We start from the raw sequence: 112247 nt of genomic DNA, 5'->3' as shown, positions 1-112247 counted from the left end.
GCGGTGGTTGCCCTCGGCGGTGTGGTTGTAGACCACGTCGAGGATCACCTCGATGCCCTCGGCGTGCAGCGCGCGCACCATCGCCTTGAATTCGGTGACCGCCGACCCGGCACGGTCCATCGTCGCGTACTCGTTGTGCGGCGCGAGGTAGCCGAAGCTGTTGTAACCCCAGTAGTTTCGCAGTCCCTGGTCCAGCAGCACGCGATCGTGCAGGAATTGGTGCACCGGCATCAGTTCGATCGCGGTGACGCCCAATCCCTTCAGATGGCCGACGATCGCGGGGTGCGCGATGCCGGAGTAGGTGCCGCGCAACTCCTCCGGCACCTCGGGATGGGTCATCGTCATGCCCTTGACGTGCGCCTCGTAGATCACCGTCTCGTGGTAGGGGCGGTTGGGCGCGCGGTCGGCGCCCCAGTCGAAGTACGGGTTGATCACCACGCCGGTCATGGTGTGGCCGAGGGAGTCCAGACCGTGGGTGTAGAGCGAAGGGTGACCGTCGAAGTCACCGTCGAATGCCTTGCCGTACGGATCGAGCAGCAACTTGCTCGGGTCGCAGCGCCGGCCGCGGTCGGGGTCGTACGGGCCGTGCACCCGGAACCCGTAGCGCTGCCCGGGATCGATCCCGGGCAGATAGGCGTGCCAGACGTAGCCGTCGACCTCGTCGAGCGCGATCCGGGTCTCGGCGCCGTCCGCCTCGATCAGGCAGAGTTCGACCGCGTCGGCAACCTCCGAGAACACCGAGAAATTGGTGCCCGCGCCGTCGTAGGTGGCCCCGAGGGGATAGGCGGTGCCGGGCCAGACACCCAGTGGTGTCGCGTCGCCGGGCGCTGCGTCGGGCTGAGCCATGGCAACGACAGTAGCGGCAGCCGGGCGTCCGGCTGTGCGGGTGGTTGTGGCCGAGTTGATCAGGGGAGGTAGGAAGGGTTTTTCAGCCGGCGGCGGCGGTAGCCGAGAAGTACGGCGAGGCGCGGCAGGGCGAGGGCGAGCGGGTTGCGCGGCACTCGCGCCGCGGTGGGTCCTTCCCGCGCGGTCCAGGTTGTGCCGAGGCCGGAACATCTCCCAGTGCCGCAGCGGCGGGCGGATCTGTCGGGACATCGGCGCGCGGCGAGCGGGGAGGCGTACGCCCTCGTCGCTCGGCGTGGTTACGGGCGGGCGGCGTCCGCGGAGCCGATGCTCCCCGGACGGCTCGCGGGTCGGCGCTGGAGTGCGATCTCGGCGGAACCGGCAGGCCTCGTGATCGGCGACGATTCACCGCACGGAGGCCGGGGTGCGCGTCAGTCCGCGGGGGTGAGCGATCGCCGCCAGGTCTGGCCGACCAAGTCGTGTCCCCAGCTGTGATGCGGGCTCTGGTCGACGAGCTCGAACCCGGCCCGCTGATAGACGCGCCGTGCCGCGGTGAGGACGTCGTTGGTCCACAGCACGATCTCGCGGTAACCCGCCGCGGTGGCGAAGCGCAGGCATTCCTCGACGAGCGCCGTGCCGACGCCGAGGCCACGGGCGGTGGGCTCCACCAGCAGCAGCCGCAGCCGCGCGGTGTTGTCGTCCTCGCGGACGCAGAAGACGCTGCCCACCGGACGGCCGTCGGACTCCGCGATCCAGGCTCGCTCGCGCCGCTCGTCGCGGGAAGTCAGGTAGCCGGCCACGATGCGCACGATCAGTTCCTCGTAGGTCCCGTCCCAGCCGTATTCGTTCGCGTACAACTCCGCGTGACGCTGGATCACCCAGCCGTAGTCGCCGGAGCGCGGCGCGCGCAGCGTGCACGAGGGCCGGTCGGCGGGCTGGTCCAGGATCTGCTGGATGGTCCGCATGGCGGTGATCAGCCGGGCGCGGGCCGCCGGATGCCGCGCGTCGAGCAACGCGCCGACCTCGTCGCTGGAGCGCTGATCGAGCGTCGCGAAGACCTCCCGGCCCCTGTCGGTCAGCCGGACCTCTTGGCGTCGGCCGTCGCTGCCGGAGCGGTTGCGCCGCACCAGGCCGCCCTGTTCGAAGCGGGCCAGGATGCGGCTGAGGTAGCCGGCGTCGAGGTCGAGGGCATGCCGCAGCGCGACCACTTCGATCGTCTCGGACGTGGCCAGCTCGAACAGGATCCTGGCCTCGGTGAGGGAGTACCGGCTGTCGTGCAGTCCTTCGCGCAGGACGCCGATCACCCGGGTGTAGCGGCGGTTGAATTCGCGGACGGCGGCGATGTCGGCGGGCGCGGCAGCGGTCACGTCGGCTCCATTCTTTGACTTCGTCAAAGAATATTCCGCGATGCTGCCGCCGAGTGCGGAAACGGCAGAACTTCGCCCCGCCCTTGGGCACCCGCCCAGCTCGGATGCTAACTTGAACGGCGTTCAAGCCGCCCCGGACGGCCGGGGCCGTGACGCGAGGATTCCTGTGGCACTGACCCCCGACCAGATCACCGCACTCGACGCCGAGCATGTCTGGCATCCCTACGGCGGCTTCCCCGCCACGACCGAACCGCTGGTGGTGACCTCGGCCGCGGGAACCAGGCTGACCCTGGCCGACGGGCGCGAGCTGGTCGACGGCATGAGTTCCTGGTGGGCCGCGATCCACGGCTACCGGCATCCGGCGCTCGACGCCGCGCTGGCCGACCAGGCGCGGCGGATGAGTCACGTGATGTTCGGCGGGCTCACCCACGAGCCGGCGGCCCGGCTGGCCGAGCTGCTGGTCGAAGCGACACCGGCCGGGCTGGACAAGGTGTTCCTGTGCGACTCCGGCTCGGTCTCGGTCGAGGTCGCGGTGAAGATGTGCCTGCAGTACTGGCGTTCGCTGGGCAAACCGGAGAAGCGCCGCCTGCTCACCTGGCGCGGCGGGTATCACGGTGACACGTTCACCCCCATGAGCGTGTGCGACCCGGAGGGCGGCATGCACTCGCTATGGACGGACATCCTGGCCGACCAGGTGTTCGCGCCGGTGCCGCCGCGTGACTATCAGCCGGAGTATGCGGCGGAACTGGAGCGCCTGATCGCCGCGCGCGCAGGCGAACTCGCGGCGGTCATCGTGGAGCCGGTGGTGCAGGGCGCGGGCGGGATGCGCTGGCATCACCCCGATTACCTCACCGATCTGCGCAGGCTGTGCGACGAACACGGCGTGCTGCTGGTCTTCGACGAGATAGCGACCGGATTCGGCCGCACCGGAACACTTTTCGCCGCCGACCAGGCGGGGGTGAGCCCGGATGTGATGTGCGTCGGCAAAGCGCTGACGGGCGGCTATCTCACCCTCGCCGCCGCACTGTGCACCGCGCGGATCGCCGAGACGATCAGCGCGGCGCACGGCGGGCTCATGCACGGACCCACCTTCATGGGCAACCCGCTGGCCTGCGCGGTGGCCGTCGCGTCTATCGAGCTGCTGCGCTCGCGCGACTGGCGCGGTGAGGTGGCCCGGATCGAGGCGGAGCTGACGGCGGGCCTGGCTGCGGTGCGCGACCTGCCGGGCGTGGCCGACGCGCGGGTGCTCGGCGCGATCGGGGTGATCGAGCTGGAGCGCGCGGTCGACATGCGCGCCGCGACCGACGCCGCGGTGGCGACCGGGGTGTGGCTGCGCCCATTCCGCAACCTGGTGTACGCCATGCCGCCGTTCATCAGCACCTCCGCCGACATCGCCACGATCACTGCCGGGATGCGCGCCGCCGTGGCCGCGCAGGACGGTCGGTGACCGGTCAGGCGATCCACGGCGGGACGATTGTGCCGTCGCCGTCGGGGGTGCCCGCCCGCGCGCCCGCCGGTGCGGTGACGATGGCGGTGAAGCCGTCCGCGGTGCGCACCTGCCGCAGCGCGTTCGGCGGGAGGATCACCGTATCGCCCTCGGCCGCGGTGAGTTCCGTGCCGTCGACGGTGACGTCGATCCGTCCCGCGATGACGGTCCAGATCTGCTCCGCGTCGATGAAGTGCAGCGGTCCGGCGGTGTCGGCGGGGACCTCGACCCGCCACAGCGCGAGTTGCGAGCCCCCCTGGGTGGGGGAGGCGAGCGTGGTCATGACACCGCCGGGGGTCTCGGTGCGGCGGGTGTCGGAGTGTCGGATGACGGTCATCGGGCTACCACCTCTAAGATAGACAACATGGTTGTCCATATAGTCAACGAGGTTGTCCATCATGTCAAGTGACGCTGGTGGCTACGAGTTGCCGCTGCGCATGCTGCTCGGTTTCCGCACCGTGATCGACGAGGTGCACGCCGATCTGGCCGAGCACGGGCACGCCGCGTTGCGGCCGATGCACGGCTTCGTCTTCCAGGCGGTCGGCCGTGCGGGCGGGCCCTACGGGTGCACGGCCGCGGACCTCGGGCGGGCGCTCGGCGTCTCGAAACAGGCCGCGGGCAAACACATCGAGGCGCTGGAGCGGCTGGGCTACCTGCGTCGCGGGCACGATCCGACCGACGCGCGGCGCAAAGTCTACACGCTGACCGAACGCGCCGCGGACGTGCTGACCCGATCGGCGCGCACCTTCGACCGGATCCGCGATCGCTGGGCCGAGCGGCTCGGCGCGGACCGGCTGGCCGCGTTGGAACGCGATCTGCGCGAGTTGACGCCCGGCGAACTGTTCCGGCTCGACACGCCGAACTGGTTCACCGGTCCGTGAGCCGCCCGTGCGCGCCGGGCGGGTTCCCGGCGATCTCGGGACGATCGCTGTCCGACACCATCTCCCAGACCCGGAAGATGCAGTGGTAATCGTCCGACCAGCCGCGCACCATCAGCAGATAGGTGTCGCCGTCGCGCAGGACGATGCGGCGGCCGCGCAGTTTGGGATGCTCCGGCGTGTAGGTGGGCAGTACCCCGGCCAGCTTGGCCAGTGCCTGGGCGCGCGTGCCGACCACTTCCATGAGAATCCGGGGGGACCAGCGCTTGTGCTCGCCCGAGCCCGTTGTTTCCTCGACGACTATCGCCCACCGCGGCATCCGCCGTGTTCCTCCCCGGTGAAACTTCGTCACCGCGGGCCGGTGACCATCACCAACGACTGCCCTACGGTACCAGCGGGCGTCCTGAACGGTGTTCAAGTATGCTGCTCAGCTGTGACTACCGATCCGCTGAGCTGGCTGGACGAACGCGCCGCCGCGCGCGTGGCCGCGGGACTGCGCCGGGAACTGCGCCCGCGCGCCCCGCGGGCGACAACGATCGACCTCGCCTCCAACGACTACCTCGGCCTGGTCCACCATCCCGAAGTGCTCGAGGGCGCGATCGAGTCGGTGCGCCGCTGGGGCGCGGGGGCGACCGGGTCGCGCCTGGTCACCGGCACCACCACCGAGCACGAACTGCTGGAAACCGAGCTGGCCGAATTCGTCGGCGCCGAAGCCGGACTCGTGTTCGCCTCCGGATACGCGGCCAACCTCGGCGCGGTCACCGCACTCGCCGGGCGCGGCTCGCTCGTGGTCTCCGACGCGGGCAGTCACGCGTCGCTGGTGGACGCGTGCCGCCTCTCCCGCGCCCGGGTGGAGATCGCGCCGCACCGTGACGTCGCGGCGGTGGACCGGCTGTTGTCGGAGCGAACGGAAGACCGTGCGCTGGTGCTCACCGATTCGGTGTTCAGCGCCGACGGCGACCTCGCCCCGCTGGCCGAACTGCACCGCGTGACCAGGGCCAACGCGGCAGTGCTCGTGGTGGACGAGGCGCACGGCCTCGGCGTGCGCGGCGCGGGCGGACGCGGGTTGGTGCACGAGTCGGGCCTGGCCGGAGCGCCGGACCTGGTGATCACCGCGACCTTGTCGAAATCCCTTGCCGCACAGGGCGGTGTAGTGCTGGCCGGCGCGCGGGTGCGCGCCCACCTCGTCGACGCCGCGCGCACGTTCATCTTCGACACCGGTCTCGCGCCCGCCGCCGTCGGCGCCGCGCGGGCCGCCCTGCGCGTGCTGCGCGCCGAACCGGAACTGGCCGGGCGGGTGCTGGCTCGCGCCGCGGACATCGCGCGGATCGCCGGTGTGCCCACGCCACCCTCGGCGGTGGTGCCGGTCGTCCTGGGCCCGGCGCAGGCAGCCTTCGATGCCGCCCAGGCGTGCCGGGCGCGCGGACTGGACGTGGGCTGCTTCCGCCCGCCGACGGTTCCGGAGGGCACGTCGCGACTGCGGCTGACCGCGCGGGCGAATCTCACCGCGGCCGAACTCGACGGCATCGCGACGGTGCTCGGTGACGTACTGGCCGAGGCGCGCGAGGCGGTGCCCGCATGACCGTCCTGCTGATCACCGGAACCTCCACCGACGTCGGCAAGACCGTCGTCACCGCGGCGGTCGCCGCCGCGGCGCGGGCCAACGGTCGTTCGGTGGCGGTGTGCAAGCCGGGCCAGACCGGTGTCGCGGCAGGCGAACCCGGTGACCTCGCGGAGATCCAGCGGCTGTCCGGCGTCACCCGGACGGTCGAACTCGCCCGCTACCCGGACCCGCTGGCGCCCGACACCGCCGCCCGCCGCGCCGGGCTGCCGGAACTGACCCTCGCCGATACCGCCGCCGCCGTCGATGCCCTGTCCGACGCCGACCTCGTCCTGGTCGAGGGCGCGGGCGGATTGCTGGTGCGCCTCGGCGATTTCACCTTGCTCGACCTCGCGCAGAAACTCGGCGCGCCCGTCCTGCTGGTCACCGCCGCCGCGTTGGGCACGCTCAACCACACCGAATTGACCACCCGCGCCCTGCAATCGGCGGGCGTGCGATGCGCGGGCCTGGTGATCGGTTCCTGGCCCGCCGAACCGGACCTGGCCGCCGAGTGCAACCGCACCGACCTGCCCCGTGTCACGGGCGTCGACCTGGTGGGCTCGGTGCCGGAGGGCGCGGGCGGCTGGCAGCGCGCGCGATTCACCGCCGCCGCCCCGGGCTGGTTCGATCCCGCGTGGTCGCCGTTCCGCTGACGAGTCGCGCCCGCGGGGTGAACCTCGGACGAACTCGCCGAGTTGTGCGGCAGTTCGGGCGCGTGGTCGCGTCCGGGGTCGGGGCGGAGTTCGCCGAGTTGGGCGGAAGTCTGCCTGCGTGGTCGTGCCTGGGGTGGGGCGCAGGAGGTGGCCGAATGATTCGGCCCTAGGTCGGCCCGTCTCGGCGTAAAGCGCTGCGTGAGTCTGTCGGTGCCGCTGCCTAGAGTGAGACGCATGACCGCGACATGGATCCGGTGGCACGTGCGTGCGCCCCGCGCGACTGTCTACCGCCTGCTGTTGGACGCGGAATCGGTGCGGCATTGGGTGGGGCCCGATGGAATGTCCAGCCGTGTGCACGAATTCGATCCCACCGAAGGCGGCGTGTTCCGTATCACGTTCACCGCCGACGAGTCCACCGGTACCGGCGACACCTACCACGGTCGTTTCGCCCGGCTGATCCCGGACGAGCAGGTAGTGGGGGTCATCCAGGTCGAGACCGACGATCCAACGGCGACCGGCAAGCAAACCATCACCTACGTCCTCGGTGACGCCGGGGGAGGCACCGATGTCGTGGCGATGCATGAAGGTCTTCCGGATGCCATCACCCCCGAGGACAACGAACTCGGCTGGCGGATCTCGCTCGGCAAACTCGCGGCGATCGCCGAGGCGGCACGCTGAGCGGTAGCGGGCTCGTGGCGACCATCCGCATCCGTGCCTACAGTGGGGTGGATGTCGCCGATGGACGCCCGGCACCCGTCCACCGTCTCCGATTGGGACGACGCGCGACGCCGAGCTCGGCTGCGGGACACGAGCCTGGGGCACGGGTGGAAGACGTTGCGCCGGACCAGAATGACGCTGCTTCGGGTGGCCGCACTGCTGCTGACCGGACTGGTGGTATTCGCGCAGTACTGGAAGTACGACGTCGCGCCGGAACAGGTGCGACTGGCGCGCACCGAGCCGGCCATCCTGCCCGTCGCCCCGCCGGTGGACCCGCAGAACTGGGACACCGTCGTGGTGGACCTGGTCGGGCTCGGCGGGCTCGACGCCAGTGACACCGCCGCAGCACTGCCCGCGCTGCGCAGAATGGGCATGGTGTGGGCGATCCGCTACGACAACGAGGGCCTCGACACCAAGGTGATCGCCGACCTCGTCGTGCGCGCCGCCGAACTGTCCGGCCTGCGCAACGTCGTGCTCGTCGGCCACAGCATGGGCGGCGTGATCGCGCTGGAGGTCGCCGAGCACATCCACCGCGACAGCGATCGCAGGCTGGTCGGGGTGGTGCTGGACTGCACGCCGGTGGACCTGAACGCCGTCCGGCCGGAGAGCCGCGGGCGCGGTGAGGACATGCTGCGCTGGATGGGCTGGCTGCCCGGAGCCCGGGAGAGCCGGGCGCTGCGGTTGGCCGTGGAGACCTATGCCCGCCGCGACCGTTTCCTCGACCGTGGCGACGGGGTCCCCGGCATCCGCTTCGGCAAGCTGGGCGAGGTGCTGACGGAAGTGCTGCGGGAGAAGATCGGCTCGCGCGACGCCGCGAGCAACGGTCTGATCGAATCGCAGTTCACCGCCATCGTGGCCGGTGGCGCGGCCGACGACCTGCGCACCCTGGCCCAGCCCGTCGCGGACAAGCCGCGGCCCGCGATCGTCTTCATCCGGCCACGCAACGCGAGCGCCGACCGCGTGGTCGACGTCGAGTACTCCCACCGGGTGCTGATCGAGCAGTCCGGCGGAGTGGACGGCACGCTGCTGGTGGTGCTGGCGCGAAACACCGGGCACGCCAATCCGATGCAGCGCCCGCGGGAGTACAACACGGTGATCGAGCAGCAGATCCTGCCGTTCGTGCAGCGCTATCAACAGCAGGTCCGGTCGACGACGGTGGCCGCGCCGCCGCGCTGAGGGGTTCGAACCAGGCTGAGACAAACGGTTTTCGCGCCGGTTTCGTCTTGTTTCAATTCGCCTATGTTCCGACCAAGTACGTTCCGGTCCGGCCTCCGTGGCCGCGCGACCGCCGCATTGCTCGCCGTGGCGACCGTCGCGACGCTCGGACTCACCGGCTGCGCGAAGGACGACAAGCCGGTCGGTCCCACCGCCGACGGACCGCTGCCCACCGAGGTTCCCGCCGGAACCACCCTGGTGGTCGCCGACCAGTCCGAGCGCCTGCAGTCCGTGCTGCGCCTGTCCGGCGAGCTCGACAAGCTGCCGTTCAAGGTGGAGTTCGCCAACTTCGTCGGCGGTCCGGCCATCCTGGAGGCATTCCGCGCGGGCGCCGCCGATGTGGCGCAGGTCGGTGACGTCCCGCCGATTCATGCCTTGGTGGCCGGGCAGGACGTGCCGATCATCGCGTCCTATCAGACCAGCACCACCGCCTTGAAACTCGCGGTGGCGCCGGGCAAGCCGGTGGCGAAACTGGCGGATCTGAAGGGCAAGAAGATCGCCTACGCCGAAGGCACCGCGCAGCAGGCCGCCGTGCTGCGCGCCATCGACAAGGCCGGTCTCACCACCTCCGACGTGCAGTTGATCCGGCTGCAACTGGCCGAGTTCCCCGATGCGGTGCGCACCGGCCAGGTCGACGTCGCGCCGCTGATCGAACCGAACGTCACCCGGTTCCTGCGCACGCCCGGCGCCTCGCTGATACCCGACTCCGAGACCGCGGGCATCTACGGCGGCCTCGCCTACCTCTACGCCCGCCGCGCCGTCGTGCGGGACCCGGCGAAGGCGGCCGCCGCGCGCGCGTTGGTCGGCGCGTTCGTCCGGGCCTACCAATGGGCCAACACCCACCCCGAGGACTGGGCGCGCCGGTACTACGTGGAGAACCAGAAGGTGAGCGCCGACGACGCCAAGCGCATCGTGGAATCGCTGGGTGTCTACGTCTTCCCGCATCTGGACCAGCAGCTCGTCGACCGGCAGCAGGCCACCATCGACGCCATCGCCAAGGCGGGCGAACTGCCCAAGAAGGTGCAGGCGTCCACCGGTTTCGACCTGCGCTTCGACGCCGCGATCACGCAGGCGGTCACCGAGAGCGGCGCCTCGTTCGAACCGAAGGCACGCTGATGGCGACCCTCGACGCCGGTGTGCTGCGCCGCATCGGGCGCGGCCGCTCCGAAGCCCGGCCCGCACTGGCGAAACGCAAACCGGCCCGACCGCGCCTGGGACCCGGCCGCCCGATTCCGTTCGGCATCGCGCTGGGACCCGCCTTGCTGATCGCGGCGTGGGTGCTCGGTTCCACCACGGGCACATTGGATCAGGAAACCCTGCCCGCCCCGTGGACGGTCGCCGAGACCGCCGGTGACCTGCTCGCCGACGGCCGCCTGCAGAGCAATCTGCTGACCTCCGTGCAGCGTGCCGCGATCGGGCTCGCGCTCGGTGTCGCGATCGGCCTGGTGCTGGCGTTGGTGGCCGGGCTCAGCCGGATCGGGGAAGCGTTGGTGGACGGCCCGATCCAGATCAAGCGCGCCATTCCCACGCTCGCGCTGATCCCGCTGTTCATCGTGTGGTTCGGCATCGGCGAGGAGATGAAGCTGGTGGTCATCACCACCAGCGTGGCGATCCCGATCTACCTGAACACCCACGCGCACCTGCGCAGCGTCGACGCCAGGTACGTGGAACTCGCCCAGACGGTGGGGTTGTCGCGGTGGGGGTTCATCCGCCGGATCGCACTGCCGGGATCGCTGCCCGGATTCTTCACCGGCCTGCGGCTGGCCGTCACCATCTCGTGGCTGGCGCTGGTCGTGGTGGAACAGGTCAACGCCACCAGCGGCATCGGCTATCTCATGACTCAGGCCCGCACCTACGGCCAGATCGACATCATCGTGGTCGGCCTGGTGATCTACGGCCTACTCGGGCTGTTCGGCGACATCCTGGTGCGCGCCGCGGAAAGGAAGGCGCTGTCATGGCGGCAGACACTCGGGGACTGAACGTCGTGCGCGCCCGGCGGCTGCGCCGTGGCTTCGGCGACCGGGTCGTGCTGCGCGACCTCGACATCGACATCGCCGGTGGCGAGTTCGTCGCCCTGCTCGGCCGCAGCGGTTCCGGCAAGAGCACGCTGCTGCGGGCGCTGGCCGAATTGGACTACGACGTGCCGGGATCCGGCGAGCTGAGCGTGCCCGCCGAGCGCTCCGTGGTGTTCCAGGACTCGCGGTTGCTGCCTTGGGCGCGGGTGCTCGACAACGTCACCCTCGGCCTCGGCGGCTCGGACGCGGCCGGTCGCGGTCGCGCGGCGCTGGCCGAGGTCGGGCTCGCCGGACGGGAGAAAGCCTGGCCCAAGGAACTTTCCGGCGGCGAACAACAGCGCGTCGCGCTGGCGCGCTCGCTGGTCCGCGAACCCGAACTGCTGCTGGCGGACGAGCCGTTCGGCGCGCTGGACGCGCTGACCCGGATCAAGATGCACGCGCTGCTGCAGGATCTGTGCACCAAGCATCGGCCCGCCGTCCTGCTGGTCACCCACGATGTGGACGAGGCGGTGCTGCTCGCCGATCGCGTCCTGGTGCTCGACGACGGTCGCATCGCGGTGGACCAGCGCATCGACCTGGAACGCCCCCGCCGCCACGGCGACCCCGCGTTCCTGCGGCACCGCTCCCTGCTGCTGGCCAGCCTGGGTGTCGACGTCGCGGACACGCCCACCGACGAGAAGAAAGCCTCATGACCACACCGCGCCAACTCAGCCTCAACGCCTTCATCTACCCCTCCGGCCACCACGAAGCCGCCTGGCGGCATCCGTGGAGCAGCCCCGAGCGGATCTACGACGTCGCCTACTACCAGGAGATCGGCCGCACCGCCGAAGCGGCGAAGCTGGACGCGGTGTTCTTCGCCGACGGTCCCGCCCTGCGCACCGAGGTCAAGCACAACGCGGCCTCCGGCCTGGAGCCGATCACCCTGCTCACCGCGATCGCCACGGCGACGACGCACCTCGGCCTCATCGCCACCGCGTCGACCACGTACTACGAGCCCTACAACCTGGCCAGGTTGTTCTCCACGCTGGACCACATCTCCGGCGGCCGCGCGGGCTGGAACATCGTCACCACCGGCACCGACCTCGCGGCGGCGAACTTCGGCCTGGCCGAGCATCCCGGGCACGCCGAGCGATACGCGCGAGCGAGGGAGTTCGTCGACGCGGTGCTCGCGCTGTGGGACAGCTGGGAAGACGACGCCATCGTCTTGGACCGGGCCTCCGGCGTGTACGCCGACCCGGAGAAGATCCACCGGATCGACTTCGAGGGCGAACACCTGCGCGTGCGCGGGCCGTTCAACGCGCCGCGCACGCCGCAGGGCCACCCGGTGCTGGTGCAAGCGGGCTCGTCGAACGACGGCCGGGCGTTCGCGGGCAAGTACGCCGAGGCGATCTTCACCGCGCATCAGCGGCTCAGCGACGCGCAGGCGTTCTACGCCGACATCAAAGCGCGGGCACGCGACTTCGGGCGCGACCCCGAGCACGTCAAGATCCTGCCCGGGATCAGCCCGTTCATCGCCGATACCGAGGCGGCGGCCAAGAAACTGGAGCGGGAGTTCAACGAACTCACCGTGCCGGAGTACGGCTTGACCCAGCTCGAGGGCATCGCCGGGACGAGCCTGCGGCACCTGTCGCTGGACGAGCCCATTCCGGTCGAATTGTTCGCCGACGCGGGCGATGTCACCGACAACGGGCAGAGCCGGTTGCAGGTCGTGGCGGGCATCGTGCAGCGCGAACGGCCGACCGTGCGCGGTCTGCTGCACCGCCTCGCCGGTGCGCGCGGTCACCGGGTGTTCGCCGGAACCCCCGAGCAGGTCGCCGACACCATCGAGGAATGGTTCCGCAACGGCGCCGCCGACGGATTCAACGTCATGCCGCCGTACTACCCGGGCGGCCTGGAGGTCTTCGCGGAGACCGTCGTGCCGATCCTGCAGGAGCGCGGCCTGTTCCGCACCGAGTACACCGGCACCACCCTGCGCGACCACTTCGGCCTGCCCCGACCCGACAGCCGCTTCGCCCTGCAGCCCGCGCTGACCCGGTGAGCGGCGCCGACGGCAGCGACTGTCCCGCTGCTCTGCGGCTGCTCGATGCCGACGGTGTGCGAACCGGCACCGACCAGCGAATCGCACTCCGGTGGGGCCTGTGGCCGACAGGGGTCGGCCTCGCCTCGGCCGGTGCTTGCGGACGGGACCTGACCAGCCGGAGCCGGGCGCGGCGACGCTCCCGGAACACCCGGTCGACGCGGCGATGAGCGAGCGTACTGTCGCGCTCGGCGAAGTGGCGGGGGTGCGGTTGCGGTCGCTGGTCTGGACCGTGTTCGTGCCGATGGTGGTGTACGGCATCGGGTCCGGCGCGGCGGCCCCGATGTACGCGCTGCGCGCGCTGGATCTGGGGGCTTCGGCCGGTCTGGCCGGAGTCGTCGTCGCCCTGTCCGGGTTGGGCATGGTGCTCACCGATCTGCCTGCCGGGCGGGTCGTCGCCACGATCGGAGAGCGCGGCGCGCTGGCGGTGGGCTCGGTGCTCGGGGCGATCGGCGTGCTCACGGCGATCGTCGCGCCGAATGTCGGCGTGCTCGCGCTGGGAATGCTGCTGGGCGGCGCGGCGAGCGCGGTGTGGGGCCTGGCCCGCCAGTCCTATCTCGTAACCGTGGTGCCCGCGCACGACCTCGGGCGCGCGATGTCCACGCTGGCCGGTTCGATGCGGCTGGGGTTCTTCTGTGGACCGTTTCTCGGTGCGGTCGTGGTGCATTCGCTCGGTCCCCACGGTGCGCTGTGGTTACAACTGGTGGCCACGGTGGTATCGGGCGCGGCCATGGCGGCGATCCGATCGCCCGAGGCATCGGGTGGGTCGGGCGCCGGGCCCGCCCTGACCGCGATCGTGGTCGAGCACCGCAGGACCCTCGGCACGCTCGGACTGGCCGCGTTGCTGGTCGGCGCCGCGCGGGCGGCGCGGCTTGCGTTGCTGCCGTTGTGGGCCGCGCACATCGGGATGAGCGCGTCGACCACCAGCCTGGTGTTCGGCGTCGCGGGCGCGATGGACGTGCTGATGTCCTATCCGGCCGGGGTGTGGCTGGATCGTTACGGCAGACGCGCCACCGGCGTGCCGTCGATGATCCTGTTCGCCGCCGGATTCGGCGTGCTGCCGTGGACTTCCTCGGTGCTCGGGCTCGGTTGCGCCGCCCTACTGCTCGGTCTCGCCAACGGCATGAGCAACGGGCTGATCATGACGGTAGGCGCCGATGTCGCGCCCGACGGGCAGCGCGCGGAATTCCTCGGCGCCTGGCGGCTCACCCACGACCTCGGCATGTTCGCCGGGCCGGTGGCGGTCGGCGCGATCAGCGCCGTGACCGTGCTCGGCGCAGCGGCCATCGCGCTCGCGCTCGCCGCCGCCGCGGGCGCCTACACGATGCACCGATGGTTCCCTGGCGCGGTCGGACCACCGGCGCGGCAGGCCTCCGCCGAGACCGGGTAGACGCTCGGCCTCGGCCACCCTTCCGCGGGATATGAGATTTCCACTCTCGGCAGGTGTCGCTGCGGCGTTGTCACCGGCGTGCGTCGGTAGGGTGCTGCGGCATGCCCATATCCTTCCGTCGTCGATTCGGTCTCGTCACCGCAGCGGTGAGCATGTGTGTCACGGTCACCTTCGGGGCGGCGCCGGCGACCGCGGAAATCCCGGCGACCGGGCAGCTGAGCGGGATCGAGCTGCTCGATCCCGCGTGGACCTTTTCCGAGGCCGCGGCGTCGTTCGGGATCGTCTACACCACGATCGATCAGCACGGCGCGCCCGCGCAGGCGTCCGGTGCGCTGTATCTACCCGCGGGATTACCGCCGCGGGGCGGCTGGCCGCTGGTGGTGTGGGCACATGGAACCGCGGGCATCGGCGATGCCTGCGCACCGTCGCGCCGCCCGCAGTCCGAGCGGAACAAAACCTATTTCGATCAGATACTGAACCACGGATACGCGGTGCTGGCTCCCGACTATCAGGGGCTCGGCACGCGCGGGCAGTTCAGCTACTACAACGCGAACGTCGAGGGGATGTCGATAGTGGACGCGGTCGCGGCGATGCGCGCGACTCCGATTCCGCTGTCGCACAAGTGGGTTGTCGTCGGCCAGTCGGAAGGTGCGCACGCCGCGATGAGCGCGGCCGGCTTGTACGCCGAGAAAGGCGGATCCGCCACGGGATTGAGCGGAGTGGTAGCCACCGGTCTGCGCACCGACCCCAGCAAGAGCCTGCCGGAGATGTTCCGGCGAACCTCCGCCGGCTCCGAGAATCAGATCGCCTACGCGGCGTATTTCCTGGCCTCGATGGAGGAACTGAACCCAGGCAGCGTCACCCCGTACCTCTCCGATTTCGGCAAGGGATTCGTGGAAAAAGCCGCGCACGAATGTCTTTCGCATCTGGTCGAGCACGCGGGCGGCCGCCGGCCGTGGACGCTTGTCGCCGATCCCGACCGGCCGACGCCCACCTTCGCCGCGGACATCGCCGCCTTGACGGGATACCCGGAAGACCGTTTCACCAGTGATCTCATGATCGGCTACGGCACCGCGGACATCGATGTGCCGCCCACCGACACCGAGAACTACGGGACGACACTGCGAGAGGCGAACACCGGAATCCGGGTGACAGTTCAGCAGTACCCGGGCAAGGACCACAGCGGCGCCTTTCTGGCATCGCTTCCGGACACGTTGGCATTTCTGGAGACCCACCTGCGCTGACTCGGCGCGGGGCCGTCCGGCCCGCCGCGACGCCGAGTCCGGAACTGCCGTCCTCACCCACTGGGCGTCAGCGGACGCGGGTGCCGAGCAGGTGCCGCACACCCGCGACGAACAGTTGCAGGCCGAAGTCGAAACGGGCGGTGGCGTCGGTGGTTTCCTCCAGCGGCGACGCGCCCTCGGGCAGGGCGCCCACCGAGTCCATCTGCATCCGCGACTGCTCGTCCACGGTCTCGCCGAGGACGTAGTAGAGCAGCGTGAACGCCGTGAGTTCGGCCTCTTCGCGCGGCATGCCCGCCCGGATCGCGGCGCTCACCAGACGTTCCCGTCCCTTGCTCGTGGTGAGCCGGGAAGCATAGGTCGCCGAGACCAATTCGGCGCCGTCGCGGTAGGCCAGCAGGCAGTTGCGCAGCCGGTGGGCCAGTTCGGTGAGCTGCCCCGACCATTCCTCGGCCTCGATCGGGTCCTCCATCGGCGCGAGGATCTTGTCCGCCACCGCGCCCAGCAACGCCTGCTTGTTGGGGAAGTGCCAGTACAACGCGCCCGGCTGGACCTGGAGGGAACCGGCCAATCTGCGCATGGTGAGGTCGGCCAGGCCGTATCGGTCCAGAATCGCGATGGCGCCGTCGACCACGTCCGCCCGGTGCAATTGCACTCGATGCCCTTCCCGTCGTGCTTTGACTCACTCCTACCGCTACCCTAGCCTGAACACCGTTCAAGTTGCACGGCCACCTCGGCCGGACGAAGGGATTCGTTGCAGTGACCCAGGCACCTGTAGACACCGGCATTCTGTCGATCGCCCGCGAGCAGGTGCTCGAGCGGGGGGAAGGACTGAACCAGGAGCAGACCCTCGAGGTGCTGCGCTCGGGCGACGACCAGCTGGAGGAACTGCTCGCCCTCGCCCACGAGGTGCGCATGAAGTGGTGCGGCCCGGAGGTCGAGGTCGAGGGCATCATCAGCCTGAAGACCGGCGGCTGCCCGGAGGACTGCCACTTCTGCTCACAGTCGGGCCTGTTCCAGTCCCCGGTGCGCGCCGCGTGGCTGGACATCCCGAGCCTGGTCGAGGCCGCCAAGCAGACCGCGAAGACCGGCGCCACCGAGTTCTGCATCGTGGCAGCGGTGCGCGGTCCCGACGAGCGCCTGATGGCCCAGGTGGCCGCGGGCGTCGAGGCGATCCGCAACGAGGTCGACATCCAAGTGGCCTGCTCGCTCGGCATGCTCACCCAGGAGCAGGTCGACCAGCTGGCCGCCATGGGCGTGCACCGCTACAACCACAACCTGGAGACCTCGCGCTCCTACTTCCCCAACGTGGTCACCACGCACACCTGGGAGGAGCGCTGGGACACCCTGCGCATGGTCCGCGAAGCGGGCATGGAGGTCTGCTGCGGCGGCATCCTCGGCATGGGCGAGACGCTGGAGCAGCGCGCGGAGTTCGCCGCGAACCTGGCCGAACTCGAGCCCGACGAGGTGCCGCTGAACTTCCTCAACCCGCGACCGGGCACCCCGTTCGGCGATCTGGAGGTGCTGCCCGCCTCCGACGCGTTGCGGGCCGTCGCCGCGTTCCGGCTCGCGCTGCCGCGCACCATGCTGCGCTTCGCGGGCGGCCGCGAGATCACCCTGGGTGATCTGGGCGCCAAGCAGGGCATTCTGGGCGGCATCAACGCCGTCATCGTCGGCAACTACCTGACCACCCTCGGTCGCCCGGCCGAACAGGACCTGGACTTGCTCGGCGAGCTGAAGATGCCGATCAAGGCGCTCAACGAAACGCTCTGACCGGCTCGGTTGCGACGATGAGGCAGACGAGCATGGGTACTGTCATCACTATGGACGAGCGCTACAACCCGTTCACCGGCAAGCGAATCGTGCCGGGCCTCGACGACGTCATCCCGGCCGCCGCCGCGCTGGGCCTGGAGCCGCCGCGCTTCTGCGAACAGTGCGGTCGCCGCATGATCGTGCAGGTGAACCCGGACGGCTGGTGGGCCAAGTGCTCCCGGCACGGCGTCATCGACTCGGCCGCATCGGAACGCCGCTAGTGGCGTCGTCGGTGCGGGCCGAGGCGCGCGCGGCGGCAGTGGTCGCCGCCGCCGTGGTGGTGGTGAGCGCGCTCGCGGGCGTCGCATGGGGCTTCTCGGCGCCGACCGAGCGGCTGCTCGTGGTGGAGCCGGGCCGCGGGGTGGCGCTGACCGGGGAGAGCACGCATCAATTCGACGCGCTGGCGATCTTCGTGCTGGCGGGAGCGGTGCTCGGGCTGCTCTGCGCGCTCGCTGTGTGGCGGTGGCGTTCGGCACGCGGGCCGCTGCAGCAGATCGGCCTGTTGATCGGCTCCGGCCTGGGCGCGGTGGTGATGGCCACCGCGGGGGAGCAGATCGCCGCCTGGTCGCATCCACGCCCGAGCGACCCGCCGGTGGGCCAGATCGTCACGTTGCCGATCGAACTGGGCAGTGCGCTCGCGCTGATCGTGCAGCCGCTGATCGCGTCGTTCGTGATGCTGTTCCTCGCCGCGCTCAGCGCGTCGGAGGATCTCGGCAGCGGCCGCGGCGCCGCCCGGGACGAGGAAGGATACGACACCCGCGCCGCGGTCCCCTACGGTGCGGCTGCGAGTGGGGGAGAGCTGCCCTATCGTGGCTACGAGCCTGCCTCGGAGCAGTATTCGGTTCCCGAATACCGGCCGCGGTACTGAGGCGTCGTCTCGTACCACCGTGGGCGTGGAGCGAAGCGTGCGCGGAAGGAACAGGACGCGACCTCGGTTCGAACGCGGTGAGCGTGGCCGACGCCGATGGCATCTTCCGCAGGAGCTTGCACGAACTCGGGGTGTCGCTGCCGCGCCGCTGGATGATGTGGGCGGCCGTGCGCGCGGCTCACCGGTTGCGTGGCGCGAGCGCGGGCGATGTCGCCCGGTTCGTCGCCGTCGCTGTTCCCTCGGTGTTCTTCATGGTCGTCCCCGTGACCGTGGTGACGGTGTTCCTCCTGTTGTTCTGGCTGGTCGAACTGGCCTTCTGGGCCGCATCGCGGGTGGCGCAACGGACCGAAGCCCCGCCACCCGACCCGCAGGTGAAAACCGCCTGACCGGTTACGCCGCCACGCCGGAACACGCAAAAGCCCCGCACCCGAAAGGCGCGGGGCTCTTACCTGGCTACGTCGATCAGATCGCGCGGACGTCCTGGGCCTGCGGGCCCTTCTGTCCTTGGCCGATCTCGAACTCCACGCGCTGTCCTTCTTCGAGGGACTTGAATCCCGAGCCGGACACGGCGGAGTAATGAACGAAGACGTCGGCGCCGCCACCGTCTTGCGCGATGAAGCCGAAGCCCTTTTCGCTGTTAAACCACTTCACACTGCCTTGAGCCATTGCTTACTTCAATCTTTTCTGTAGGTGAGCCGAGCGAATCACTTCGATAGCCCGGTCTCACGGTCCACCCTGCCATGAACCGGTTCCACTTCACACCGCGCACCCCGGTTTGTGAGCAAACCGACACGAGCGCTCGTCGTCGATCCCACTGCTCGACCCCTGGCAAAGGTCTCCCGGCCGACTCGCCCGCTCTCGTGGCGGACTGACCGAGCCGTGCGGCCGAGCCGCCGTGCACAGACGGGGATCGGTGCGGCCGGTCCGCCGTCGAGGTAGCCGCAGGGTACCGGCGACGAAAATACGTAGAGGTGCGAATGGCAGCGAGGATAGGGTGGGCGGCCGGAAGCGGCCGAGAAGTGCCGAAGGAGGTAGGCGATGAGTCGAGCACATCGAGTGGCGGCCGAAACGCCTCCTGCCGAGAAGGAGCGCGCTGATCTGGCGGCGTGGCGGCGGCGAGATGCCCTGCGCCGCAGCAATGCCGCGCGCCCGGTGCCGAGCAAGCGGCAGTATCGACGCCGGGACAAGCACGGCAAAGCGGCCACCGACTACTGAGCGAAACCTGCTCGCCATACGCCGACAGTGCGCGAGGAACTGTTCGAGTGTGGGAAGTGTTCCGGCGTAGTGAAGTGATCAGGATGCCCCGGGCGGGCGCAGGGCGGCGAATTCGTCCGTCACGCGCAGGCCGGAGTCGCTGAAACGGTAGACCGCGGCGGGGCGGCCGCCCGCTCGGCCGGGTGCGGCGGTGGCGCCGGTGGGCGTGATCACTTTGCGGCGGGACAGAACTCGCTGGAGGTTCGTCGGATCTACGTCGTATCCGAGTGCGGCGCAATATATTTCGCGCAAGGTGGACATCGTGAACCGGTCCGGGGCGAGGGCGAAGGCGATGTTGGTGTAGGACAGTTTCGCGGCCAGGCGGGTGCGGGCGTGGTCGACCACCGTGCGGTGGTCGAAGGACATGTCCGGCAGCGCCGAGACCGGGTGCCAGGAGGTGTCCGAGGGCAGGTGCGGGTCGGCGGTGAGCGGAACGAGGCCGAGGTAGGCCGAGGCGATGCGGCGCGGGCTCGGCACCCGGTCGGGGGCGCTGAACACCGAAAGCTGTTCCAGATGGCTCAACTCGCGCACGTCGACCTTCTCGGCGAGCTGACGGCGCGCGGAGGTGTCGAGGTCCTCGTCGTCGCGCAGCCGGCCGCCGGGGAGCGACCAGGTGCCCTTCTGCGGGTCCAGCGCCCGCTCCCACAGCAGCACCGCGAGTTCGGTCCGCTGATCGGGCGGACAGCGCCGCAGCATGCCCTCCGCGCGATCCACGGAGGTGTGACCTGCGGCGATGTCTCGGGGGAAGCGGCGAACCTGGAACACCGCGGTGAGCGATTCGTGGATGGTGCTACTATGGGCCACGTTTTCGATTATAAGTCGAAAACCTGGTTAGGTGCGAATCGGCGGGGTAGCCGACCGCACGAGGAAGGGAGCCATCCATGGCGACGACGGGTGCGAAACTGGCGCCTCCGCTGATGGGGCAGGTGTTCGACGGGCCCACCGGGTTCGCGGGTGTCGAGGCTGGGCCGGAGTGGGCACAGGAAGTCAAGCGACTGGCCAGGGAGCGCAACGCGACGATCCTGGCGCACAACTACCAGCTGCCGGAGATCCAGGACGTGGCCGACCATGTCGGCGACTCGCTGGCGCTGTCGCGGATCGCGGCCGAGGCGCCCGAGGACACGATCGTGTTCTGCGGCGTGCACTTCATGGCCGAGACCGCCAAGATTCTCAGCCCCGCCAAGACCGTGCTCATCCCGGATCAGCGCGCGGGATGTTCGCTCGCGGATTCGATCACGGCCGAGGAACTGCGCGCCTGGAAGGCCGAGCACCCGAACGCGGTCGTCGTGTCCTACGTGAACACCACGGCCGAGGTGAAGGCCCTCACCGACATCTGCTGCACCTCGTCCAACGCGGTGGACGTGGTCGCCTCGATCGACCCTGACCGCGAGGTGCTGTTCCTGCCCGACCAGTTCCTCGGCGCCCACGTCAAACGGGTCACCGGTCGCGCGAACATGCACATCTGGGCGGGTGAGTGCCACGTGCACGCGGGCATCAACGGCGACGAGCTGACCGAGCAGGCGCGCACCCATCCGGACGCGGAGCTGTTCGTGCACCCCGAATGCGGCTGCGCCACCTCGGCGCTGTACCTCGCGGGCGAGGGCGCGTTCCCGGCCGAGCGGGTGCACATCCTGTCCACCGGAGGCATGATCGACGCGGCCAAGGCGGCGAAGTCGAATCAGGTGCTGGTGGCCACCGAGGTCGGCATGCTGCATCAGCTGCGCAAGGCCGCCCCCGGCATCGACTTCCAGGCCGTGAACGACCGGGCCTCGTGCAAGTACATGAAGATGATCACCCCGGCGGCGCTGCTGCGCTGCTTGGTGGAGGGCCGCGACGAGGTGCACGTCGATCCGGAAACCGCTGCGCTGGGACGTAACTCGGTGCAGCGGATGATCGCGATCGGCAATCCCGGCGGCGGTGAATGAGTCCGACCGCTGCCCTGGCGGCGGGTCGCTCTCCGGCGGGGCGCGCTGAGCGCGACGCCCGCGCCGGAGGGCGTTCGCGGATCGGAAGACAGAGAGGCGCGGGCCGATGACAACCCGGGTTTCGATCGACTGGGAGGCCGAGGCCGATCTGGTCGTGATCGGCGGCGGCGTCGCGGGACTGACCGCGGCGCGCACCGCGTCACTGCGTGGCCTGCGGGTGCTCACGCTCAGTAAAGGCGGGCCGACCGACACGTCCACCCAGTACGCCCAGGGCGGTATCGCCGTCGTGGCGCCGCACGGGGATTCGGTGGAATCGCACGTGCACGACACGGTGGAGGCGGGTGCCGGACTATGCGACGTGGACGCGGTGCGCTCCATCGTCGAGGGCGGGCAGGCCGCCGTCGCCGCTCTCACCGATCTGGGCGCGGTGTTCGACCTCGGCCGCGACGGCCAGATCTCGCGGACCCGCGAAGGCGGGCACAGCACCCGCCGCATCATCCACGCCGGGGGCGACGCCACGGGGGCGGAGGTGCAGCGGGCGCTGAACGAGGCCGGGCTGCCGGTGCTGTTCGGTGCGGCGGTCGCCGACGTCGTCACCGGGCCGAACGGCGTGCGCGGCGTCGTAGCGGTGTCGGAGCGGGGGTTCGGCGTCGTGCACGCGCCCGCCGTGCTGCTGGCCACCGGCGGCCTCGGACAGCTGTACGCGCTGAGCACCAATCCGCCGGGCGCCACCGCGGACGGCGTCGCGCTCGGGCTGCGGGCCGGTGCGACCGTCGCCGATCTCGAGTTCGTGCAGTTCCATCCGACCGTGCTGTACACCCCGGGTGGCCTGGGGCGCAGGCCGCTGATCAGCGAAGCCGTGCGCGGCGAAGGGGCGAGGCTGGTCGACACCGCAGGCGACCCGGTGACCGCGGGCGTGCATCCGCGCGGCGACCTCGCTCCCCGCGATGTCGTCTCCCGTGCCATCGCCGCGCGCATGCGAGCGCTCGGCGCCGAGCACGTCTACCTGGACGCGCGCTCGATCGACGGATTCCCGCAACGGTTTCCGACGATCACCGCCTCCTGCCTGGCGGCGGGCATCGATCCGCGCACGGACCTCATCCCGGTCGCGCCCGCCGCGCACTACCAGTGCGGGGGAGTGGCCACCGACACCCACGGCCGCACCGGAGTGCCCGGTCTCTACGCGGCGGGCGAGGTCGCGCGCACCGGTCTGCACGGGGCGAACCGGCTGGCGTCCAACAGCTTGCTGGAGGGACTGGTGGTCGGCGAGCGCGCCGGAGCCGCTGCTGCCGAACGGCTCGGTGAGCGCGCCGGGGTGCACGAGTTTGCCGTGCGCTCCGCCGAATACGCCGACCGTGCCGTGGTGCAGGGCCTGATGACCACGCATGCCTCGGTGGTCCGCGACCGTGCGGGGCTCGCCGAAGCGCTCAAGCGACTCGACGACGTGGTCACCCGCCGCGACACGCGTACCGCCGCACATCCGGTCGCCGGGATCGAGGACGCCGCGCTCACGCTCACGGCCCGCGCCCTGCTGCTCGCCGCGCTCGCCCGCACCGAGAGCCGCGGCTGCCACACCCGGTCGGATCACCCGGACGCCGTGCCCGCCCTCCGGCACGGCCTCCCGATCCGGCTGAACGGCGACGGCGTCCCCGAGTACGCACCCATTCCCTGATCACAGCCGCCGAGCGGGTATCCGGTGGGGACGCCGTCCGCTCGGCGAGGAAGGAACACTTCGATGGCCCTGGATGCCGCCTTGGATCGCGACGAGGTGCTGCGCGTCGTTCGCGCCGCGCTGGAGGAGGATCTGCGCTATGGACCGGATGTCACGACGGCGGCCACCGTGCCCGCGGACGCGGCGATCAAGGCGTCGGTGGCGGCGCGGGAAGCGGGGACCGTGGCCGGGCTCGACGCCGGGCTGCTGGTGCTCGACGAGGTCATCGGTGCGGGCGGCTACGAGGTCACCGATCGGGTCGCCGACGGCACCCGGGTGTCGCCGGGACAATCCGTGCTCACCCTGATCGCCCCGACGCGCGGACTGCTCACCGCGGAGCGCACCATGCTCAATCTCGTGTGCCATCTGTCCGGCATCGCCACGGCGACCGCCGCCTGGGTGGACGCCGTCGCGGGCACTCACTGCCGGATCCGGGACAGCCGCAAGACGCTGCCCGGACTGCGGGCGTTGCAGAAGTACGCGGTGCGCGTGGGCGGCGGGGTCAACCACCGGATGGGTCTCGGTGACGCCGCGCTGATCAAGGACAACCACGTGGTCGCCGCCGGATCGGTGGTCGAAGCGCTGCGCGCGGTCCGCGCCGCCGCCCCGGACATCGCCTGCGAGGTGGAGGTCGACAGCCTCGAACAGCTCGACGCCGTCCTCGCCGAGAACGTGGAACTGGTGCTGCTGGACAACTTCCCGCTCTGGCAGACCCAGGCGGCGGTGCAGCGCCGCAACGCCGCGTCCCCGCAGACGAAACTGGAGTCCTCCGGCGGGCTGAGCCTGGACGTCGCCACCGACTACGCCCGCACCGGCGTCGACTACCTCGCCGTCGGCGCCCTCACCCACTCGGTCCGGGTGCTCGACCTCGGGCTGGACATGTAGATCCTGCCCGGAACCACTTACCGGCCCCGGTTGGTTCGCCGCCGGCGCGGGAACCGGCCACCGTCCGGGCCGACATCCGGGCGCTCGGCGGCGCAGCGTGCGTACGACGTCCGATACGTCGCCGCGTCAGCTGGCGCGCACCGTCGTGCGCTGGTGCACCCGCCCGCCGCGGCAAGCCGGGGACCGAAGGCTCCGGCCCCGACCAGCTCACTCTCGGGGCCTCCGTGACCAACGGCGATTCCGGTTTCAGATCCATGTACCGCTCCCGATTGATGGCCGCCTTTGCTCCGGTATGCGCCCCAGCGTGATTCGGTCGGCGAATCCGCACAACGGACAGGGCTCGCAGCGCGGCTCGGTCGGTCTCGGCGAAACCGTGGATCTCCATGTCGCTCAGGCGGTGAGCTCGCGTTCCAGCGGTGTCCGGAAACGGGGAATGGCGCGCACGTCGCCGAACCATTCGGCGACACGCTGGGCTTGCGTGGCGATCAGCGCTTCGGCGTCGGCTCCCACGTCCTCGAGGAGGCGGTAGACGATCTCGCCGTCCTTGCGCTGTGCCCAGCCGCCGACGATCCGCCCGTCCCACCAGACGGTGGGGCCGACGTTGCCGTTGCGGTCGAACAAACGCGGCGCGTGCGGGCCGAGGTACCACTCGCGCGCCTGCCAGCCCATCGGCGTCGGATCCAGCGCGGGCAGCAACGCCGCCCATGGTTCCGGCGCGGGAACCGGGTCCAGGTCGTCGGCAGACAGCACGCCGGTCACGCCGTCCAGATCTACCTCGACGAGATCGAGCGCGCCGAGCGCCGCGCGCACCTCGCCGAGCGTCCACCCGGTCCACCACTTGAGGTCCGATACCGGCGCGGGTCCGAAGGCGCGCAACCAGCGGCGGACGAGTTCGACGCGCGCCTCGGCGGCGGGCAGGGCGGCGACGCCGTCGGGCAGCCAGGACTCGATCGGCGCCCAGGTGTACTGACTGCTGGTCCAGCCGCCGTTCGGCCTGCCGCGCACGATGCGGCCCTCGCAGCCGAGGGTCACCAGCACCCAGGTGGTGATGTTCGTCGGCTTCGAATACGCCTTGTCCGGCGCGGTGTTCACCTGAGTGCGCAACCGCGGGACGTCCTTGCTCAGCTGGGCGCCGGTCGCCGCGCCGCGGTCGAGCAGCGCCTTGTGCGTCGCGGTCTCGACGTCGGCCCACCAGCGGCGCACGTCGCCGTCTCCGATGCCCGCCTGTTCCAGGTACTTGCCGTAGGCGCGCCGCTGTTTGTGCGCCAGCGCGTCCGCGCACGACGCCTGGAGAATCGGCACCGACTCCACCGGCACGACGAACATGGTGCGGCGCATGGCCAGCATCCGCAGCAGGGAACGGTCCTCGTAGAGCGCCTGTTCGACATCCGTGGGCGTCAGTCCCTCGGCGCGGGCCGCGACGGAGAGGAAGACGGTCGCCGGATCGGTCGCGTGCAGTGCTACCAGCGAGCGGGCGATCTCCGCGACCTGCCCGGTCCGCTCCGGAGTGGCCAGCCGGTGGCGCACCGCCAGCCGCGCGCGCCGCTGCGCGGCATCGATCGAACGCATAGGCGAATCGTAGCGTTCGGGTCGTGGTTCAGAGGCCGAAGCGCTCCGGGGCCAGGCGCAGCGCCCGGCAGGCGTCGCGCAGCGCGTCGGTCGCGGCCTGGCCGAAGGCGCCCGCGCCGCTGCCGATCAGGATGCCGGTGCGGATCACCGCGTCCGCTTCGGTCGGCTCGGCGCCCGCTTTGGCGATCTGCCGCAGTACGTGCGCGCAACCGAGGACCGGATCGTTCGCCAGCCGATTGCGATTGTCCTCGAACAGCGCGCGCAAGTCGTCGACCGGAAAATTGCGCAGAACCGGGTCCGTCGTGACCAGTTCGGCGACGAGGGCGTGGTCCCGCGCCGCGGCGGCGCCGTCGGCCACGGCCACCAGCGCGCACAAGGCGACAGCGGCGTCCCGGAAGTTCGCCCCGCGCAACGCGTTCCGTTGGGCGAGCAGCTCCGCTCGCCAGGTCGCGGCGGTCTCGGCCGTGTGGATCAGGGTCGCGTCGGGGATGCGGCGGGGTGCGAAGGTCATGGTCGACTCCATGAGGGGACGTCCGAACGCGCGGACCCGTGCCATCCGGACTCGGAATGGATACCCGGACCGTAACAGGGCCCGACCGCCGGGGCCTGCCCCAAAAAATTGGGATCAGTTCTCCGGTTCCCAGGCGCGGACCAGGTCGAGCAGGCCGGGGAAGCGCGCTTCCAGATCGTCGACGCGGACCTGGCTGCGGCGTTCCAATCCGTAGCGCCGCTGCCGGGTGACGCCCGCCTCGCGCAGCACCCGGAAGTGATGCGTCAGCGTGGATTTGGGGCGATCGATGCCGAACCAGGAGCAGGGCCGGTCGGTCTCCGGAGAGTCCAGCAGGAGACGGCGGACCATGGTCAGGCGCAACGGGTCGCTCAGCGCGGCGAGGACGTGGTCGAGCCGCAGCTCGGCGCGGTCCGGCTCGGGCAGCGTCGTGCTCGTCTCCGCGCTCTCCGTGGCCGCAGGCATCGCGTCTCCTTCCGCTCGGCCGCTTTGTACGAGTTCTATCGTACTGTGCGTTGGTTCGACTATGGTCGTACTGGTACGAGAAAAGTCGAACCAAGGAGAGATGATGGCATCGACGGTGACGGAGCCGCACGCGAAAGACGCCGGGGCAGGCGGCTCTCCGGTGTGGCGGGCGGCGTGGCCGGTGTTCGCGGTGTTCGTGTTGTCGAACGCGCCGACCCCGCTGTATGTGGTGTGGCAGAACGAGATCGGGTTCTCCTCCGGCACGCTGACCGCGGTGTTCGCTTGCTACATCGTCGGTTTGCTGGCAGCGCTGCTGGTCGCCGGCGTGGTGTCGGACCGGGTAGGGCGCAAGCCTGTGCTGCTGCCCGCGGTGGTGGCGGCGACGGCGGCCTGCGTGCTGTTCGCGGTCGCGCAGTCGGTCCTGCTCTTGGCGCTCGCGCGGCTGCTCACCGGCCTGGCGGTGGGCGCGGCGGTGTCTGCGGGAATGGCGGCGGTCACCGATGTGGGCGGCCCCGAGCGCAAACGCGTCGCCGCACTGGCCGCCTCGACCGCGATGGTCCTCGGGGCAGGTAGCGGGCCATTGCTGGCCGGCATCCTGTCCGAAACGCTGCCCGGCCCGACGGTGACGGTGTTCCTCGTCGAGGTCGCCGTGCTCAGCACGGCCTTCGCGGTCCTGGCCCGGCTGCCCTTGCCCGCGGGCTCCGGAGAACGCGGCCCGTGGATCCGGATCCCCTCGGTCGCCCCGGACGGCCGGGCCGCCGTGCAGGCCGGGATCGCGGTGTTCGGCCCGGGAATCACCGCGACGTCGTTCGTCCTGTCGCTGGGACCGTCGGTGCTGGCGCATCTGCTGGGCGCCGCCGACCGGGTGCTCGCCGGGGCGGTGGCGTTCACCATGTTCCTGGCGGCGACCGGAATCCAGTTCGCGGCACGACGGTTCGGCGTGCGCGCCATCCTGCTCGGCGGTGCGGCCGCGACCGTGACGAGCATGGCGGCGCTGGTGGGGGCGCTGGTAGCGGCCTCACTTCCGCTGTTCGTCGCGGCGGCCGTGCTCGCCGGGGCCGGCCAGGGCCTCGGCCAGTTCGGTGGCCTGACGGCGATCAGCGCGAGCGTGCCGGGCGAGCGGCTGGCCGAGGCGAACGCCGCGCAGAACGTGGGCGGGTATCTCCCTGCCGCGGTACTGCCGCTGACCGCCGGTCTTCTCGGCGACGCCTACGGATTGAGCGCGGGCGTGACCGCGTTCGGTGCGGTCGTCGGGCTCGCCGCGGCAGCGGGCGGGGCGCTCGTCGCGACGCGCCTGCGCCGGGGTGTCCCCGCACGCTGACGACGTGACATCATCCGAGGATGCGGCGGGCATATCCGGTACTCGTACTGTGCTGCGCGCTGGCCGGCGTGCTCGTGACAATTCTTGCGCCGACACGTGTTTCGGCGGAGCCGGCCTGCGCGCCGGGGGTCGTGGTGGGCCCGGTGTCGCTGCCCGTGGACGGCGAGGAGGCGACCGGGCGGGTGTACGAGCCCTACCGGTGTGCCGCGGGTGACCTGACCCCGCGAGCGCTCGTGGTCGCGGTGCACGGGCACGGCGGGTCGTCGGCGGACTTCGCCGCCTATCTCGAGTCGATCGCGCGGCGCACCGCAGCGCCGATCCTGGCGATGGACCTGCGCTCCGCGCAGAGCGCGTGGCGCACCGGAGACTGGAATCTGTGGGCAGGCTGGCGTGACGTCGTCGCCGCGACCGCGTGGTATCGGCAGGCCCACGGCTCGATCACCCGCACGGTGCTGTGGGGCTGGAGCCAGGGCGGCATCACCAGCGGCCTCGCCGCGGCGCACGGGCCGCGCGGGATGTTCGACTACTGGGTGGACAACTACGGTCCCGCCGACGATTTCACCATGTGGCTGGGCGCGGCGGTCGTGGATCCGGCACTGCCCGCCCAGATCGAGCGCGACGCGGGTGGTTGCCCGCCTGCCGCCTGTCCGCTCGCCTACGCCGAACGCTCGCCCGCCCTGCTGGCCGCCCGGATGGACGTGCGGCGCGCGTTCCTCGTGCACGGCACCGCCGACGACGTGGTGCCCTACGCCACCAGTCTCGAGATGCGCGCCGGGCTCGCCGCCGCGGGCAAGCCCACCTCCCTGTACACCGTCGTCACCGGGCGCGACCTGGAGGGGCGGGTGGCCCCGGCCGACCACAGCGTCGGGCCGGCATTCTTCGAGGGCGGCTGCGTCGTCGAACGGCTGCTGCTCGGCACGGAACCGGTCGACGGCCCCGACCGCGACTACCTCGTGGACGTCGCGCACGGCGTCGTCACCGCCCCGCCCGCTCCCGCGGGCGCGAAGTGCGCGGCGTAACGCGGGAACACGATCGGGGCTGCGCGCGGTTGTCGGAGAAAGACCGACGACGAAGCGAGGACGCGATGAGCAAGCCGGAAGACCCGGCCTACCACTGGGACGGACCGGAACTCGACCTGGACGCCTATCTGGCCCGGATCGGTTTCCACGGCGAGCGCGCCCCCGCCGTCCGGACGCTGCACGAGCTGGTGCGGGCGCACACCACCGCGATCCCGTTCGAGAACCTGGAGATCATCCTCGGCCGGTCGATCCCCCTCGACCTGGCGAGCTTGCAGGACAAGATCGTGCACCGCCGCCGCGGCGGCTACTGCTACGAGAACGTGGGACTGTTCGCGGCCGCGCTGGAACGACTCGGTTTCGGCGTCACCGGGCTCAGCGGCCGGGTGAGCATGGGCGCGGGCGCGGGATTGCGCCCCGCAACCCACGCGCTGCTGCGCGTGACGACCGCCGACGACGACCGAGTCTGGTTGTGCGACGTCGGCTTCGGCGCCGGACCGCTCGCGCCCTTCGAACTGTCCACGGAGACCGGCGAATTCGCGGCGGGCGAGTGGAAGTTCCGGCTGGAGCGCACCCGCGGGGAGCTGGATTCCGAGCTGTGGGTGCTGCACCAATACGGCCGCGACGGGTGGATCGACCGGCACAGTTTCACACTGAATCCGCAGTACCGCATCGACTATGCCGTCGGCAACCACTTCGTGTCGACCTCGCCCCGATCCCCGTTCACCACCCGGCCGTATGCGCAGCGCTTCCACCCGGACGTGCACCATGTGCTGGACGGCACCACCCTCGTCACCGAGTACCCCGACGGCACGAGCGAATCGCGGGAACTGGAACCCGCTGACCTGCCCAAGATCCTCGCCGAGGTCTTCGACATCGACCTGTCCGACGCCGACGCCGCCACCCTGGCGCAGGCCCGGTGGTCGCGCGACTGATCTCGCGGCCTGCCCGGCCCGCTAGGGTCGTCGGCGTGCGTACCAACCGGAAATCCCTCGTCCTGTTCACCGCACCGGTGCTCGTGCTCGCCGCCTGCTCGTCCGGGCCGGACCAGCCCGACACCGTGGCCGGGCAGTTCGCCGAAGCGCTCAACAGCGACGACATCGCCGCGGCGGCCGCGCTCACCGACAACCCGGCGGCGGCCTCCGACACCCTCGGCGCGCTCTACGAGGGGCTCGGCAAGGACGTCCGCTTCGAGGTCCGCTCGGTCGGCGACAATGGTTTCGCGCTGGCCGCCACCTGGAAGCTGGGCGAGGACGGCAAGTCCGAGTGGACCTACACCACCGACGGCACCGCCCACGACGACGGGAACGGGTGGCGGGTGAAGTGGGATCCCGCCACGATCGCTCCCGGGCTGGCCGGGGGACCGTTGAGCTACAGCAGGGTCTATCCGGCGCCGGCCCGCATCCTCGACGCCGCGGGCGGCGAACTGATGACCGAGCAGATCGTCACGCTGGTGAACGTCGCTCCCAGCGCCGACCTCTCCGCGGTCGCGGATCTGCTCGGCCCGCTCGCGCCCGGCCTCACCGCGCCTTCGTTGCAGACGGAACTGGCGGCGGCGCAAGGAAAGCCGGTCACCGCGATCACGCTCCGCGAGCGGGACCTCGCCCCGATCCGGGATCGCCTGAGCGCGCTGCCCGGCGTCACCCTCGCACCGCAGACCCGGTTGCTGACCACCGACAAGGCGCTGGCCGCGCCGACCCTGTCCGGACTGGCCGAGCTGTGGCAGCAGTCCGCCGACGCGCACGCCGGGTGGGCGGTGCGGGCCCAGACGCCGCAGGGCACCGAGCGCGTCGCCGGAACCGATCCCACGCCCACCGCCGACATCGCGACGACGCTCGATCTCGGTGTGCAGCGCGCGGCCGAGGCGGCGCTCGCCCCGGTCGCTCAGCCCGCCGCGATCGTCGCTCTGCGACCGTCGACCGGCGAGGTCGTCGCGATCGCGCAGAACGCCCCGGCCGACGCGCAGGGGCCGATCGCGCTGACCGGCCTCTACCCGCCGGGGTCGACCTTCAAGACGGTCACGGTCTCCGCCGCGTTGCAGGCCGGCACCGTGACACCCGATACCGTGCTGCCCTGCCCCGGCACCGCGAACATCGAGGGCCGCCGCATCCCCAACGACAACAACTTCGATCTCGGTTCGGTGCCGCTGCACACCGCGTTCGCCCGGTCCTGCAACACCACGATGGGCTCGCTCGCGGTGCAATTGCCCGCCGACGCGCTGACGAAAGCGGCCGCACAACTCGGGCTCGGCGTCGATTACGTCACACCGGGCCTCACCACGGTCACCGGAAAAGTTCCGGCGGCGGGCACCTCCGCGCAGCGTGTGGAGTCGGCGATCGGTCAAGGGCAGGTGACAGCGTCGCCGTTCGGCATGGCCCTGGTCGCCGCGTCCATCGCTCGCGGCGCGGCGCCCGCGCCCACGCTCGTCACCGGCAAGCCGGGCACCCCGGACCGGACCCAGGACGCATTGCCGCCACAGGTCGGCGACCAGCTGAAAACCATGATGCGCGAGACCGTCACCGACGGCACCGCGACGCAATTGCGCGACCTTCCGGGGCTGCTCGGCAAAACCGGTACCGCGGAATACATCGACGACAAGCACGCGCACGGCTGGTTCGTCGGCATCGACGGCGACCTGGCGTTTTCGGTGTTCATCAGTGACGCGGGCAGTTCCGCTCCCGCGGTGGAGGCCGCGGGGCGGATGCTGCGTGCCCGCGAATAGTCCGTTTCGGGCGATTTGGGGCCGCGAGATGGCCCGGCTGACGCGTGCGAGCATTCCGGCGCCCGCTACACTCATCCCCGGACCGCGTGAGTAATCAATATGCGGGATGTCACGATTTCGAGAAGGTTCGGAGTAGGCGCCATCGATACCGGTCAGTTGATCGCGGAGCATTACCGCCTGGTCGAGCGGATTGGTAGCGGCGGCACGGGCGTGGTCTGGCGTGCCGTCGACGAACGCCTCCAGCGCTCCGTGGCCGTCAAGCAGATCCACATCCAGCCGAGCCTGCCCGAGGCCGAGCGCGACGTGGTCCGCCAGCGCGCGATCCGGGAGGCCCGCAACGCCGCCCGCTTCCAGCATCCGAACGCGATCGTCGTGTTCGACATCACCGAGCACGAGGGCGATCCCTGCCTGGTGATGGAGTACCTGAAGTCCAAGAGTCTCGCCGCCGTGATCGCCGCCCAGGGCACCCTGCCGCTGACCCAGGTCGCGCGGATCGGCGAGCAGGTCGCCTCGGCGCTGATCGCCGCGCACCAGGCGGGCATCGTGCACCGCGACGTGAAACCGGGCAACATCCTGCTCGACGATCACGGCACGGTGAAGATCACCGACTTCGGCATCTCCCGCGCGACCGGCGACGTCACCCTGACCGAGACCGGACTGATCTGCGGCACCGCCGCCTACCTCGCGCCCGAGGTCGCCCGCGGCTCCGATCCCAGTCCCGCCTCCGACGTGTTCGCCTTGGGCGCCACGCTGTTCCACGCGCTCGAGGGCGAGCCGCCCTACGGCGCGGGTTCCAACCCGCTCGCGGTGCTCTACGCCGCCGCCAACGGTCAGCTGAGCGAACCGCGCAACGCCGGGCCCGCCACGGATTTCCTGCTCGACCTGCTCAGCCCCGAGCCGCGCGAGCGCCCGAGCATGCGGGCCGCGCGCGACCACCTCGCCGCGTTCGCCGACGCCGGTCCGGCCCCGGTGGCCGCCGGGTTCGTGCCCGCCAGCGAGGCGTTCGCCCGGCCGCGAGCGGGTCAGCCGGAATCGGCGACCCGCGAGCTGCGCCCCTCGGCGATGGCCTCGGCGCCCTACACGCCGACCGAGCGCCAGCCGCGTCCTCGCCCAGCGCCCGCGCCACCCGCCCACCCGGACACCGCGACGCACCCCCGCACGATGGCGCAGCCGCGTCCGGTGCAGCGGCAGGGCTCGTCGGGCAAGCGCCGTGCGGTGCTGGTCGGCGCGCTGATCGGCGCGATCGTGGTGGCCGGAGCCTTCATGGTGAGCCTGCTGAGCTCGTCGGGCTCGAATACCAATGCCGCCCAGGGCAATTCCTCGTCGGTGATCGCGTCGACGCGACCGGGCGGCAACACCACGTCGGCCGCGGCGCCCGTGGGGGAGACGAAGAGTGTCGGCAAGGCCGATCCACGGCAGTCCATCGATCAAGTGGTGGACTTCTACAACAATCTGACGTACTTGAGCTTCTCCGCCGCGTGGAAACAGCTGACCCCGGCCGCCCAGCAGGTCTACGGCAGTCAGCAGGCGTTCGAGACCTACTGGACGCAGAACCGGGTCACGGGCTTCAACACCGTCGACGCGGCCGGTGGCGGGTCCGGCACCAATGCGGACGGTTCGGTGGACGTCAACGTGGCCAGTGTGACCTACGGCGGCCAGAACAAATCGGTGACGCTCCGGTTGGTCAATCCCGGCAACGGGTCCTCGCTCATCGACAGCGACACCCGCTGACGGGTGTGCAGGTTCGGCGGTCTCATCCGAAACAGCTCGCAGTAGGTCCGGACGAGAGCGACGCCACACCTCGGCGTACAGCGGGCACATCTGCGGCGGCCGGACCTGCGCACACCGGCGCGGCGCGGCCCGGCCGCCCCGACCACGCGGATAACGGCCGGCGGTGGCCCATTAGGCTGGTAGCGGCAACTTTCCTGTTGCGGAATCAGCTGGAGACAAGGACCGACACCACATGACATCCCGCATCGAGCTCGCCCGCGTCGATCTGCGCGGTCGTACTCCCTCCGTCGCCGAGCTGCGCGCCGCGCTGCCGCGCGGGGGAGTCGACGTGGACTCGGTGCTGCATCAGGTGCGTCCGGTGGTCGAGGCGATCCGCGATCGAGGCGTGTCGGCGGCGCTGGAGTTCAGCGAGCGCTTCGACGGGGTGATCCCGGCGACGGTGCGGGTGCCCGCGGCCGAGCTGGAGGCCGCCCTGGAGCGGCTGGACCCGGCGGTCCGCGCCGCACTGGAGGAGTCCATCGCCCGGGCGCGCAAGGTGCACGGCGATCAGCGGCGCGCCGACAAGACCACCGAGGTGGTGCCCGGCGGCACCGTCACCGAGCGCTGGGTGCCCGTCGAGCGGGTCGGCCTGTACGTGCCGGGCGGTAACGCCGTCTACCCGTCCAGTGTGGTGATGAACGTGGTGCCCGCGCAGACCGCGGGCGTCGGGTCGCTGGTGGTGGCCTCGCCGCCGCAGGCGCGGTTCGGCGGGCTGCCGCACCCCACCATCCTGGCCGCCGCGCAGCTGCTCGGCGTCGACGAGGTGTGGGCGGTCGGCGGCGCCCAGGGCGTCGCGCTGCTGTCCTACGGCGGCCTGGACACCGACGGGGCGCAGCTGGAACCGGTCGACCTGATCACCGGGCCGGGCAACATCTACGTCACCGCGGCCAAGCGGCTGTGCCGCGGCCTGGTCGGCATCGACGCCGAGGCGGGTCCCACCGAGATCGCCGTTCTGGCCGACGCGACCGCGGATCCGGTGCACGTCGCCGCCGACCTGATCAGCCAGGCCGAGCACGACGTGCTGGCCGCGAGCGTGCTGGTCACCGACAGCGAGCAGCTGGCCGACGCGGTGGACGCGGCGCTGACCGCGCAGCTGACCGTGGTCAAGCACGCCCACCGGGTGAGCGAGGCGCTGCGCGGCAAGCAGTCCGGCACCGTCCTGGTCGACGACATCGAGCAGGGCCTGCGCGTGGTCAACGCCTACGCCGCAGAGCACCTGGAGATCCAGACCGCCGACGCGGCAGCGGTCGCGGCCAGGGTGCGCAGCGCGGGCGCGGTGTTCGTCGGCGCGTATGCGCCGGTCAGCCTGGGCGACTACTGCGCGGGCTCCAATCACGTGCTGCCCACCGCGGGCTGCGCGCGGCACTCCTCCGGTCTGAGCGTGCAGACCTTCCTGCGCGGCATCCACGTCGTGGAGTACACCGAAGCGGCCCTCGAGGACGTCGCGGGCCACGTGGTGGCGCTGGCGAACGCCGAGGACCTGCCCGCGCACGGCCAGGCCGTGCAGGCGCGTTTCGAGGCCCTGTCGTGACGCGCGCGGCGAGCGCGCCCGGCGCGGGCCTCACCCTGGACGATCTGCCGCTGCGGGAGAACCTGCGGGGCAAGAAGCCCTACGGCGCACCGCAATTGACGGTCCCCGTGCAGCTGAACACGAACGAGAACCCGCATCCGCCCAGCCGGGCGCTGATCGACGACGTCGCCGAGTCGATCCGCGCGGCCGCCGCGGACCTGCACCGCTACCCCGACCGCGACGCGGTCGCGCTGCGCACCGACCTGGCGCGGTATCTGACCGCGCAGACCGGCGTCGAGGTCGGCACCGGCAATGTCTGGGCGGCCAACGGCTCCAACGAGATCCTGCAGCAGCTGTTGCAGGCCTTCGGTGGGCCCGGCCGCAGCGCCTTGGGTTTCGTGCCGTCCTACTCGATGCACCCGATCATCTCCGAGGGCATCGACACCGAATGGATCGAAGCCAAGCGCGGCGCCGACTTCTCGCTGGACATCGATCACGCGTTGGCCGCCATCGCCGAGCGCTCGCCGGACGTGGTGTTCGTGACCAGTCCGAACAATCCCACCGGGCACAGCGTTCCGCCGGACGACCTGGCTCGCATCCTCGCTGCCGCGCCCGGCATCGTGGTGGTGGACGAGGCCTACGGCGAGTTCTCCGCGCAGCCCAGCGCCATCGGGCTGATCGACCGATTCCCGGCGAAGCTCGTGGTCACCAGGACGATGAGCAAGGCCTTCGCGTTCGCGGGCGGGCGGCTCGGCTATCTGGTCGCCGCACCCGCGGTGATCGACGCGATGCTGCTGGTGCGTTTGCCCTACCACCTGTCGGTGGTCACCCAAGCCGCCGCACGCGCGGCCCTGCGGCACGCCGAGGAGACCCTCGGCAGCGTCGCCGAACTGGCCGCGCAGCGTGACCGGGTGGCGGCCGCGCTGCGCGAACTCGGTTACGACGTGATCCCCAGCGACGCCAACTTCCTGCTGTTCGGCCGCTTCGCCGACGCCGCGGCCAGTTGGCAGCGCTACCTCGACCACGGCGTGCTGATCCGCGACGTCGGCCTGCCCGGCTATCTGCGCACCACCATCGGCCTCGCCGCCGAGAACGACGAACTGCTGCGGGTCAGCGCGGTGCTGGCGGGCACCGAACTGGCACCGCGATGAACCAGCGCCGAGCAGCGTTCGGCGCCGATCCGATTGGACGTGAGCATGAGTAGGACCGCCCGGGTGGAGCGGGTCACCAAGGAATCCAGCATCGTCGTCGAGCTGGATCTGGACGGCACCGGCAAGACCGAGATCGCCACCGGAGTGCCGTTCTACGACCACATGCTGACCGCGCTGGGCGCGCACGCGAGCTTCGACCTGACGGTGCGCGCGGAGGGCGACATCGAGATCGAGGCACACCACACGGTCGAGGACACCGCGATCGTGTTCGGTCAGGCGCTGGGCAAGGCGCTGGGCGACAAAGCGGGGATCCGCCGGTTCGGCGACGCCTACATCCCGATGGACGAGACGCTGGCGCACGCCGCGGTCGACGTCTCCGGCCGCCCCTACTGCGTGCACACCGGCGAGCCGGAGCACTTGGTGCACACGGTGATTCCCGGTTCCGGCCCGGGCGCGCCGTACTCCACCGTGCTCAACCGCCACGTGTTCGAGTCGATCGCGCTCAACGCGCGCATCGCCCTGCACGTGCGGGTGCTCTACGGACGCGATCAGCACCACGTCACCGAGGCCGAATTCAAAGCGGTGGCGCGGGCGCTGCGGGCCGCGGTGGAACTCGACCCCCGGGTGAGCGGGGTTCCGTCGACGAAGGGGACGCTGTGAGCGCGAAATCGGTGGCTCTGCTCGACTACGGCTCCGGCAACCTGCACTCCGCCGAACGGGCGCTGGCCCGGGCGGGCGCGCAGGTCGAGGTGACCGCCGACCCGGAGGCCGTGCTGGCCGCCGACGGCCTCGTCGTCCCCGGTGTCGGCGCGTTCGCCGCGTGCATGGCGGGACTGCGCGGCGTGCGGGGCGAGCGCCTGATCGGTCAGCGGCTCGCCGGCGGCAGGCCGGTGCTCGGCATCTGCGTCGGCATGCAGATCCTGTTCGAACGGGGCGTCGAGTTCGGCGCGGAGACCGACGGGTGCGCCGAATGGCCCGGCACGGTGGAACGGCTGTCCGCGCCGGTGCTGCCGCATATGGGGTGGAACACCGTCTCCGCCCCGTCCGACAGCGTCCTGTTCGCGCGGCTGGACGCGGACACCCGCTTCTATTTCGTGCACTCCTATGCCGCGCAGACCTGGGACCTGCCGCCCAGCGAGCACTTCGCCGCGCCCAAGCTGACCTGGTCCGAGCACGGGGTGCCGTTCCTGGCGGCGGTGGAGAACGGTGCGCTGTCGGCGACCCAGTTCCACCCGGAGAAATCCGGTGACGCGGGAGCCCACCTGCTGCGCAACTGGGTGAACTCGCTGTAGGGGCCGGTCCCGCGCATCGGGCGCGGGACCGCCCGCCCGGTCAGTGCTTGCGGACCTTGCTGACCAGCCAGCGTCCGTCGACATTGTCCACTGTCACGGTCATCGCCATGCGGCTGGTCTGCGGGAGACCGTCGGTTTCGTCGCTGGTCACCGTCCGCACCACGTCGACGTCCACCTCGGCCCGGCGGTCGTCGCCGGAGACGATGCGGCAGTCGGCCGAGTTGGCCTCGGCGCGGATGTGCGCGGCCTCCGCGCTGGACTGGATGTTGGCGCGGAAGCTCTCGAACTCCGCCCGGAACTCTCCGGTGCTGAGGTCGAGCATCCGGCGGGTGTGCTCGCCGAACCGCGCGTAGTCGTAAGTCGCGGCGGCGTAACCGAAGTCGCAGCCCGCCAAGCGTGCCTCCTCCGGCGCGGCGGCGGTGGCGGCGGGTGCGGCGACGAACGCCGCGAAGCAGGCGGCTGCCGAAAGTGACAGGGCGGCAGCCGGTGTGGATCGTGACATGCACTTCCTCGGTGCGAAGGGGAAGCGGCGACCGGGGGTGATCGCCGAGCGGAGACGATACCGCCCGCGCCGCCCGGACCGGAGCGATCCCGAGGCGAGACCTCGCCTGCTGTCGGGCTGGTTCCGCTGGTTCCGCCGGTCTCGCGCCCGTGAGCCCCGCCGCGCACTCGGCGCGATCGATGGTCTACCGATCGCCGCGGCGACGGCGGTGTGCGCGGTGCTCGCCGCCCCGGCCTGTTACCGCGCCCGGGTGCTCGCCACGCCGTGATCACGGCCGCGTGCCGGTGGACCAGATCGGGGTGGTCTCCACCCGGGACAGGCGCCAGCCTTCCTCGGTCCGGACCGCGTCGAAGCGATAGACCTCACCGAGGGTGTACCGCGGTTGCGGAATCGTCCCGTCCGTGGAGGCGGGCGCGAAGGTGGCGATCAGGTTGGCCCGGACCTCGGCGGCGTCGCCGCGCAGGTCGATCAGCACGTTGCCGATGGCGTGCTGAATGCGCTGGTCGGCGCGGTGGTTCCGGCTCGCCTGCGCGATCAGCGCCGCGCGACCCTCCGCCGTGCCGCCGGGTGTCTTCGCGGTGGCATCGGCGGCGTAGATCGTCCGCAGGTCGTCGAAGCGGCCCTCGTCCAAGGCGCGGCCGAGCCGGTCGACCAAGTCGGTGATCTGTCTGCGGTCCAGCAGCTCGCGCACTTCGGCGGTCGGGGTCGCCGGACCGGAGGCGCAGGCGGCGGTGAGCGCGGCCAGCGGCACGGTCAGCAGGGAGAGGGCGAGGCGGAGGGTGCGCATCGGAGGTGCCTTTCGCGAAATGTTGGCGTGTCCAACATTGGTGATGCCAACGTAGCAGATTGTGGGTGATGCCAACAAGTTTTGCTAGAGTGGCCGCATGGATATCCCGCACGAGGTCGCCGCCGAACGGCTCCGGGCCTTGCCGACCCGGCTGGTCAATCAGGTGGCGCTGGTGGCGAACCGGGCCACCGAGCGGGCGCTGGAGTCCACCGGGTCCCGCCGTCACCACTACGCGCTACTGGCCACGCTCGCGGAATTCGGTCCGGCCAGCCAGGCCGAGCTGGGTAGACGCACCCGCATCGACCGCAGCGACATCGTCGCCACGGTGAACGACCTGGCCGAGCGCGAGTTCGTCGAGCGCAGCCCCGATCCCGCCGATCGCCGCCGCAACATCGTCACCCTCACCGCGGCGGGCGCCCGCCACCTGGACGACCTCGACGAGCGCCTGGCAGCCGCCCAGGACGAACTGCTGCCCGGCTTCTCCGAGCGGGATCGGCACACCCTGGTCACGCTGCTGACCCGCATCCTCGACGCCCACGCCGCCGGCTCACCGCGGTGATCGAGGTCGCATCCGCGCAGGCCCAGCGCCCGGACGCGGCCGGGTAACCACTAGGCTGCTCTCGTGAGTCTTGTGCTGCTACCCGCCGTCGATGTCGCCAACGGAGAGGCCGTGCGCCTCGTGCAAGGAGAAGCCGGGAGCGAGACCAGCTACGGCTCGCCGCGCGAGGCGGCGCTGGCTTGGCAGGAAGCCGGCGCGGAATGGGTGCATCTGGTCGATCTGGACGCGGCCTTCGGGCGCGGCTCGAACCGGGAGCTGCTCGCGGGCGTCGTCGGCGAACTCGACGTGAAAGTGGAACTGTCCGGCGGCATTCGCGACGACGAGAGCCTCGAGGCAGCCCTGGCCACCGGCTGCGCCCGGGTCAACCTCGGCACCGCCGCGCTGGAAGACCCGGTCTGGTGCGCGAAGGCCATCGCCCGGCACGGCGAGCGCATCGCCGTCGGCCTGGACGTGCGCATCGTCGACGGCGAGCACCGGTTGCGCGGCCGCGGCTGGGTCAGCGATGGCGGCGACCTGTGGGAGGTGCTCGAGCGCCTGGAACGGGACGGCTGCTCGCGTTACGTGGTGACCGATGTGACCAAGGACGGCACGCTCACCGGCCCGAACCTGGACCTGCTGCGCGAGGTGTGCGCGGCCACCGACGCCCCGGTCATCGCCTCCGGCGGCGTCTCCACCATCGCGGACCTGGTCGCGATCGCCGAACTGGTGCCGGACGGCGTCGAGGGATCGATCGTCGGCAAGGCACTCTACGCGGGCCGGTTCACCCTGCCCGAGGCGCTGGCCGCGGTGAGATGACCCAGGACCTGTCGCGACTGCTCGCCGAGGCGAGCGAGGTCCTCGACTCGGTAAGCTCGCGGTTCGCCGAGGGCATCGGCGCGCCGAGCGCGGTCGAGAAGGGGCGCAACGATTTCGCCACGGAACTCGACCTCGAGCTGGAGCGCACCGTGTCCGCAGAGTTGCTGCGGCGCACCGGAATCGACGTGCACGGCGAGGAATTCGGCGGACCGCAGCTCACCTCCGGCACCACCTGGGTGCTGGACCCGATCGACGGCACGTTCAACTACTCCTCCGGCCATCCGCTGTCGGGCATGCTGCTCGCGTTGGTCCGCGACGGGGAACCGGTGCTGGGACTGACCTGGCTGCCGCTGCTCGGCCGCCGCTACGCCGCCATGGCGGGCGGTCCGGTGCTGCTGGACGGGCGGCCGCTGCCACCGCTGCCGCGCGGCAGGCTGGCCGAGGCCATGATCGGTTTCGGCGCGTTCAACGTGGACTCGGACGGCCGCATCCCCGGACAGTTCCGCTTCGACCTGCTCGGGCCGCTGAGCAGGCTGTCCTCCCGGGTGCGCATGCACGGCTCGACCGGCATCGATCTGGCGTTCACCGCCTCCGGCGTACTCGGCGGCGCGATCGTGTTCGGGCACCATCCCTGGGACAACGCGGCGGGCGTCGCCCTGGTGCGGGCGGCGGGCGGCGTGGTGACCGACCTGGTCGGCCGGCCGTGGACCATCACCTCCGGCTCCGTGCTCGCGGCCGCGCCCGGCGTGCACGAGGAACTGCTCGACATGATCTGCACGGTGGCCGACCCGGCGGCCGCGGAGAAAGGGTGAGGCAATGACGTTGGCCGTACGGGTGATCCCGTGTCTGGACGTCGACGCGGGACGCGTGGTCAAGGGCGTCAACTTCGAGAACCTGCGCGACGCGGGCGATCCCGTCGAACTGGCCGCCCTCTACGACGCGCAGGGCGCCGACGAGCTGACCTTCCTCGACGTGACCGCCTCCACCGGCGACCGCGGCACCATGATCGACGTGGTGACCCGCACCGCCGAGCAGATCTTCATCCCGCTCACCGTCGGCGGCGGGGTGCGCACGGTCGAGGACGTGGACCGCCTGCTGCGCGCGGGCGCGGACAAGGTGTCGGTGAACACCGCGGCGATCGCGCGGCCGGAGGTGCTGCGCGAGATGTCCGAGCGATTCGGCTCGCAGTGCATCGTGCTGTCGGTGGACGCGCGCACCGTGCCGGAGGGGCAGCCGGACACGCCGTCCGGCTGGGAGGTGACCACGCACGGCGGTAAACGCGGCACCGGCATCGACGCCGTGGAATGGGCGGTGCGCGGCGCCGAGCTCGGGGTGGGCGAGATCCTGCTGAATTCGATGGACGCCGACGGCACCAAGGCCGGTTTCGACCTGCCGATGATCCGCGCCGTGCGGGCGGCGGTCACGGTGCCGGTGATCGCCAGCGGGGGCGCGGGCGCGGTCGAGCACTTCGCCCCGGCCGTGCACGCGGGCGCCGACGCGGTGCTCGCGGCCAGCGTGTTCCACTTCGGCGACCTCACCATCGGCCAGGTCAAGGAGTCGATGCGGGCGGAGAAGATCGTCATCCGGTAGCGATTGGCGGAAATCCGCCGCGCCGGAAGGCGGGTGGTCCCGGTGCGGTTGCATCGGGCATGACCATCGGAATCGTTCTGTCGCCGTCCGCCATCGACGCCACCGGCAACGCCGTGGACACGGCGGTGGCGCTGGGCGCGGCGGCGGCCGCCGCCGGAGTCTCGTCGGTGTGGTTGGGCCAGCGGCTCAGCTACGACGCCATCGCGCTGGCGGGGATCGTCGGCCGTGCCGTGCCCGGACTGACGGTCGGCACCTCCGCGGTGCCGATCACCGCCCGTCATCCGCTGCTGATCGCCAGTCAGACGCAGACCGCGCAGGCGGCCACCGGAGGCCGGTTCACCCTCGGGCTCGGCCTCGGCGCGAGATTCCTCGCCGAACCGGTGTTCGGTGGATCTTTCGACCGGCCGATCACCCGGCTGCGCGAGTTCCTCACCGCGTTGCGCACCGTGCTGCACACCGGCACGGTGGATTTCCACGGCGAGACGCTCACCGCCGCGACGCCGCTGCCCGCCGCGGTAGCCGGGGCGCGTCCGCCCGCGCCGATCCTGGTGGCTGCCATGGGCCCGCAAGCCCTGCGCGTCACCGGTGAGCTGGCCGACGGCACCCTGCCCTACCTGGTCGGCCCGAAGGCGCTGGAGGAGCACATCGTCGCACCCGTCACCGCGGCGGCTGAGCGGGCCGGTCGCCCCGCGCCGCGGATCACCGTCCTGGTCCCCGGCGTGGTCACCGCCGACGTCGACGCCGCCCATGCGGCCGCCGCGGCCCAGACGGCGTTCTACGACGACATCCCGTCCTATGCGCGGGTGATCGAGTTGTCCGGCGCGGCGCGGGCGGCGGAACTGGTGGTGATCGGCGACGAGGAACTGATCGCGGCCCGCGTCGCGGAGTACTTCGCGGCGGGCGCGACGGACGTGGTGTTCGCGCAGACCGATCTGACCACCCCGGAGGACCAGCGGCGCACCTGGGAGGTGCTCGGCGAACTCCAGCGCTCCCGCCTGGGCTGATCGCGCACTCCGGTCGCGCCTGCTCGCGGACGGCCCTGTTATAACGGTGCCATGAGTCTCGATCCCGCAATCGCCGCCCGTCTCAAGCGCAACGACGCCGGGCTGGTGTCGGCCGTCGCGCAGGAACGCGCCACCGGTGACGTGCTGATGGTCGCGTGGATGGACGACGAGGCGCTGGCGCGCACGCTGGAAACCCGTAAGGCGACGTACTATTCGCGCTCTCGGCAGCAGTACTGGGTCAAGGGGGAGACCTCCGGCCACACCCAGTACGTGCACGAAGTGCGACTCGACTGCGACGGTGACACGATCCTGCTGGTGGTCGATCAAGAGGGCGCGGCCTGCCACACCGGCACGCACACCTGCTTCGACTCGGACGTGCTGCTGGCCACGCGCTCCTGACGGCGCCCGGCTAGGCGCCGTTCGAGCGGTCGTCCCGACTGGCCGGGGCGAGTCCGCCGAGCTGGTCGAGCGCGTCGGCGAGCCGCTCGGCCAGCAGCTCGCCGAGGTCGGCGACCTGGGCTTTCTGCGCGTCGTCCAAGCCGTCGAAGACCAAGTGACGCACTGCCTCGAGATATCCGGGAGCGGCTTCGACGACCTTCAGGTAGCCCTCGTCGGTGAGTACGGCGTGCACGCCGCGCCGCCCCGCCGTGGCGGAGCGCTGCGCCCACCCCATGCGCTCCAGCTTGGAGACCACGTGCGACAACCGCGATAACGATGCATTTGCCTTGTGGGCAAGCTCACTCATCTGCAGTCGGTGGCCCGGTTCCTCCGACAACAGGGTCAGTACCCAGTACTCGAAATGCGTCACGCCCGACTCGCGCTGCAGCTGGGTGTCCAGAGCTCCCGGCAGCCGGGTCATCAACGCCACGATCGCCCGCCACGCGCGTTGTTCGACCGGGTCGAGCCACTTCGTCACTGTGTGCCTTCTTTCAAGCCAAGTGACGTGGTTTTGTTCGTAGTCCTAGTGATTGTCGAAAAACTTGTGCACAGTCACCCGCGACATCGAGTTTGCCACGACTTCGCTCGACCGTCATAAAGATGCTGCGTGGCGTGAGTTCACTCACACGTTCGGTGGCGGCGTCTCCTCGGTCTTCGGAGTAGCCGGGTGTGTGCGCCGCCACCTGCGCAGCAGCAACAGCGCGACGGCGATGAGGAATAGCAGCGTCGCGATCACGGCGCCGGTGAGCGCGGCGCCGCGGAACGCGGGCGCGTCGACATCCAGGATCCGCTCGCCCGCATGGGCGGCGCTGCTGTTGCCCAGCACGATGGTCAGCGTCATCAGGTTGGGGATCGCGAACAGGATCGCGACGACCGCGGCCGCCCCTGCCAGGAACCTGCCCGCCTTTCGCCGCCACACCAGCACCGCGAACAACAGCAGGAAAAGGGTGACGACGGTGCAGAATCCGCCGAAGAACAGACCCCAGCCGATGCCCTTGGCGAAGCTTCCGTGCACCATCGACCCGACCCGCTGCGCCCACCAGCGCGGGATGAACGCGGACAGGATGACGTAGCAGACGACCAGGACCGCGAGGACGACGGCGCCGCCGATGATCCGGGTGCGCCAGACGGCTGCCGCGGGTTTGCGCTCGCCCGGCTGAACGTCGGTCGGAGTCATGAGTCCAGCCTAGGCCGCCCTGTCGGCTGGAACCGGCTGCGGCGCGCGGGCTACCGGTTACGCAGGTAGTTCAGGGCTTCGTCGGCGTGCACGGCGGCGCGCAACTCGCCGGTGATGATCGTGCGAATGGTGCGGTCGGTGTCGATGACGAAGGTTTGCCGCTTCACCGGCGCCAGTTTGCCCAGCAACCCGCGCTTCACCCCGAACTTCGCGGCGACCGCGCCGTCGGCGTCGGACAGCAACGGATAGCCCAGGCGCTGCTTCTCGGCGAACCCGGCCTGGGTGTCCACCTTGTCGGTGGAGATGCCGACGCAGGTGGCGCCGAGCGCGGCGAATTCGGCGGCGAGGTCACGGAAGTGGCAGGCCTCGGCCGTGCACACCGGCGTATTGGCCGCGGGATAGAAGAAGAGGACCAGTGGACCGTCCGCCAGCAGCGCGCCGAGCGAACGGGGGGTGCCGGACTGATCGGGAAGCTCGAAATCGGGGGCGAGCTGTCCTTGCTGCATACCCGGGAACACTACCGGGCGCTTGGTCGAATCGGGGATCTCGTTCCCGCGGGGAAACCTGTCGCTCGTGCCCGTCGATGCGCCGCCTGGGAGCCGATCGCCGCGTCGGTGGGCGGGCACGAGCCGGGGTGCGAGGGCGGCTACGCGCCGATGAGCGCCGCCACCTCAGGATTCTTGATCGCCATCACATCGAGGATGCCATGGGCGCGCAGGAACGGCCGCAGCTCTTTGATGCGGTCGCTGTGCACGGCGTACTCGTCGGGGAAACGGTTCTTGTCCAGGGACTCCAGTGCTTTGACGTAGGTGACGAAGGATGCGAGCGCATTACCTGGAGCGCCTTGCCGGCCGACCGGATGGCTCGTGCCCGCCGTCCGCGGAGCGGGGTGGTGCGGGACGCTGTGGTTCGGGACGTGCCGAGAACCCTCGGGCGCTACCGATGGCGAGGGGTACATCAGTTGTCTCCTCTCGAGATGGTTACCGCATGCGACGTGGAACGCCGCGAGTGTAGTGAGCGGCGCCACACCTCCGGCGGCCACGTGGGAACCGGACGGTCGACCTGATTTGTCGGGTTTGTCGCCTCCGGTGTCGCGACATCGGCACCGCTCACCGGCCGACCGACCCGGCCTGGGATGATGAGTGCATGCCAGGCGCGTCCACTCCCACCACCACGACCCGCGAGCAGTTCCATCAGCTGGCCGCGGAGCACCGGGTGGTCCCGGTGACCCGAAAGGTCTTGGCGGACTCCGAGACTCCGCTGTCGGCCTACCGCAAACTCGCGGCGGACCGGGCGGGCACGTTCCTGTTCGAGTCCGCGGAGAACGGCCGGTCGTGGTCGCGATGGTCGTTCATCGGCGCGGGCAGCCCGTCGGCGCTGACCGTCGTGGACGGCGAGGCGGCCTGGCTGGGCAGCGTCCCGGCCGACGCGCCTTCGGGCGGCGATCCGCTGCGCGCCCTCCGCGAAACGCTGGAGTTGCTGCGCACCGAGCGCCTGCCCGGGCTGCCACCGCTGACCGGTGGCATGGTCGGATACCTCGGCTACGACGCGGTGCGCCGGATAGAGCGGTTGCCCAGCCTGGCGGTCGACGACTTGCGACTGCCGGAGATGGTGCTGCTGCTGGCCACCGATCTGGCCGCGTTCGACCACCACGAAGGCGCGATCACGCTGATCGCCAACGCGGTGAACTGGAACGGCACCGCCGAGCGGGTCGACGAAGCCTACGACGACGCGGTGGCCCGCCTGGACCGGATGACCGCCGCGCTCGGCGCGCCCGCGGATTCCACCGTGTCGGTGTTCGACCGGCCCGAGCCGCGGTACCGGCGCCGGCGCACCACCGAGGAGTTCGGCGCGGGCGTGCGCCGCCTGGTGAAGGAGATCGAGGCGGGCGAGGCGTTCCAGGTGGTGCTGTCGCAGCGTTTCGAGATGGACTACGACGGGGCGCCGATCGACCTGTACCGGATGCTGCGCGCGTCCAATCCGAGCCCGTACATGTACCTGCTGCACATCCCGGACGGCGCGGGCGGCACCGCGTTCTCCATCGTCGGCTCCAGCCCGGAAGCGCTGGTCACCGTGAAAGACGGTGTGGCGACGACCCATCCGATCGCGGGGACCCGCTGGCGCGGCGGCACCGAGGAGGAGGACCTGCTGCTGGAGAAGGGCCTGCTCGCCGACGAGAAGGAGAACGCCGAGCACCTCATGCTCGTCGATCTCGGCCGCAACGACCTGGGCCGGGTGTGCGAGCCGGGCAGCGTGCGGGTCACCGAGTACCGCCACATCGAGCGCTACAGCCATGTCATGCACCTGGTGTCGACGGTGTCGGGCCGGTTGGCGCCCGGCCGTATCGCGCTGGACGCGGTGCGCGCCTGCTTCCCGGCGGGCACCTTGTCCGGTGCGCCCAAGGTGCGCGCGATGGAGCTGATCGAGGAGCTCGAGCCGACTCGGCGCGGCATCTACGGCGGCGTCGTCGGCTACCTGGACTTCGCCGGTGACGCCGATACCGCGATCGCCATCCGCACCGCGCTGCTGAAGGACGGCACGGCCTACGTGCAGGCGGGCGCGGGCGTCGTCGCGGATTCGGATCCGGAGTACGAGGACGTGGAATCGCGCAACAAGGCGATGGCGGTGCTGAAGGCGGTGGCGGCGGCCGAAACGGTGCGCGCCTACGGCGCGGAGCCGGATACGGCGGACGGCGGGGCGCTATGACGGCTGCCCATCCCGAAGACGAATCGGGCCGGGCGCGCGAACCGGTCCAGGAGACGAACGCGGCACAGCAGCCACCCGCGCCGGCGGAGGGCTCCGTGACGCCGACGGAGGCACCGGGCGAGGCGACCGAGTCCCGCCGCAACCACCCGGTGGCGCCGGTCGCGTTGCTCGCCGTCGCAGCCGCCGCGCTGTGGGCGTCGTCCCGGATGACCTGGGTGACGATCACCTCCTCGGACGGCCTCACCCAGCCCCGCACCGATCACCTCGACGGCGGTGTCTGGTTCGGCGCGCTCACCCCGCTGGCGCTGGTGCTGCTCGCGTCGATCGCGGCGGTGCTGGCCACCAAGGGCTGGTTGCGCCGCGTGGTCGGCGTGCTCATCGCGTTGGTCGCGGCGGTGGCCGCGGTGCCCGCGTTCGCGCTGCTGACCCATTCCGGCAAAACGGCCGAACGCGCCGCGACGCTCGCCGAGCTCCCGGCGCGCGCCCAGGTCGAGACGGCGACCACGTCGGCGTTCCCGGCCGTGCTCGCGCTGCTCGGCGCGATCGCCGCGTTCGGCGCGGGCGCGCTGCTGGCCCGCATGCCCGCCGAGTCGGCGCGGCTGTCCGGCAAGTACGACAACCCGGTCTTCCGGCGCGCCGCCGCCTCGGCGGAAGTCACGCAGCGGCGCGCGGACGACCCGTCCGCTCCGCAGCTGTCCGAGCGCGTGCTGTGGGATGCGCTGGACGCAGGCACCGACCCGACCGACGAACCCGCTGCCGGGCACGAACCGCCGGCGGACCCCGACCACGGGGAGGCGGGCCGACGTGGCCGCTGAGCTGTCCCCGCGCGGCGGGTGTGGCGGGTGCCACCTTGCGCGGAGCCCTTCCGCGTGGTTCAACCCGAGCCCCGGCGCATACGCGCCCGGTAGGTCCATTTATTCTTTGTCAGCATCGGTGAGACAGCGCCTGGGGGGATTCTCAGGTAGCAAGTCCGTCTCCCCAGAAAGGATTCGAGCCAGATGACGGTACTCGACTCGATTCTCGACGGGGTCCGCGCGGATGTGGCCGCTCGGGAAGCCCTTCTCGACTTCCAGGCGGTCAAGGCGGCCGCCGCGGCGGCCCCCGCGCCGCTGGACGCCCGCGCGGCGCTGCTCGAGGACGGCATCGGCGTGATCGCCGAGGTCAAGCGGGCAAGCCCGTCCAAGGGTGAACTCGCGGACATCCCGGACCCGGCGAGCCTGGCCAAGGCCTACGAAGACGGCGGCGCGCGGATCATCAGCGTGCTCACCGAGGGCCGCCGCTTCAACGGGTCGCTCGACGACCTGGACGCGGTCCGCGCCACGGTGAACATCCCGATCCTGCGCAAGGACTTCGTCGTCGGCCCGTATCAGATCCACGAGGCGCGCGCGCACGGCGCGGACGTCATCCTGCTGATCGTGGCGGCGCTGGAGCAGGACGTGCTGTCCTCGCTGATCGACCGCACCGAGTCGCTGGGCATGACCGCGCTGGTGGAGGTGCACACCGAGGAGGAGGCCGACCGCGCACTGGAGGCGGGCGCGTCGGTGATCGGCGTGAACGCCCGCAACCTCAAGACGCTCGAGGTCGACCGCGACGTGTTCGCGCGGATCGCGCCCGGCCTGCCCACCGAGGTCATCCGGATCGCCGAGTCCGGCATCCGCGGCACCGCCGACCTGCTGGCCTACGCGGGCGCGGGCGCGGACGCCGTGCTCGTCGGCGAGGGACTGGTGACCAGTGGCGACCCGCGCGCGGCGGTCTCCGAGCTGGTGACCGCGGGCACTCACCCGTCCTGCCCGAAGCCGGCGCGGCGGGGCCGGTGACCGGCGTGGCGGCGGTACCGCAGGCCAGCGACGGCGTCGCCCAGCGCAGCGGCCACGAGCCGGACGTGGGCGGGCACTTCGGCGTCTACGGCGGCAGGCACGTCCCCGAGGCGCTGATGGCGGTCATCGAAGAGGTCACCGCCGAGTACGAGAAGTCCCGGCTCGACGAGTCTTTCCTCAACGAACTCGACCGGTTGCAGCGTGACTACACCGGGCGCCCGTCGCCGGTGTTCGAGTGCACGCGCCTGGCCGAGCACGCGGGCGGCGCCCGCATCCTGCTCAAGCGCGAGGACTTGAACCACACCGGCTCGCACAAGATCAACAACGTGCTGGGCCAGGCGCTGCTCGCCAAGCGGATGGGCAAGACCCGGGTGATCGCGGAGACCGGCGCGGGCCAGCACGGCGTCGCCACGGCGACCGCGTGCGCGCTGCTCGGCCTGGATTGCGTCGTCTACATGGGCGCGGTCGACACCGCGCGCCAGGCGCTGAACGTGGCGCGCATGCGCCTGCTCGGCGCCGAGGTGATCTCGGTGACCTCCGGCTCCCAGACGCTCAAAGACGCCATCAACGAGGCGTTGCGCGACTGGGTGACCAACGCCGACGACACCTACTACTGCTTCGGCACCGCAGCGGGGCCGCACCCGTTCCCGATGCTGGTGCGGGATTTCCAGCGGATCATCGGCATGGAGGCCCGCGCCCAGGTCCAGGCCGCCACCGGCCGGCTGCCCGACGCCGTGGTCGCGTGCGTCGGCGGTGGATCCAACGCCATCGGCATCTTCCACGCGTTCCTCGACGACGCCGACGTCCGGCTGATCGGCTACGAAGCGGCCGGTGACGGCGTCGACACCGGCAGGCACGCCGCCACGTTCACCGGCGGGACGCCGGGCGCGTTCCAGGGCGCCTACTCGTACCTGCTGCAGGACGAGGACGGCCAGACCATCGAATCGCACTCGATCTCGGCGGGCCTGGACTATCCGGGCGTCGGTCCGGAGCACGCCTATCTCAAGGACGTCGGCCGCGCCGAGTACCGGCCGATCACCGACGCCGAGGCGATGGACGCACTGCTGCTGCTCAGCCGCAGCGAGGGCATCATCCCGGCGATCGAGTCGGCGCACGCGGTAGCGGGCGCGCTGCAATTGGGCAGGGAACTCGGGCCGGGCGCGACCATCCTGGTGAACCTCTCGGGCCGGGGTGACAAGGACATGGACACGGCAGCGCGGTGGTTCGGGCTGTTCGACGAGCCGAAGGAGCAGGGCCGGTGAGCCAGCAGTCCCGCTTGGCGAACACCTTCGCCGCCTGCCGCGCCGAGGGCCGCGCGGCGCTGATCGGCTACCTGCCCGCGGGCTACCCCGATCTGGCCGGTTCGATCGAGGTCGTGCGCGCCATGGTCGACGCCGGATGCGACATCGTCGAGGTCGGCGTCGCCTACTCCGATCCCGTGATGGACGGCCCCACCATTCAGGCAGCCGCCGAACAGGCGCTGCGCGGCGGCGTGCGGGTGCGCGACGTGTTCTCGGTCGTCGAGGCGATCACCGGCGCCGGGGGCCAGGCCGTCGTGATGAGCTACTGGAACCCCGTGCTCAAGTACGGCGTGGATTCCTTCGCACGGGACCTGGCCGCCGCGGGCGGTTCGGGCATCATCACCCCGAACCTGATCCCGGAGGAGGCCGACGACTGGTTCGTCGCCTCGTCCACGCACAATCTCGATCGCATCTTCCTGGTCGCGCCGTCGTCCACCGAGGAGCGCCTGGTGAAGACGCTGGAGGCCAGCCGCGGCTTCGTCTACGCGGCCTCGACCATGGGCGTCACCGGAGCTCGGGACATCGTGTCCTCGGCCGCGCCCGCGCTGTGCGCGCGAATCCGGGCCCACTCCGACATCCCGATCGGCGTCGGGCTGGGTGTTCGCTCCGGGGCGCAGGCCGCCGAGATCGCGTCCTACGCCGACGGCGTCATCGTCGGATCGGCGCTGGTGAGCGCGGCGGGCCAGGGGCTGGACGCGGTGCGGGCGCTGACGGCGGAACTCGCCGAAGGCGTGCGGTCGGCGACCGTCGCGTCCTAGCAACCGTTGCGGCGCGGCGCGCGCCGATCCCCGGACCGGACACGGGTGTGCTGCGAATCGGCAGCCGCCGTAATGAGCCCGCCCGGTGCCACGACGACCCGGGATCGGCCGCTCGCGCCGGATGAGCGGGCCCGCCCGCGACAAGGGCGGTGCGGTGGTGGCGAGGCGGGCGGGCGTCTCCGCTACGGTGGCCCCGTGACGTTACGAGTCCTCACAGACAGTGTCCTGGCCGACGGCGGCGTCAGCGGCGCCGTGCTGGCCTACCTTCCCAGCCCCGCGCGCGGCGTCTGGCAGCTCGGGCCGTTCCCGCTGCGGGCGTACGCGCTGTGCATCATCCTCGGCATCATCGTCGCGATCTGGTGGGGCGAACGGCGCTGGCGCGCCCGCGGCGGGCAGCCCGGCGCCATCCTGGACGTCGCGATGTTCGCGGTGCCGTTCGGCCTGGTCGGCGGCAGGCTCTATCACGTGGCCACCGACTGGCAGAAGTACTTCGGCGCGGACGGCGATCCCGTCGACGCGCTGAAGATCTATCAAGGCGGACTGGGCATCTGGGGCGCGGTTCTCCTCGGCGGCGTCGGGGCGTGGATCGGCTGCCGGGTGTACAAGATCCCGTTGCCCGCCTTGGGCGACGCCGTCGCGCCGCCGATCCTGCTGGCGCAGGCCATCGGCAGACTCGGCAACTACTTCAACCAGGAGCTGTACGGGCGCGAGACCGACGTGCCGTGGGGCCTGGAGATCTACCGGCGGGTGGGCGACGACGGCCGGCTCGACATGATGAACGGCGTCTCGACCGGCGTGGTGGAGAAGGTCGTGCACCCCACGTTCCTGTACGAGCTGGTGTGGAACCTGCTCGTCGTCGTGCTGCTGGTGTACGTGGACAAGCGTTTCCGGATCGGCCACGGGCGCCTGTTCGCGTTGTACGTCGCCGGTTACTGCTTCGGACGGTTCTTCGTCGAACTGATGCGCGCCGACGAGGCGACGAAGATCGCGGGTATCCGGATCAATTCGTTCACCTCCGCCGTCGTGTTCCTCTGCGCGATCGCCTACTTCCTGTTCGCGACGAAAGGCCGCGAGACGCCCGAGCAGTTGCGGCCCGGCGCGAGCCCGCGGCCGTGGCCGTGGCAGCTCCGCGCGCTGCGCGCCGCCGGGGCGGCCCCGGCCGAGAAGCCCTCGGAGGCCGCCGGATCCGAGAGCGGGACCGCTGCCGTCGGGTCGGAGAGTGCGCCACAGGCCGAACCCCGTCCGACGGAAGGACGACGGGAGAACGAGACCGCCGAGCCTGCCGCCGAGTCCTCCGAAACCGCCTCGGAATCGGCGGATTCGGGAAAGACGGCTTCGGACAAGAACTGATCGCCCGGGGCGTGGCCGGGTGCGCGTGCGCACTCGGCCCGCCTCGCGATGCGTCCGGTCGGCAACGAATCCACGTCGGCGGCAACGATCGAGCGATCGGCGGCGATAACTACGCGGAGGACCGAACCTTCCGGGGGCGACAAGCCGGTCGATCCCGGTGACAATGGCTCCTGATCGTCGCGAGCGCGGTTCGGCGGTCCAGAAAGGCCGGGGGCCGACACAGAGGGTGCCCGCACTAATGAGGAGGACATGAGTGACCGACCCTTATCAGCAGAATCCGAGCGCTGGAGGCCCGCAGTACGGCCCGCCCGGCACCGGACCCGACCTGACCAAGCCACTGGAGGCGCAGAGCGGGCCGCAGTACAGCCCGCCGTCGGATCCCTACGGTCAGCCGCAGTACGGCCAGCCCGTCGACGCCTACGGTCAGCAGCCGGGCGGCTACCCACCCGCGCCGTACCCGGGCCCGCAGGGCTACAACCCCAACGACCCGGAGGCGCCCTGGGGCCGTGACCCCTTCGGTGCGCCGCTGTCGGACAAGCAGAAACTGGTCGCGGGCCTGCTGCAGATCTTCCTCGGCAGTTTCGGGGTCGGCCGCTTCTACCTCGGATACACCGGTCTGGGCATCGCCCAGCTGGTGGTGAGTGTGCTCACCTGCTTCACCGTCGGCTGGATCTGGGGCATCGTCGACGGAGTCCTGATGCTCACCGGCAAAGTGCCCGACAGCAACGGCCGGCCGCTGCGCGACTGACGCGGTGTCGGCCGTACCTGGAGGCGGGCGCGGCGCGTGCCCGCCTCCAGGTCGTCGTGGGCCGGACGTCGAGCACAACCCTTCGGCGCACCATGATCGCGATACTGTCGCTCGCGTAAGTCTGGGCGTAGCATGACCGATTCGCGTGCCGTGTGTGGAGTTCCACGCACCGAAGAGAGGGATCCTGTGCGTCGTAGATTGTTCGCCGCGGCCTTGCTCGCCGTCCTCGCCACCACCGGGCTGAGCGCGTGCGGCGACAGCGACCCGAACGTGTTGAAGGTCGGCACCGAGGGCACCTACGCGCCATTCAGCTTCCAGGGCTCCGACGGCAAACTCACCGGCTACGACGTCGAGGTGATCCAGGCGGTCGGCGACAAACTCGGCAAGCGGGTCGAGTTCGTGCAGACGCCGTGGGACGCCATCTTCGCAGGGCTGGAATCCAAGCGCTTCGATCTGGTGGCCAACCAGGTGACCGTGAACGACGAGCGCACGGCGAAATACGCGCTCTCGGCGCCCTACACCACGTCGGCGGGCGTGATCGTCACCCGTGCCGACAACAACGCCGTCACCGGCCTCGCCGATCTCAACGGGAAGACTTGCGCGCAGTCGGCCACCAGCAACTGGAGCAAGGTCGCCACCGACGCGGGCGCGAAAGTCGAAGCCGTGGAGGGCTTCGTGCAGGCCATCCAGCTGTTGAAGAACGGCCGCGTGGACGCCACCGTCAACGACAACCTCGCCGTCGCGGAGTACACCAAGAAGACCGGCGACACCGGCGTGAAGATCGCCGCGCGCACCGGATCGGTGAGTAAACAGGCGTTCGCCGCGCGCAAGGGCGACGCGCTGATCACCGACGTGGACAACGCGCTGAACCAGTTACGCGCCGACGGCACCTTGGCGAAGATCTCCGAGAAATACTTCGGCACCGACGTCAGCCGGTAGCCACACCGTTGATGGACGCCGCCACCCGGGACCTCATCTGGCACAACCTGTGGCCGATGCTGCAGGCCACCGTGACCAAGACGCTCCCGCTCACCGCGATCAGCTTCGCGATCGGCCTGGCGCTCGCGCTGTTCGTCGCGCTGGCCAGGATGTCGCCGATGTGGCCGGTGTCGGCGGCCGCCCGCTTCTACATCTCGCTCATTCGCGGCACGCCGTTGCTGGTGCAGCTGTTCATCGTCTTCTACGCGCTGCCGCAATTCGGTATCGTGATCGACCCGTTCCCCGCCGCGGTGATCGCGTTCAGTCTCAATGTCGGCGGGTATGCGGCCGAAGTGGTGCGCGCGGCCATTCTCAGCGTCGCGACGGGGCAGTGGGAGGCGGCGCAGGCGCTCGGCATGTCGTACCCGATGATGCTACGGCTGGTCATCCTGCCGCAGGCCGCGCGGATCGCCGTGCCGCCGCTGTCCAACACGCTGATCTCCTTGGTGAAGGACACCTCGCTGGCCTCCACCATCCTGGTGACCGAGCTGCTGCGCGTCGCCCAGCTCGCGGCCGCTCCCACGTTCGACTTCTTCGCGCTCTATGGAGTGGCGGCGTTGTATTACTGGGTGATCTGCCTGATCCTCGGCTTCGGGCAGACCCGGCTGGAAACGAGGTTGGCCCGTCATGTCGCCCGATAACTACCCGTTTGTACCTGCGACGGAGCTGTCGTTCATTTTTTTCACCAAGGATTCACCGTGGCCACGGCGGGACCTGCACACCGGGCGGGACTAGGCTCTACTCGTGATGCGACGGACGAAGATTGTGTGCACGCTCGGGCCGGCCACTGCCACCGAGGACCGTATCCGCGAACTCGTCGAGAGCGGTATGGACGTGGCTCGGCTGAACTTCAGCCACGGCGAGCACGCCGACCATGCCGAGAACTACAAGAAGGTGCGTCAGGCCGCCGACCACCTCGGCCGGGCTGTCGGCATTCTCGCCGACCTGCAGGGTCCCAAGATCCGCCTCGGCCGCTTCCTGGAAGGCAAAACCGTCTGGGCGACGGGTGAAGAGGTCCGCATCACCGTCGACGACATCGACGGGACCCACGACCGCGTGTCCACCACCTACAAGGAGCTGGCCAAGGACGCCAAGCCGGGTGATCGGCTGCTGGTCGACGACGGCAAGGTCGGCCTGATCGTCACCCGTGTCGAAGGCAACGACGTGGTCTGCCGGGTCACCGAGGGCGGTCCGGTATCCAACAACAAAGGCGTGTCGCTGCCCGGCATGGATGTGTCGGTTCCCGCCCTGTCGGAGAAGGACATCGAGGACCTGGAGTTCGCGCTGAAGCTCGGCGTGGACTTCATCGCCCTGTCGTTCGTGCGGTCCCCGTCCGACGTCGAGCTGGTGCACGACGTGATGGACCGGGTGGGCCGCCGGGTGCCGGTGATCGGCAAGCTGGAGAAGCCGGAGGCGATCGACAACCTCGAGGCCGTGGTCCTGGCCTTCGACGCGGTGATGGTCGCGCGCGGCGACCTCGGTGTCGAGCTGCCGCTCGAGCAGGTGCCGATCGTGCAGAAACGCGCCATCCAGATGGCCAGGGAGAACGCCAAGCCGGTCATCGTCGCCACGCAGATGCTGGAATCGATGATCGACAACTCCCGTCCCACTCGCGCCGAGGCCTCGGACGTCGCGAACGCGGTGCTCGACGGCGCCGACGCGGTGATGCTGTCGGGTGAGACCTCGGTGGGCAAGTACCCCATCGAGACGGTGCGCACGATGGCGCGCATCGTGCACGCGGTGGAGACCGAGTCGACCCGGGTGCCGCCGCTGACCCACGTGCCGCGCACCAAGCGCGGCGTGATCTCCTACGCCGCCCGCGACATCGGCGAGCGGCTCAACGCCAAGGCGCTGGTCGCGTTCACCCAGTCGGGCGACACGGTGCGCCGCCTGGCCCGGCTGCACACGCCGCTGCCGCTGCTGGCATTCACCCCGTTGCCGGAAGTGCGCAGCCAGCTGGCGCTGACCTGGGGCACCGAGACCTTCATCGTGCCGACCGTGGACAGCACCGACGCGATGATCCACCAGGTGGATGTAGCACTTCTGTCGATGGACCGATACCAGAAGGGTGACCTGGTGGTCATCGTGGCCGGGTCGCCGCCCGGTACCGTCGGTTCCACCAACCTGATCCACGTGCACCGAATCGGTGAGGAGGACCATTAGTGAGTGCTTCCCTGAGCAGCCCCGTCGGCGTCGCGGAGCCGGATACGCAGCGTTCCGATCTGGATGTGCTGCTCGGCCTGCTCGATCTCGAGCAGATGGACGAGGACGTATTCGTCGGTCAGCACCCGGAGAAGGTGTGGAGTCGAACCTTCGGCGGCCAGCTCGTCTCGCAGGCCATCATCGCGGCGGGCCGCACGGTCGGTGACCGTCCCGTACACGCGGTCAACGCGCACTTCGTGCGCGGCGGCGACGTGAAGAAGCCGATCGAGTACCGGGTGGACCGGCATCGCGACGGTCGCGCGTTCGCCAACCGGACGGTGACCGCGAGCCAGGACGGCCAGGAGCTGTTCGTCATGCTCGCCGCGTTCCAGGACTGGGGCAGGGGGCTCGAGCACGCGCACGCACAGCCGGAGGTGCCGGATCCGGAGACGCTGCCGCGGGTGGAGGAGAGCTTCGAAGGCTTGGAGGACAAGCTGGAGATGTTCGTCAAGGCGCCGCATCCGATCGACATGCGCTACACCAACGATCCCGCGTGGATTCTCAAGGGCACGGGGGAACGGCTCAACCACAACCGCGTGTGGATGCGCGCGGACGGCAGGTTGCCCGACGACCCCCTGATCCACGTGGCGACGCTGGGCTACTCGTCCGACACCACGGTGCTGGACTCCATCATCACCACCCACGGGCTGTCGTGGGGTCTGGACCGCATCGTCGCGGCCACGGTCAACCACTCGATCTGGTTCCACCGCCCGTTCCGTTTCGACGAGTGGGCGCTGTACTGCACCGAGTCACCGGTGGCCGCGGGCTCCCGTGGCCTGGCGACCGGCCGCTTCTACTCCCGCAGCGGTGATCTGCTGGCCACCACGGTGCAAGAGGGGCTCATCCGCCATTTCCCCGCGCGGCGCTGAGGGTTGCCGCGCCGGGGTTCACAGCAGTTCGAGGTCGCGATCGATGTCGAGATCGACGTGGGTGCGTTGCGATGCGCGGATCGAGACCGGGATCCCGGGTCCCGGCTCGGTTCGCGCCAACCTCGAGACGGCCCGCAGCAGCCGGCGTTCGAGTTCGGCCAGGTGGTCGTCGGTGAGCTGGTCGGGTGCGCCGACCAGACTGAGCGCGATCTCGTAGGTCGCGCGGTCCGCAACAGCGCCAGGGGGATCCGTGGGGCAGCGGCTTTGCAGCGCCGCGTGGGCCGGGTCGTCGGTGTCGACCGGCAAAGTGAAGCGCCAGGCGAACACGTCCCGCTCGGCGAGGTGTTCGTCGACCACCGCACGGACGGTATCGACGACGCGTTCAAGGGTTTCCGGTGTCACATAAACATGGAGCGAAACATCCGAAATGCGTTTCGGCATGTCTGATTCCTGTCCTGTGTCGAACCAGCAACGGCGGGAATGGTGTCCGGCGGGAGTTTAGTGCGTCCGACGCGGAAAAGAACACAGCCGGTTGGTAACAGGTTGATACGCGATGGATCCGGGCGCGCTGTCGTGGGCGAGCGTCGCCTGCGGTCAGCGGGTGCGTTGGGCGGCGAGGAAGGTCGCCAGCGGTGCGGGCGCGCCGCCGGGGCGAATCACCAGTCCCCGGCGCTCGTCGTGTGGCCAGCGCGGCTGTTCGTGCGGAGCCAACGCCAGCAGCAGCGGCACCAGCGCTTCGGCGATACGGTCGCCGACTTCACAGAACGCCTGGGCCGACAGCCCGACCGGATCGGCGATGTTCTCCCGGCCGACCAGCGACAGGTCGTTGCGCGCCCGGTGCAATTCGGCGACCGTGCGCGCGCCGGTGACGTGCGCGATGCGGTGAGCCTCCAGCAGTGTGAACGTGCGCGCTCCGGCGCCGAAGGCCAAGTCGATCACTTGCTCGCGAATCTGCTCGGTCATCGTGAGCACCAAGTCGGCCTTGTCGATCATCTCCGGTTTCAGCCGCCGGGCCCGGAAGTGGCCCGCGTCGGCGCCGAGTCCGGCGATGGTCTGCGCGGCGAGCGGCTCGACCGGAAATCCCACCAGCGCACGCGTTCCGGCGCTGTCGGCGGTGAGGTAGGGGAGATCGTGTTCGACCGCGAGGGCGCGCGTGAGCCGCTCGGCGATCACCGAACGGCAAACGTTGCCGTTGCAGACGAACAGGACGTGCATACCGATAACGATAAACGGCGCAGAGGCTATCAGACGGGTACGAGTCGTTAGTCCCACATGTGGGAACAGTATATTCATCTGTTCGTAGCGCGCCGTACACGAAGTGCGGCGCTTGCGGCCGTCGGTCTGCGACGTAGGTCACTTCGGGGGGGGGGTGGTCGTTTCTTCTCTCGGCCGTACCCCGGGGCTCACGCATTCAAACGCTGCGTTGTGATTGCATCGTGATATGACCGGGCGGGCAGGCTACTCGGATTCGCCACGGTAGTAAACGGATTCGCTCACGACGGGTTCGATCCCGGCCGGTCCGCCCTGGACGCGACCGCGGGTGGAGAACCGGTGACCGCGGGAGGCGACGACCGGTGCGAACCGCGCGAGTCCGGTCGCCGGGTCCATGTCGTCGTACATGGCGTCGATGCCGCCGCGGGCGAAGTAGGCCTCGTGCCAGAACCCGGTGCCCCCGGAGTCGCGCAGGAACTTCTGCCACCAGTCCCGGTGCGGCGCGGTCCGCGTCCATGCTTCGAGGCTGTCCAGATCGCGCCAGTATTGCCGTGCGCCCCAGTGCGGCGGGAACAGCGCCCAGACGAGGTCTTCGTGCAGCAGCAACCCGTCCGGCCGATCCTTGTGCGAACGGTAGAGTTTCGGCCCGAGTCCGAGCAGTCGCAGCATCCCGCGCGGCCGCCGCACCCGCATGCCGATATAGATGACCACCAGATCCGGATACTCGGACAGATCCACGGTGGTCCTGTTCACCCTCATCGCATACCTCGCTGCCCCGGCCACCCAATGCCGCTATACGGAATAACGATCCAGCGACCGAATCGGTTCGAGGGAAACGAACCGGAACTACTCCGAGACCTGTCCCCGACAATCGGCCGCCCGTCCCCGGGGACCCGGTCCGTGCGCCGAGTAGCCGCGCTCCGGGAGAGCCGCTCCGGAAAGAAAACTATGAACAGAACGCGCCATCGACCGTAACATCCGGGTGGCTCCGAACAGGAAGGCGAAGCCCTGCGCACCGGCGCGAAAGCGGCATCGCTGAGAGATCGAAAGCGCACTCGTAAGCACCGCATGCTCGACCCGGGAGTCCTGCGCGAAGCCTGCGGTAGCTGGCCAGACCCGAACCGCACGATCCCTACCTGACGCAACCACGTATCCGGGAGGGTTCGGGGGGCGAAGCACCGCCGAGCGGGGTCTGGGGGTTGCGCCCCCAGAAGAAACAACGAGCGTCCCCCGCAAGCGCTCTCCGCGAGCAGGGGACACCCAAGAGCGAGTGCCGAGTGTGGGACTCGAACCCACACGTCCTTTCGGACAACGGTTTTTGAGACCGTCGCGTCTGCCAGTTCCGCCAACTCGGCGCACCGGGTGGCAACTATAGCGGGTCGGGTGGCGTGGACGCGAATGGGTGGGTGCGTACGGCGCGGGAGCACGGTTTGCGCAGGGTATATACGTTCTATGCCGAAGTGAAAGGTACTCTTTACATCACTCGACAGCCCGATGGACGGCCGACGGTCGCGCCGTGCGAGCGCGGCTTTCCTCTGGTTGGGTCGGGTACAGGGCATCGGAACCAGAGGGGTCTACCTATGAGCACAGCAGCTGGGGGCGCCGGCACCAAGCGGGAAGCCGGGGCGAAGCGGGTCGTCGTCGCCGAAGACGAAGCGCTCATCCGCATGGATCTGGTCGAGATGCTGACCGAAGAGGGCTATCAGGTGGTCGGTGAGGCGGGCGACGGCCAGCAGGCGGTGGATCTGGCCGTCGAGCACCGCCCGGACCTGGTCATCATGGACGTGAAGATGCCGCGCCGCGACGGGATCGACGCGGCGGCCGAGATCGCGTCCAAACGCGTTGCCCCCGTGGTCATCCTGACCGCGTTCAGCCAGCGCGACCTGGTGGAGCGGGCGCGCGACGCGGGTGCGATGGCCTATCTGGTGAAGCCGTTCACGAAATCGGATCTGGTGCCTGCCATCGAATTGGCGGCCAGCCGCTTCCACGAGATCACGGCGTTGGAGAGCGAGGTCGCGAATCTCGCCGAGCGGTTGGAGACGCGCAAGCTGGTCGAGCGGGCCAAGGGCGTGCTGATGCAGACGCAGGGCCTTTCGGAGCCGCAGGCATTCAAGTGGATTCAACGCACCGCAATGGATCGCCGCACGACGATGAAGGCGGTCGCCGAGGTCGTGCTGGAGAACCTGACGCCGAAGTGATCGCGCCTGCGCCGCGAGAAAATTTACGCAGCTGAAACGTCGTCGTGAACAAGAATTCGAAACGATGTCGCGCGCATGATCCGAATGTGATGCGGAACTAACGTACCGACGCTATGTTCTGACCGGGCTGATGTGAGTCGGCCTCCTCGGCGACCCCGGGGGAGCACAGAACTTAGATGAGGTGAAACGTGCTTAGTTCGACATGGCGCAGTCGCTCGACGCGAGCTGTTCTGGCCGTCGGCGCCGCCGCCGCGCTGGTCCTGACCGGTTGTAGCGACAAATCCACCAGCAGCAGTTCGGATTCCTCGGGCACCAACGGGGCGGGTGGCCTGTCCATCCAGCCGCTCCTGCAGGTCGACCAGCAGGGCAAGGAAGTGCCGAAGGCCGACGCGGCCACGGCTGCCGATCCCGCGGGCGACGGCAAGGCGACCTGCGCGCCGGGCACGGCGGTCGCGATGGCGGGCGCGCTGACCGGTCCCGACGCCGCGCTCGGCATCAACATCGTCAACGGCGTCAAGCTCGCCCTCGACAAGCACAACAAGGCCAACCCCGGATGCAAGATCGAGCTCAAGCAGTTCGACACCGAGGGTGATCCGCAGAAGGCCACTCAGGTGATCCCGCAGATCGTCAACGATCGTTCGATCATCGGCCTGGTGGGTCCCGCCTTCTCCGGGGAGACGAAGGCGACCGGCAAGATCCTCAGCGACGCGGGCCTGGTCTCGGTCACCTCCTCGGCGACCAACGCGACGCTGACCCAGAACGGCTGGACCACCTTCTTCCGAGGTCTGGCCAACGACGACGTGCAGGGCCCCTCGGTGGCGAAGTACCTGGTCAACAGCGCGGGCTACAAGAAGGTCTGCGTCATCCAGGACAACACCGACTACGGCACCGGCCTGGCGAAGTCCATCACGGAGGGTCTGGGCGCCGCCGCCGACCCGGCGTGCGCCGCCAGCATCAAAAAGGGCGACAAGGACTTCTCCGCCACGGTCACCAAGGTGGCGGCCGCGAATCCGGACGCCATCTTCTACTCCGGCTACTACTCCGAGGCCGCGCCGCTGGCCCAGCAGTTGAAGTCCGGTGGCGTGAAGGCGGTTTTCGTCTCCGCCGACGGCACCAACGACCCGCAGTTCGTCTCGCAGGCGGGCAGCGCGGCCAAGGGAGCGAAGCTGTCCTGCCCGTGCGGTCCCGCGCCGGAGAAGTTCGCCAAGGACTACGAGGCGCTCAACGGCCAAGCGCCCGGGGTCTACTCGGTCGAGGCCTACGACCTCACCACGATCCTGGCCAAGGGCATCGACGGCGGCAAGGTGACCCGCCCCGACCTGCTCGACTATGTGCGGACGTACGACGGTGCCGGCCTCGCGCGTCAGTACAAGTGGAACCCGAACGGCGAGCTGTCGAACGCGCTGATCTGGGTGTACGAGGTCAAGTAGTCCCGGATTCCGGGCGCACGGCACGTACGGGGGTTCATCCGAATCCCCGTACGTGCCGTTGTTCGGTGGGCGAATGGATGAGGGCGGAAATAAATGAAACAAACGGCATTGGCCGGTGGCATACAACTCGCGGCCGGTTCGATCGACTTCAACTACGAGGGGCTGATCGATAGTTTCTGGCGACTGACCGTGGACGGCGTGACCTACGGCGCCATCTATGCCTTGGTCGCCGTGGGCTACACCTTGGTGTACGGCGTATTGCGGCTGATCAATTTCGCCCATTCGGAAATTTTCATGCTCGGGTTGTTCGGGCAATTGATCGGCCTGATGATCTTCGGATTCGTCGCCAGTCCCGATGTCTACACCCAGGGCGTGGTGCTCACCGTCGTCTATCTGGGTTTGGCGATGGTCGTGGGCATGGCGGTATCCGGCGGCGCGGCCGTCGGCTTGGAGCGGGTGGCCTATCGACCGCTGCGCAAGCGGGGCGCCAAGCCGCTGGCCTTCCTGATCACCGCGATCGGCATGTCGTTCGTGCTCCAGGAGCTGGTGCACTTCGTGCTGCCGAAGATCCGCCCCGACCTCGGCGGCACCAACGCCCAGCAGGCCATCCGGCTCGTCGAGCCCACCGTGCAGTTCAGTTTCGGCGGCGCGGACGTCACCAACATCATGCTGCTCATCGTGATCGCGGCGGTGGTGCTGGCGATCGTCACCGAACTGCTGATCAACCGGACGAAGTTCGGGCGCGGCATCCGCGCCGTGGCGCAGGATCCCGACACCGCGACGCTGATGGGCGTCTCGCGGGAGCGGGTCATCATGCTGACCTTCCTCATCGGCGGTGTGCTCGCGGGCGCGGCGGCGATGCTGTACACGCTGAAGATCCCGAACGGGATCATCTACTCCGGCGGCTTCATCCTCGGTATCAAGGCGTTCAGCGCCGCGGTGCTCGGTGGCATCGGCAACCTGCGCGGCGCACTGCTGGGCGGACTGGTGCTGGGCGTGGTGGAGCAGTACGGCCAGATCCTGTTCGGCACCGAGTGGCGTGACGTGGTCGCGTTCGTGGTGCTGGTCCTGGTGCTGATGGTGCGTCCGACGGGCATCCTCGGCGAGAGTCTCGGAAGGGCGCGGGCATGACCGACACGACCAAGACGGCGTCCGCGCCGGACACCGCGCGCCGCGGCCTCGGCGACGCGATCCGCACCTGGTGGGACGGCCTGAGCCGCCCCGCGCAGTGGGGCGTCGGCGTCCCGATCCTCCTGCTGCTCGCGCTGCTTCCGCTGTTCCCGCCGCCGCTGCTGAACACTCCTTCCTACAATTTCGGCCTGGTGATGGCGCAGGTGGCGATGTACGCGCTGCTGGCCATCGGCCTCAACGTGGTGGTCGGCCAGGCGGGCCTGCTCGACCTCGGCTACGTCGGTTTCTACGCGGTCGGCGCCTACACCGTCGGCCTGCTCACCAGCCCCAACAGCCCGTGGAACCAGACCGACGGCGGCTGGCTCGACCCGAAGTGGGCCTGGCTGGCTTGCCTGCCGATCGCGGTCGCGGTGACCGCGGTGTCGGGCCTGATCCTCGGGTCGCCGACGCTGCGTCTGCGCGGCGACTACCTGGCGATCGTGACGCTCGGCTTCGGCGAGATCGTCCGGCTGCTCGCCGAGAACCTCACCGAGATCACCAACGGCAGCCTCGGCCTGTCGGGTGTCGCCTACCCGCACGTGGGCGAATCCGCGAGCAGACCGGAGGGCGTGTTCTCCGGCGGCAACAGCGGTGACCCGGACAGCGCCAACCTTCTCGACCGCGCCAGCTACGGCACCTACTGGTACTGGTTCGGCATGGCGCTGGTGGTCGTCGTGCTGCTGGTGGTCGGGAATCTGGAGCGCAGCCGGGTCGGCCGCGCCTGGGTGGCCATCCGCGAGGACGAGGACGCGGCCGAGATCATGGGCGTGCCGACGTTCAAGTTCAAGCTGTGGGCGTTCATGATCGGCGCCGCGGTGGGCGGCATGTCCGGCGCGATCTACGCCGGGCAGGTGCAGTTCATCAATCCCACCGGCTTCAACATCATCAACTCGATGCTGTTCCTGTGCGCGGTGGTCATCGGCGGGCAGGGCAACAAACTCGGCGTGATCTTCGGCGCGTTCGTCGTCGCCTATCTGCCCGCTCGGCTGCAATCGGTGAACCTGGTGAGCAACGAGTCGACCGGCTACGTCCTGCTGGTGATCGACGTGGCGGCGTTCGTCGCGCTGATCGTCGTCTGGCGGCTGTGGGCCGCCCGGCTGGGCGTGTGGCCGCGCCGCGGTGTGATCACCGGCATGGTGGTGACCGGCGTGCTGGCGCTGCTGCTGCTCGGCAGCGTGCTGTTGTTCCGCAAGGGTGGCGCGCAGTCGCTGGGCGACCTCAAATATCTGTACTTCGGTATCGCGTTGGTGGTGATGATGATTCTGCGTCCGCAGGGTCTGTTCCCGGTGCGGCAGAAGCTGCTCACCTACGGCAGGCAGGTGTATCAGGCCGTGCGCAGACCCGCCGCGGCCGAGCCGATCGGAGCGGGCCGATGACCGGGCCTGGCGCGGGTGACGCGCTGTTCGACAACGAGGACATGGCCGCGGGCTACGCGGCCGAACCGCAGGTCGAGTCCGCGGGCACGGTCGACGTCACCCAGGTGATCCCGGACCTCGCCGACGCCGAGACCGTCGCGGAAGTGGTCGCTCCGCACCGCGATATCGAGACCGCGGTGGGCGAGCCGCTGTTGCGCACCGAGGGCCTCACCGTGCGGTTCGGCGGTCTCACCGCCTTGGACCAGGTGAGTTTCGAGATCCGCCGCGGCGAGATCCTCGGCCTCATCGGACCCAACGGCGCGGGCAAGACCACCTGCTTCAACGCGATCACCGGCGTCTACCAGCCCGCCGCAGGCCTGGTGTACTTCGACGGCAAGCCGCTGACCAAGACCAAGCGCAACGCGATCACCCGCCTCGGCATCGCGCGCACGTTCCAGAACGTACGGCTCTTCGGCGAGATGACCGCGCTGGAGAACGTCGTGGTCGGCACGGACGCACGGCACAAGACCTCGGTGCCGGGCGCGGTGTTCCGGACGCCGCGGCATCGGCGCGAGGAACGCGACGCCATCGAGCGCGGCATGGCGCTGCTGGAGTTCGTCGGCATCGCCCCACGCGCGGTGGAGAAGGCGCGCAATCTGTCCTACGGCGACCAGCGTCGTCTGGAGATCGCCCGCGCGCTGGCCACCGAGCCGAAGCTGCTGTGTCTGGACGAGCCCGCGGCCGGGTTCAATCCGAGCGAGAAGTCCGCGCTCATGGACCTGATCCGCAAGATCCGCGACGACGGCTTCACCGTGCTGCTGATCGAGCACGACATGCGTCTGGTCATGGGCGTGACCGACCGCATCGTGGTGCTCGAGTTCGGCCGCAAGATCGCCGACGGGTTGCCCGCGGACATCCGGGACAACCCCGCGGTGATCGCGGCGTACCTCGGCGTGCCGGACCACGAGGTGAGCGAATCCGCGAGCAGCGCAACCGGAGACGGCGAGACCCGCGACGTCACCCCGCCGGAGCCGGAATCCGCCGCTGTGCCGCCCGGCAAGCCGGCGGTCACCCAGCCGGTGCCGGAGGCGGCGCGCGAGCCCGCAGGCGGTGGCGCGGCCCCGCTGCTCGAAGTCGAGGACATGGTCGTCAACTACGGCAGAATCCAGGCGCTGCACGGGATTTCGCTGACCGTCGCCGAGGGCGAGCTGGTCACCCTGCTGGGGGCCAACGGCGCGGGCAAGACGACCACGATGCGCGCGATGTCCGGACTGCTGCCGCTGACCCGCGGCCGGATCATGTTCGAGGGCCGTGACATCACCCGGATGAAGGCGCACGAGCGGGTGACGCACGGGCTGATCCAGGCGCCGGAGGGCCGGGGCGTGTTCCCCGGCATGACGGTGCAGGAGAACCTCGACATGGGCTGCTACGGCCGGGGTTTCCAGCAGAAGGCCGAGTACGAGCGGACGCTGGAGTGGGTCTTCGAGCTCTTCCCCCGGTTGCTGGAGCGGCGCAAGCAGGTCGGCGGCACGCTGTCCGGCGGTGAGCAGCAGATGCTCGCCATCGCCCGCGCGCTGATGGCGCGGCCGCGGCTGCTGCTGCTGGACGAGCCGTCGATGGGGTTGGCGCCCATGGTGATCCAGCAGATCTTCCGGATCATCGGCGAGATCAACCGGCAGGGCACCACGGTGCTGCTGGTGGAACAGAACGCCCAGCAAGCGCTGGCCCGCAGCGACCGCGCCTACATCATGGAAACCGGGGAGGTCACCAAAACCGGTCGCGGCGCGGAACTGCTCACCGATCCCGCGGTGAAGTCGGCGTATCTCGGCGTGGGTTAGGCGGCTTCACCCCCGCGGGCGTGTCTGCTCCGGTGCCGCGCGGCCCGGCTCGAGGCATGATCGTGACCATGGATGGTCACGACGAGCTGATGAGCCTGGCCGAGCGGTACTGGGACGCGGTGCTCGAGGCGGCGCCGAGCGAGGCGACCTTGCTCGGCGACCGCCGCTTCGACGATCGGATCGAGGATCTGTCCGTCGACGCCGAGCAGCGGTTGCTGTCGACCTGGCGCGAGCTGCTGCGCGCGGTGGACGCGCTCGACGCGCAGCGATTGAGCCCGGCCGACCGCATCACCCGCAGCTTGTTGCGCACCGAGTTGAGCGGCGCGGTGGCGCACTTGGAATGGCGGCCGGTGGAACTGGCCTCCGATCAGATGAACGGGGTGCACGCGGGAGTGCTGATGGTCGCGCCGCAGACGAACGCGCCGCAGCCGCAGCACGCGCTGGCGCTGGTGCGTCGCTACCGGCAGTTCGGCGACATGCTCGGCCAGGCCGTGGAACGCTTCCGGGCCGGACTCGCCGCGGGCCGCCCGCCGGCGCGGATCACCATCGAACGCTCGCTCAACCAATTGGACGGCTACTTGGACTCGGACATCGCCGCCGACCCCTTCGTCACCTTCCCCGGGCCGGAGGGCTGGGATGGTGAGGCCGCGTGGCGCGCCGAATTGGCCGACGTGGCGCGGGATGTCATCCGGCCCGCGTTCCAGGTCTACCGAGACGCCCTCTACGACGAACTGCTGCCCGCCGCCCGTCCCGACGACCGGCCTGGTCTGTGCTGGCTCGGCGCCGACGGCGAGGACATCTACCGGCGGCTGCTGCGCCATCACACGACGCTGCCCGAGCTCGGCGCCGACGCGATCCACGACCTGGGTCTCGCGGAACTGGCGAAGCTGCGCGAGGAATACGCGACGGTGGGCGCGCGCCTGTTCGGCACCGCCGATCTCGGCGAGATCTTCGCCCGGCTGCGCGAGGACCCCGCGCTGTGCTACGACGACGCCGAGCAGATCATGTTCGACGCCCGCCGGGCGCTGGCCCTGGCCACCGCCGAGATGGGGAACTGGTTCGGGCGCCTGCCGAAGGAGTCCTGCGACATCGTGCCGGTGCCCGAGTTCCTGGCCGCCGATTCGCCCGCGGCGTATTACTTCCCGCCCGCGGCCGACGGTTCCCGGCCGGGCACGTATTTCGTCAACCAGCACCATCCCACCGGCCGCGGCCGCTTCGAGACCGCGTCGGTGGCCTATCACGAGGCGATTCCCGGCCACCATCTGCAGCTGACCATCGCCAACGAGCTCGACCACTTGCCGCGCTTCCAGCGCCAGTCCTTCGCCAACACCGCCTTCGTCGAGGGATGGGCGCTCTACACCGAGCGGCTGGCCGACGAGATGGGTTTGTACGAGGACGATCTCGGCCGGCTCGGCATGCTGGCCGGGGACTCCTGGCGCTCCTGCCGCCTGGTGGTCGACACCGGCCTGCACGCGAAGGGATGGAGCAGGCAGCAGGCGATCGACTTCATGGTGGCCAACGCGCCGGTCGGCCTGGCCGAGATCACCGTGGAGGTGGACCGTTACATCGCGATGCCGGGCCAGGCGGTCGGCTACAAGATCGGTCAGCTGGAGATCCTGCGCCAACGGGTCGCGACCACCGAGCGGCTCGGCGCGGCCTTCGACATCAAGGCCTTCCACGACGTGGTGCTCGGTTCCGGGTCGGTGAGCCTGCCCGTGTTGCGAGAACTGGTCGCCACGCTCTGACGCCGAGGACGCGGCGGACATCCGCGCCGCACGAACCGGAGCACCGGTACCTGGCGGCGCGCGGCTGCCGGGTGTCGGCGTATCGCCGTGTCGGTGCCGGTCCCTAGACTCTGGGACGTGAGTTCACCCACGACCGCTCCCCGTCCTGCCCCCGCGTCCGGCTCCGGCGATCCCGGCTCGGGAGCCCGGCCGACGCTGCTGCTGCTGGACGGGCATTCGATCGCCTATCGCGCGTTCTTCGCGCTACCGGCGGAGAATTTCAAGACGGTCACCGGGCAGACCACGAACGCGGTCTACGGCTTCACCGCGATGCTGATCAACCTGCTGCGCGACGAGAAGCCGACGCATGTGGCCGCGGCGTTCGACGTCTCGCGCCAGACCTTCCGCGCCGAGGCGTACCCGGAGTACAAGGCCAACCGCACCACGACGCCGGACGAGTTCCGCGGCCAGGTCGAACTCACCAAGGACGTGCTGGGCGCCCTGGGCATCCCGGTGATGGCGATCGACGGCTTCGAGGCCGACGACGTCATCGCCACGCTCACCACGCAGGCGACGGCCGCGGGTTTCCGCGTGCTCATCGTCACCGGCGACCGGGACTCGATCCAGTTGGTCGACGAGAACGTCACGGTGTTGTACCCGCGCAAGGGCGTCTCCGACCTCACCCGGTTCACGCCGGAGGAAGTGATGGCCAAATACGGCCTCACCCCGAACCAGTACCCCGACTACGCGGCGCTGCGCGGCGATCCCAGCGACAACCTGCCCGGTATCCCGGGGGTGGGGGAGAAGACCGCCGCCAAGTGGATCCGCGAGTACGGCGATCTGAACACCCTGGTGGAGAAGGTCGACCAAGTGAAGGGCAAGGTCGGCGACGCGCTGCGGGCGAACCTGAGCAGCGTGGTGCTCAACCGGCAGCTCACCGAGCTGATGCGGGAGGTGCCGTTGCCCTACACCCTCGATCAGCTGGCGCAGGGGCCGTGGGATCGGGAGAAGATCCATCAGCTGTTCGACGATCTCGAGTTCCGCGTACTGCGCGACCGGCTGTTCGAGACGCTCGCTCCGCCGGAGCCGGAGGCGGAGGCCGGTTTCGAGATCAGCGGCGGCGCGCTGGAGATCGGTGCGGTCGCGGGCTGGCTGGCCGAGCACGCGAAAGCCGGTGTACGTCACGGTGTCTCGATCGTCGGCACGGGTTCTCCGGCCGGTGGCGACGTGCGCGCGCTCGCCATCGCGGCGGGCGACGGCGAGAGCGGTTACATCGACGTCACGGTGCTCACCCCGGAGGACGAGGCCGCGCTGGGGGCCTGGCTCGCCGACCCGGCGGTGCCGAAGGCGCTGCACGAGGCCAAGGCCGCGCTGCACGCCCTGCGCGGTCGCGGCTGGACCCTCGGCGGGCTGACCAGCGACACCGCGCTGGCGGCGTATCTCGTCCGTCCCGGCCAGCGCACATTCAACCTCGATGACTTGTCGCTGCGCTACCTGCACCGGGAACTGCGCGCCGAGGTCGGTGAGACCCCGCAGCTGTCGCTGCTCGACGACGAGGACGCGGTCGACGCCGAACTCGCGCGGGCGCAGATGCTGCGCGCGCGGGCGGTCGCGGACCTGGCCGACGCGCTCGACGGAGAACTGGCCGAGATCGAGTCCACCCCGCTGCTGGCGGACATGGAGCTGCCGCTGCTCGGCGTGCTGTCCACCTTGGAGGAGGCGGGCATCGCGGTGGACACCGACCAGCTGGCGACGCTGCAGCGCCAGTTCGCCGACCGGGTCGCCGAGGCGGCCGAGGCGGCCTACGACGTGATCGGCAAGCAGATCAATCTCGGCTCGCCCAAGCAGTTGCAGGTGGTGCTGTTCGACGAACTGGACATGCCGAAGACCAAGCGCACCAAGACCGGCTACACCACCGACGCGGACGCGCTCGAGTCGCTGTACGAGAAGACCCAGCACGCGTTCCTGGAGCACCTGCTCGCGCATCGGGACGCCACCCGGCTGAAGGTCACCGTCGACGGCCTGCTCAAGTGCGTCGCCGAGGACGGCCGCATCCATACCACGTTCAACCAGACGATCGCGGCCACCGGCCGGTTGTCCTCCACCGAACCGAACCTGCAGAACATCCCGATCCGCACCGACACCGGCAGGCAGATCCGCGACACCTTCGTCGTCGGCGCAGGCTACCAGTCGCTGATGACCGCGGACTACAGCCAGATCGAGATGCGGATCATGGCGCATCTGTCCGGGGACGAGGGGCTGATCGAGGCGTTCAACTCGGGCGAGGATCTGCACAGCTTCGTGGCGTCGAAAGCGTTCGACATCCCGATCTCCGAGGTCAGCCCGGAGATGCGCCGCCGGATCAAGGCGATGTCCTACGGCTTGGCCTACGGGTTGAGTTCCTACGGTCTGTCCGCGCAGTTGAAGATCAGCACCACCGAGGCGAAGGAACAGATGGAGGTCTACTTCGCCCGCTTCGGCGGTATCCGGGACTATCTGTACGAGGTGGTGGAGCAGGCGCGCAAGGTGGGTTACACCCAGACGCTGTTCGGCCGCCGCCGCTACCTGCCCGATCTGGACTCCAGTAACCGGCAGCGCCGGGAGGCGGCCGAGCGGATGGCGCTCAACGCCCCGATCCAGGGCACCGCGGCCGACATCATCAAGGTGGCGATGATCAACGTGCACCGCGCGATGCGCGAGGCCGGTCTGCGCTCCAGGATGCTGCTGCAGATCCACGACGAACTGTTGTTCGAGGTCGCCGAGGGGGAACGGGAGGCGCTCGAGGCGCTGGCGCGCGAGCAGATGTCCGCGGCGATCGCTTTGTCGGTGCCGCTGGAGGTCTCGGTCGGCGTAGGCCACAGCTGGGATTCCGCCGCGCACTGACCGGCGCGACACAGGAGGACATGCCGGGCCCGACCGCACGGGCCCGGCATCCGGCATCCCGAGAGTTATCATCGGGCCGCCGCGTGCAAGTAAACGAATCACGGTGAACCGGACGGATGACCCGTGCCACGCGGCGACCTACCGTGGGGCTGGTCATACATAGGGATTCACGCATACCGAGCTCAGGGATGGCCCATGACTGTCACCGATGAGTACTTGCAGAACAACGCGGCTTATGCGAGCACCTTCCAGGGCCCGCTGCCGCTGCCGCCCGCCAAGGGCGTGGCCGTGGTCGCGTGCATGGACGCGCGGCTCAACGTGTACGGCGCGCTCGGCCTCGCCGAGGGCGAGGCACACGTCATCCGCAACGCGGGCGGCGTGGTCACCGCCGACGAGATCCGCTCGCTGGCCATCAGCCAGCGGCTGCTCGGAACCAGGGAGATCATCCTGATCCATCACACCGATTGCGGCATGCTCACCTTCACCGACGACGACTTCAAGGCGAGCATCCAGCGGGAGACGGGGATCAAGCCCGAGTGGGCGGCGGAGGCGTTCTCGGACCTGGAAACCGATGTGCGCCAATCGATCGCGCGCGTCGTCGCCAGCCCGTTCGTGCCGCACAAGGACTCGATCCGCGGCTTCGTCTTCGACGTGGCCACCGGCAAGCTCAACGAGGTCCTTCCACAATAGGAAGGCGAGAAGCGCTGCTACGCAGCGGGATCCGGGTGTGATCGCCGGGATCCCACTGCGTCGGGGCGTGTTTCACGAAGGGCGGCGCGTGACCAGGCGCGCAGAGCGGGCGGTGAGATCCACCTCGTCGCGGGGCGGCGCGCCGTCGGAAAGATCCTCTCGGTGCATCAGCGCCGTCATCCGCTGCTCGAACTCGTGATGTTTGCCGCCCTGGAAAACCGCTGTGACCTCCTCGAAGCCCGCGGCCGCCACCGGATGGCCGGACCGGGTGCGGTTCCAGGGCAGCGCGCGGGCACCGGTGATCTTGTTCCAGGCCACTTCGGCGAAGGCGAACAGGATGAGCAGGACGGCCAGGCCCGGGATGGTCATGGCCACGAGGAGACCCATGTCACCGACGCTACCCTCCGCGCGGACGCACCGCCCTGAACTGCGCGAACAGTACTCGCCAGTAGACAAATCGGGCATCGAATGTGGTTGCTATTGCGTCGCGATGTCCCTATCCTCGATGCCGTGCCGAATCCCGCCGACCGCCGCAGCGCAGCGCTCCTTGTCGCAGACCGCGACAGCGCTCTGCTTTCGGCGTCGCTCACCGGGCCCTCCGTGGCTGCGCAGGCTACCGCCTCCGAGCCCGAGGTTCGCGCCGAGCTACTTCCGCTCACCGCGATGGCGGCGCCGCGTCCCCGCGTTCTCGTAGTACCCCGCCGTAGCGGGGTCTGATCCGGGCCGGCCCCCTCGCTGCGGGCTTTTCCACTTGTTAGTGCTGGTCCCCTCTGTCAACCGAGCCACGACATACTTCGGGAAGACCTACTTTCAATGACCATCCTGACTCTTGATACAGACATGTTCCACGCCGCCGCTCCCAAGGGCCTACGCGCCGAAGCCGCCGGGCTGACCTCGGCGGAGTTCCACAGCCGATACTGCGCGCACGGCGGTCCGATCCGCCTCGGAGAATGGTCGCCCGCGGGCGCCGGAACCGCGGCGTTCACCGCCACGCTGGAATTCGCCGGTCACCTGCGCACCGTGGTCGCCACGGGCAACCCCGTCGCGGCGATGACATCGGCCCTGTACGACGAGGGCTACCCCGTCGAGATCCTGCAATTCCATCAGCGGCGCACCGCGGACGGCACCGCCACCTTCGTGCAGTGCGAATGCAACGGCAGGCGCGGCTGGGGGGCGGCGATCGCCGATGACGGAGCCGAGTCGACGGTCCGCGCCATGATCGCGGGCGTCAACCTGCTCGGCGCGTCCTGAATCGAGCACCGAACCGCGGGGCGGCAGCACGCCGTCCCGCGGCGTCGTGTCGGCAGACCCCGGACGCACAGCGCCCGGACACGGACTGCCGCATACGCGTGTCCGTCTCCGGGTCCGAACGAAACTCGTTGCGGCGCAGTGTCTCACCGCGCCGCGCGCACTACTGTCCGGCCTGCTGCTGCTCGGCGAGTTGCTTGCGCACCTCGTCCATATCCAGCGCCTTGACCTGGGTCACCAGATCCTCGAGCGCCGCGGGCGGCAGCGCGCCGGGCTGGGCGAACACCAGCACACCTTCCCGGAACGCCATGATGGTCGGGATGGAGCGGATGTTGGCAGCCGCCGCGAGGCCCTGCTCGGATTCGGTGTCGACCTTTCCGTGCACCACGTCGGGGTGCTTGTCGGAGGAGGCCTCGAAAGTCGGTGCGAAGCTCTTGCACGGACCGCACCAATCGGCCCAGAAGTCGACGAGTACCACGTCGTTTCCGGTGACGATCTCATCGAAATTGTGCTGGGTCAGCGTCTGGGTGGCCATGACGTCCTCTCGTTTCGGTGTGCCCGCTATAACGCGGGCTGCGTCGGTTATCTTCCACGGCGGATCCGGCCGACCGGCCACTCGCGCCGCTGATCCCCGTCCCATCGACGGATACCCAGCACCGTCGCCGGAAAATCCCGGTCCCGCGCGACGGCGTGGATGGCCTCGCCGAGCTGGTGCGGTGCCAGCCGCCTGGCCAGCGTGATGTGCGGGGTCCACGCGTCCGGGTGCACGTTGGCCGGAACGCCGGGGCACGGGGAGATCGTGTGGAAGATCCGGCGGTGCAGCGTGAGCAGCGCCTCGGACGGGACCACCAGTCGTACCAGGATCGGACGGCGCGCCCCGAAGACCACCAGGCCACCCAGACGCACCGGGATCGGCGCGAAGGCCTGCTCGTCCAGCGCCTGCTCGATGCGCGGCCAGATCTGCCTGGCCACGGCGGCGGTGATGTGCGGGCGGTTGGACTCGTCGGTGCGCGCGGCGAGGCTCCGCACGCCTGCCTCCGCGAGCATCTGCCACTGCCGGCGGATCTCCGTGTCGGCGGCCTCGTCGAGAAGTAGTTCGACCGACTGCACCATGGTCCACCGAAGGTAACCGCAACCGGCGTGTCCGCGGGCCGGTTCCGGCGGCCGGGCCTCTCGCGGGAGGATGTCCCGGTGAACGACGCGAATCGACCCCGGACGACGCGGGCATTGCGGCTCGGCCTGATCGACGGCGACGGCATCGGCCCGGAGGTGGTGCGAGCCGCCAGGCAAGTGGTCGACGAGGCGCTGTCGGCCGCGGGAGCACCGCCGGTGGAGTGGGTGCCGTTGGTGATGGGGCACCGCGCCATCGCCGAGTTCGGCACCCCGCTGCCCGAGCGGACACTGGAGGAACTGTCCGGGGTGGACGCCTGGGTTCTCGGTCCACACGACAACGCGTCCTATCCGGCCGAACATCGCGTCGCGCCGGGCGGCGTGATCCGCAAGCATTTCGACCTCTACGCCAACATCCGTCCGGCGCGGGCCTTCGCGGGCGTGCACGCGGCGGCGCCGGACATCGATCTGGTGATCGTCCGGGAGAACAGCGAAGGGTTCTACGCCGACCGCAACATGTTCGCGGGCTCGGGCGAGTTCCGGCCGACGCCGGATATCGCGATGTCGGTCGGGCTGGTCACCAGGGCCGCCTGCGAACGGATCGCCCACGAGGCGTTCCGGCTTGCCGCGACCCGGCGCAAGCGGGTGACCATCGTGCACAAAGCCAATGTCCTGCCGCTGACGATGGGGCTTTTCCGGGACGTCTGCCACGAGGTCGGCCTGGGGTATCCGGGAGTCGAGGTGGAGGACGAGCACGTCGACGCGGCGGCCGCCCACCTGGTTCGCGCGGCCGCCGATTACGACGTGCTGGTCACCGAGAACCTGTTCGGCGACATCCTGTCCGACCTGGCCGGGGAGTTGAGCGGGTCGCTGGGGCTGGCCGCGTCGCTCAACTGCTCGGCCACCACGGCGATGGCCCAGGCGGTGCACGGCGCCGCGCCTGCGCTGGCCGGGCACAACCGGGCCAACCCGGCGGCGTTGCAGTTGTCGGCGGCGATGCTGCTGCGCTGGCTGGCGACTCGGGACGCCGAGGTCACCTTCGCGCGGGCGGGTGAGCGGATCGAGCGGGCCGTCGCCGCGACCTTCGCGGCCGGCATCGCCACCGCCGACCTCGGAGGACAGGCCTCCACCAGTGAATTCACCGAGCAGGTGTGCGCCAGGGTGCATCGCAGGTAGACCCGCGGTGCCGCCTCCCGCCGCTCGACCAAGTAGGGTGTCGCGCCGATGCGCCCGGCACGGGTCGCGCGAGGAGTTCGTGTTGCTGTTGCATTACTGTCCAGCGCGGAGCGGCCCGGTCGCTTAGATTGCCAAACGGGTGATGACGCCCGGGTTGCGTGAAGCCAAATGTGGAGGGCTGCTGTGTCTGATCGTTCGTTTCTCGGCAGGCGCACCCTGCGAGCCACCTTGGGTGCGCTCGCCGCGGGCGCGCTGGTCCTGACCGGGTGTACCAACACCGAGGAGACCGGCCCCTCGGCGGCCAAGGTGCAGGTGGACAAGGTCGACGAGATCGCCGCCCAGCTCCCCGACAAGATCAAGCAGTCCGGCAAGCTCGTCGTCGGCGTGAACATCCCCTACCAGCCGAACGAGTACAAGGACGCGAGCGGCCGGATCGTCGGCTTCGACGTGGATCTGATGGACGCGGTCGCCTCCGTGCTGGGCGTGAAGGCCGAGTATGTCGAGTCCGCGTTCGAGAAGATCATCCCCTCGATCCAGGCCGGTACCTACGACGTGGGCATGTCGTCGATCACCGACTCCAAGGAACGGGAGCAGCAGGTCGACTTCACCACCTACTTCAACGCGGGCGTCCAGTGGGCCCAGCAGAAGGGCAAGCCGATCGACCCGGAGAATGCCTGCGGCAAGAAGGTCGCCGTCCAGGCCACGACCGTGGAGCACACCGACGAGGTGCCCGCCAAGAGCGCCAAGTGCGTCGCCGAGGGCAAGCCCGCCATCGATATCAAGCCGTTCGACGAGCAGAGCGCCGCGACCAACGCGCTGGTGCTCGGTCAGGTCGACGCGATGTCGGCCGACTCCCCGGTGACGGCGTACGCGATCAAGCAGAGCGACGGCAAGATCGAGACCGCGGGCCCGGTGTTCGACTCCGCGCCCTACGGCTGGGCGGTGCCCAAGGGCGCGCCGCTGGCCGCCGTGCTGCAGAAGGCGGTCCAGCACCTGATCGACAACGGCCAATACCTCGAGATCACGAAGAACTGGGGCGTCCAGGAAGGCGCCATCAGCAAGTCGGTCGTCAACGGTGCCGTGAGCTGATCGATGGTGGACAACGACACTCGGCCTGCGCCCGGCGATCCCGGGCCCGGCGGAGCGGACTCGACGCGGGAGCCGGAGCCGATCAAAGCGGTTCCGCTGCGCAGGCCGGGCCGTTGGGTAGCGGCGGCGGTGATCCTGGTCCTGGTGGCGCTGTTCGTCTATGGTGCCGCCACGAACCCGGCGTATCGCTGGGACACCTATGGGAAGTACCTCTTCGACACCCGGATCCTGGCAGGCGCCGTCGTCACGCTCGAACTGACCGTGTGCGCGATGGCGATCGCGGTCGCGCTCGGGACGACGCTCGCGGTGATGCGGCTGTCGCCGAATCCGGTGCTGCGCGCCACCTCGTGGGTGTATCTCTGGGTCTTCCGCGGTACCCCGGTGTTCGTGCAGCTGGTGTTCTGGGGCCTGGTCCCGTCGCTGTACAGCAAGATCCAGCTCGGCGTTCCGTTCGGGCCGCAGTTCTTCCATCTCGACGTGCAGCAGCTACAGGCCGCGTTCGCCTTCGCCGTGCTCGGACTCGGTCTCAACGAGGCCGCCTACATGGCCGAGATCGTGCGCGCCGGAATCAACTCCGTCGGTGAGGGACAGCGGGAGGCGTCGTTCGCGCTCGGCATGTCCTGGAGCCAGACCATGCGCCGCACCGTGCTGCCGCAGGCCATGCGCGTGATCATCCCGCCGACCGGCAACGAGCTCATCGGCATGCTGAAGACCACCTCGCTGGTCACCGGCATCCCGCTGAGCACCGATCTGTTCGGCCGGGCGCGCGACATCTACGGCGTCAACTTCCAGCCCATTCCGCTGTTGCTGGTCGCCGCCACCTGGTACCTGGCGATCACGAGCGTGCTCATGATCGGGCAGTACTACTTGGAGCGCTACTACTCGCGCGGCGTCTCCCGCCGGCTGACCGCCAAGCAGCTGCAGGAACTGGCCGACGCCCAGCAGGGGGATATGGCGAAATGAGCGTGGACGTGGTGAAGAACGCCGCCGCTGCGATGATCGTCGCGGACCGCGTGTGCAAGAACTTCGGGGCACTGCAGGTGCTCAAGGGCGTGTCCCTGGAAGTCGGCCGCGGCGAGGTGCTGTGCCTGATCGGGCCGTCCGGCTCCGGCAAGTCGACATTCCTGCGCTGCATCAATCACCTGGAACAGGTGAACGCGGGCCGGCTGTACGTGGACGGCGAGATCGTGGGCTACCGGGAGAAGAACGGCAAGCTCTACGAGATGCACCCGCGCGACGCGGCCAAGCAGCGCCGCGAGATCGGCATGGTGTTCCAGCACTTCAACCTGTTCCCGCACCGGACGGCGCTGGAGAACATCATCGAGGCGCCCACCCAGGTCAAAAAGGTACGCAAGGCGGATGCGATGACCAGGGCGAGGGAACTGCTGGATCGTGTCGGCCTGGCGGACAAGGCGAACGCCTACCCGGCGCAGCTGTCCGGCGGTCAGCAGCAGCGCGTGGCGATCGCCCGCGCGCTGGCCATGGACCCGAAGCTCATGTTGTTCGACGAGCCGACTTCCGCGCTGGACCCGGAGCTGGTCGGGGAGGTGCTGACGGTCATGCGGGAACTCGCCCGATCGGGCATGACGATGGTGGTGGTGACCCACGAGATGGGGTTCGCCCGCGAGGTCGCCGACCAGCTGGTGTTCATGGACGGCGGTGTGGTGGTGGAGGCGGGAGCGCCGCGGCAGCTGCTGGCCGATCCGCGGCACGAGCGCACCAAAGCGTTCCTGTCCCGACTGCTCTGATCCCGGCCGAGAATCCTTCCGCAGACGCCCGCCGACGGTGGCGATGAACCGTCGGCTGGACCGGCTCTGTGATCCGCCGCCACCTGGGCCGAGGTGCGCGATTCGGCGCGGGCAACCGCTCGGCGCGTGGGTGATGGCAGGCAGGGACGGTGCGGTTCGGCCGCGCGAGCAGCAGTTCGGTCGCGACGCCCGGGCAGGCGGTCGCTGGGCTCAGGTATCGGTGCGCAGGGCGAGGCGCAACTGTCCGAGCAGCACCTTGGCCGCCGGGCTCGCGGGGCGGTCGGTGCGCCAGGCCAGCGCGAGTCGCCCACGTGGTTCCGGTTCGACGATGCGGATGGTCCGCACCCCGAATGCCGCGGCCTCCGCGGCGGTGAGCTCGGGTACGACGGCGACACCGAGACCGCGGGCCGCCAAGCGCAGCAGCAACGCGGGCGCCGCCGCCTCGTAGGCGACGGTGGGCTGGAATCCGGCCGCCGCGCAGGCTCGCTCGAAGACGCCGCGGATGCCGGTACCCGGCGTCAGGCAGATCAGCGGACGATCGCGCAGCGCGATGAGCGGCAACTCGGGACCGCAGCCGGGATCCGTCGCCGCGATCGCGGCCACCAGCGCGGTCTCCAGCACTACTTCGATGCCGATGGCAGGATCGAGCTCCGCGCCGGTCAGCCCGATCAGGGCTACGTCCAGCTCACCCCGTCCGAGGGCGGCGAGCATCCGCTCCGAGGTGTCCTCGGTGAGGCTGATGCCGACCTGCGGGTGGTCGTGATGGAAGTCCGCGAGCACGGCGGCGACGTCGAACTCCTCGACCGCCGCCCCCGAGATGAGGCCCATCCGGACTTGACCCCGCAGCAAGCCGGTGAACTCGTCCACCGTGTGAGTGACTCGCTCGGCGGCGGCCAGCGCGGCTCGCGCGTGCGGTAGGACGGCGGCGCCGACTTCGGTCAGGGTGACGCTGCGCCCGCCGCGGTCGAGCAGGGGATGGCCGAGTTCGCGCTCCAATTGGCGGATTTGGGCGCTGAGCCCTGGCTGAGCCAAGTGCAGCCGTGCTGCGGCGCGGGTGAAGCTTCCTTCCTGCGCGACGGTGACGAAGTAGCGCAGCTGGCGCAATTCCATAACTGATCATTATAGGTAGAAGAAGAACTATCTGTTTTACTTCTCCGTGTTGGCGGAGCAGGGTCGAAGCATGGGAAACAACGCCGCACAAACCACGGAAAAACTCGACATCTTCACCGGTCCGGTGTTCCACCCCGGTGACGAGGGCTACGACGCGGAGATCGCCGGCTTCCAAACCGCCTACACGCATCGGCCCGCGCTGGTCGTCGGGGCGGTACACGCCGAGGACGTGCGCGCCGCCGTGGAGTACGCCGGGCGCCACGAGCTGCCGATCGCCGTGCAGGCCACCGGCCACGGGCTGTCCGTCGCCACCGACGGCGGGCTGCTGATCAGCACCCGGCGGATGACGGGCATCCGGATCGACCCGGCCCGCCGGACCGCGTACGTCGGCGCGGGAGTCCGCGCCGGCGCGCTGGTCGAAGCGGCGGCCGAGCACGGCTTGGCGCCGCTGAACGGGTCGTCACCGTCGGTGGGCGTGGTGGGCTATCTGCTCGGCGGCGGCGTCGGCCTGCTGGCGCGCCGGTTCGGCTACGCGGCCGAGCACGTCCGGACGATCGAACTGGTCACCGCCGACGGCCGGGTGCGCACTCTCACACCCGAGGACGACCTGTTCGGCGCCGTACTCGGCAGCGGCGGCAACTTCGGCGTCGTGACGGGGCTGGAGGTCGGTCTGGTGCCGGTGACGACGGTGTACGGCGGACAGCTGGTCTTCGACACGCCGTTGGTCGAGCGGGCGCTGGAGGCGTGGCGGCGGTGGACCGCGACCGTGCCCGACGAAGTGACCTCGACGGTCACCATGCTGGCCTTTCCGGACATCCCGCAGGTGCCCGCGCCACTGCGGGGACGGTACGTCGCCTCGGTCCGGATCGCGTACAACGGGCCCGCCGGGGAAGGAGAACGACTGGTCGCGCCGTTGCGGGCGGTCGGGGAACGCCTGAAGGACGACCTGCGCGCGATGCCGTACACCGAGTCGCACACCATTCACAGCGACCCCGATCATCCGCACGCCTACGCGGCCACCAACGCCTTGCTCGGCGAGTTCACCGGGGAGACGGCCGCGGCTCTGCTTCGCGTCGCGGGCCCGGACTCCGGCGCCGGGGCCGTCGTCGACGTGCGTCATCTCGGTGGCGCGCTGGCCCGGACCGGCGACGCCGGGATCGCGGTGGACCATCGCGACGCGGCGTACATCACGCGGATCATCACCGATCCGGCCGACGCCGCGACCCGGGCGGGAATCCGGGCCGCGCTGACGCCGTGGACGCTCGGTCACAGCCTCAATTTCCTCTACGGCGCTGGCGCCGAAGCGGACGAGGCGCAGACCCGCGCGGGTTATCGGCCGGACACCTACGCCCGGCTGGCCGCGCTCAAGGCTCGGCACGATCCCCACAATCTGTTCCGTTTCAACCGCAACATCCGGCCGGACGCCGGGTGATTCGCCGCCGCCGTGCCCTGGTCGGGCGCGGCGGCAGCATGCTATCTTCGTGATATCACTCTGATATTGGGAGGATGTCATGCAGTTTCGACCCGCGTTCCACGTCAACGGCTTCCTGGTGCTGTTGGGGTGGTTCGTGCTCACGGTCTTGTCCGGCGGCGGTGCGGTGCTCGGTTTCGTCGTGGGCGCCCGGGACGGCAACGCCCTCGCCGTGGGCGGCGCGGTGGCGGCGACCGTCGTGGTCGTCGTCCTGCTGTTGCTCGCGACGGGGCTGACGGTGGTGAACCCGAACGAAGCCAAGGTGGTCCAGTTCTTCGGCCGCTACATCGGCTCGGTGAGCGAGCCGGGCTTCTTCTCGGTGCTCCCGCTGACCGACCGCAAGAGCATCTCGCTGCGCGTGCGCAACTTCGAGACCCAGAAGCTGAAGGTCAACGACGCCGACGGCAACCCGGTGGAGATCGCGGCGGTGGTGGTCTACCGGGTGGTGGACAGCTTCAAGGCCGCCTTCGCCGTCGACGACTACGAGGAGTACGTCGAGACCCAGTCCGAAGCGGCCGTCCGGCACCTGGCCACGACGCACCCGTACGATGCGCACGAGGCCGACACCACCAGCCTGCGCGACGGCGCCGAGGTGGCCGAGGAATTGACCGTCGAACTGCGCGAACGCACCGAGATGGCGGGTATCGAGGTGCTGGAGGCGCGGATCACCCACCTCGCGTACGCGCCCGAGATCGCCCAGGCGATGCTGGTGCGCCAGCAGGCCGCCCAGGTGGTGGCGGCGCGGACCAGGATCGTGGAAGGCGCGGTCGGAATGGTCGGCCTGGCGCTGGAGCGGCTCGCGCAGGAGGGCATGGTGCAGTTGGACGAGGAACGCAAAGCTGCGATGGTGTCGAATCTGCTCGTCGTCCTGTGCGGTGACCGCCCCACCCAGCCCGTCGTCAACGCCGGTTCGCTCTACTCCTGAGGCGGACTGCCCATGGCCGAGCGCAAGAAACTGCTGCTACGCCTGGACCCGGCCGTCCACGACGCCATCGCGAAGTGGGCGGCCGACGACCTGCGCAGTATCAACGCCCAGATCGAGTACGCGCTGCGTCTGGCGCTGGAGCAGGCGGGGCGCAAACCGAAGTCGCAGTGACACGACCTCGATACCGATCAGAGATGGCGCCCCGGCCCGAGGGCGCGAAGACTGCAAGGTGTCAGCAAATGTCCGGCCATCGGCACCGAGAGGGGAAATGATGACCACGGTCGTGCACATCGACGACACCGTCCGCGATTACGAGACGTGGAAGCCCGCGTTCGACGGACTGGTGCAGTTCTACACCGAGGCCGGAGCCCGCAACTGCCGGGTGGCGCGGTTCACGCACAACCCCAACCGGGTGCTCATCGAACTGGACTTCGACACCATGGCAAAGGCCGAAGCCTTCCGGGACGGCCTGCACAAGCTGATCGACCTGCCGCGGACGCAGATGCTGCTGGTCAGCCACGAGGTATCCCTCCTCGAGCTGGTCGACGACCGCCGCCTCACGGCCCCGGCTTCCTCGTGACGAAGATGGCCGTACCGGGGAACAGCTCGCCGCGCAGCGGACTCCACTGCCCCCATTCGCGCTCGAGCCACTCCGGCCATTCCGGTTCGACGATGTCCTCCACCACCAGCCCCGCCGCGACGATCTCCCGGACCCGGTCGCCGATGGTGCGGTGGTGCTCGACGTAGACGGGCACGTCGTCGCCGTCGACCTCGACGTAAGGCGTGCGGTCGAAGTAGGGGATGGTGGCGGTCAGCCCCGCCGGGCCGGGATCGTCCGGGAAAATCCAGCGCATCGGGTGGTTCACGGAGAAGACCCAGCGTCCGCCCGGCCGCAGCACGCGCGCCACCTCGCGCATCACCAACCCCGAATCCGCGACGAACGGCACCGCGCCGAACGCCGAGCAGGCCAGATCGAACGACGCGTCCGCGAACGGAAGGGCCTCGGCGTCCGCCTGCACCAGCGGCACCCGCGGTCCGCCGCGCGCCATCACCGCCGCACCCCGCTCCAGCATGCCGCGCGACAGATCGAGCCCGACCGGATGCGCGCCCTGTCCCGCCAGCCAGCGCGAGCACGGAGCGGAGCCGCAGCCGATCTCCAACACCCGCTTGCCGGAGAGGTCCCCGAGGAATCGCATGTCTCCCTCGTGGAGACCCTCGGGGCACCAGACGAACTCGCCGCCGGGGGAGTCCACGCCGAGGAAATCCGCGTGCGCCTCGTGGTATTCGGCGGCATCGGCGTCCCACCACCGCCGGCTGGCCACCCTGCTGGCCGCGGATCCGATCCTGGTCCGCGCCGTGCCCGCGGTTCCGAGCAGTACGTTTGCTTGCGCATGGCGATCTTCCGACACGCCGATCAGACTATCGGCGTGGCGACCCGACGGTTTGCCCGCCCGGACCGAGGTCGCGTACGCTGAACGCGCGAGTGTCTTCCGTACAACCGTACCGGAGTTCAACCCGTGCTGAGTTTCACGCGCGTCGCGTGCGGTACGTTCCTAAGTGTCCGTCTTCACACCTCGCGGTGAGATCGCAGCGTACCGAAAGTTCCAATGTCCGCAACCGACCACAATCCGTCCGGAGCAAACCGACATATGCCCACCACCGTCACCTCGCCGCAGGTAGCCGTCAACGACATCGGCTCCGCCGAGGATTTCCTCGCCGCCATCGACGCCACGATCAAGTACTTCAACGACGGCGACATCGTCGAAGGAACCATCGTCAAGGTCGATCGTGACGAGGTCCTGCTCGACATCGGTTACAAGACCGAAGGCGTCATCCCCTCTCGCGAACTCTCCATCAAGCACGACGTCGACCCCAACGAGGTCGTTTCCGTGGGCGATGAGGTCGAGGCCCTTGTTCTCACCAAGGAGGACAAGGAAGGCCGCCTGATCCTGTCGAAGAAGCGGGCGCAGTACGAGCGTGCGTGGGGCACCATCGAGGAGCTCAAGGAGAAGGACGAGGCCGTCAAGGGCACCGTCATCGAGGTCGTCAAGGGCGGCCTGATCCTCGACATCGGCCTGCGCGGCTTCCTGCCCGCGTCGCTGGTCGAGATGCGGCGGGTCCGTGATCTCCAGCCGTACGTCGGCAAGGAGATCGAGGCCAAGATCATCGAGCTGGACAAGAACCGCAACAACGTGGTGCTGTCCCGCCGCGCCTGGCTGGAGCAGACCCAGTCCGAGGTCCGTAGCGAGTTCCTGCACCAGCTGCAGAAGGGCCAGGTCCGCAAGGGTGTGGTCTCCTCGATCGTCAACTTCGGCGCCTTCGTCGACTTGGGCGGCGTGGACGGTCTGGTGCACGTCTCCGAGCTGTCCTGGAAGCACATCGACCACCCGTCCGAGGTCGTCGAGGTGGGCAACGAGGTCACCGTCGAGGTGCTCGACGTCGACCTGGACCGCGAGCGTGTCTCGCTGTCGCTCAAGGCGACCCAGGAAGACCCGTGGCGTCAGTTCGCCCGCACCCACGCGATCGGCCAGATCGTGCCGGGCAAGGTCACCAAGCTCGTTCCGTTCGGCGCGTTCGTCCGCGTCGAGGAGGGCATCGAGGGCCTGGTGCACATCTCCGAGCTGGCCGAGCGCCACGTCGAGGTGCCGGACCAGGTCGTGGCCGTCGGCGACGACGCGATGGTCAAGGTCATCGACATCGACCTGGAGCGTCGCCGGATCTCGCTGAGCCTCAAGCAGGCCAACGAGGACTACCACGCCGAGTTCGACCCGTCGAAGTACGGCATGGCCGACAGCTACGACGAGCAGGGCAATTACATCTTCCCCGAGGGCTTCGACCCCGACACCAACGAGTGGCTCGAGGGCTTCGACAAGCAGCGCGAGGAGTGGGAAGGCCGCTACGCCGAGGCGGAGCGTCGCCACAAGATGCACACCGCGCAGATGGAGAAGATGGCGGCCGACGCCGCGGCCGAGGCCGCGAACGGCGGTGGCGCGTCGAACTACTCCTCCGAGAGCGGTTCGCAGTCCTCCGCCAGCCAGGCCGAGCCCGCCGGTGGTTCGCTGGCCAGCGACGCCCAGCTGGCGGCGCTGCGGGAGAAGCTGTCCGGCAACGCCTGATAGGCAATAGTTCGAACGACTGTGCCCCAACCCTCATTCGGTTGGGGCACAGTCGTTTTCGTTGAGCGCGTTTTCAGACCTGCCCGGTGCGCGAGGTCTTCGTGGTACCGCCGCGTTCGACTTGTGGCGGGTGCGTGGGCCGCCGTGCGGCCTCGTGCGGCGCCATCATCTGAGCCGTGGTGAGCGCGACGACCTGTATCTGCTCGAGCCGCAACCCGCGCGACGCCAACCGCGCGATGACGCCGAGTCGATGCTCGGGCAATCCGGGGCGGATCACCAGCGGGTCCTTCCCCGGACGCCGCAAGACGTACGTTCGGCGTTCGGTGTCGTACTGGACCGGGATGCCGTCCCGGATGGCTCGGTACGCATCCAAGTCCAAATCGCTGTGCCGGACCGGATCGATCATCAGCGACTCGACCATTTGGTCCGCCTGCCGCAGCCACGGCTCCTGGTCCGACGGATCCAAGTGCTCGATCCGCTGGGCCACACGCCACCGGTAATCCTGCGCAGCGGGGCGCAGCAGGGACCGGTGCCGGTCGATTTCCGCCGCGAAGGCCACGAGTTCTTCGTGGTCCACGGCGCGTCGGTCGGGCGTCGAAGCTTTGACGTCGGGCATGGGGACCCCTATCTCTCCGGTTGCGGGTTACTTTGTGTGGCAACCGGATCGACGTCCGACACTTCGTATTGTGCCGGAGGGGTCCGACAGGAACCGCGTGCCCGGCACCGGTCCCGATGGTTCAGCTCTTGCCAGCGCGCCGTGGGTCGATGATCGGGCCGGGCGTGGGCATGTTCAGCGGTCGGGTACGCGACAGCGGCGGTGCGCGCAGGGCGCCGGTGAGCCCATTCGCACGCTGCCGACCCCGTCTCGGCAGCCGCGCTCGGTCAGCGTTCGCGCGGCCACCTGGCTGAGGCCACGTCCCGCAGGAGTGGCAATCGTGGTGGAGCGCGGCTTCCTGCCTGATGCGTCCGCTCAGTAGCCGACGGTGAAGCGGCGCTGGACGAAGCGCGGCAGTTCGGCTTCGTCGAGCAGGGCGACGGCCACGTCTTCCGCGGAGATGTCCGTGCCGCCGACCAGGAGTTGATCACCGCCGATCCGGAAGCGGCCGGTGCGCTCGCCGGGATTGATCCGCCCGGAGGAGGGGCTCAGGTAGGTCCACTTGCGGTTGGACAGCCGATAGATGTTCAAGGCGTCGCGTAATGCGCGTACGACGCGGGCGTATTCCGCGGGCACATCGAGCACCTCGGTGAGGGTGCGGGTGAACTCGTCTCCCGTGTCCAGCAGTTGGATGCCGGGCGCCACCTCGAGGCTGCCCGCCCCGCCCACCGCGATCAGGCGTACGCGCGGGTGCCGGTCGAGCGCGGCGACCATCGCCCGCGCGCCCACCACGAAATCGTCGGCCCTGGCGATGGTGTCGGCAATGCCGTGCCCGGCGTTCACGGCGCTCACGACGACGTCGCGTCCGGCGATCGCCTCGGCGATGCTGTCGGCGTCGAGCCAGTCGGCCACCGCCCACCCCTCGTCCCCGCGCCGGGCCGGAAATCGCGCCGCATCGCGGGTGAAAGCGGTGACCCGATGTCCCCGGCGCAGCGCTTCGGTGACGACGCGCGAACCGATGATGCCGGTAGCCCCGAACACACCGATATCCATGCTCACTCCTTAACGCTATTCAGTTACTGCACGGCGTTCAGTAAAGATACGGCAGATAGTAGCCGAACGCTGTAGGGTGTCAACCGTGACCGAGATCGTGAGAAGTCGCCGGGAGCGCCTGCGCGCCCAGACGCTGGAGGACATCGAGACGATCGCGATGCGGCTGCTGGCCGAGGGTGGCCCCGACGCGGTCTCGCTGCGGGCCATCGCTCGCGAGATGGGGATGACGGCGGGCGCGATCTACGGTTACTTCCCCACGCGCGACGACCTGATCTCCACCCTCATCTCGAACGTCTACACCGCTTTGGTGGACCGGCTGGAAGCGGCGCGCGACGCCGTTCCGCTCGACGACCCGGCCGGGCGCATCGTTGCCTGGGCCGAGACCGTGCGCGCATGGGCGGTCGAGCGGCCCGCCGAATTCCGGCTCATCTACGGCGACCCGGTCGCCGGTTATCGGCCGCCGCCGGGCGGTGCCGCCGCCGCGGCCGAATTGCGTGCCTGCACGGGCCTGGTCGGTCTCGCAGCCGCCGCGTGGCCACGGGCCGCGGCGACGCAGTCCGCGCAGGACTGCGCGTGGTCCGACTTCGACGCGGGCTTGGCCGAGCATGTCCGGTCCGAGTTCCCGGAGTTGCCTCCCGACGCGCTCGCTCTCGCACTGCGCATGTGGGGCCGGATGCACGGACCGATCGCACTCGAGGTGTACGGCCACCTGCGTCCGCAATCCCAGGACCCGGCAAAGCTTTTCCGCGTCGAGATGCGCGATCTGGTTCGCTCCCTCGGCTTGTGGGACCCGAAATAGCGCATCACCAGGCTCGGATCGGAATCCGCCGCCGTCGCGACGGCCCGGGTGGTCGTGCGTTCGTAGCCGCTTTCCGCGACCGGTCGCCCGCGGCCGCCAGGATCTGCTCCTCGGTATTCCGGAGGGCTGAGCATGGCGATCTTCCACGGGGTGGGCGGAGCCTACCGGCTCAACACCGCGCTCGGATTGCCGAATCCGCCGCGGCAGTGGCATGCGAGCGCGTAACCCGGTCCGGATGGTTAGCCAGAAGTGCGCCAACGCCGAGAATTCGCAACGTATCCGGCGTTGACGAATGCGTTATGGGTTCGGAGAAATAGCAAGAATCCCGTGACTGACGCGTACGGGTGCGTGCTATGAGTTGTGCTGGGGGAAGGTGGGTGGAATCCATCGGCGGGTTCGGCGCGGTTTTCCTGGTGTTCCGGTGACTGCCACGAAATGGAAACGGCGCGGATTGTCTCCCGTGGCGTCGGCGGGCTTCGCGAGGTCCGGCGCATCGCTGGAAGGCGGGCAGTATTCGAAGTTCGCTGCGTCTGTGGACCGCTCCGAGTTTCTTCTCGGGAGCGACGATGTTTCGCCGACAGGCGGCACAGAGTTCCGCCGGAACCGGTCCGTCGGCGTTCGTTCTTGCATCTGTACTTACATTCGGCGGTGCCGACGTCTTGTCCCGCCGACAGTATGCGCTGGGAGCGCGCAAAACAGTGGCCCAGCCTTGGCGAGAGGCTGGGCCACTTCGAACTCGGGTTCAGCTTGCGGTAGCAGGTACCCACCGGACCGCGGGTGCGGCCGGACGGTTCCGCATGGCAGCGAAACTGTGCCGCGCGGGACTGATGAACGCGGTGAACCAAGAGCGGCGGTGCTCGGCGAGCGCCGCCGCGACAGCGGGGATCTGAATGCAGTGCACTCGCCCCGCCATGCCCAGGCGGTGGCGACCCGTCTGGTTGATTCTGGTGCCCAATGGTGTTCCTTTGCTTCGCTGGTGTCGGCCTGGATCGCCACGGCGAAGATTAGCGGAACGAAAGTGCCCGGCAGCGTATTTTGCCCGAGTAATTGCCCCGGCGTGTCGGAAAGTCGCCGCCGCGCAACGGCAAACATCCGGAATTGTTGCGAATCGGTCTCGGCGTTGTCACGGAACGGGCAAATGGCGCCCCGAGTGGTGGAATGCGCGAGCCCATCGGGTAATCGACCGGATCGGCTCCGTGGCCGCGGTGGACGGGATCGGGGCGGCGGACGCCCGCGCCCGGTCCGGATGCGAGACTGGTCGAATGTTACGAATCGGCCTCACCGGAGGCATGGGAGCGGGGAAGTCGACGGTGGCCCGGGCGCTCGCCGACCTCGGCGCGGTGGTCATCGATTCCGACCTGATCGCCCGCGAGGTGGTCGAGCCGGGCACCGAGGGCCTGGCCGCGCTGGTGGAGGCGTTCGGCGCCGACATCCTCGCCGCGGACGGCAGCCTCGATCGACCGGCCCTGGCGGCCAAGGCATTCGGTGACGACGCGGCGCGCGCGAAATTGAACGCGATCACCCATCCGCTCGTCGGTAAACGCACGGCGGAATTGATCGCCGCCGCGCCCGCCGACGCCGTTGTGGTGCAGGATATTCCGCTTCTGGTGGAAAACGGTCTGGCCCCGCTGATGAATCTCGTGCTCATTGTCGACGTCGATGCCGAAACGCGTATTCGCCGTCTGGTGGAATTCCGTGGCGTCGGCGAAGCCGATGCGCGCGCACGTATTTCCGCGCAGGCCACCGACGACCAGCGCCGGGCCGTTGCCGATGTATTGCTGGACAACAGCGGCGCGCCGGGTGAGGTCGAGGCCGAGGTGCGTCGGCTGTGGGACGAGCGGCTGCTGCCGTTCGAGCGGAACCTGCGTGCCGGGACGCCCGCTCGCCGCGGCGACATCCGGCTCGTGCCCGCCGATCCGGACTGGCCCGCGCAGGCGCAACGGCTGATCGCCCGGTTGTGGGTGGCGTGCGGCGGCGCCGCGTCCCGGATCGATCACATCGGTTCCACCTCGGTGCCGGGGTTGCCGGCCAAGGATGTCATCGATCTGCAGATCACGGTCGCAGATCTGGCCGCCGCCGACGGCTTGCGCGACGCCCTCGGTGCGGCGGGATTCCCCGTGCGGCCGGAGAACACCCAGGACAATCCCAAGCCGACGCCGCAGGACCCTGCGGGTGTGGACGTCACGCTGTGGACCAAGCGCTTTCATCAGAGCGCCGACCCCGGCCGGTTGGCCAACGTGCACGTGCGCGTCGACGGTTCGCCCGGCCAGCAGTACGCGCTGCTGCTGCGGGACTGGCTGCGCGCCGACGCCGAGGCCCGCGCGGAGTATGTGGCCGTCAAGCGCGAGGGCGAAGCCAAGGCGGCCGGGCTGAGCGGCGCGGAGGCGACCGCGGCTTACCTCGGGGTCAAGGAGCCGTGGTTCGACGCCGCATATCCCCGGGCTCTCGCCTGGCGCGACTCGTCGGCGCCCTAGCGGCCGACGGGTGTGCCACACCGCTTCGGTTACAGCCAGGTCAAGGTGATGTCCATGGTTTCCAGCCAGCCCTCGAAGGTGTGGCCGTTGGCGGCGATGCCGTCGATGGCGGCGGTCGCGTGCTGCACGGCGGCCTCGGCGTCGGCGAGGCTGATCAGTCCGGCGGCGTGGGCGGCGATCAGCTCGTCGACGTCGAGCAGCTGGGTGTCGCGCGTGGAGCGCACGACGATGTCGAGGTAGTGATCGACGGACTTCCACTTCTTCGGGGCGACCGCCGTGAAATCACCGATGTCGAGGTAGAAGTCCTGGTCGCGCCGATGCGCCGGAAGATAGTGGAAGATCGTCGCGCGCAGGTGCAGCTTGGGCAGCAACCACGACTCGATGTAGTGGAACTGCGGATGATCCGAGGTGCGGGCCATGTACAGCCCCCACGGCTCGACGTGGTATTTCTCCACCGGGCGCACGAAGCCTTTCGGATCCGTGTTCGTCAGATCCGCGATGTTGAAGTACTCGACTTTGGGCCGGTGCACGTCGACGATGGGTGCCTGCGTCATGCATCAAGGATCTACCGCCGTTCTCGACGCGTCGAGCCGGGGCAGTAATCCGCGGGCTACATCCAGGTGAGGACGATGCCGTGGGTGGCAAGCCAGCTCTCCACGCGGTGCTCGTGCGCGGCGAGCCCGTCCAGCACGGCCGTGGCCCGCTCGAAGGCCCGGTGCGCCTGCGCCGTGTCGACCAGCCCGGCGGCATGTGCGGCGAGCAGCTCGTCGACCCCGAGCAGTTCGGCGGTGCGCCCGCGGCGCACGGCGATGGACAAGTACCCGTCCACCGCCTTCCAGCGCTTCTGGCCGACGCGGGTGAACTCCCCGACGTCGAGGCGATAGACCGGTTCCCGGTGGTGTGCCGGGTTGGTCCGCGCCAGCGTCGCGCGCAGTGAGAGGTGGGGCAGCAACCAAGATTCGAGGTAGTGCGGATCCGGTCCGCCGACCCGGCGGGCCATGTACAGGCCCCACGGCTCGGCGTGGAAACGATCGACCGGCCGGATGAAGCCCTTGGCGTCGGTATTGGTGAGTTCGGCCAGATTGAAGAACTCCACCCTCGGCCGGTGCGGCGCCGGTGCGGCCGCGGGGATCGGCCCCGGTGGGGCGGCCGTGGCGGCGCCGGTGACGGAGGGAACCACCGCACGGATATCTCTGGCGACGTACCCGGCGAGGCCGGTCACGGCCGGCACGGCGACGAGCAATGGAATCAGACCGCTCATGGCTTTGTCCTTCACCACGTCCGAACAACCAGATCAGGTTACACCTGGCGCGGGGTCGCCGCGCGGTTCGCGATAAGGTGTTCGCCAACACGAAACCTGTTGCTGCAACGGACATTTCGGACAGGTAACCATCCGCTCGCAGTGGCCTCGGCGCGGTTGTGCGATGCGCAGGCGTCCCACGCGTTCCCGCGGCCGTCCGCGGTAACTGTCCGGGCCCCGAGGGTGATCGCGTGCACGCCTGCGCGTGTTCGGCGAAAGTGTTGCGGGGCGGTTGTTTTCGATATACCCCTGTTGGCTTTCGCGCATTCCTCATTGCCTGCGGCGGCCGCCCCGGGCCGGGTCGGCTCGCCGTTCCGAGGCGCCTTCGGAAGTAGCGGGGCGGCTCGGCGGCGCACCGCGCCGCCTTCTCGGCACCGCGAGATACCGCCGCCTCGACGTGATCAGGCTCACAGTGGCGGTTACTCGGTCGGTGCCGGTAGGTGACCGTCCGACTGCACCCGGGAACCTGTCGGTGGGTGGGCCTAGGCTGGTGAGCATGGCATTCGCAACCGAGATTCCGGCGGAGGGCTTCGAGGACAGGGCGGCCGAGCAGCCGCTCGCGCACTCGGAGTTCCGCCCCGTCGGCGAGATCGAGCGCGTCGGCGGCCGGTTCGAGGTGGTCAGCGAACATCAGCCGGCGGGCGACCAGCCGGCCGCGATCGCCGAGCTGGAGCGCAGGCTCAAAGCGGGGGAGCGCGACGTGGTGCTGCTCGGCGCCACCGGCACGGGAAAGTCGGCCACCACGGCCTGGCTGATCGAGCGGTTGCAGCGGCCGACGCTGGTGATGGCGCCGAACAAGACGCTCGCCGCCCAGCTGGCCAACGAATTGCGCGAGATGCTGCCCAACAACGCCGTCGAGTACTTCGTCTCCTACTACGACTACTACCAACCCGAGGCGTATATCGCGCAGACCGACACCTACATCGAGAAGGACAGCTCGATCAACGACGACGTCGAGCGGTTGCGCCATTCGGCGACCTCCAGCCTGCTGTCCCGGCGCGACGTGGTGGTGGTCGCCTCGGTGTCGTGCATCTACGGCCTCGGCACGCCGCAGTCGTATCTCGACCGCTCCGTGCAACTGGAGGTCGGCACGGAGATCGACCGGGACGCGCTGCTGCGGCTGCTGGTCGACGTGCAGTACACCCGCAACGACATGGCGTTCACCCGCGGCTCGTTCCGGGTGCGCGGCGACACGGTGGAGATCATTCCGTCCTATGAGGAACTCGCCGTCCGCATCGAGTTCTTCGGCGACGAGATCGAGGCGTTGTACTACCTGCACCCGCTCACCGGCGACGTGGTCCGCCAGGTCGACATGGTGCGGATCTTCCCCGCCACCCACTACGTGGCGGGGCCGGAGCGGATGGAGCGCGCGGTGCGCGACATCGAGGCCGAACTGGAGGATCGGCTCGCCGAGCTGGAACGGCAGGGCAAACTGCTGGAGGCGCAGCGGCTCCGCATGCGCACCCAGTACGACTTGGAGATGATCCGCCAGGTCGGGTTCTGCTCCGGCATCGAGAACTACTCGCGCCACATCGACGGCCGTCCGGCCGGTTCGGCGCCCGCGACGCTGCTGGACTACTTCCCGGAGGACTTCCTGCTGGTCATCGACGAGTCGCACAACACAGTGCCGCAGATCGGCGGGATGTACGAAGGCGACATGTCCCGCAAGCGCAACCTGGTGGAGTACGGCTTCCGGTTGCCGTCCGCGGTGGACAACCGTCCGCTGACGTGGGAGGAATTCGCCGACCGGATCGGGCAGACGGTGTACCTGTCGGCCACGCCGGGTCCGTACGAGCTCGGGCAGACCGGCGGTGAGGTGGTCGAGCAGGTCATCCGGCCGACCGGCCTGGTGGACCCCAAGGTGGTGGTGAAGCCGACGAAGGGGCAGATCGACGATCTGATCCACGAGATCAGGGGCCGCACCGAGCGCGACGAGCGGGTCCTGGTCACCACGCTGACCAAGAAGATGGCCGAGGATCTCACCGACTACCTGCTCGGGCTGGGCGTGCGGGTGCGTTACCTGCACTCCGAGATCGACACCCTGCGCCGCGTCGAGCTGCTGCGGCAGCTGCGGCTCGGCGAATACGACGTGCTCGTGGGCATCAACTTGCTGCGCGAAGGTCTCGATCTACCCGAGGTGTCGCTGGTGGCGATCCTCGACGCGGACAAGGAAGGTTTCCTCCGCAGTACCACCGCGCTGATCCAGACCATCGGCCGCGCGGCGCGCAACGTCTCCGGCGAAGTGCACATGTACGCGGACAAGATCACCGACTCCATGCAGTACGCCATCGACGAGACCGAGCGCCGCCGCGCGAAACAGATCGCCTACAACGAGCAGATGGGGATCGATCCGCAGCCGCTGCGCAAGAAGATCGCCGACATCCTCGACCAGGTGTACCGCGAGGCCGACGAGACCGAGGTCGAGGTCGGCGGCTCCGGGCGCAACGCCAGCCGCGGCAGGCGGGCGCAAGGCGAGCCCGGACGGGCGGTGAGCGCGGGTGTCTACGAGGGCCGCGACGTCAAGTCGATGCCGCGCGCCGAACTCGCCGATCTCGTCAAAGAACTCACCGCGCAGATGATGAACGCGGCTCGCGAGTTGCAGTTCGAGCTCGCCGGGCGGTTGCGCGACGAGATCGCGGATCTGAAGAAGGAACTGCGCGGCATGGACGCCGCCGGGTTGAGTTGACCCGGGGCGCGCCTCCGCCTCCGCGGGCCGTCCCTCGAACGACCGCGGAGGCAGCCGAGCCGTCAGGCCTGGGTGGCCAGCCATTCGTTCACCCGGCGCTCGGCCTCTTCGCGCGAGACATCCTCCACCTTGGTGAGCACCGCCCAGCGGTGGCCGAAGGGATCGATCACCACGCCGAATCGGTCGCCGGTCACGAAGGTCTGCGGCTCCTCGACCTTGCGAGCGCCGTGTTCGACGGCGCGCCGCACCACCGCGTCGACATCGGGGCAGTAGTGCACGATCGAGGTGTGCACCCACTCGCCGTTCGGCGCCAGCACGCCGTTGTCCGGGATGGGCATCCCCAGCTGCAGGGTCGAGTCGCCGATCTTCAGTTCCGCGTGTGCCGGCTGACCGTCGGGCAGGTCGTTGCGAGTGATCACCTCGGCCTCGAAAACGGCGGTGTAGAAATCGATCGCCTTGTTGCCGTCACCGACCGCGAGAAAACAGGTGATCGAGTGGTAGCCCTCGGCGATGGGATTCACTGTGTTCGTCATGGCCTCTACTTTTGCCGGTCGCGGCCGGCGGGTCTTGTAAGAAAGCGACATCGTGCCACGTAGCGCCGAACCCGCCGCCGAGCCGCCACGGGCCCGCAATCCCCTCGCGCCCGGCGACACCAAGGGAATCCTGCATCCGGACGAGCAGGCGAAGCACCGGTCCCTGGTCCGCGTGCCGCCGGGATCCGCGGTCGACCGCTACGTCGAGTGGTACTGGGCGGTGCGCTGGGACCTGCGCGGCAGGCCGCCGTATCGGGCGGAGGTGCTGTCGTACCCGAGCGTGAACGTCACCTTCGAACGGTCCGAGTCGCGAACCGGCGGATTCGTCAACGGTGTGGTCACCACGAAATTCATCCGCGAACTCGGCGGGCTCGGCGAGACGTTCGGAATCCGTTTCCGTGCGGGTGGATTCGGCGCGTTCACCGGCGTGGACGTCGGCTCGTTGCGCGACCGCGCGGTGCCCGTTGCCGACGTGCTGCCCGAAGGCGAGCGCCTGACCGAGCGGGTGCTCGACGCGCCGACGATCGAACAGCGCTGCCGCGTCGTCGAGGAGTACCTCGCGGACCGTCCCGTGGCCGAGGACCCGACCTACCGGCTGGTGCTGCGCATCGTCGATGCCATGGCCACCGACCAGGAGCTGACCAGGGTCGATCAGCTCGCCGAGCGGTTCGGCGTGCCCACCCGCACGCTGCAGCGCATGTTCCGCCGGTATGTCGGCGCCGGACCGAAATGGGTGCTGCGGCGTTACCGGTTGCAGGACGGCGCCGCACTGCTCGCGAAGGGCCGTACCGAAGACCTCGCCGCGTTGGCCGCGGATCTCGGATATTTCGACCAAGCGCACTTCTCGCGTGAGTTCACCACGGAAGTGGGTATGGCTCCCCTGGAATATGCCAAGAATTCGCTCCGTTTCCGCAACGAAGTCACCGCCAAGGTCATGCCGACGAGGACATAGTTGCCCGACAGCGACGAGGAGCCGGACATGGATGTCGTGGTGTTGATCGGACGCGTGTTGTTCGCGATGCTGTTCCTGACCTCGGCCCTCGGCCATTTCACCCGCACCGAAGCGATGGCCGGGTATGCGCACAGCAAAGGGGTGCCGATGGCCAAGGCCGCCGTGCTCGGATCCGGCGTGCTGTTCGCGCTCGGCGGCCTGAGCGTGCTGCTGGGCATCTGGGCCGACCTCGGGTCGCTACTACTCGCCCTCGGTCTGCTGCCGACCGCTGTCGTGATGCACCGGTTCTGGCAGGAGACCGATCCGGAGAGCAAGCAGACCGAGCTGATCCAGTTCAGCAAGGACGTGGCCCTCGCGGGCGCCGCGCTGATGTTGTTCGCGTTCTTCGCCCACGTCGACGAACTCGGATCGACCATCACCGGGCCGCTTTTCGACCTCTAGGCGCGCGGCCGCGCGCTAATTCTGCGCATCCTTTTCGCCGCAGGAAGGCGAAGCCATAGACAGCGCAGGAGCGATTCACGGCATATTTTTGGCAAACGATCGGCAATGGCCGTGGCGGCACGGCGTTGCGGACCCGATCGGCCCGTTCGGTGCGCGTCGATTCAGGTGCGGAACGGCCGCCCTTCGTGTGACGGACCTGGCTCTGTGATGAATATCCCAGCCTCGCAATGGAGTTCGAAGCGGTTGTGGCACTTCACAGGTTTAGTTCCGTGGAATTGCGTCCGCCCTGGTTGGTCCGGCCTTTCTCACATTCCCTGGCGAATCCGCGGCGGGAATGGCCGAGCACCCCCGGTGTGATGTCTTGCGATTTCTGAAATTTCCGTACCGTTTGCCGCTATGGTCGACCCCAGTCGCCGCGCCGACGCCCCGGTCGCCCCGGAACGAACCCGCGCGCGGCACCGACCCACCGCATAGTTGGAGGAGAGAATGACCGCCTACCGGACCATTGTCGTCGGTACCGATGGCTCGGACTCGTCGTATGTCGCCGTCGAGAAGGCAGGCGCTCTGGCCGGCGTGTCCGGCGCGACGCTGATCGTGGCCTGCGCGTACTACCCGACCGACGACCGGGATGTCGCCGCCGCGGCCGACGTGCTCAAGGAGGAGGCCTACCAGGTCCGCGGTTCCGCGCCGACAAACGAGATCCTGCGCATCGCCCGGGACAAGGCGATCGCGGCGGGTGCGGCCGACATCGTCGAGCGCGCCATCGTCGGCGAGCCGGTGGAGTCGCTGCTGGCGCTGGTCAAGGAGGTCGACGCCGACCTGCTGGTCGTCGGCAACCGGGGGCTGAACACGCTGGCCGGGCGGCTGCTCGGTTCGGTGCCCTCCGACGTGGCGCGCAAGTCCCGCTCCGACGTCCTGATCGTGCACACCGTGCGCTGAGTTCCGCGACGGTCGAAGGCTCCGTGTTCTCGCCGAGTGCGAGATGGCACGGAGCCTTTCGTCGTCTGCGCGCGTGGCGGCCGATCAGTGCAGCCGGTCGAGCACGCCGGGCAGGTCCGCACTGTGCACCACGCCGAGCCGCTGCGTCGCGCGGGTCAGCGCGACGTACAGGTCGTTGAGCCCCCGCGGTGATTCGTCCAGGATGGCCTGCGGTTCCACCAAGTAGACCGCGTCGAACTCCAAGCCCTTCACGTCGTGCACGGTCAGCACTCGAACGGCCTGGCCCGCGAGGTCGGCCAGGCCGGCCACCAGCGCCTGCGGCGCGATCACCGCCGTGGTGCCCGGCCCGGTCTCGGCGGCGACCAGCCGGGCCACCTCGGCGTGCACGTCGACGGGCGCGACTCGGTAGGCACGGGGCGCGACGCCGGTCTCGCGCACCGAGCGGGGCGCGGTCGCTGCCGGATCGATGGCGGCGAGGACGTCGGCGGCGACGTCCATGATCTCCGCGGGCGTGCGGTAGTTCACCGTGAGTTCGGTGAGCTTCCAGCGGGACGCGACGTACGGTTCCAGCATCCGCTGCCAGGAAGACGTGCCCGCCGGGTCGCCGGTCTGCGCGACATCGCCGACCACGGTGACCCACCGGTTCGGAATGCGCCGCATCACCATGCGCCAGGCCATCTCCGACAACTCCTGCGCCTCGTCCACGATCACGTGGCCGTAGGTCCAGGTGCGATCGCCCGCGGCGCGCTCGGCGGTGGTCTCGCGGGTGCGGAAGTCCTGGCGCGCGGCCAGCTGGCTCGCGTCGATCAGGTCGTAGGCCATCAGGATCTCGGGGTCGAGGTCGTCTTCCAGATCCTGGGGCGCGGAGCCGGTGAGGATGTCGAGGGCGTCCTGCGCCTCGGCGATCTGGGCACGCCAGCGGCGGCGGGCGCGTTCGCGTTCCTCGGTGTCGTCCACGCCGAGCAGTTCGGCCAGTTCGTCCAGCAGCGGCGCGTCCGCGGCACTGAACTGTCCGTCGTCCGGCCGCAGCAGCTCGGCGCGGTCGGCGGCGTCCAGCGAGCGCGCGGCCCGGTCCAGCCGTGCGGGGTCGGCGAGCAGGTCGGCCAGCACGTCCTGCGGGGACAGGATCGGCCAGAGCTTCGCGATCGCGGCCTGGATGTGCGGGTCGGCGCGCATCTCGTCGCGGATCTCGGTGAGGTCGGCCGAGCTGAGCAGACTCGGGCCGCCGGACAGGTCGGCGCCCATGGTTTGGGCGAGCTGGTCGGTCAGCGCGTCGATCACCGACGCGGCGAAGATCGGGCGGGCCAGGTTGTGCGGGCGGCGTGAGGATCGGGCGCGCCCGCGGGCCTTGGTGGCGATCTTGCGATCCAGCGTGACCGGATAGCCGTCGAAGCTGAGCCGGATCGGTTCGGCGGGCACTTCCTGCCGGTCGCGCACCGCCTGCTTGAGCACTTCCAGAATGGTCAGCGATCCCTTGATCTCGCCGGCGCGCAGCGAGTCCTCCCGGGCCGCCCGCACCCCTGGGTAGAGATCGCCGATGGTGGACAGCAGCACGCCGGTCTCGCCGAGCGACGGCAGCACCTGCCCGATGTAGTCCAGGAAGGTGGCGTTCGGTCCGATGATCAGCACGCCGCTCTTGGCCAGCTGCTGGCGATAGGTGTAGAGCAGATACGCCGCGCGGTGCAGCGCGACGGCGGTCTTGCCGGTACCCGGGCCGCCCTGTACGACGAGCACGCTCTTGTGTTCGGAGCGGATGATCGCGTCCTGCTCGTGCTGAATGGTCTCGACGATGTCGTTCATGTGGCCGGTGCGGGCGGCGTTGAGCGCGGACAGCAGTGCGCTCTCGCTGCCGACCCCGCCGTCGGCGCCGGTGACTCCGGCCCGGCGCGCGGCCTCGAGATCGAGGTATTCGTCGTTGATCGCGGTGACCTTGCGGTTGCGCGAGCGGATGTGCCTGCGCCGGGTTACGCCGTCCGGCGCCGCGGTGGTGGCCAGGTAGAACGGCCGCGCCAGCGGGGCGCGCCAGTCCAGCAGCAGGCTCTCGTAGTCGTCCTTCTCGTCGAGAATGCCGAGCCTGCCGATATAGCGGTACTCCTCTTGCGCACCGTCGAGATCGATGCGGCCGAAACACAGGCCGTGTTCGGCGGCGTCGTATTTCGCCAGGTCCTCGGTGTAGAGCTGGCTGAAGGACTCTCGCTCGCTGCGGGCCTGCGGAGTGCCGCCGCTCTCCAGCAGCACGGTGCGCAAGCGGTTGCGCGCGTAATCGCGCATCTCGTCGAGCCGCTCGTACAGCACCGACAGGTACGCCTGCTCCTGCTCGGTCTCGCGGGTCCGCTCGGGAGCGCCGTCGTGGGCGGCACGGTCCTGAGTGAGGTCGGGCAAACTGAACTCCTTGTCACCGCGAACAGGCGCGAGCACCGCCCGGCCGGGCAGGCGCACGCACGGAAAGCAGAGTTGTCGAGTCTACTTGGGTTGCGGCGGGCTCGCCCTAAGCCCAGGTCGGGCGCCCCGCGGGGGAACAGCGGCGGGGTTGCCGGACGGTGTGAGGAGCACCGGCGCGAAGTGCTCGACCGCCGGGAACGGGTCGTAGAAGTGGTGCAACAGGTCCTTCCAGCGCTGATATTCCGGCGAGCCGCGGAATCCGACGACGTGATCGTCGATGTGGTCCCATTCCACCCGGAGCAGGTAGCTGCCCGGCGACTCCACCCCGCGCGACAGCGACAGCGACCGGAAGCCGGGCATACTGGCGATGATCGGCCGCGCCGCGGCGAAGGCGGCTTCGAAATCGGCGGCGCGCTCGGGGCGAACCGGCAGCAGGGCGTGTTCGATGATCATGCGCGGGCTCGTCAGGACGCGTGGGTGCTGTTCGGCCTGCGGCCCTTGGTGACGGTGCCTTCCCGTCGCCCGGGCGGTTTGGCCCGGTACATCGCCAGATCCGCGTCGTGCAGCACGGCCTCCGGGCTACGCCGGTCGCCGACCCCGAGTTCGGTGACGCCGATCGAGGCGTTCACCTCGATCCGGTGCCCGCGCGCGATGATCGGCTCGGCCATGGTGGAGCGCAGCCGGTGGACCAGCGCGTCGATGTCGACGCGGCGGGTGCGGCCGGACAGCAGGACCAGGAACTCGTCGCCGCCGAGCCTGCCGACGATGTCGTCGCCGCGCAGCGCGCGCTGCAACCGCTGGGCGACGATCTGCAGCACGGTGTCGCCGATCGCGTGCCCGAGAGTGTCGTTGATCGCCTTGAACCCGTCCAGGTCGATGAACAGCACGGTGGACACCGGCAGCAGTTCCTCGGTGCTGGCCAGCGCGGCGGCCAGCTGGGACAGGATCAGCGAGCGGTTGGCCAGCCCGGTGAGCGAGTCGTGCGTGGCCTGGTATTCCAACTGTCTTCTGCTGGCGCGGAATTCGGTGATGTCGGCGAAGGAGGACACCGCCGACGAACGCGGGTCGCCGGGATTGAGCAGCCTGCTGCTGCCCGACAGCCAGCGGCGCTGGCCGTCCACCCGGTCGACGCCGAAGATGTAACCGGTGATGGTCTCGCCCGTGGCCAGCGTGCGCGCCACCGGATGCCGGCTCGGCGGCAGGGGCTGGGCGTTCGCGTCCAGCAGCACCAGCGGCAGTGACTGGATGGTGCGCCCGATCACCTGGCGGTCGGGCCCCTCGGTGCCGAAGATGCGCTTGGCGGCCGGATTCATCGATTCGATCCGGCCCTCCGGATCGATCACCACGACGCCCTCCTCCAACTGGGAGACCACCGTGGTGAAGTAGTGCTCGGCTCGGCGCTGCGCCGCCTCGGCGTGGCGCTGGGCCGTGAGGTCGTGGATGACCACCTGGTAGGCGAGGCGGTCGTGCCAGGCGGTCAGCACCGACACCGTCTCCACCGGGACGGTGCCGCCGTCCACCCGCATCAAGGTCATCTCGGTGGGGACTGAGGCCGCGCCCGCGGTGGTGAGGGTGCTGATGCGGTCGAGCATGGCGGGAACCGACGCGGGGTGGACGAAGTCGGTCAGCGGGCGGCCGACGATCTCCTCGGCGTCCTCCGCGGCGAGCAGGCGGACCGTCGCCGGGTTGACGTAGACGACCCGGCCGCGCTCGTGCACGCAGATCCCGTCCGGAGTGTGTTCGACCAGGGAGCGGTAGCGCGCGGCCAGCTGTTCGGCGGCGTCGACCGCGGCGGCTAGCTTGTCGTCACCCACTCGAACCCCCGATCATCGACCCCATTATGGCCATTGGAACACGGGATTATTCTGGTATCGACGTGGACAAGATCACACCGTCCACGCTATTGCTTCGATCACAGTACCGGCACGTTCCCGGCCTGGATCCGGCGATCATGGCAGAGACCGGTTGCCGCGTCGAGAAGGGGCGAACCGCTCGAGCGTCCCGGGCGGCCGGCGAAGGAGCGATACATGCCGGGTGCCGACCCGAATACCGCCGCGCGGGTGCCTACTCCGCTGGGGCACGGAAACGAGATGACCATCGCCGGGATCGGCGCGATCACCGGCTACGGATGGGGGCGGGAACGCCTGTGGGACGGCTTGCTCAGCGGCAAGTCCGCGGCCGCCCTGCGCTCGGGCTACGGGCCGGACCGTGACGAGGACGCGTGGGTCGCGCTGGTGCCCGACGGCGGCGACCCGGAGGTGAGCACGAGCCGGTACGGCCGGGCCGTGCACGAGGCGGCGCGGGAGGCCGTCGCGGACGCACGCGACCGCGGCTGGCGGCCCGGCCGCACCGTGGGCCTGCTGCACGCCATCGTGCTGGGGGACGTGGCGAACTGGCGCGACTTCTACCTCGTCGAAGGGGGCAACCGCCGGTCGAGGGAGTACCTGCGGCTGTTGCCCTCGACGCCGGTCTCGATGCTGATGCAGGAATTCGGCTTCCACGGTCCGGCGATGAACGTCTCGGCCGCGTGCAGTTCCGCCAACGTGGCGCTGATCACCGCGAAGCTCTGGCTGGACGCGGGCATGGCCGACGACGTGATCTTCGTCGCGACCGACCTGTCCGCCACCCCGGACATGCTGGCGAGTTTCGTCCGGCTCGGCGCCGCGGTGACCGACGCCGAACCGATGGACGCGTGCCGCCCCTTCCAAGCGGGCAGCCGCGGGTTCAGCATGGGTGAGGCCTCGGTGGCGTTCGTACTGACCCGCTCGGCGGATCGGCCCTACGCCGCGGTGCTCGGCGGCGCGATGTCCAACGACGCCTATCACGTGGTGTCGGTCGATCCGGCGCACGAGCAGATCCTCGAATGCACTCGCCGCGCGCTCGCCGCCGCGGGAGTCGCCGCCGCGGACGTCCGTTACTTCAACGCGCACGGCACCGGGACCCGGCAGTGCGACGCGGCCGAGCACCATCTGATGGAGCAGGTGTTCGCCGACCGCCCGCACATCTACGCGCTGAAACCGCTGGCGGGCCACTGCCAGGGCGCCGCCGCCGCGGTAGAGGTAGCGGCGGCCGCGCTCGCTTATGACCGCGGCATCGTGCCCGCGGCCCCGATCGTCGCGCCCGCGCATCCGCGGTTGCTGGACGGCCCGGTGCCGTTCGAAGGCGGCATCACCGTGAAACTCTCCCTCGGCATGGGCGGCAACAACTCCGCGGTGGTACTCGGCCCCGCCCGACCGTGATGCCCACGGACCGGACGTCATTCGACGGAGGCGTTCGAGCCGCCGGGTCGTTCCCGAGTCCGCAACCCGCCGGTGCGGCCACCGGCCGATGGGGACTTTCGGCCCTGTTCGCGGCACCGCAGGCGGTGCTGGCATGGATCGGGACGGATCGATCTGGAAAGCGGGGCAATGCAGATGGTCTCATCGGGGCTGCGATGCGCATCGGAACAGTGGACGACGGCTGCCGGTCCGGAAGTGGCGGTGACCACGCAAGGGGAGGTGGCCGCCACGGACGTCACGCGGGCGGTGCGCGCCGTCGCTCGTGTGCTGCGCCGACATCATCTCGACGCTCCGGCCCGGGTACGTCTGAGCGCGCCGGCCGACCCGGAGGCGCCGACGGTGGTGCAGGTCGACGTGCGCCATCTCGACGGCGTCATCCGGGCCCAGGTCACCGGGCCGCGCGGGTTCGCGGTGACCTTCGCCGCCGAGCGGCTCGACCGCCGGTTGGCCCGGATGGCCGCGCGGGAGGCGCGGACCTGGCCCGATCCGGCCCGGCCTCCGCTCGCCCGCGCCGGTGCACCGCGTCCGATCGTCCGCCGTAAGCGGTGCGCCCTGTCCACCTGCACGCCGGCCGAAGCGGTGGCGGTGCTGGACGCCATGGATTACGACGCCCACCTGTTCACCGACGCCGACACCGGTGAGGACGCGGTGGTGCACTGGGCGGCGGCGGGTGTGCGGCTCATCCGCCAGCGGGCGACCTTTGCGCCGATCTGGTCGCCGGAGACGGTCCGGAGTACCCCGCCGATCGTCGTGGACGCCGCACCCGCCGTCTGCCTGGATCCGGTCGAAGCGGCGAATATGTTGTGCCGCAGCGGATTGCCGTTCCTGTTCTGCACCGACCCGAGCAGCGGACGCGGCGGGCTGCTGTACCGCCGCCACGACGGTGATCTGGCGCTCGTGGCGCCCGCCTGATCGCTAAGCCAGCGGTGCGGACCAGTGCACCCTGGTCCCGCCGCTCTCGGTCCGCCCGACCGTGCAGCGGCCCTCGGACATGGTCGCGCGCTGCGCGAGGTTGGCCAGCCCGCTCGGTGTCACCTCCGCGGGCATCCCGGTGCCGTTGTCCTCGACGAGGACAGTCAGCTCGTCGCCGACGGTGATCTCGACGGCGAGCCGGTTGCCGCCGGAGTGGCGCACGGCGTTGCTGACCGATTCGCGCACCACGGCCTCGGCGTGGTCGGCGAGCTCGTCGCCCACCACCGACAGCGGTCCGGCGAACCGCATACTGGTCCGGAAAACGCCGCCCGCGGTTTGCTGGCGGACGGCGTCCTCCAGCCGCCGCCGCAGCGGATCGCCGCCGTGCAGGTCGAAGATCGACGTGCGGATCTCCTGCACGACCTCCTGCAAACCGTCCATTTCCGCCGAAAGCCGTCGCCGTACTTCGGGATCCTCGGTGCGCGCCGCCGTGGCGCGTAACCCCAGCCCGACCGCGAACAACCGTTGGACGACATGATCGTGCAGATCGCGCGCGATGCGGTCACGGTCGGCCAGCACGTCGAGTTCGCGCATCCTGCGCTGGGTGTCGGCCAATTGCATGGCCAGCGCCGCCTGGTCGGTGAACGCGGCGGTCAGCTCGACCAGCTCGCCGGGGTACGGGGGGCCGTCGGGTGGACGCACGAGGATCAGCACGCCGAGCACGAGGTCCGCGGTCTGCAACGGCAGCACCAGCGCGGGCCCGGCCGCGCCGACCGCGGCGCCGAGATCATCCGGCCCGGCATCGGGCACCTGCACCGGTGCGCGCTGCGTGAACACCGCGCCGGTCGCGGTGCCCGCGACGCGCAGTCGTTCGGGTCCCGGCCCGGGGCCGAACCATTGCGCTACAACGAGTTCGGTGGCTTCGTCGGGTGGCGTCGCGGGCGGCACCACGGCCAGCAGAGCCTGCTCGGAGCCGGTCAGCGCGCGGGCGCGCGCGACCACCTGCGCCAGCACCAGATCCGGCGCCGTTCCGGCGAGGAACTCGGTCGCGATATCGCGGGTCGCCTCGATCCAGGCTTGCCTGGTTCGCGCGGACTCGTACAGCCTGGCGTTCTCGATGGCGATGCCCGCCGCGGCGGCCAGCGCCAGCACGATGGCCTCGTCGTCCTCGGTGAAGGGTTGTCCGCCCGTCTTCTCGGTGAGGTAGAGATTGCCGAAGATCTCCCCGCCGATCCGCACCGGCACCCCCAGGAAGCTGCCCATCGCGGGATGGTTGGCTGGAAACCCTACGGAGGCGGGATGTTCCGACAGGTCGTCCAGCCGGATCGGTCGCGGGTGCGCCAACAACAGTCCGAGTACGCCCTGCCCGGCGGGCGCGCGTCCGATGTGGGTGTGCGTCGTGTCGTCGACGCCCTCGAAGAGGAATTCGACCGGTCGCTCGTCGTGCCCGCGAACACCGAGCGCTCCGTACCGGGCGTCGACCAGGCGGGTGGCGGTGCGCAGAAGGGCGCGCAAGGTGTCGCGGACCGTTGACGGAAGAGGGGTGATGAGGTGCGTCATAAAGGAGTCGGGGAGGCCGGTGGGGTGCGCACAGCGGGCTCAGTGTAATCGGACGCCGGTGCCTGCGGCGCGGATTGTGCACCACGATCAGCGCACGTCGCCGGAGACGCCGGCCCGGGCCCGGTGGCCGGTCCGTCCGGATCCATCACCCGTGTGCACGATGTTCTCCGTCACACGGACGCGGAGTGAAGTCGAACTCATCTCGCCCGCGGCAGCCGGGCGGACCCGCTGCCGGTACCTTGTCGGTGGGATACCGGTTGCCCCGGCAGGCGGTGGCGACGGCGGCCGAGGGGAATGGCCGGCGCTGTCGCGCTGTTGACCAGTGGTGCCGGGAGGGCGATGCTACGAAGGCGTCCTGGCCTGTTTCCCGGCCCCATCCGTACCGTCCGCCCGCCGGTGTTCCCGCCATTCGTCGAGGTGACGGGCGGTCCGCGAAACTTGTCGGTGCCCATGCCTAGCATGGCGGCCGGGGGTATGTCTGGACGCCGAACACGAAGGAGAAGGGACGGCCTGTGGCGGAACGCCTCACTGTGCGCGGAGCTCGGGAGCACAACCTCAAGGGTGTCGATCTCGACCTGCCCCGCGACAGCCTCATCGTGTTCACCGGCCTGTCCGGCTCCGGCAAGTCGAGCCTGGCCTTCGACACGATCTTCGCGGAGGGGCAGCGGCGCTACGTCGAGTCGTTGTCGGCGTACGCGCGGCAGTTCCTCGGGCAGATGGACAAGCCCGATGTCGACTTCATCGAGGGCCTGTCGCCCGCGGTGTCCATCGACCAGAAGTCGACCAACCGCAATCCGCGCTCGACCGTGGGCACCATCACCGAGGTCTACGACTACCTGCGGCTGCTCTACGCGCGGGCGGGCACCCCGCACTGTCCGGTGTGCGGCGAGCTGATCGCCAAGCAGTCGCCGCAGCAGATCGTCGACCAGGTGCTGGCCATGGAGGAGGGCATCCGCTTCCAGGTGCTCGCACCGGTGGTGCGCACCCGCAAAGGCGAGTTCGTCGACCTGTTCGACCAGCTCAACACGCAGGGCTACTCCCGCGTGCGGGTCGACGGCGTGGTGTATCCGCTCACCGATCCGCCCAAGCTGAAGAAGCAGGAGAAGCACGACGTCGAGGTCGTCGTCGACCGGCTGGCGGTCAAGCCGACGTCCAAACAGCGCTTGACCGATTCGATCGAGACCGCACTGCGGCTCGCCGACGGCATCGTGGTCCTCGATTTCGTCGACCGCGACGAGCACGCGCACGACCGGGAGCGCCGTTTCTCCGAGCGTCTCGCCTGCCCGAACGGTCACCCGCTGGACATCGAGGACCTGGAGCCGCGCTCGTTCTCGTTCAACTCGCCCTACGGCGCCTGCCCGGACTGCACCGGCCTCGGCATCCGCAAGGAGGTCGACCCGGAACTGGTGGTGCCCGATCCGGCGCTGAGCCTGAACGAAGGCGCCATCGCGCCGTGGTCGCGCGGGCAGACCGCCGAATACTTCACCCGGCTGTTGTCCGGCTTGGCGGATTCCATCGGTTTCTCCATGGACACCGCGTGGCAGGATCTGCCCCTCAAGGCGCGCAAGGCGGTGCTGGAAGGCAGCGCCGACCAGGTGCATGTGTCCTACACCAACCGCTACGGCCGTAAGCGCTCGTACTACGCGGACTTCGAGGGCGTGATGCCGTTCCTGCAGCGGCGCATGGAGAACACCGAATCCGAGCAGATGAAAGAGCACTACGACGGGTACATGCGCGACATTCCGTGCCCGGTGTGCAACGGCGCCCGGCTGCGCCCGGAAATCCTCGCCGTCACCATCGCCGCGAACGGCGACAAGAAGTCCATCGCCGACGTCAGCGACCTGTCCATCGGCGAATGCTCGGCGTTCCTGAATTCGCTCACCCTCGGCGAGCGCGAAGCCGCCATCGCCGGGCAGGTGCTCAAGGAGGTGCAGGCGCGGCTGGGCTTCCTGCTCGACGTCGGCCTGGAGTACCTCACGCTGTCGCGCGCGGCCGCCACGCTGTCCGGCGGTGAGGCGCAGCGGATCCGGCTCGCCACCCAGATCGGCTCCGGTCTGGTCGGCGTGCTGTACGTACTCGACGAGCCGTCCATCGGCCTGCACCAGCGGGACAATCGCAGGCTCATCGAAACCCTCACGCGCCTGCGCAATCTCGGCAACACGCTGATCGTGGTCGAGCACGACGAGGACACCATCCGCGCCTCGGACTGGGTGGTCGACATCGGCCCCTTCGCCGGCGAGCACGGCGGCACGGTGGTGCACAGCGGGCCCTACGAAGAGCTGCTCACCGATCCGAACTCGCTGACCGGGGCGTACCTGTCGGGCCGCGAGCGAATCGAGGTGCCGCTGGTGCGCCGTCCGGTCTCGAAGAAGCGGCAGCTCACCGTCGTTGGAGCGAACGAGCACAACCTCCAGGGCATCGACGTGGCCTTCCCGCTCGGCGTGCTGACCTCGGTGACCGGCGTCTCCGGCTCGGGCAAGTCGACTCTGGTGAACGACATCCTGGCCACCGTGCTGGCGAACCGGCTCAACGGCGCGCGGCAGGTGCCGGGCAGGCACACCCGGGTCAACGGGCTCGACCACCTGGACAAGCTGGTGCAGGTGGACCAGTCGCCGATCGGCCGCACGCCGCGGTCCAACCCGGCCACCTACACCGGTGTCTTCGACAAGATCCGCACGCTGTTCGCGGCCACCACCGAGGCGAAGGTGCGCGGGTACCAGCCGGGCCGGTTCTCGTTCAACGTCAAGGGCGGTCGGTGTGAGGCCTGCTCCGGTGACGGCACGCTGAAGATCGAGATGAACTTCCTGCCGGATGTCTACGTCCCTTGCGAGGTCTGCCACGGCGCCCGCTACAACCGGGAAACCCTCGAGGTGCACTACAAGGGCAAGACCATCGCCGAAGTGCTGGACATGTCCATCGAGGAGGCGGCCGAGTTCTTCGAGCCGGTCACCTCGATCCACCGTTACCTCAAGACGCTGGTGGACGTGGGGCTCGGCTACGTGCGCCTGGGCCAGAGCGCTCCCACCCTCTCCGGCGGCGAGGCCCAGCGGGTGAAACTCGCCGCCGAGTTGCAGAAGCGGTCCACCGGCCGCACCGTCTACATCCTCGACGAGCCGACCACCGGCCTGCACTTCGAGGACATCCGCAAACTGCTCAACGTCATCAACGGCCTGGTGGACAAGGGCAACACGGTGATCGTCATCGAACACAACCTGGACGTCATCAAGACCTCCGACTGGGTGATCGACATGGGCCCCGAGGGCGGCTCCGGCGGCGGCACCGTCGTGGCGGAAGGCACGCCGGAGGAGGTCGCCGCCGTCGCGCACAGCTACACCGGCCAGTTCCTGAAAGAGGTGCTGGACCAGCCGCCCGCGCCACGGAGCGCTGCGAAGAAGGCTCCGGCGAAGAAGGCCGCCGCGGCGAAGGCCGCCAAGCGTCCGGTGAAGAAGGCCGCGGCGGTCGGCTGATCCGTCGTGCGATGCGGCGCGGTTCGTGTTTGCGCGGACCGCGCCGCTGCTCGCGTCAGCGGTTGGCGATGACGTGGATCAGCTCGGCGAGTTCCTTCGGCTTGGACCACATCGGCCAGTGGCCCGTGGGCAGGTCGACGTATTCGGCGTCGATGCGGGCCAGTTCGGCGAAGAGCGGGGTTTCCCCGTTGTCGCGCAGCTTCTCGACCAGCTCGGCGGTCATGCTGCTGCAGATCACGGTGGTCGGCACCGCCAGCCGGGCGGGCGAGTCGCTCAAGCGCAGCGGGGCGGCCGCGACGGACGCGGGCTGCGGCACCGCGCGCTCGCGAAATCGTGTCAGGACGGCGTCGTCGAGGCCGGCCAAGCTGTTGCCTGAGGCCTCCAGCTCCGGCCAGTCCGGCAGGGTCCACTCGCGTGCGGCGACGTCCAGTGCGGAATTGATGACGAAACCGTTCGGCAGCGGCGCGCTGTCGACGTAGATCGCCCGGCGGAACAAGCCGGGCGCCCGGTCGATGGCGAGATACGCGGGCGCCGCGCCGCCGGAGTGCGCGACGAGCACGACGGGCTCGCCCGCGGGCACCGCGTCGATGATCGCCTGCGCCTGGGATTCCAGGGTGGCCGACAACCGGTCGGGATCGGTGGCGTCCAGACCCGGCAGCGTCAGCGCCGATACCTCGTTGCCACGCTGCCGCAGATCGGGAACGACCTCGTCCCACGCCCATGCACCGAGCCAGAATCCGGGAGCGAGCAGAATCCGAGTAGCCATGGGCTCACTGTGCCCTACCCGTTGGGAAATTTCCTAAACTTCGTGTCCCGACGCGGAGTTCGCGCACAATTCCGGCCGTGCTTCGGAATTCTGTAGGGGCTGCGGCACCGGCTGTCGTCGCCCAGCACTCCGACCGAGGCCCGGTGGGCACGGTCGTCATGGCCCAGCCGAGCCGATCAGTAGACGGGGCCGGTGTACTTCTCGCCCGGGCCCTTGCCCGGCTCGTCCGGATGCGCGGAGGACTCGCGGAAGGCCCGTTGCAGCGACTGCAACCCTTCGCGAATCGGCCCGGCGTGCGGGCCCAGGTACTCCACCGACGCCGTGACGAGTCCGGCCAGCGCCGTGATCACGCGGCGCGCCTCGTCCAGGTCGCGGCGCGGGCTGGTGTCCGGGTCCTCGTCGGCCAGCCCCAGCTTCTCGGCCGCCGAGCTCATCAACATCACGGCGGCGCGGCTGATCACCTCGACCGCGGGGATGTCGGCCAGTTCGCGGACGGAGGCGTCGAGCTCGTCAGTCATGTCTTCAGGCTAGCGACGCCGCCCGCAGCATCCGGAGGTGGCCGATCTCCGAGACGTTCTTCATCAGCTCCGCGTTCACCCAGCCCGCCGTGTGGGCGACGGTCAAGCCGGCGTCGGCGGGCCACGGGTGAGCGGACGGGCGGTCCAACTCGGTCTCGTGAAACCCGTCGAGCACCCGCGTCCACTCGGTGTGCAGCTCGCGCAGGCGGGCGACGGCCGCGGCGCCGTCACCGGGCCAGTGCACGTCCTCCCGCGCGGGTGGGGTGCGGCCCTCGGCGTGGTCGATGGCCGCGCCCCACCACCAGTCGATGTGCCAGGTCAGCCAGCCGATAGTCGGGACGGGCACGGGGTCGGGTTCGGTGTCGGCCCAGTCCGGGCGCCACACGCCCTCGGCGTCGGGACGTACTGTCCAGGTGAGGTCGGCGGGTTCCCAGAGGAAGTCCTCCGGCGTGAGGGCGTCGAGGTGGATACCGGCGAGGGCCCAGGTCAGGTCGAACTGCCATCGCAGCAGGTCACGGCGGGGTGAACGCACCGGGGGAGCCTGGCACGGTTGCGGCGGCCGGGCAACCGATTTAGAGCCGATTCGGCGATAGCCGAACGGAATGTTAGACTTCCCGCTGACGACCGCCCCGGGCTTGCCCTGGGGCTGATAAGTGGAGCCCGACTCCCACCGTTGCCGACGAGTCATCGTACGGTCCAGCGGTCCGGTCACCCGCCCTTCGGGGGTAGGTTTCTCGTGTCGTGGTTCTCGCGGAGAACCCGGCCACGAGAGTCGATCCGAGTTCTCTCGTGGTCGGCGATCGGTCGACATCGGGCCCCTGCGCGGAATACCGCACCGGGGCCTTCGTGTTGAACAGGGGTTGCAGTTATTGCGCGCGGTCGTCTGACGACACCGCTTGACCTAGGAGGCCCCATCAGCACTGAGACCCGCATCAACGATCGCATCCGTGTTCCCGAGGTCCGGCTCATCGGACCTGGCGGCGAGCAGGTTGGGATCGTGCGTGTTGAAGATGCACTACGCGTCGCCCTCGAAGCCGACCTCGATCTGGTCGAGGTGGCACCCGATGCCCGTCCGCCGGTCTGCAAGATCATGGACTACGGCAAGTTCAAGTACGAGACGGCGCAGAAGGCGCGCGAGTCTCGGAAGAACCAGCAGCAGACGGTGATCAAGGAGCAGAAGCTCCGCCCGAAGATCGATGACCACGACTACGAGACCAAGAAGCGCAACGTCGTTCGCTTCCTCGAGGCCGGGTCCAAGGTCAAGGTGACGATCATGTTCCGGGGCCGCGAGCAGTCCCGCCCCGAACTCGGCTTCCGGCTGCTGCAGCGGCTGGCGTCCGACGTCGCCGACCTCGGCTTCGTGGAAACCTCGGCCAAGCAGGACGGTCGCAACATGACCATGGTTCTCGCCCCCCACAAGGGCGCGAAGACCCGGGTGAAGGCGCAGCAGGAGTCGGCCCCGCGCCCGGCGCCGAGCGCCGCCCCGGCCGGTCAGCCCGCTGCGGAGCAGGCCGAGACGGCCGGCCCGCAGTAACACCGATCAGAACACCGGCGGTCCGCCCCGACCGCTGGGACGACAGATAGAGGAATCCATCCATGCCGAAGATGAAGACGCACAGCGGCGCCTCGAAGCGATTCAAGGTGTCCGGCAAAGGCAAGCTGCTGCGCCAGCAGGCGAACCGTCGCCACCTGTTCGAGCACAAGCCCAGCCGCCGGACGCGTCGTCTGGACGGCGTGGAGGTCGTCGCCGCCGCCGACGTCCGTCGCGTGAAGAAGCTGCTCGGTCTCTGATCGCGCCCCCGCGCAGACCGGCAAGCACACCGCGACCGGAGCAACTCCGTCGCCACCCCCCGACCCCATTTCCGGGCGCCGCCCCGCGCCCCCAGATCGAACAGGACTGACCAGTGGCACGCGTCAAAAGGGCCGTCAACGCTCAGAAGAAGCGCCGTTCCATCCTCGAGGCCTCCAAGGGTTACCGCGGCCAGCGCTCGCGGCTGTACCGCAAGGCCAAGGAGCAGCAACTGCACTCGCTCACGTATGCCTACCGGGACCGCCGGGCGCGCAAGGGTGATTTCCGCAAGCTGTGGATCGCGCGCATCAACGCCGCCGCGCGGATCAACGACATCACCTACAACCGCTTCATCCAGGGCCTGAAGGCCGCCGGGGTGGAGGTGGACCGCAAGATCCTCGCCGAGCTCGCGGTGTCGGACGCCGAGGCGTTCGCCGGTCTCGTCGCGGTCGCCAAGGCCGCCCTGCCGCAGGATGTCAACGCCCCGGCCGCCTGAGCCGCAGTCGTTGGCACACGGACACTTTTCGGAACGACCCGTGGAAGCGCTCAGTGAGCGCAATCCGCGGGTCGTTTCCGCTGTCAAGCTGCAGCGCGGAGCGCAGCGTCGCAAGGCGGGCCGATTCCTCGCCGAAGGCGCCAATGCCGTCGCCGCCGCGCTGGAGACCACGCGCGTGCATGAGCTGTTCTATTCGAAGACGGCCGCCGAACGCGATCACGCGCTGATCGCGGGGGCGGCTGCGACGGGCGTTCGCACCACGCTGGTCAGCGATCGAGCGGCACAGCATCTGGCCGAGACCGTCACCGCGCCCGGGCTGGTGGCGGTGTGCGATCTGCTCGACGTGCCCTTGTCCCGGATTCTCCAGGCTCGACCCCGCATGCTGGCCGTCCCCGTCGAGATCGCCGAGCCCGGAAACGCGGGCACGCTCGTGCGGGTGGCGGATTCCGTCGGCGCCGACGGCGTGGTGCTGGCCGGCGACACCGTCGATCCGCACAACGGCAAATGTGTGCGGGCCAGTGCGGGCAGCATCTTCCACGTACCGATCGCGCGGCACCGCGACGTCGCCGAGACGCTCGATTCCATCGCCGCGGCGGGAATCACGCTCCTGGCGACGGCGGCGAACGGCGAAGTCGACCTCGACGACGCCGACGAACTGTTCACCCGGCCGGTGGCCTGGCTGTTCGGCAACGAGGCGCACGGTCTCGACCCGGCCGTCGCTCGCCGCGCCGACCATCGCATCCGCATCCCGATCCGCGGCCGCGCCGAAAGCCTGAATCTCGCGACGGCTGCCGCCATCTGCCTCTACGCGAATTCGCGCGTGCGTTATTGAGCTGGGTCTGATCTGCCGCGACTTCGTCGCGGCGTGTTCGCGGCCCCCTTATGGCTCGCGTGTGCGCGACCGCCGCTTGCTCCTTCGTCGCGGACGCGGCGGCCGCCAGACACCCGCGCCCACGCACGTTCCGGCCACCC

General features: G+C 69.7%; 113 protein-coding genes, 1 tRNA gene and 2 pseudogenes (1 of these 116 running past the window's edge). 79 read left to right on the top strand and 37 right to left on the bottom strand.

The window, feature by feature from the left end:
- On the bottom strand, nt 1–846 hold the beginning of the coding sequence (glgX, locus tag ACWEKR_RS27230) for a glycogen debranching protein GlgX (protein WP_452356875.1). 1275 nt of this gene lie to the left of the window's left edge; 846 of the gene's 2121 nt are visible here — the first part of the coding sequence; the start codon lies at nt 844–846; its stop codon lies beyond the left edge, outside the window.
- A 428-nt stretch (nt 847–1274) separates the two neighbouring features.
- The gene (locus ACWEKR_RS27225; RefSeq protein ID WP_452356874.1) at nt 1275–2210 is read right to left on the bottom strand and encodes a bifunctional helix-turn-helix transcriptional regulator/GNAT family N-acetyltransferase; all 936 of its coding nucleotides are present in this window, start codon (nt 2208–2210) and stop codon (nt 1275–1277) included.
- 166 nt (nt 2211–2376) lie between these two features.
- On the opposite strand from ACWEKR_RS27225, the gene ACWEKR_RS27220 reads away from it, so the two are divergent.
- Nucleotides 2377–3657: an adenosylmethionine--8-amino-7-oxononanoate transaminase gene (locus ACWEKR_RS27220; RefSeq protein ID WP_452356873.1), complete on the top strand. Its 1281-nt coding sequence runs from the start codon at nt 2377–2379 to the stop codon at nt 3655–3657.
- Between the two features lie 4 nt (nt 3658–3661).
- On the opposite strand, the gene ACWEKR_RS27215 is transcribed toward ACWEKR_RS27220, so the two are convergent.
- Complete coding sequence (locus ACWEKR_RS27215) at nt 3662–4033, bottom strand: cupin domain-containing protein (RefSeq protein WP_159845948.1); 372 nt, start codon at nt 4031–4033, stop codon at nt 3662–3664.
- Between the two features lie 61 nt (nt 4034–4094).
- Between ACWEKR_RS27215 and ACWEKR_RS27210 the strand changes: the two genes are divergently transcribed.
- Nucleotides 4095–4577 carry a MarR family winged helix-turn-helix transcriptional regulator gene (locus tag ACWEKR_RS27210; protein WP_159845945.1) on the top strand — a complete coding sequence of 161 codons (483 nt, stop codon included), beginning with the start codon at nt 4095–4097 and terminating at the stop codon, nt 4575–4577.
- Here the strand turns inward: ACWEKR_RS27210 and ACWEKR_RS27205 are convergent.
- Nucleotides 4564–4893, bottom strand: coding sequence for a hypothetical protein (locus ACWEKR_RS27205; protein ID WP_159845943.1), 330 nt, complete (start codon nt 4891–4893; stop codon nt 4564–4566). The genes ACWEKR_RS27210 and ACWEKR_RS27205 overlap by 14 nt on opposite strands.
- Nucleotides 4894–5007: 114 nt before the next feature.
- On the opposite strand from ACWEKR_RS27205, the gene ACWEKR_RS27200 reads away from it, so the two are divergent.
- The 10 genes from ACWEKR_RS27200 (at nt 5008) to ACWEKR_RS27155 (ending at nt 15485) form a co-directional block, all read left to right on the top strand.
- Complete coding sequence (locus ACWEKR_RS27200; protein WP_452356872.1) at nt 5008–6156, top strand: 8-amino-7-oxononanoate synthase; 1149 nt, start codon at nt 5008–5010, stop codon at nt 6154–6156.
- Entirely contained in the window at nt 6153–6827 is a 675-nt protein-coding gene (gene bioD / locus ACWEKR_RS27195; protein WP_452356871.1) for a dethiobiotin synthase, read from the top strand. Before ACWEKR_RS27200 ends, bioD begins: the two co-directional genes overlap by 4 nt.
- Before the next feature lie 234 nt (nt 6828–7061).
- On the top strand, nt 7062–7505 hold the full coding sequence (locus ACWEKR_RS27190) for an SRPBCC domain-containing protein (RefSeq protein WP_452356870.1): 444 nt from the start codon (nt 7062–7064) through the stop codon (nt 7503–7505).
- Nucleotides 7506–7556: 51 nt separating this feature from the next.
- Complete coding sequence (locus tag ACWEKR_RS27185; RefSeq protein ID WP_452356869.1) at nt 7557–8720, top strand: alpha/beta fold hydrolase; 1164 nt, start codon at nt 7557–7559, stop codon at nt 8718–8720.
- A 63-nt stretch (nt 8721–8783) separates the two neighbouring features.
- Entirely contained in the window at nt 8784–9875 is a 1092-nt protein-coding gene (locus ACWEKR_RS27180; protein WP_195087722.1) for an ABC transporter substrate-binding protein, read from the top strand.
- A complete protein-coding gene (locus ACWEKR_RS27175; protein WP_195087724.1) occupies nt 9875–10738 on the top strand; it encodes an ABC transporter permease in 864 nt (287 codons plus the stop codon). The genes ACWEKR_RS27180 and ACWEKR_RS27175 overlap by 1 nt, the downstream gene beginning before the upstream one ends.
- The gene (locus tag ACWEKR_RS27170; protein ID WP_195087726.1) at nt 10714–11466 is read left to right on the top strand and encodes an ABC transporter ATP-binding protein; all 753 of its coding nucleotides are present in this window, start codon (nt 10714–10716) and stop codon (nt 11464–11466) included. Before ACWEKR_RS27175 ends, ACWEKR_RS27170 begins: the two co-directional genes overlap by 25 nt.
- Nucleotides 11463–12812: an LLM class flavin-dependent oxidoreductase gene (locus tag ACWEKR_RS27165; RefSeq protein WP_452356868.1), complete on the top strand. Its 1350-nt coding sequence runs from the start codon at nt 11463–11465 to the stop codon at nt 12810–12812. The genes ACWEKR_RS27170 and ACWEKR_RS27165 overlap by 4 nt, the downstream gene beginning before the upstream one ends.
- Before the next feature lie 205 nt (nt 12813–13017).
- A complete protein-coding gene (locus tag ACWEKR_RS27160; RefSeq protein ID WP_452356867.1) occupies nt 13018–14241 on the top strand; it encodes an MFS transporter in 1224 nt (407 codons plus the stop codon).
- Nucleotides 14242–14342: 101 nt separating this feature from the next.
- The gene (locus ACWEKR_RS27155; RefSeq protein WP_452356866.1) at nt 14343–15485 is read left to right on the top strand and encodes an alpha/beta hydrolase family protein; all 1143 of its coding nucleotides are present in this window, start codon (nt 14343–14345) and stop codon (nt 15483–15485) included.
- 67 nt (nt 15486–15552) lie between these two features.
- Here ACWEKR_RS27155 and ACWEKR_RS27150 read toward each other — a convergent pair whose 3' ends face one another.
- Nucleotides 15553–16137, bottom strand: a complete 585-nt coding sequence (locus tag ACWEKR_RS27150; protein ID WP_159845910.1) for a TetR/AcrR family transcriptional regulator C-terminal domain-containing protein — start codon at nt 16135–16137, stop codon at nt 15553–15555.
- 104 nt (nt 16138–16241) lie between these two features.
- Between ACWEKR_RS27150 and bioB the strand changes: the two genes are divergently transcribed.
- The 4 genes from bioB to ACWEKR_RS27130 all read left to right on the top strand — a co-directional run bounded on the left by bioB (nt 16242) and on the right by ACWEKR_RS27130 (nt 18548).
- Complete coding sequence (bioB, locus tag ACWEKR_RS27145; protein WP_452356865.1) at nt 16242–17255, top strand: biotin synthase BioB; 1014 nt, start codon at nt 16242–16244, stop codon at nt 17253–17255.
- A 32-nt stretch (nt 17256–17287) separates the two neighbouring features.
- Nucleotides 17288–17515, top strand: a complete 228-nt coding sequence (bsaP, locus tag ACWEKR_RS27140; protein ID WP_452356864.1) for a biotin synthase auxiliary protein BsaP — start codon at nt 17288–17290, stop codon at nt 17513–17515.
- Nucleotides 17515–18162, top strand: a complete 648-nt coding sequence (locus tag ACWEKR_RS27135) for a DUF2567 domain-containing protein (RefSeq protein WP_452356863.1) — start codon at nt 17515–17517, stop codon at nt 18160–18162. The genes bsaP and ACWEKR_RS27135 overlap by 1 nt, the downstream gene beginning before the upstream one ends.
- A 77-nt stretch (nt 18163–18239) precedes the next feature.
- Complete coding sequence (locus ACWEKR_RS27130) at nt 18240–18548, top strand: DUF1353 domain-containing protein (protein WP_452356862.1); 309 nt, start codon at nt 18240–18242, stop codon at nt 18546–18548.
- Nucleotides 18549–18624: 76 nt separating this feature from the next.
- On the opposite strand, the gene ACWEKR_RS27125 is transcribed toward ACWEKR_RS27130, so the two are convergent.
- A complete protein-coding gene (locus ACWEKR_RS27125; RefSeq protein WP_040741190.1) occupies nt 18625–18828 on the bottom strand; it encodes a cold-shock protein in 204 nt (67 codons plus the stop codon).
- A gap of 372 nt (nt 18829–19200) precedes the next feature.
- Between ACWEKR_RS27125 and ACWEKR_RS27120 the strand changes: the two genes are divergently transcribed.
- On the top strand, nt 19201–19377 hold the full coding sequence (locus ACWEKR_RS27120) for a hypothetical protein (RefSeq protein ID WP_452356861.1): 177 nt from the start codon (nt 19201–19203) through the stop codon (nt 19375–19377).
- Nucleotides 19378–19455: 78 nt separating this feature from the next.
- Here the strand turns inward: ACWEKR_RS27120 and ACWEKR_RS27115 are convergent, their stop codons facing one another.
- A complete protein-coding gene (locus ACWEKR_RS27115) occupies nt 19456–20220 on the bottom strand; it encodes an NUDIX hydrolase (protein WP_452356860.1) in 765 nt (254 codons plus the stop codon).
- 77 nt (nt 20221–20297) lie between these two features.
- On the opposite strand from ACWEKR_RS27115, the gene nadA reads away from it, so the two are divergent.
- The 3 genes from nadA (at nt 20298) to nadC (ending at nt 23937) form a co-directional block, all read left to right on the top strand.
- On the top strand, nt 20298–21341 hold the full coding sequence (nadA, locus tag ACWEKR_RS27110) for a quinolinate synthase NadA (protein WP_195087742.1): 1044 nt from the start codon (nt 20298–20300) through the stop codon (nt 21339–21341).
- A gap of 106 nt (nt 21342–21447) precedes the next feature.
- Nucleotides 21448–23013: an L-aspartate oxidase gene (locus ACWEKR_RS27105; RefSeq protein ID WP_452356859.1), complete on the top strand. Its 1566-nt coding sequence runs from the start codon at nt 21448–21450 to the stop codon at nt 23011–23013.
- A gap of 63 nt (nt 23014–23076) precedes the next feature.
- Nucleotides 23077–23937, top strand: a complete 861-nt coding sequence (nadC, locus tag ACWEKR_RS27100; protein ID WP_452356858.1) for a carboxylating nicotinate-nucleotide diphosphorylase — start codon at nt 23077–23079, stop codon at nt 23935–23937.
- A 390-nt stretch (nt 23938–24327) separates the two neighbouring features.
- Here nadC and ACWEKR_RS27095 read toward each other — a convergent pair whose 3' ends face one another.
- The 3 genes from ACWEKR_RS27095 to ACWEKR_RS27085 form a co-directional block, all read right to left on the bottom strand.
- On the bottom strand, nt 24328–25506 hold the full coding sequence (locus ACWEKR_RS27095) for a winged helix DNA-binding domain-containing protein (protein WP_452356857.1): 1179 nt from the start codon (nt 25504–25506) through the stop codon (nt 24328–24330).
- Between the two features lie 28 nt (nt 25507–25534).
- Nucleotides 25535–26017 carry a TerB family tellurite resistance protein gene (locus ACWEKR_RS27090; RefSeq protein ID WP_452356856.1) on the bottom strand — a complete coding sequence of 161 codons (483 nt, stop codon included), beginning with the start codon at nt 26015–26017 and terminating at the stop codon, nt 25535–25537.
- Between the two features lie 114 nt (nt 26018–26131).
- Nucleotides 26132–26479 (bottom strand): ArsR/SmtB family transcription factor, encoded by a 348-nt coding sequence (locus ACWEKR_RS27085; protein WP_452356855.1) that lies wholly within the window; start codon nt 26477–26479, stop codon nt 26132–26134.
- 103 nt (nt 26480–26582) lie between these two features.
- On the opposite strand from ACWEKR_RS27085, the gene ACWEKR_RS27080 reads away from it, so the two are divergent.
- The 9 genes from ACWEKR_RS27080 (at nt 26583) to hisH (ending at nt 37261) form a co-directional block, all read left to right on the top strand.
- A complete protein-coding gene (locus ACWEKR_RS27080) occupies nt 26583–27800 on the top strand; it encodes an MFS transporter (protein WP_452356854.1) in 1218 nt (405 codons plus the stop codon).
- A gap of 20 nt (nt 27801–27820) precedes the next feature.
- A complete protein-coding gene (locus tag ACWEKR_RS27075; protein ID WP_452356853.1) occupies nt 27821–28819 on the top strand; it encodes an alpha/beta hydrolase family protein in 999 nt (332 codons plus the stop codon).
- A 65-nt stretch (nt 28820–28884) separates the two neighbouring features.
- Nucleotides 28885–29751, top strand: coding sequence for an arylamine N-acetyltransferase family protein (locus ACWEKR_RS27070; RefSeq protein WP_452356852.1), 867 nt, complete (start codon nt 28885–28887; stop codon nt 29749–29751).
- A 35-nt stretch (nt 29752–29786) separates the two neighbouring features.
- Nucleotides 29787–31538, top strand: a complete 1752-nt coding sequence (locus ACWEKR_RS27065; RefSeq protein WP_452356851.1) for a penicillin-binding transpeptidase domain-containing protein — start codon at nt 29787–29789, stop codon at nt 31536–31538.
- Between the two features lie 156 nt (nt 31539–31694).
- A complete protein-coding gene (locus ACWEKR_RS27060) occupies nt 31695–33269 on the top strand; it encodes a serine/threonine-protein kinase (protein ID WP_452356850.1) in 1575 nt (524 codons plus the stop codon).
- Between the two features lie 232 nt (nt 33270–33501).
- Nucleotides 33502–34839 carry a histidinol dehydrogenase gene (hisD, locus tag ACWEKR_RS27055; protein ID WP_452356849.1) on the top strand — a complete coding sequence of 446 codons (1338 nt, stop codon included), beginning with the start codon at nt 33502–33504 and terminating at the stop codon, nt 34837–34839.
- Nucleotides 34836–35969 carry a histidinol-phosphate transaminase gene (locus ACWEKR_RS27050; RefSeq protein ID WP_195087768.1) on the top strand — a complete coding sequence of 378 codons (1134 nt, stop codon included), beginning with the start codon at nt 34836–34838 and terminating at the stop codon, nt 35967–35969. Before hisD ends, ACWEKR_RS27050 begins: the two co-directional genes overlap by 4 nt.
- A gap of 45 nt (nt 35970–36014) precedes the next feature.
- Nucleotides 36015–36629, top strand: a complete 615-nt coding sequence (hisB, locus tag ACWEKR_RS27045; RefSeq protein ID WP_159845859.1) for an imidazoleglycerol-phosphate dehydratase HisB — start codon at nt 36015–36017, stop codon at nt 36627–36629.
- Entirely contained in the window at nt 36626–37261 is a 636-nt protein-coding gene (gene hisH / locus ACWEKR_RS27040; protein WP_452356848.1) for an imidazole glycerol phosphate synthase subunit HisH, read from the top strand. The genes hisB and hisH overlap by 4 nt, the downstream gene beginning before the upstream one ends.
- 40 nt (nt 37262–37301) lie before the next feature.
- On the opposite strand, the gene ACWEKR_RS27035 is transcribed toward hisH, so the two are convergent.
- Nucleotides 37302–37763, bottom strand: a complete 462-nt coding sequence (locus ACWEKR_RS27035) for a hypothetical protein (RefSeq protein WP_452356847.1) — start codon at nt 37761–37763, stop codon at nt 37302–37304.
- Between ACWEKR_RS27035 and ACWEKR_RS27030 the strand changes: the two genes are divergently transcribed.
- On the top strand, nt 37762–38031 hold the full coding sequence (locus ACWEKR_RS27030; RefSeq protein ID WP_452356846.1) for a hypothetical protein: 270 nt from the start codon (nt 37762–37764) through the stop codon (nt 38029–38031). The genes ACWEKR_RS27035 and ACWEKR_RS27030 overlap by 2 nt on opposite strands.
- Here the strand turns inward: ACWEKR_RS27030 and ACWEKR_RS27025 are convergent, their stop codons facing one another.
- The gene (locus ACWEKR_RS27025; protein ID WP_452356845.1) at nt 38032–38550 is read right to left on the bottom strand and encodes a nuclear transport factor 2 family protein; all 519 of its coding nucleotides are present in this window, start codon (nt 38548–38550) and stop codon (nt 38032–38034) included.
- A 97-nt stretch (nt 38551–38647) separates the two neighbouring features.
- On the opposite strand from ACWEKR_RS27025, the gene ACWEKR_RS27020 reads away from it, so the two are divergent.
- From ACWEKR_RS27020 to hisI, 6 genes are all read left to right on the top strand, one after another.
- Nucleotides 38648–39109: a MarR family winged helix-turn-helix transcriptional regulator gene (locus ACWEKR_RS27020; protein ID WP_452356844.1), complete on the top strand. Its 462-nt coding sequence runs from the start codon at nt 38648–38650 to the stop codon at nt 39107–39109.
- A 63-nt stretch (nt 39110–39172) separates the two neighbouring features.
- Nucleotides 39173–39904 (top strand): bifunctional 1-(5-phosphoribosyl)-5-((5-phosphoribosylamino)methylideneamino)imidazole-4-carboxamide isomerase/phosphoribosylanthranilate isomerase PriA, encoded by a 732-nt coding sequence (gene priA / locus ACWEKR_RS27015; RefSeq protein ID WP_063022395.1) that lies wholly within the window; start codon nt 39173–39175, stop codon nt 39902–39904.
- Entirely contained in the window at nt 39901–40716 is an 816-nt protein-coding gene (locus tag ACWEKR_RS27010) for an inositol monophosphatase family protein (protein ID WP_452356843.1), read from the top strand. Before priA ends, ACWEKR_RS27010 begins: the two co-directional genes overlap by 4 nt.
- 4 nt (nt 40717–40720) lie before the next feature.
- Nucleotides 40721–41494 carry an imidazole glycerol phosphate synthase subunit HisF gene (hisF, locus tag ACWEKR_RS27005; RefSeq protein ID WP_452356842.1) on the top strand — a complete coding sequence of 258 codons (774 nt, stop codon included), beginning with the start codon at nt 40721–40723 and terminating at the stop codon, nt 41492–41494.
- 59 nt (nt 41495–41553) lie between these two features.
- Nucleotides 41554–42498, top strand: a complete 945-nt coding sequence (locus tag ACWEKR_RS27000; RefSeq protein WP_452356841.1) for a TIGR03564 family F420-dependent LLM class oxidoreductase — start codon at nt 41554–41556, stop codon at nt 42496–42498.
- A 51-nt stretch (nt 42499–42549) separates the two neighbouring features.
- On the top strand, nt 42550–42897 hold the full coding sequence (hisI, locus tag ACWEKR_RS26995) for a phosphoribosyl-AMP cyclohydrolase (protein ID WP_452356840.1): 348 nt from the start codon (nt 42550–42552) through the stop codon (nt 42895–42897).
- A 10-nt stretch (nt 42898–42907) separates the two neighbouring features.
- On the opposite strand, the gene ACWEKR_RS26990 is transcribed toward hisI, so the two are convergent.
- From ACWEKR_RS26990 to ACWEKR_RS26975, 4 genes are all read right to left on the bottom strand, one after another.
- The gene (locus tag ACWEKR_RS26990; protein WP_452356892.1) at nt 42908–43357 is read right to left on the bottom strand and encodes a MarR family winged helix-turn-helix transcriptional regulator; all 450 of its coding nucleotides are present in this window, start codon (nt 43355–43357) and stop codon (nt 42908–42910) included.
- 201 nt (nt 43358–43558) lie between these two features.
- The gene (locus ACWEKR_RS26985) at nt 43559–44113 is read right to left on the bottom strand and encodes a permease (RefSeq protein ID WP_195087787.1); all 555 of its coding nucleotides are present in this window, start codon (nt 44111–44113) and stop codon (nt 43559–43561) included.
- Between the two features lie 50 nt (nt 44114–44163).
- Nucleotides 44164–44619: a peroxiredoxin gene (locus ACWEKR_RS26980; RefSeq protein WP_452356839.1), complete on the bottom strand. Its 456-nt coding sequence runs from the start codon at nt 44617–44619 to the stop codon at nt 44164–44166.
- A gap of 140 nt (nt 44620–44759) precedes the next feature.
- Nucleotides 44760–45071 carry a hypothetical protein gene (locus ACWEKR_RS26975; protein ID WP_452356838.1) on the bottom strand — a complete coding sequence of 104 codons (312 nt, stop codon included), beginning with the start codon at nt 45069–45071 and terminating at the stop codon, nt 44760–44762.
- A gap of 188 nt (nt 45072–45259) precedes the next feature.
- Between ACWEKR_RS26975 and ACWEKR_RS26970 the strand changes: the two genes are divergently transcribed.
- The 11 genes from ACWEKR_RS26970 (at nt 45260) to ACWEKR_RS26920 (ending at nt 56842) form a co-directional block, all read left to right on the top strand.
- Entirely contained in the window at nt 45260–46819 is a 1560-nt protein-coding gene (locus ACWEKR_RS26970) for an anthranilate synthase component I (protein ID WP_452356837.1), read from the top strand.
- Between the two features lie 95 nt (nt 46820–46914).
- The gene (locus ACWEKR_RS26965) at nt 46915–47634 is read left to right on the top strand and encodes a TIGR02234 family membrane protein (RefSeq protein WP_452356836.1); all 720 of its coding nucleotides are present in this window, start codon (nt 46915–46917) and stop codon (nt 47632–47634) included.
- Nucleotides 47635–47817: 183 nt separating this feature from the next.
- On the top strand, nt 47818–48636 hold the full coding sequence (gene trpC, locus ACWEKR_RS26960) for an indole-3-glycerol phosphate synthase TrpC (RefSeq protein ID WP_040777193.1): 819 nt from the start codon (nt 47818–47820) through the stop codon (nt 48634–48636).
- Nucleotides 48633–49898, top strand: a complete 1266-nt coding sequence (trpB, locus tag ACWEKR_RS26955) for a tryptophan synthase subunit beta (protein ID WP_452356835.1) — start codon at nt 48633–48635, stop codon at nt 49896–49898. The genes trpC and trpB overlap by 4 nt, the downstream gene beginning before the upstream one ends.
- The gene (gene trpA, locus ACWEKR_RS26950) at nt 49895–50695 is read left to right on the top strand and encodes a tryptophan synthase subunit alpha (RefSeq protein WP_452356834.1); all 801 of its coding nucleotides are present in this window, start codon (nt 49895–49897) and stop codon (nt 50693–50695) included. Before trpB ends, trpA begins: the two co-directional genes overlap by 4 nt.
- Before the next feature lie 195 nt (nt 50696–50890).
- Nucleotides 50891–52045 carry a prolipoprotein diacylglyceryl transferase gene (lgt, locus tag ACWEKR_RS26945; RefSeq protein WP_452356833.1) on the top strand — a complete coding sequence of 385 codons (1155 nt, stop codon included), beginning with the start codon at nt 50891–50893 and terminating at the stop codon, nt 52043–52045.
- Between the two features lie 253 nt (nt 52046–52298).
- The gene (locus tag ACWEKR_RS26940; RefSeq protein WP_452356832.1) at nt 52299–52793 is read left to right on the top strand and encodes a TM2 domain-containing protein; all 495 of its coding nucleotides are present in this window, start codon (nt 52299–52301) and stop codon (nt 52791–52793) included.
- A gap of 186 nt (nt 52794–52979) precedes the next feature.
- On the top strand, nt 52980–53732 hold the full coding sequence (locus ACWEKR_RS26935) for an amino acid ABC transporter substrate-binding protein (RefSeq protein WP_452356831.1): 753 nt from the start codon (nt 52980–52982) through the stop codon (nt 53730–53732).
- An 11-nt stretch (nt 53733–53743) separates the two neighbouring features.
- The gene (locus ACWEKR_RS26930) at nt 53744–54412 is read left to right on the top strand and encodes an amino acid ABC transporter permease (RefSeq protein WP_452356830.1); all 669 of its coding nucleotides are present in this window, start codon (nt 53744–53746) and stop codon (nt 54410–54412) included.
- A 103-nt stretch (nt 54413–54515) separates the two neighbouring features.
- The gene (gene pyk, locus ACWEKR_RS26925; RefSeq protein ID WP_195087809.1) at nt 54516–55934 is read left to right on the top strand and encodes a pyruvate kinase; all 1419 of its coding nucleotides are present in this window, start codon (nt 54516–54518) and stop codon (nt 55932–55934) included.
- A gap of 95 nt (nt 55935–56029) precedes the next feature.
- The gene (locus ACWEKR_RS26920) at nt 56030–56842 is read left to right on the top strand and encodes an acyl-CoA thioesterase (protein WP_228830105.1); all 813 of its coding nucleotides are present in this window, start codon (nt 56030–56032) and stop codon (nt 56840–56842) included.
- Between the two features lie 18 nt (nt 56843–56860).
- Here the strand turns inward: ACWEKR_RS26920 and ACWEKR_RS26915 are convergent, their stop codons facing one another.
- The 4 genes from ACWEKR_RS26915 to ACWEKR_RS26900 all read right to left on the bottom strand — a co-directional run bounded on the left by ACWEKR_RS26915 (nt 56861) and on the right by ACWEKR_RS26900 (nt 59409).
- A complete protein-coding gene (locus ACWEKR_RS26915) occupies nt 56861–57199 on the bottom strand; it encodes a hypothetical protein (protein ID WP_324198269.1) in 339 nt (112 codons plus the stop codon).
- Nucleotides 57200–57436: 237 nt separating this feature from the next.
- Entirely contained in the window at nt 57437–58057 is a 621-nt protein-coding gene (locus ACWEKR_RS26910; RefSeq protein WP_452356829.1) for an arsenate reductase/protein-tyrosine-phosphatase family protein, read from the bottom strand.
- Nucleotides 58058–58300: 243 nt separating this feature from the next.
- The gene (locus ACWEKR_RS26905; protein ID WP_195087815.1) at nt 58301–58813 is read right to left on the bottom strand and encodes a monooxygenase family protein; all 513 of its coding nucleotides are present in this window, start codon (nt 58811–58813) and stop codon (nt 58301–58303) included.
- A 512-nt stretch (nt 58814–59325) separates the two neighbouring features.
- A tRNA-Leu gene (locus ACWEKR_RS26900) sits at nt 59326–59409 on the bottom strand.
- Nucleotides 59410–59634: 225 nt separating this feature from the next.
- Between ACWEKR_RS26900 and ACWEKR_RS26895 the strand changes: the two genes are divergently transcribed.
- The 9 genes and pseudogenes from ACWEKR_RS26895 to ACWEKR_RS26855 all read left to right on the top strand — a co-directional run bounded on the left by ACWEKR_RS26895 (nt 59635) and on the right by ACWEKR_RS26855 (nt 71342).
- The gene (locus tag ACWEKR_RS26895; protein WP_195087817.1) at nt 59635–60252 is read left to right on the top strand and encodes an ANTAR domain-containing response regulator; all 618 of its coding nucleotides are present in this window, start codon (nt 59635–59637) and stop codon (nt 60250–60252) included.
- A gap of 188 nt (nt 60253–60440) precedes the next feature.
- Nucleotides 60441–61682: a branched-chain amino acid ABC transporter substrate-binding protein gene (locus ACWEKR_RS26890; RefSeq protein WP_452356828.1), complete on the top strand. Its 1242-nt coding sequence runs from the start codon at nt 60441–60443 to the stop codon at nt 61680–61682.
- 93 nt (nt 61683–61775) lie between these two features.
- On the top strand, nt 61776–62813 hold the full coding sequence (locus tag ACWEKR_RS26885; RefSeq protein ID WP_159845756.1) for a branched-chain amino acid ABC transporter permease: 1038 nt from the start codon (nt 61776–61778) through the stop codon (nt 62811–62813).
- Nucleotides 62810–64228, top strand: coding sequence for a branched-chain amino acid ABC transporter permease (locus tag ACWEKR_RS26880; RefSeq protein ID WP_452356827.1), 1419 nt, complete (start codon nt 62810–62812; stop codon nt 64226–64228). The genes ACWEKR_RS26885 and ACWEKR_RS26880 overlap by 4 nt, the downstream gene beginning before the upstream one ends.
- Nucleotides 64225–65247 (top strand): annotated as a pseudogene (locus ACWEKR_RS26875) (ABC transporter ATP-binding protein); the annotation flags it as partial. The gene ACWEKR_RS26880 and the pseudogene ACWEKR_RS26875, both read left to right, overlap by 4 nt.
- A gap of 102 nt (nt 65248–65349) precedes the next feature.
- On the top strand, nt 65350–66045 hold the full coding sequence (locus ACWEKR_RS26870) for an ABC transporter ATP-binding protein (protein WP_236567148.1): 696 nt from the start codon (nt 65350–65352) through the stop codon (nt 66043–66045).
- Nucleotides 66046–66113: 68 nt separating this feature from the next.
- Nucleotides 66114–67790 (top strand): DUF885 domain-containing protein, encoded by a 1677-nt coding sequence (locus ACWEKR_RS26865; protein ID WP_452356826.1) that lies wholly within the window; start codon nt 66114–66116, stop codon nt 67788–67790.
- Between the two features lie 117 nt (nt 67791–67907).
- Nucleotides 67908–70652 (top strand): DNA polymerase I, encoded by a 2745-nt coding sequence (gene polA, locus ACWEKR_RS26860; protein ID WP_452356825.1) that lies wholly within the window; start codon nt 67908–67910, stop codon nt 70650–70652.
- Between the two features lie 195 nt (nt 70653–70847).
- On the top strand, nt 70848–71342 hold the full coding sequence (locus ACWEKR_RS26855) for a beta-class carbonic anhydrase (RefSeq protein WP_452356824.1): 495 nt from the start codon (nt 70848–70850) through the stop codon (nt 71340–71342).
- 72 nt (nt 71343–71414) lie between these two features.
- Here the strand turns inward: ACWEKR_RS26855 and ACWEKR_RS26850 are convergent, their stop codons facing one another.
- Complete coding sequence (locus ACWEKR_RS26850; RefSeq protein ID WP_452356823.1) at nt 71415–71729, bottom strand: DUF6191 domain-containing protein; 315 nt, start codon at nt 71727–71729, stop codon at nt 71415–71417.
- 426 nt (nt 71730–72155) lie between these two features.
- Here ACWEKR_RS26850 and ACWEKR_RS26845 point away from each other — a divergent pair, with 426 nt between their 5' ends.
- A complete protein-coding gene (locus tag ACWEKR_RS26845) occupies nt 72156–72593 on the top strand; it encodes a 2-isopropylmalate synthase (protein WP_159845736.1) in 438 nt (145 codons plus the stop codon).
- 160 nt (nt 72594–72753) lie between these two features.
- Here ACWEKR_RS26845 and trxA read toward each other — a convergent pair whose 3' ends face one another.
- Nucleotides 72754–73125: a thioredoxin gene (gene trxA, locus ACWEKR_RS26840; protein WP_063022420.1), complete on the bottom strand. Its 372-nt coding sequence runs from the start codon at nt 73123–73125 to the stop codon at nt 72754–72756.
- Between the two features lie 47 nt (nt 73126–73172).
- Complete coding sequence (locus tag ACWEKR_RS26835; RefSeq protein WP_452356822.1) at nt 73173–73703, bottom strand: 2'-5' RNA ligase family protein; 531 nt, start codon at nt 73701–73703, stop codon at nt 73173–73175.
- 78 nt (nt 73704–73781) lie between these two features.
- Between ACWEKR_RS26835 and ACWEKR_RS26830 the strand changes: the two genes are divergently transcribed.
- The 4 genes from ACWEKR_RS26830 (at nt 73782) to ACWEKR_RS26815 (ending at nt 77713) form a co-directional block, all read left to right on the top strand.
- Nucleotides 73782–74876: an isocitrate/isopropylmalate dehydrogenase family protein gene (locus ACWEKR_RS26830; RefSeq protein ID WP_452356821.1), complete on the top strand. Its 1095-nt coding sequence runs from the start codon at nt 73782–73784 to the stop codon at nt 74874–74876.
- A gap of 168 nt (nt 74877–75044) precedes the next feature.
- Nucleotides 75045–75965 (top strand): ABC transporter substrate-binding protein, encoded by a 921-nt coding sequence (locus tag ACWEKR_RS26825; RefSeq protein ID WP_452356820.1) that lies wholly within the window; start codon nt 75045–75047, stop codon nt 75963–75965.
- Between the two features lie 3 nt (nt 75966–75968).
- Entirely contained in the window at nt 75969–76928 is a 960-nt protein-coding gene (locus ACWEKR_RS26820; protein WP_452356819.1) for an amino acid ABC transporter permease, read from the top strand.
- Nucleotides 76929–76960: 32 nt separating this feature from the next.
- Complete coding sequence (locus tag ACWEKR_RS26815; RefSeq protein WP_452356891.1) at nt 76961–77713, top strand: amino acid ABC transporter ATP-binding protein; 753 nt, start codon at nt 76961–76963, stop codon at nt 77711–77713.
- Between the two features lie 210 nt (nt 77714–77923).
- Here ACWEKR_RS26815 and ACWEKR_RS26810 read toward each other — a convergent pair whose 3' ends face one another.
- Nucleotides 77924–78823 carry a LysR family transcriptional regulator gene (locus ACWEKR_RS26810; RefSeq protein WP_452356818.1) on the bottom strand — a complete coding sequence of 300 codons (900 nt, stop codon included), beginning with the start codon at nt 78821–78823 and terminating at the stop codon, nt 77924–77926.
- Between the two features lie 70 nt (nt 78824–78893).
- Between ACWEKR_RS26810 and ACWEKR_RS26805 the strand changes: the two genes are divergently transcribed.
- From ACWEKR_RS26805 to ACWEKR_RS26790, 4 genes are all read left to right on the top strand, one after another.
- On the top strand, nt 78894–80255 hold the full coding sequence (locus ACWEKR_RS26805) for an FAD-binding oxidoreductase (protein ID WP_452356817.1): 1362 nt from the start codon (nt 78894–78896) through the stop codon (nt 80253–80255).
- A 79-nt stretch (nt 80256–80334) separates the two neighbouring features.
- Nucleotides 80335–81219, top strand: coding sequence for an SPFH domain-containing protein (locus ACWEKR_RS26800; RefSeq protein WP_452356816.1), 885 nt, complete (start codon nt 80335–80337; stop codon nt 81217–81219).
- A gap of 12 nt (nt 81220–81231) precedes the next feature.
- On the top strand, nt 81232–81390 hold the full coding sequence (locus ACWEKR_RS26795) for a toxin-antitoxin system HicB family antitoxin (RefSeq protein ID WP_168434213.1): 159 nt from the start codon (nt 81232–81234) through the stop codon (nt 81388–81390).
- A 100-nt stretch (nt 81391–81490) separates the two neighbouring features.
- Nucleotides 81491–81799 (top strand): hypothetical protein, encoded by a 309-nt coding sequence (locus ACWEKR_RS26790; RefSeq protein WP_452356815.1) that lies wholly within the window; start codon nt 81491–81493, stop codon nt 81797–81799.
- Here ACWEKR_RS26790 and ACWEKR_RS26785 read toward each other — a convergent pair.
- Nucleotides 81777–82628 carry a class I SAM-dependent methyltransferase gene (locus ACWEKR_RS26785; RefSeq protein ID WP_195087849.1) on the bottom strand — a complete coding sequence of 284 codons (852 nt, stop codon included), beginning with the start codon at nt 82626–82628 and terminating at the stop codon, nt 81777–81779. The two genes, ACWEKR_RS26790 and ACWEKR_RS26785, sit on opposite strands and share 23 nt — an antisense overlap.
- 240 nt (nt 82629–82868) lie before the next feature.
- Between ACWEKR_RS26785 and rpsA the strand changes: the two genes are divergently transcribed.
- Nucleotides 82869–84335: a 30S ribosomal protein S1 gene (gene rpsA / locus ACWEKR_RS26780; RefSeq protein WP_063022430.1), complete on the top strand. Its 1467-nt coding sequence runs from the start codon at nt 82869–82871 to the stop codon at nt 84333–84335.
- Nucleotides 84336–84408: 73 nt separating this feature from the next.
- Here rpsA and ACWEKR_RS26775 read toward each other — a convergent pair whose 3' ends face one another.
- Nucleotides 84409–84951 carry a hypothetical protein gene (locus tag ACWEKR_RS26775; RefSeq protein ID WP_195087851.1) on the bottom strand — a complete coding sequence of 181 codons (543 nt, stop codon included), beginning with the start codon at nt 84949–84951 and terminating at the stop codon, nt 84409–84411.
- Between the two features lie 354 nt (nt 84952–85305).
- Nucleotides 85306–85983 carry an NAD(P)-dependent oxidoreductase gene (locus ACWEKR_RS26770; RefSeq protein ID WP_452356814.1) on the bottom strand — a complete coding sequence of 226 codons (678 nt, stop codon included), beginning with the start codon at nt 85981–85983 and terminating at the stop codon, nt 85306–85308.
- Between the two features lie 85 nt (nt 85984–86068).
- Here ACWEKR_RS26770 and ACWEKR_RS26765 point away from each other — a divergent pair, with 85 nt between their 5' ends.
- Together ACWEKR_RS26765 and coaE are read left to right on the top strand one after the other, a co-directional pair.
- Nucleotides 86069–86782, top strand: coding sequence for a TetR/AcrR family transcriptional regulator (locus tag ACWEKR_RS26765; protein WP_452356813.1), 714 nt, complete (start codon nt 86069–86071; stop codon nt 86780–86782).
- Between the two features lie 1262 nt (nt 86783–88044).
- Entirely contained in the window at nt 88045–89256 is a 1212-nt protein-coding gene (gene coaE / locus ACWEKR_RS26760; RefSeq protein WP_452356812.1) for a dephospho-CoA kinase, read from the top strand.
- A 29-nt stretch (nt 89257–89285) separates the two neighbouring features.
- Here the strand turns inward: coaE and ACWEKR_RS26755 are convergent, their stop codons facing one another.
- On the bottom strand, nt 89286–89810 hold the full coding sequence (locus ACWEKR_RS26755; RefSeq protein ID WP_452356811.1) for a DUF402 domain-containing protein: 525 nt from the start codon (nt 89808–89810) through the stop codon (nt 89286–89288).
- 56 nt (nt 89811–89866) lie between these two features.
- Nucleotides 89867–90517, bottom strand: a complete 651-nt coding sequence (locus ACWEKR_RS26750) for a DUF402 domain-containing protein (RefSeq protein WP_452356810.1) — start codon at nt 90515–90517, stop codon at nt 89867–89869.
- 535 nt (nt 90518–91052) lie between these two features.
- Between ACWEKR_RS26750 and uvrB the strand changes: the two genes are divergently transcribed.
- Entirely contained in the window at nt 91053–93242 is a 2190-nt protein-coding gene (gene uvrB / locus ACWEKR_RS26745; protein WP_452356809.1) for an excinuclease ABC subunit UvrB, read from the top strand.
- Between the two features lie 62 nt (nt 93243–93304).
- On the opposite strand, the gene ACWEKR_RS26740 is transcribed toward uvrB, so the two are convergent.
- Nucleotides 93305–93775: a VOC family protein gene (locus ACWEKR_RS26740; protein ID WP_195087858.1), complete on the bottom strand. Its 471-nt coding sequence runs from the start codon at nt 93773–93775 to the stop codon at nt 93305–93307.
- Nucleotides 93776–93827: 52 nt separating this feature from the next.
- Here ACWEKR_RS26740 and ACWEKR_RS26735 point away from each other — a divergent pair, with 52 nt between their 5' ends.
- From ACWEKR_RS26735 to ACWEKR_RS26725, 3 genes are all read left to right on the top strand, one after another.
- Nucleotides 93828–94727 carry a helix-turn-helix domain-containing protein gene (locus ACWEKR_RS26735; RefSeq protein ID WP_452356808.1) on the top strand — a complete coding sequence of 300 codons (900 nt, stop codon included), beginning with the start codon at nt 93828–93830 and terminating at the stop codon, nt 94725–94727.
- 27 nt (nt 94728–94754) lie between these two features.
- Nucleotides 94755–95168, top strand: a complete 414-nt coding sequence (locus ACWEKR_RS26730) for a DoxX family protein (protein WP_452356807.1) — start codon at nt 94755–94757, stop codon at nt 95166–95168.
- Nucleotides 95169–95654: 486 nt separating this feature from the next.
- Nucleotides 95655–96107 (top strand): universal stress protein, encoded by a 453-nt coding sequence (locus tag ACWEKR_RS26725; protein WP_159845679.1) that lies wholly within the window; start codon nt 95655–95657, stop codon nt 96105–96107.
- An 84-nt stretch (nt 96108–96191) separates the two neighbouring features.
- Here the strand turns inward: ACWEKR_RS26725 and ACWEKR_RS26720 are convergent, their stop codons facing one another.
- From ACWEKR_RS26720 to ACWEKR_RS26710, 3 genes and pseudogenes are all read right to left on the bottom strand, one after another.
- Nucleotides 96192–98489 (bottom strand): HelD family protein, encoded by a 2298-nt coding sequence (locus ACWEKR_RS26720; protein WP_452356806.1) that lies wholly within the window; start codon nt 98487–98489, stop codon nt 96192–96194.
- Nucleotides 98490–98657: 168 nt separating this feature from the next.
- A pseudogene (locus ACWEKR_RS26715) lies at nt 98658–98942 on the bottom strand (antibiotic biosynthesis monooxygenase family protein); the annotation flags it as partial.
- An 11-nt stretch (nt 98943–98953) separates the two neighbouring features.
- Nucleotides 98954–100303 (bottom strand): diguanylate cyclase domain-containing protein, encoded by a 1350-nt coding sequence (locus ACWEKR_RS26710; RefSeq protein ID WP_452356805.1) that lies wholly within the window; start codon nt 100301–100303, stop codon nt 98954–98956.
- Nucleotides 100304–100579: 276 nt separating this feature from the next.
- Between ACWEKR_RS26710 and ACWEKR_RS26705 the strand changes: the two genes are divergently transcribed.
- Entirely contained in the window at nt 100580–101728 is a 1149-nt protein-coding gene (locus tag ACWEKR_RS26705) for a beta-ketoacyl synthase N-terminal-like domain-containing protein (RefSeq protein WP_452356890.1), read from the top strand.
- A gap of 240 nt (nt 101729–101968) precedes the next feature.
- Nucleotides 101969–102679: a sigma 54 modulation/S30EA ribosomal C-terminal domain-containing protein gene (locus tag ACWEKR_RS26700; RefSeq protein WP_452356804.1), complete on the top strand. Its 711-nt coding sequence runs from the start codon at nt 101969–101971 to the stop codon at nt 102677–102679.
- Nucleotides 102680–102682: 3 nt separating this feature from the next.
- On the opposite strand, the gene ACWEKR_RS26695 is transcribed toward ACWEKR_RS26700, so the two are convergent.
- Nucleotides 102683–104239, bottom strand: a complete 1557-nt coding sequence (locus ACWEKR_RS26695; protein ID WP_452356803.1) for a sensor histidine kinase — start codon at nt 104237–104239, stop codon at nt 102683–102685.
- 512 nt (nt 104240–104751) lie between these two features.
- Here ACWEKR_RS26695 and uvrA point away from each other — a divergent pair.
- Entirely contained in the window at nt 104752–107706 is a 2955-nt protein-coding gene (gene uvrA / locus ACWEKR_RS26690) for an excinuclease ABC subunit UvrA (protein WP_195087868.1), read from the top strand.
- 55 nt (nt 107707–107761) lie between these two features.
- On the opposite strand, the gene ACWEKR_RS26685 is transcribed toward uvrA, so the two are convergent.
- The 3 genes from ACWEKR_RS26685 to ACWEKR_RS26675 form a co-directional block, all read right to left on the bottom strand.
- Nucleotides 107762–108472, bottom strand: a complete 711-nt coding sequence (locus ACWEKR_RS26685; protein WP_452356802.1) for an alpha/beta fold hydrolase — start codon at nt 108470–108472, stop codon at nt 107762–107764.
- A gap of 176 nt (nt 108473–108648) precedes the next feature.
- Nucleotides 108649–108990 carry a DUF1844 domain-containing protein gene (locus ACWEKR_RS26680; RefSeq protein ID WP_039797319.1) on the bottom strand — a complete coding sequence of 114 codons (342 nt, stop codon included), beginning with the start codon at nt 108988–108990 and terminating at the stop codon, nt 108649–108651.
- 4 nt (nt 108991–108994) lie between these two features.
- Nucleotides 108995–109522 carry a DinB family protein gene (locus ACWEKR_RS26675; RefSeq protein ID WP_452356801.1) on the bottom strand — a complete coding sequence of 176 codons (528 nt, stop codon included), beginning with the start codon at nt 109520–109522 and terminating at the stop codon, nt 108995–108997.
- Nucleotides 109523–109858: 336 nt separating this feature from the next.
- Here ACWEKR_RS26675 and infC point away from each other — a divergent pair, with 336 nt between their 5' ends.
- From infC to ACWEKR_RS26655, 4 genes are all read left to right on the top strand, one after another.
- Nucleotides 109859–110524, top strand: a complete 666-nt coding sequence (gene infC / locus ACWEKR_RS26670; RefSeq protein ID WP_084823654.1) for a translation initiation factor IF-3 — start codon at nt 109859–109861, stop codon at nt 110522–110524.
- A 62-nt stretch (nt 110525–110586) separates the two neighbouring features.
- A complete protein-coding gene (gene rpmI / locus ACWEKR_RS26665) occupies nt 110587–110781 on the top strand; it encodes a 50S ribosomal protein L35 (RefSeq protein ID WP_063022449.1) in 195 nt (64 codons plus the stop codon).
- A 113-nt stretch (nt 110782–110894) separates the two neighbouring features.
- On the top strand, nt 110895–111275 hold the full coding sequence (rplT, locus tag ACWEKR_RS26660; RefSeq protein WP_039797323.1) for a 50S ribosomal protein L20: 381 nt from the start codon (nt 110895–110897) through the stop codon (nt 111273–111275).
- Nucleotides 111276–111315: 40 nt separating this feature from the next.
- Nucleotides 111316–112107: a TrmH family RNA methyltransferase gene (locus ACWEKR_RS26655; protein WP_452356800.1), complete on the top strand. Its 792-nt coding sequence runs from the start codon at nt 111316–111318 to the stop codon at nt 112105–112107.
- The last annotated feature ends 140 nt before the right edge of the window (nt 112108–112247 follow it).

It is taken from the genome of Nocardia sp. NPDC004573 (assembly GCF_053602135.1).
The sequence above is the reverse complement of the archived record's forward strand: the minus strand, read 5'-3'. Positions and strand labels throughout refer to the sequence as shown.

Coding starts and splice junctions, on each gene's coding strand:
- rpsA (WP_063022430.1), top strand. CDS start 82,869: ATGCCCACCACCGTCACCTCGCCGCAGGTAGCCGTCAACGACATCGGC.
- ACWEKR_RS26775 (WP_195087851.1), bottom strand. CDS start 84,951: ATGCCCGACGTCAAAGCTTCGACGCCCGACCGACGCGCCGTGGACCAC.
- ACWEKR_RS27125 (WP_040741190.1), bottom strand. CDS start 18,828: ATGGCTCAAGGCAGTGTGAAGTGGTTTAACAGCGAAAAGGGCTTCGGC.
- ACWEKR_RS26855 (WP_452356824.1), top strand. CDS start 70,848: ATGACTGTCACCGATGAGTACTTGCAGAACAACGCGGCTTATGCGAGC.
- ACWEKR_RS26880 (WP_452356827.1), top strand. CDS start 62,810: ATGACCGACACGACCAAGACGGCGTCCGCGCCGGACACCGCGCGCCGC.
- nadA (WP_195087742.1), top strand. CDS start 20,298: ATGGCGACGACGGGTGCGAAACTGGCGCCTCCGCTGATGGGGCAGGTG.
- ACWEKR_RS27025 (WP_452356845.1), bottom strand. CDS start 38,550: ATGCGCACCCTCCGCCTCGCCCTCTCCCTGCTGACCGTGCCGCTGGCC.
- ACWEKR_RS27075 (WP_452356853.1), top strand. CDS start 27,821: ATGCGGCGGGCATATCCGGTACTCGTACTGTGCTGCGCGCTGGCCGGC.
- ACWEKR_RS27210 (WP_159845945.1), top strand. CDS start 4,095: ATGTCAAGTGACGCTGGTGGCTACGAGTTGCCGCTGCGCATGCTGCTC.
- ACWEKR_RS26755 (WP_452356811.1), bottom strand. CDS start 89,810: ATGACGCAGGCACCCATCGTCGACGTGCACCGGCCCAAAGTCGAGTAC.
- bsaP (WP_452356864.1), top strand. CDS start 17,288: ATGGGTACTGTCATCACTATGGACGAGCGCTACAACCCGTTCACCGGC.
- ACWEKR_RS26910 (WP_452356829.1), bottom strand. CDS start 58,057: ATGCACGTCCTGTTCGTCTGCAACGGCAACGTTTGCCGTTCGGTGATC.
- nadC (WP_452356858.1), top strand. CDS start 23,077: ATGGCCCTGGATGCCGCCTTGGATCGCGACGAGGTGCTGCGCGTCGTT.
- ACWEKR_RS26795 (WP_168434213.1), top strand. CDS start 81,232: ATGGCCGAGCGCAAGAAACTGCTGCTACGCCTGGACCCGGCCGTCCAC.
- ACWEKR_RS26805 (WP_452356817.1), top strand. CDS start 78,894: ATGGGAAACAACGCCGCACAAACCACGGAAAAACTCGACATCTTCACC.
- uvrB (WP_452356809.1), top strand. CDS start 91,053: ATGGCATTCGCAACCGAGATTCCGGCGGAGGGCTTCGAGGACAGGGCG.
- hisD (WP_452356849.1), top strand. CDS start 33,502: ATGACATCCCGCATCGAGCTCGCCCGCGTCGATCTGCGCGGTCGTACT.
- ACWEKR_RS26850 (WP_452356823.1), bottom strand. CDS start 71,729: ATGGGTCTCCTCGTGGCCATGACCATCCCGGGCCTGGCCGTCCTGCTC.
- ACWEKR_RS27020 (WP_452356844.1), top strand. CDS start 38,648: ATGGATATCCCGCACGAGGTCGCCGCCGAACGGCTCCGGGCCTTGCCG.
- ACWEKR_RS26695 (WP_452356803.1), bottom strand. CDS start 104,239: ATGACGCACCTCATCACCCCTCTTCCGTCAACGGTCCGCGACACCTTG.
- hisB (WP_159845859.1), top strand. CDS start 36,015: ATGAGTAGGACCGCCCGGGTGGAGCGGGTCACCAAGGAATCCAGCATC.
- rpmI (WP_063022449.1), top strand. CDS start 110,587: ATGCCGAAGATGAAGACGCACAGCGGCGCCTCGAAGCGATTCAAGGTG.
- ACWEKR_RS26980 (WP_452356839.1), bottom strand. CDS start 44,619: ATGCAGCAAGGACAGCTCGCCCCCGATTTCGAGCTTCCCGATCAGTCC.
- ACWEKR_RS27155 (WP_452356866.1), top strand. CDS start 14,343: ATGCCCATATCCTTCCGTCGTCGATTCGGTCTCGTCACCGCAGCGGTG.
- ACWEKR_RS26905 (WP_195087815.1), bottom strand. CDS start 58,813: ATGAGGGTGAACAGGACCACCGTGGATCTGTCCGAGTATCCGGATCTG.
- ACWEKR_RS27180 (WP_195087722.1), top strand. CDS start 8,784: ATGTTCCGACCAAGTACGTTCCGGTCCGGCCTCCGTGGCCGCGCGACC.
- ACWEKR_RS26815 (WP_452356891.1), top strand. CDS start 76,961: ATGATCGTCGCGGACCGCGTGTGCAAGAACTTCGGGGCACTGCAGGTG.
- ACWEKR_RS26975 (WP_452356838.1), bottom strand. CDS start 45,071: ATGTACCCCTCGCCATCGGTAGCGCCCGAGGGTTCTCGGCACGTCCCG.
- ACWEKR_RS26820 (WP_452356819.1), top strand. CDS start 75,969: ATGGTGGACAACGACACTCGGCCTGCGCCCGGCGATCCCGGGCCCGGC.
- ACWEKR_RS27085 (WP_452356855.1), bottom strand. CDS start 26,479: ATGCCTGCGGCCACGGAGAGCGCGGAGACGAGCACGACGCTGCCCGAG.
- ACWEKR_RS27090 (WP_452356856.1), bottom strand. CDS start 26,017: ATGACCTTCGCACCCCGCCGCATCCCCGACGCGACCCTGATCCACACG.
- ACWEKR_RS26750 (WP_452356810.1), bottom strand. CDS start 90,517: ATGAGCGGTCTGATTCCATTGCTCGTCGCCGTGCCGGCCGTGACCGGC.
- ACWEKR_RS27185 (WP_452356869.1), top strand. CDS start 7,557: ATGTCGCCGATGGACGCCCGGCACCCGTCCACCGTCTCCGATTGGGAC.
- ACWEKR_RS27030 (WP_452356846.1), top strand. CDS start 37,762: ATGCACTTCCTCGGTGCGAAGGGGAAGCGGCGACCGGGGGTGATCGCC.
- ACWEKR_RS27120 (WP_452356861.1), top strand. CDS start 19,201: ATGAGTCGAGCACATCGAGTGGCGGCCGAAACGCCTCCTGCCGAGAAG.
- ACWEKR_RS26800 (WP_452356816.1), top strand. CDS start 80,335: ATGCAGTTTCGACCCGCGTTCCACGTCAACGGCTTCCTGGTGCTGTTG.
- ACWEKR_RS27000 (WP_452356841.1), top strand. CDS start 41,554: ATGACCATCGGAATCGTTCTGTCGCCGTCCGCCATCGACGCCACCGGC.
- ACWEKR_RS27190 (WP_452356870.1), top strand. CDS start 7,062: ATGACCGCGACATGGATCCGGTGGCACGTGCGTGCGCCCCGCGCGACT.
- ACWEKR_RS26680 (WP_039797319.1), bottom strand. CDS start 108,990: ATGACTGACGAGCTCGACGCCTCCGTCCGCGAACTGGCCGACATCCCC.
- ACWEKR_RS26725 (WP_159845679.1), top strand. CDS start 95,655: ATGACCGCCTACCGGACCATTGTCGTCGGTACCGATGGCTCGGACTCG.
- ACWEKR_RS27215 (WP_159845948.1), bottom strand. CDS start 4,033: ATGACCGTCATCCGACACTCCGACACCCGCCGCACCGAGACCCCCGGC.
- ACWEKR_RS27205 (WP_159845943.1), bottom strand. CDS start 4,893: ATGCCGCGGTGGGCGATAGTCGTCGAGGAAACAACGGGCTCGGGCGAG.
- ACWEKR_RS26705 (WP_452356890.1), top strand. CDS start 100,580: ATGACCATCGCCGGGATCGGCGCGATCACCGGCTACGGATGGGGGCGG.
- ACWEKR_RS26740 (WP_195087858.1), bottom strand. CDS start 93,775: ATGACGAACACAGTGAATCCCATCGCCGAGGGCTACCACTCGATCACC.
- ACWEKR_RS26845 (WP_159845736.1), top strand. CDS start 72,156: ATGACCATCCTGACTCTTGATACAGACATGTTCCACGCCGCCGCTCCC.
- ACWEKR_RS27035 (WP_452356847.1), bottom strand. CDS start 37,763: ATGTCACGATCCACACCGGCTGCCGCCCTGTCACTTTCGGCAGCCGCC.
- ACWEKR_RS27080 (WP_452356854.1), top strand. CDS start 26,583: ATGGCATCGACGGTGACGGAGCCGCACGCGAAAGACGCCGGGGCAGGC.
- ACWEKR_RS27105 (WP_452356859.1), top strand. CDS start 21,448: ATGACAACCCGGGTTTCGATCGACTGGGAGGCCGAGGCCGATCTGGTC.
- ACWEKR_RS26920 (WP_228830105.1), top strand. CDS start 56,030: ATGGACGAGGACGTATTCGTCGGTCAGCACCCGGAGAAGGTGTGGAGT.
- ACWEKR_RS27165 (WP_452356868.1), top strand. CDS start 11,463: ATGACCACACCGCGCCAACTCAGCCTCAACGCCTTCATCTACCCCTCC.
- trxA (WP_063022420.1), bottom strand. CDS start 73,125: ATGGCCACCCAGACGCTGACCCAGCACAATTTCGATGAGATCGTCACC.
- ACWEKR_RS27160 (WP_452356867.1), top strand. CDS start 13,018: ATGAGCGAGCGTACTGTCGCGCTCGGCGAAGTGGCGGGGGTGCGGTTG.
- ACWEKR_RS26825 (WP_452356820.1), top strand. CDS start 75,045: ATGTGGAGGGCTGCTGTGTCTGATCGTTCGTTTCTCGGCAGGCGCACC.
- ACWEKR_RS26885 (WP_159845756.1), top strand. CDS start 61,776: ATGAAACAAACGGCATTGGCCGGTGGCATACAACTCGCGGCCGGTTCG.
- ACWEKR_RS26685 (WP_452356802.1), bottom strand. CDS start 108,472: ATGGCTACTCGGATTCTGCTCGCTCCCGGATTCTGGCTCGGTGCATGG.
- hisI (WP_452356840.1), top strand. CDS start 42,550: ATGAGTCTCGATCCCGCAATCGCCGCCCGTCTCAAGCGCAACGACGCC.
- bioD (WP_452356871.1), top strand. CDS start 6,153: ATGACCGTCCTGCTGATCACCGGAACCTCCACCGACGTCGGCAAGACC.
- ACWEKR_RS26810 (WP_452356818.1), bottom strand. CDS start 78,823: ATGGAATTGCGCCAGCTGCGCTACTTCGTCACCGTCGCGCAGGAAGGA.
- ACWEKR_RS27070 (WP_452356852.1), top strand. CDS start 28,885: ATGAGCAAGCCGGAAGACCCGGCCTACCACTGGGACGGACCGGAACTC.
- ACWEKR_RS26790 (WP_452356815.1), top strand. CDS start 81,491: ATGACCACGGTCGTGCACATCGACGACACCGTCCGCGATTACGAGACG.
- ACWEKR_RS26835 (WP_452356822.1), bottom strand. CDS start 73,703: ATGGTGCAGTCGGTCGAACTACTTCTCGACGAGGCCGCCGACACGGAG.
- hisF (WP_452356842.1), top strand. CDS start 40,721: ATGACGTTGGCCGTACGGGTGATCCCGTGTCTGGACGTCGACGCGGGA.
- ACWEKR_RS26770 (WP_452356814.1), bottom strand. CDS start 85,983: ATGGATATCGGTGTGTTCGGGGCTACCGGCATCATCGGTTCGCGCGTC.
- ACWEKR_RS27170 (WP_195087726.1), top strand. CDS start 10,714: ATGGCGGCAGACACTCGGGGACTGAACGTCGTGCGCGCCCGGCGGCTG.
- ACWEKR_RS26865 (WP_452356826.1), top strand. CDS start 66,114: ATGGATGGTCACGACGAGCTGATGAGCCTGGCCGAGCGGTACTGGGAC.
- ACWEKR_RS26930 (WP_452356830.1), top strand. CDS start 53,744: ATGGACGCCGCCACCCGGGACCTCATCTGGCACAACCTGTGGCCGATG.
- ACWEKR_RS26730 (WP_452356807.1), top strand. CDS start 94,755: ATGGATGTCGTGGTGTTGATCGGACGCGTGTTGTTCGCGATGCTGTTC.
- ACWEKR_RS26985 (WP_195087787.1), bottom strand. CDS start 44,113: ATGACTCCGACCGACGTTCAGCCGGGCGAGCGCAAACCCGCGGCAGCC.
- trpC (WP_040777193.1), top strand. CDS start 47,818: ATGACGGTACTCGACTCGATTCTCGACGGGGTCCGCGCGGATGTGGCC.
- ACWEKR_RS26990 (WP_452356892.1), bottom strand. CDS start 43,357: ATGACCCGGCTGCCGGGAGCTCTGGACACCCAGCTGCAGCGCGAGTCG.
- ACWEKR_RS27010 (WP_452356843.1), top strand. CDS start 39,901: ATGACCCAGGACCTGTCGCGACTGCTCGCCGAGGCGAGCGAGGTCCTC.
- ACWEKR_RS27175 (WP_195087724.1), top strand. CDS start 9,875: ATGGCGACCCTCGACGCCGGTGTGCTGCGCCGCATCGGGCGCGGCCGC.
- ACWEKR_RS27095 (WP_452356857.1), bottom strand. CDS start 25,506: ATGCGTTCGATCGATGCCGCGCAGCGGCGCGCGCGGCTGGCGGTGCGC.
- ACWEKR_RS26895 (WP_195087817.1), top strand. CDS start 59,635: ATGAGCACAGCAGCTGGGGGCGCCGGCACCAAGCGGGAAGCCGGGGCG.
- coaE (WP_452356812.1), top strand. CDS start 88,045: ATGTTACGAATCGGCCTCACCGGAGGCATGGGAGCGGGGAAGTCGACG.
- ACWEKR_RS26870 (WP_236567148.1), top strand. CDS start 65,350: ATGGTCGTCAACTACGGCAGAATCCAGGCGCTGCACGGGATTTCGCTG.
- ACWEKR_RS26970 (WP_452356837.1), top strand. CDS start 45,260: ATGCCAGGCGCGTCCACTCCCACCACCACGACCCGCGAGCAGTTCCAT.